This window comes from Kribbella sp. NPDC023855 (assembly GCF_040639475.1).
Lineage (GTDB): Bacteria > Actinomycetota > Actinomycetes > Propionibacteriales > Kribbellaceae > Kribbella.
In genome coordinates this window covers 342,539-456,444 of sequence record NZ_JBFAAA010000005.1, presented here as the reverse complement: position 1 = coordinate 456,444, position 113,906 = coordinate 342,539, and the positions used below count along the sequence as shown (strand labels likewise).

Annotated in this window: 108 protein-coding genes (2 of these 108 running past the window's edge); 40 read left to right on the top strand and 68 right to left on the bottom strand. The window is 68.3% G+C overall.

Annotated features, from left to right (window positions below):
• The 6 genes from AB0F51_RS21145 to AB0F51_RS21120 all read right to left on the bottom strand — a co-directional run.
• Positions 1-72: the start of a muconolactone Delta-isomerase family protein gene (locus tag AB0F51_RS21145; protein WP_360282350.1), read on the bottom strand. It extends 201 nt beyond the left edge of the window; the window shows 72 of its 273 coding nt (coding positions 1-72); its start codon is at positions 70-72; the stop codon falls past the left edge of the window.
• Positions 73-438: 366 nt separating this feature from the next.
• Positions 439-3,126, bottom strand: a complete 2,688-nt coding sequence (gene ppdK / locus AB0F51_RS21140) for a pyruvate, phosphate dikinase (protein WP_360282348.1) — start codon at positions 3,124-3,126, stop codon at positions 439-441.
• Between the two features lie 310 nt (positions 3,127-3,436).
• Entirely contained in the window at positions 3,437-5,401 is a 1,965-nt protein-coding gene (locus tag AB0F51_RS21135) for a VWA domain-containing protein (protein WP_360282346.1), read from the bottom strand.
• A gap of 1 nt (position 5,402) precedes the next feature.
• Positions 5,403-6,800, bottom strand: a complete 1,398-nt coding sequence (locus AB0F51_RS21130) for an ATP-binding protein (protein WP_360282344.1) — start codon at positions 6,798-6,800, stop codon at positions 5,403-5,405.
• Between the two features lie 48 nt (positions 6,801-6,848).
• Positions 6,849-8,123, bottom strand: a complete 1,275-nt coding sequence (locus tag AB0F51_RS21125) for a serine hydrolase domain-containing protein (protein ID WP_360282342.1) — start codon at positions 8,121-8,123, stop codon at positions 6,849-6,851.
• Positions 8,124-8,146: 23 nt separating this feature from the next.
• Positions 8,147-8,878 (bottom strand): Clp protease N-terminal domain-containing protein, encoded by a 732-nt coding sequence (locus tag AB0F51_RS21120; RefSeq protein ID WP_360282340.1) that lies wholly within the window; start codon positions 8,876-8,878, stop codon positions 8,147-8,149.
• Between the two features lie 76 nt (positions 8,879-8,954).
• Here AB0F51_RS21120 and mug point away from each other — a divergent pair, with 76 nt between their 5' ends.
• Positions 8,955-9,461, top strand: a complete 507-nt coding sequence (mug, locus tag AB0F51_RS21115) for a G/U mismatch-specific DNA glycosylase (RefSeq protein ID WP_360282338.1) — start codon at positions 8,955-8,957, stop codon at positions 9,459-9,461.
• Position 9,462: 1 nt separating this feature from the next.
• On the opposite strand, the gene AB0F51_RS21110 is transcribed toward mug, so the two are convergent.
• Complete coding sequence (locus AB0F51_RS21110) at positions 9,463-10,401, bottom strand: alpha/beta hydrolase (RefSeq protein WP_360282337.1); 939 nt, start codon at positions 10,399-10,401, stop codon at positions 9,463-9,465.
• Between the two features lie 112 nt (positions 10,402-10,513).
• On the opposite strand from AB0F51_RS21110, the gene AB0F51_RS21105 reads away from it, so the two are divergent.
• The 3 genes from AB0F51_RS21105 (at position 10,514) to ligD (ending at position 15,513) form a co-directional block, all read left to right on the top strand.
• On the top strand, positions 10,514-11,086 hold the full coding sequence (locus AB0F51_RS21105) for a TetR/AcrR family transcriptional regulator (protein WP_360282335.1): 573 nt from the start codon (positions 10,514-10,516) through the stop codon (positions 11,084-11,086).
• Positions 11,087-11,111: 25 nt separating this feature from the next.
• On the top strand, positions 11,112-14,435 hold the full coding sequence (locus AB0F51_RS21100) for a hypothetical protein (RefSeq protein ID WP_360282333.1): 3,324 nt from the start codon (positions 11,112-11,114) through the stop codon (positions 14,433-14,435).
• Between the two features lie 112 nt (positions 14,436-14,547).
• Positions 14,548-15,513, top strand: a complete 966-nt coding sequence (gene ligD, locus AB0F51_RS21095) for a non-homologous end-joining DNA ligase (RefSeq protein WP_360282331.1) — start codon at positions 14,548-14,550, stop codon at positions 15,511-15,513.
• A 129-nt stretch (positions 15,514-15,642) separates the two neighbouring features.
• Here ligD and dusB read toward each other — a convergent pair whose 3' ends face one another.
• From dusB to AB0F51_RS21065, 6 genes are all read right to left on the bottom strand, one after another.
• Positions 15,643-16,764: a tRNA dihydrouridine synthase DusB gene (gene dusB, locus AB0F51_RS21090; protein ID WP_360282329.1), complete on the bottom strand. Its 1,122-nt coding sequence runs from the start codon at positions 16,762-16,764 to the stop codon at positions 15,643-15,645.
• Positions 16,765-16,769: 5 nt separating this feature from the next.
• Positions 16,770-17,483: a hypothetical protein gene (locus AB0F51_RS21085; RefSeq protein ID WP_360282327.1), complete on the bottom strand. Its 714-nt coding sequence runs from the start codon at positions 17,481-17,483 to the stop codon at positions 16,770-16,772.
• 2 nt (positions 17,484-17,485) lie between these two features.
• Positions 17,486-18,871, bottom strand: a complete 1,386-nt coding sequence (locus AB0F51_RS21080) for a glycine--tRNA ligase (protein ID WP_360282325.1) — start codon at positions 18,869-18,871, stop codon at positions 17,486-17,488.
• A gap of 97 nt (positions 18,872-18,968) precedes the next feature.
• Complete coding sequence (locus AB0F51_RS21075; protein ID WP_360282323.1) at positions 18,969-19,268, bottom strand: antibiotic biosynthesis monooxygenase; 300 nt, start codon at positions 19,266-19,268, stop codon at positions 18,969-18,971.
• Positions 19,269-19,385: 117 nt separating this feature from the next.
• On the bottom strand, positions 19,386-20,027 hold the full coding sequence (locus AB0F51_RS21070; protein WP_360282321.1) for a hypothetical protein: 642 nt from the start codon (positions 20,025-20,027) through the stop codon (positions 19,386-19,388).
• The gene (locus AB0F51_RS21065; RefSeq protein WP_360282319.1) at positions 20,024-20,524 is read right to left on the bottom strand and encodes a hypothetical protein; all 501 of its coding nucleotides are present in this window, start codon (positions 20,522-20,524) and stop codon (positions 20,024-20,026) included. The genes AB0F51_RS21070 and AB0F51_RS21065 overlap by 4 nt, the downstream gene beginning before the upstream one ends.
• A 102-nt stretch (positions 20,525-20,626) precedes the next feature.
• Between AB0F51_RS21065 and AB0F51_RS21060 the strand changes: the two genes are divergently transcribed.
• Entirely contained in the window at positions 20,627-20,938 is a 312-nt protein-coding gene (locus tag AB0F51_RS21060) for a DUF6703 family protein (protein ID WP_360282317.1), read from the top strand.
• Positions 20,939-21,235: 297 nt separating this feature from the next.
• Positions 21,236-21,787 (top strand): response regulator transcription factor, encoded by a 552-nt coding sequence (locus AB0F51_RS21055; RefSeq protein WP_360282315.1) that lies wholly within the window; start codon positions 21,236-21,238, stop codon positions 21,785-21,787.
• Here AB0F51_RS21055 and AB0F51_RS21050 read toward each other — a convergent pair.
• From AB0F51_RS21050 to AB0F51_RS21015, 8 genes are all read right to left on the bottom strand, one after another.
• On the bottom strand, positions 21,766-23,520 hold the full coding sequence (locus AB0F51_RS21050; protein ID WP_360282313.1) for an ABC transporter ATP-binding protein: 1,755 nt from the start codon (positions 23,518-23,520) through the stop codon (positions 21,766-21,768). The genes AB0F51_RS21055 and AB0F51_RS21050 overlap by 22 nt on opposite strands.
• Complete coding sequence (locus AB0F51_RS21045; protein WP_360282311.1) at positions 23,517-25,112, bottom strand: ABC transporter ATP-binding protein; 1,596 nt, start codon at positions 25,110-25,112, stop codon at positions 23,517-23,519. Before AB0F51_RS21045 ends, AB0F51_RS21050 begins: the two co-directional genes overlap by 4 nt.
• Before the next feature lie 53 nt (positions 25,113-25,165).
• Positions 25,166-27,124 (bottom strand): prolyl oligopeptidase family serine peptidase, encoded by a 1,959-nt coding sequence (locus tag AB0F51_RS21040; RefSeq protein ID WP_360282309.1) that lies wholly within the window; start codon positions 27,122-27,124, stop codon positions 25,166-25,168.
• 80 nt (positions 27,125-27,204) lie between these two features.
• Positions 27,205-27,336, bottom strand: a complete 132-nt coding sequence (locus tag AB0F51_RS21035) for a SapB/AmfS family lanthipeptide (protein ID WP_360282307.1) — start codon at positions 27,334-27,336, stop codon at positions 27,205-27,207.
• A gap of 3 nt (positions 27,337-27,339) precedes the next feature.
• Positions 27,340-29,880 (bottom strand): class III lanthionine synthetase LanKC, encoded by a 2,541-nt coding sequence (gene lanKC / locus AB0F51_RS21030; RefSeq protein ID WP_360282305.1) that lies wholly within the window; start codon positions 29,878-29,880, stop codon positions 27,340-27,342.
• Between the two features lie 102 nt (positions 29,881-29,982).
• Positions 29,983-30,534, bottom strand: a complete 552-nt coding sequence (locus AB0F51_RS21025) for a DUF305 domain-containing protein (protein ID WP_360282303.1) — start codon at positions 30,532-30,534, stop codon at positions 29,983-29,985.
• Between the two features lie 11 nt (positions 30,535-30,545).
• Complete coding sequence (locus tag AB0F51_RS21020; protein WP_360282301.1) at positions 30,546-31,799, bottom strand: DUF1996 domain-containing protein; 1,254 nt, start codon at positions 31,797-31,799, stop codon at positions 30,546-30,548.
• Positions 31,796-33,529, bottom strand: coding sequence for a discoidin domain-containing protein (locus AB0F51_RS21015; protein WP_360282299.1), 1,734 nt, complete (start codon positions 33,527-33,529; stop codon positions 31,796-31,798). The genes AB0F51_RS21020 and AB0F51_RS21015 overlap by 4 nt, the downstream gene beginning before the upstream one ends.
• A 207-nt stretch (positions 33,530-33,736) precedes the next feature.
• On the opposite strand from AB0F51_RS21015, the gene AB0F51_RS21010 reads away from it, so the two are divergent.
• Positions 33,737-34,732 (top strand): LacI family DNA-binding transcriptional regulator, encoded by a 996-nt coding sequence (locus tag AB0F51_RS21010; RefSeq protein ID WP_360282297.1) that lies wholly within the window; start codon positions 33,737-33,739, stop codon positions 34,730-34,732.
• A gap of 21 nt (positions 34,733-34,753) precedes the next feature.
• On the opposite strand, the gene eboE is transcribed toward AB0F51_RS21010, so the two are convergent.
• On the bottom strand, positions 34,754-35,893 hold the full coding sequence (eboE, locus tag AB0F51_RS21005) for a metabolite traffic protein EboE (RefSeq protein WP_360282295.1): 1,140 nt from the start codon (positions 35,891-35,893) through the stop codon (positions 34,754-34,756).
• 66 nt (positions 35,894-35,959) lie between these two features.
• The gene (locus AB0F51_RS21000; RefSeq protein WP_360282293.1) at positions 35,960-37,267 is read right to left on the bottom strand and encodes a YibE/F family protein; all 1,308 of its coding nucleotides are present in this window, start codon (positions 37,265-37,267) and stop codon (positions 35,960-35,962) included.
• A 51-nt stretch (positions 37,268-37,318) separates the two neighbouring features.
• Between AB0F51_RS21000 and AB0F51_RS20995 the strand changes: the two genes are divergently transcribed.
• The 4 genes from AB0F51_RS20995 to AB0F51_RS20980 all read left to right on the top strand — a co-directional run bounded on the left by AB0F51_RS20995 (position 37,319) and on the right by AB0F51_RS20980 (position 40,489).
• The gene (locus AB0F51_RS20995; protein WP_360282291.1) at positions 37,319-38,269 is read left to right on the top strand and encodes a metal ABC transporter substrate-binding protein; all 951 of its coding nucleotides are present in this window, start codon (positions 37,319-37,321) and stop codon (positions 38,267-38,269) included.
• On the top strand, positions 38,266-39,024 hold the full coding sequence (locus AB0F51_RS20990; protein WP_360282289.1) for a metal ABC transporter ATP-binding protein: 759 nt from the start codon (positions 38,266-38,268) through the stop codon (positions 39,022-39,024). The genes AB0F51_RS20995 and AB0F51_RS20990 overlap by 4 nt, the downstream gene beginning before the upstream one ends.
• Entirely contained in the window at positions 39,021-40,025 is a 1,005-nt protein-coding gene (locus tag AB0F51_RS20985) for a metal ABC transporter permease (protein ID WP_360282287.1), read from the top strand. Before AB0F51_RS20990 ends, AB0F51_RS20985 begins: the two co-directional genes overlap by 4 nt.
• A 68-nt stretch (positions 40,026-40,093) precedes the next feature.
• Complete coding sequence (locus AB0F51_RS20980) at positions 40,094-40,489, top strand: Fur family transcriptional regulator (protein WP_360282285.1); 396 nt, start codon at positions 40,094-40,096, stop codon at positions 40,487-40,489.
• A gap of 21 nt (positions 40,490-40,510) precedes the next feature.
• On the opposite strand, the gene AB0F51_RS20975 is transcribed toward AB0F51_RS20980, so the two are convergent.
• Positions 40,511-41,116, bottom strand: coding sequence for an MBL fold metallo-hydrolase (locus AB0F51_RS20975; protein WP_360282283.1), 606 nt, complete (start codon positions 41,114-41,116; stop codon positions 40,511-40,513).
• Entirely contained in the window at positions 41,116-42,210 is a 1,095-nt protein-coding gene (locus tag AB0F51_RS20970; RefSeq protein WP_360282281.1) for an S-(hydroxymethyl)mycothiol dehydrogenase, read from the bottom strand. Before AB0F51_RS20970 ends, AB0F51_RS20975 begins: the two co-directional genes overlap by 1 nt.
• 175 nt (positions 42,211-42,385) lie before the next feature.
• Here AB0F51_RS20970 and AB0F51_RS20965 point away from each other — a divergent pair, with 175 nt between their 5' ends.
• The 4 genes from AB0F51_RS20965 (at position 42,386) to AB0F51_RS20950 (ending at position 46,030) form a co-directional block, all read left to right on the top strand.
• On the top strand, positions 42,386-43,279 hold the full coding sequence (locus AB0F51_RS20965) for an ABC transporter ATP-binding protein (protein ID WP_360282279.1): 894 nt from the start codon (positions 42,386-42,388) through the stop codon (positions 43,277-43,279).
• Positions 43,279-44,103 carry an ABC transporter permease gene (locus tag AB0F51_RS20960; RefSeq protein ID WP_360282277.1) on the top strand — a complete coding sequence of 275 codons (825 nt, stop codon included), beginning with the start codon at positions 43,279-43,281 and terminating at the stop codon, positions 44,101-44,103. The genes AB0F51_RS20965 and AB0F51_RS20960 overlap by 1 nt, the downstream gene beginning before the upstream one ends.
• A gap of 68 nt (positions 44,104-44,171) precedes the next feature.
• On the top strand, positions 44,172-45,389 hold the full coding sequence (locus tag AB0F51_RS20955; RefSeq protein ID WP_360282275.1) for a sensor histidine kinase: 1,218 nt from the start codon (positions 44,172-44,174) through the stop codon (positions 45,387-45,389).
• Complete coding sequence (locus tag AB0F51_RS20950) at positions 45,389-46,030, top strand: response regulator transcription factor (RefSeq protein ID WP_360282273.1); 642 nt, start codon at positions 45,389-45,391, stop codon at positions 46,028-46,030. Before AB0F51_RS20955 ends, AB0F51_RS20950 begins: the two co-directional genes overlap by 1 nt.
• A gap of 82 nt (positions 46,031-46,112) precedes the next feature.
• Here the strand turns inward: AB0F51_RS20950 and AB0F51_RS20945 are convergent, their stop codons facing one another.
• From AB0F51_RS20945 to chvE, 10 genes are all read right to left on the bottom strand, one after another.
• A complete protein-coding gene (locus tag AB0F51_RS20945; RefSeq protein WP_360282271.1) occupies positions 46,113-46,949 on the bottom strand; it encodes a hypothetical protein in 837 nt (278 codons plus the stop codon).
• Entirely contained in the window at positions 46,949-47,101 is a 153-nt protein-coding gene (locus AB0F51_RS20940) for a hypothetical protein (protein WP_360282269.1), read from the bottom strand. The genes AB0F51_RS20945 and AB0F51_RS20940 overlap by 1 nt, the downstream gene beginning before the upstream one ends.
• Positions 47,102-47,205: 104 nt before the next feature.
• Positions 47,206-48,030, bottom strand: coding sequence for an isoprenyl transferase (locus AB0F51_RS20935; RefSeq protein ID WP_360282556.1), 825 nt, complete (start codon positions 48,028-48,030; stop codon positions 47,206-47,208).
• 117 nt (positions 48,031-48,147) lie between these two features.
• Positions 48,148-48,330 carry a hypothetical protein gene (locus tag AB0F51_RS20930; protein ID WP_360282267.1) on the bottom strand — a complete coding sequence of 61 codons (183 nt, stop codon included), beginning with the start codon at positions 48,328-48,330 and terminating at the stop codon, positions 48,148-48,150.
• Positions 48,331-48,423: 93 nt separating this feature from the next.
• Positions 48,424-49,179, bottom strand: a complete 756-nt coding sequence (gene recO / locus AB0F51_RS20925; RefSeq protein ID WP_360282265.1) for a DNA repair protein RecO — start codon at positions 49,177-49,179, stop codon at positions 48,424-48,426.
• Between the two features lie 41 nt (positions 49,180-49,220).
• A complete protein-coding gene (locus AB0F51_RS20920; RefSeq protein WP_360282263.1) occupies positions 49,221-50,048 on the bottom strand; it encodes an SDR family oxidoreductase in 828 nt (275 codons plus the stop codon).
• Positions 50,045-51,034, bottom strand: a complete 990-nt coding sequence (locus AB0F51_RS20915) for an aldo/keto reductase (protein ID WP_360282261.1) — start codon at positions 51,032-51,034, stop codon at positions 50,045-50,047. Before AB0F51_RS20915 ends, AB0F51_RS20920 begins: the two co-directional genes overlap by 4 nt.
• A gap of 42 nt (positions 51,035-51,076) precedes the next feature.
• The gene (gene mmsB / locus AB0F51_RS20910) at positions 51,077-52,321 is read right to left on the bottom strand and encodes a multiple monosaccharide ABC transporter permease (RefSeq protein ID WP_360282259.1); all 1,245 of its coding nucleotides are present in this window, start codon (positions 52,319-52,321) and stop codon (positions 51,077-51,079) included.
• Positions 52,318-53,871 carry a multiple monosaccharide ABC transporter ATP-binding protein gene (mmsA, locus tag AB0F51_RS20905; protein WP_360282257.1) on the bottom strand — a complete coding sequence of 518 codons (1,554 nt, stop codon included), beginning with the start codon at positions 53,869-53,871 and terminating at the stop codon, positions 52,318-52,320. The genes mmsB and mmsA overlap by 4 nt, the downstream gene beginning before the upstream one ends.
• Positions 53,871-54,992 (bottom strand): multiple monosaccharide ABC transporter substrate-binding protein, encoded by a 1,122-nt coding sequence (gene chvE, locus AB0F51_RS20900; RefSeq protein ID WP_360282255.1) that lies wholly within the window; start codon positions 54,990-54,992, stop codon positions 53,871-53,873. The genes mmsA and chvE overlap by 1 nt, the downstream gene beginning before the upstream one ends.
• A 268-nt stretch (positions 54,993-55,260) precedes the next feature.
• Between chvE and AB0F51_RS20895 the strand changes: the two genes are divergently transcribed.
• Genes AB0F51_RS20895 through AB0F51_RS20885 form a run of 3 tightly spaced genes read left to right on the top strand, consistent with a single transcriptional unit; the run spans position 55,261 to position 59,881 of the window.
• Positions 55,261-58,374, top strand: coding sequence for an FtsX-like permease family protein (locus AB0F51_RS20895; protein WP_360282253.1), 3,114 nt, complete (start codon positions 55,261-55,263; stop codon positions 58,372-58,374).
• Positions 58,371-59,207: an ATP-binding cassette domain-containing protein gene (locus AB0F51_RS20890; protein ID WP_360282251.1), complete on the top strand. Its 837-nt coding sequence runs from the start codon at positions 58,371-58,373 to the stop codon at positions 59,205-59,207. Before AB0F51_RS20895 ends, AB0F51_RS20890 begins: the two co-directional genes overlap by 4 nt.
• Positions 59,204-59,881 carry an ATP-binding cassette domain-containing protein gene (locus AB0F51_RS20885; protein ID WP_360282249.1) on the top strand — a complete coding sequence of 226 codons (678 nt, stop codon included), beginning with the start codon at positions 59,204-59,206 and terminating at the stop codon, positions 59,879-59,881. Before AB0F51_RS20890 ends, AB0F51_RS20885 begins: the two co-directional genes overlap by 4 nt.
• A 9-nt stretch (positions 59,882-59,890) precedes the next feature.
• On the opposite strand, the gene AB0F51_RS20880 is transcribed toward AB0F51_RS20885, so the two are convergent.
• Positions 59,891-61,354 (bottom strand): GNAT family N-acetyltransferase, encoded by a 1,464-nt coding sequence (locus AB0F51_RS20880; protein ID WP_360282247.1) that lies wholly within the window; start codon positions 61,352-61,354, stop codon positions 59,891-59,893.
• On the opposite strand from AB0F51_RS20880, the gene AB0F51_RS20875 reads away from it, so the two are divergent.
• Entirely contained in the window at positions 61,347-61,655 is a 309-nt protein-coding gene (locus AB0F51_RS20875) for an antitoxin VbhA family protein (RefSeq protein ID WP_360282245.1), read from the top strand. The genes AB0F51_RS20880 and AB0F51_RS20875 overlap by 8 nt on opposite strands.
• A 6-nt stretch (positions 61,656-61,661) precedes the next feature.
• Entirely contained in the window at positions 61,662-62,426 is a 765-nt protein-coding gene (locus AB0F51_RS20870) for a Fic family protein (RefSeq protein ID WP_360282243.1), read from the top strand.
• On the opposite strand, the gene leuA is transcribed toward AB0F51_RS20870, so the two are convergent.
• Positions 62,427-64,145: a 2-isopropylmalate synthase gene (leuA, locus tag AB0F51_RS20865; protein WP_360282241.1), complete on the bottom strand. Its 1,719-nt coding sequence runs from the start codon at positions 64,143-64,145 to the stop codon at positions 62,427-62,429.
• A 209-nt stretch (positions 64,146-64,354) separates the two neighbouring features.
• On the bottom strand, positions 64,355-64,954 hold the full coding sequence (locus AB0F51_RS20860) for a DUF2867 domain-containing protein (protein WP_360282239.1): 600 nt from the start codon (positions 64,952-64,954) through the stop codon (positions 64,355-64,357).
• 101 nt (positions 64,955-65,055) lie between these two features.
• Here AB0F51_RS20860 and AB0F51_RS20855 point away from each other — a divergent pair, with 101 nt between their 5' ends.
• The gene (locus AB0F51_RS20855; protein WP_360282237.1) at positions 65,056-65,622 is read left to right on the top strand and encodes a TetR/AcrR family transcriptional regulator; all 567 of its coding nucleotides are present in this window, start codon (positions 65,056-65,058) and stop codon (positions 65,620-65,622) included.
• Between the two features lie 10 nt (positions 65,623-65,632).
• Positions 65,633-66,052: a PPOX class F420-dependent oxidoreductase gene (locus AB0F51_RS20850; RefSeq protein WP_360282235.1), complete on the top strand. Its 420-nt coding sequence runs from the start codon at positions 65,633-65,635 to the stop codon at positions 66,050-66,052.
• 4 nt (positions 66,053-66,056) lie between these two features.
• Here the strand turns inward: AB0F51_RS20850 and AB0F51_RS20845 are convergent, their stop codons facing one another.
• Positions 66,057-66,542 carry a hypothetical protein gene (locus tag AB0F51_RS20845; RefSeq protein ID WP_360282233.1) on the bottom strand — a complete coding sequence of 162 codons (486 nt, stop codon included), beginning with the start codon at positions 66,540-66,542 and terminating at the stop codon, positions 66,057-66,059.
• Positions 66,539-68,869 (bottom strand): nitrate reductase, encoded by a 2,331-nt coding sequence (locus AB0F51_RS20840; RefSeq protein WP_360282231.1) that lies wholly within the window; start codon positions 68,867-68,869, stop codon positions 66,539-66,541. Before AB0F51_RS20840 ends, AB0F51_RS20845 begins: the two co-directional genes overlap by 4 nt.
• 108 nt (positions 68,870-68,977) lie before the next feature.
• Between AB0F51_RS20840 and AB0F51_RS20835 the strand changes: the two genes are divergently transcribed.
• Positions 68,978-69,967 (top strand): GNAT family N-acetyltransferase, encoded by a 990-nt coding sequence (locus AB0F51_RS20835; RefSeq protein WP_360282229.1) that lies wholly within the window; start codon positions 68,978-68,980, stop codon positions 69,965-69,967.
• A gap of 28 nt (positions 69,968-69,995) precedes the next feature.
• Here the strand turns inward: AB0F51_RS20835 and AB0F51_RS20830 are convergent, their stop codons facing one another.
• The 7 genes from AB0F51_RS20830 to AB0F51_RS20800 form a co-directional block, all read right to left on the bottom strand.
• Entirely contained in the window at positions 69,996-70,730 is a 735-nt protein-coding gene (locus AB0F51_RS20830; RefSeq protein WP_360282227.1) for a GNAT family N-acetyltransferase, read from the bottom strand.
• A complete protein-coding gene (era, locus tag AB0F51_RS20825) occupies positions 70,730-71,662 on the bottom strand; it encodes a GTPase Era (RefSeq protein WP_360282225.1) in 933 nt (310 codons plus the stop codon). Before era ends, AB0F51_RS20830 begins: the two co-directional genes overlap by 1 nt.
• Positions 71,646-71,987: a cytidine deaminase gene (locus AB0F51_RS20820; protein WP_360282223.1), complete on the bottom strand. Its 342-nt coding sequence runs from the start codon at positions 71,985-71,987 to the stop codon at positions 71,646-71,648. Before AB0F51_RS20820 ends, era begins: the two co-directional genes overlap by 17 nt.
• Before the next feature lie 57 nt (positions 71,988-72,044).
• Positions 72,045-73,355: a hemolysin family protein gene (locus AB0F51_RS20815; protein WP_360282221.1), complete on the bottom strand. Its 1,311-nt coding sequence runs from the start codon at positions 73,353-73,355 to the stop codon at positions 72,045-72,047.
• Between the two features lie 53 nt (positions 73,356-73,408).
• Positions 73,409-73,888, bottom strand: a complete 480-nt coding sequence (gene ybeY / locus AB0F51_RS20810; protein WP_360282219.1) for an rRNA maturation RNase YbeY — start codon at positions 73,886-73,888, stop codon at positions 73,409-73,411.
• The gene (locus AB0F51_RS20805; RefSeq protein WP_360282554.1) at positions 73,885-74,811 is read right to left on the bottom strand and encodes a PhoH family protein; all 927 of its coding nucleotides are present in this window, start codon (positions 74,809-74,811) and stop codon (positions 73,885-73,887) included. Before AB0F51_RS20805 ends, ybeY begins: the two co-directional genes overlap by 4 nt.
• Before the next feature lie 374 nt (positions 74,812-75,185).
• A complete protein-coding gene (locus AB0F51_RS20800) occupies positions 75,186-76,163 on the bottom strand; it encodes a hypothetical protein (RefSeq protein WP_360282217.1) in 978 nt (325 codons plus the stop codon).
• 121 nt (positions 76,164-76,284) lie between these two features.
• On the opposite strand from AB0F51_RS20800, the gene AB0F51_RS20795 reads away from it, so the two are divergent.
• The gene (locus AB0F51_RS20795) at positions 76,285-76,794 is read left to right on the top strand and encodes a SigE family RNA polymerase sigma factor (protein WP_360282215.1); all 510 of its coding nucleotides are present in this window, start codon (positions 76,285-76,287) and stop codon (positions 76,792-76,794) included.
• On the top strand, positions 76,791-77,918 hold the full coding sequence (locus tag AB0F51_RS20790; protein WP_360282213.1) for a Gmad2 immunoglobulin-like domain-containing protein: 1,128 nt from the start codon (positions 76,791-76,793) through the stop codon (positions 77,916-77,918). The genes AB0F51_RS20795 and AB0F51_RS20790 overlap by 4 nt, the downstream gene beginning before the upstream one ends.
• Before the next feature lie 14 nt (positions 77,919-77,932).
• Here the strand turns inward: AB0F51_RS20790 and AB0F51_RS20785 are convergent, their stop codons facing one another.
• From AB0F51_RS20785 to AB0F51_RS20760, 6 genes are all read right to left on the bottom strand, one after another.
• A complete protein-coding gene (locus tag AB0F51_RS20785) occupies positions 77,933-78,556 on the bottom strand; it encodes an SAM-dependent methyltransferase (RefSeq protein ID WP_360282552.1) in 624 nt (207 codons plus the stop codon).
• Between the two features lie 13 nt (positions 78,557-78,569).
• Positions 78,570-79,286: a 16S rRNA (uracil(1498)-N(3))-methyltransferase gene (locus AB0F51_RS20780; RefSeq protein ID WP_360282211.1), complete on the bottom strand. Its 717-nt coding sequence runs from the start codon at positions 79,284-79,286 to the stop codon at positions 78,570-78,572.
• Between the two features lie 22 nt (positions 79,287-79,308).
• Complete coding sequence (dnaJ, locus tag AB0F51_RS20775; protein WP_360282209.1) at positions 79,309-80,448, bottom strand: molecular chaperone DnaJ; 1,140 nt, start codon at positions 80,446-80,448, stop codon at positions 79,309-79,311.
• 46 nt (positions 80,449-80,494) lie between these two features.
• The gene (gene hrcA / locus AB0F51_RS20770) at positions 80,495-81,514 is read right to left on the bottom strand and encodes a heat-inducible transcriptional repressor HrcA (protein ID WP_360282550.1); all 1,020 of its coding nucleotides are present in this window, start codon (positions 81,512-81,514) and stop codon (positions 80,495-80,497) included.
• Positions 81,515-81,658: 144 nt separating this feature from the next.
• Positions 81,659-82,774, bottom strand: coding sequence for a Gfo/Idh/MocA family oxidoreductase (locus tag AB0F51_RS20765; RefSeq protein WP_360282207.1), 1,116 nt, complete (start codon positions 82,772-82,774; stop codon positions 81,659-81,661).
• Positions 82,759-83,400 carry a ThuA domain-containing protein gene (locus AB0F51_RS20760; RefSeq protein WP_360282205.1) on the bottom strand — a complete coding sequence of 214 codons (642 nt, stop codon included), beginning with the start codon at positions 83,398-83,400 and terminating at the stop codon, positions 82,759-82,761. Before AB0F51_RS20760 ends, AB0F51_RS20765 begins: the two co-directional genes overlap by 16 nt.
• 116 nt (positions 83,401-83,516) lie before the next feature.
• On the opposite strand from AB0F51_RS20760, the gene AB0F51_RS20755 reads away from it, so the two are divergent.
• From AB0F51_RS20755 to AB0F51_RS20735, 5 genes are all read left to right on the top strand, one after another.
• Positions 83,517-83,915 carry an EF-Tu/IF-2/RF-3 family GTPase gene (locus AB0F51_RS20755; protein WP_360282203.1) on the top strand — a complete coding sequence of 133 codons (399 nt, stop codon included), beginning with the start codon at positions 83,517-83,519 and terminating at the stop codon, positions 83,913-83,915.
• A 35-nt stretch (positions 83,916-83,950) separates the two neighbouring features.
• Positions 83,951-84,739, top strand: a complete 789-nt coding sequence (locus tag AB0F51_RS20750) for an MBL fold metallo-hydrolase (protein WP_360282201.1) — start codon at positions 83,951-83,953, stop codon at positions 84,737-84,739.
• A gap of 319 nt (positions 84,740-85,058) precedes the next feature.
• Positions 85,059-86,609: an NCS1 family nucleobase:cation symporter-1 gene (locus tag AB0F51_RS20745; RefSeq protein ID WP_360282199.1), complete on the top strand. Its 1,551-nt coding sequence runs from the start codon at positions 85,059-85,061 to the stop codon at positions 86,607-86,609.
• Between the two features lie 78 nt (positions 86,610-86,687).
• The gene (locus tag AB0F51_RS20740; RefSeq protein WP_360282197.1) at positions 86,688-86,942 is read left to right on the top strand and encodes a type II toxin-antitoxin system prevent-host-death family antitoxin; all 255 of its coding nucleotides are present in this window, start codon (positions 86,688-86,690) and stop codon (positions 86,940-86,942) included.
• Positions 86,939-87,334 (top strand): type II toxin-antitoxin system VapC family toxin, encoded by a 396-nt coding sequence (locus AB0F51_RS20735; protein ID WP_360282195.1) that lies wholly within the window; start codon positions 86,939-86,941, stop codon positions 87,332-87,334. The genes AB0F51_RS20740 and AB0F51_RS20735 overlap by 4 nt, the downstream gene beginning before the upstream one ends.
• Here AB0F51_RS20735 and AB0F51_RS20730 read toward each other — a convergent pair.
• A complete protein-coding gene (locus AB0F51_RS20730; protein ID WP_360282193.1) occupies positions 87,324-88,148 on the bottom strand; it encodes an alpha/beta hydrolase in 825 nt (274 codons plus the stop codon). The two genes, AB0F51_RS20735 and AB0F51_RS20730, sit on opposite strands and share 11 nt — an antisense overlap.
• Positions 88,149-88,249: 101 nt before the next feature.
• On the opposite strand from AB0F51_RS20730, the gene AB0F51_RS20725 reads away from it, so the two are divergent.
• The 3 genes from AB0F51_RS20725 (at position 88,250) to AB0F51_RS20715 (ending at position 90,698) form a co-directional block, all read left to right on the top strand.
• The gene (locus AB0F51_RS20725) at positions 88,250-89,074 is read left to right on the top strand and encodes a DUF3097 domain-containing protein (protein ID WP_360282191.1); all 825 of its coding nucleotides are present in this window, start codon (positions 88,250-88,252) and stop codon (positions 89,072-89,074) included.
• A gap of 144 nt (positions 89,075-89,218) precedes the next feature.
• Positions 89,219-89,872: a hypothetical protein gene (locus AB0F51_RS20720; RefSeq protein ID WP_360282189.1), complete on the top strand. Its 654-nt coding sequence runs from the start codon at positions 89,219-89,221 to the stop codon at positions 89,870-89,872.
• Positions 89,865-90,698 carry a hypothetical protein gene (locus AB0F51_RS20715; RefSeq protein ID WP_360282187.1) on the top strand — a complete coding sequence of 278 codons (834 nt, stop codon included), beginning with the start codon at positions 89,865-89,867 and terminating at the stop codon, positions 90,696-90,698. Before AB0F51_RS20720 ends, AB0F51_RS20715 begins: the two co-directional genes overlap by 8 nt.
• 21 nt (positions 90,699-90,719) lie before the next feature.
• Here AB0F51_RS20715 and AB0F51_RS20710 read toward each other — a convergent pair whose 3' ends face one another.
• From AB0F51_RS20710 to AB0F51_RS20685, 6 genes are all read right to left on the bottom strand, one after another.
• Positions 90,720-91,733 (bottom strand): LacI family DNA-binding transcriptional regulator, encoded by a 1,014-nt coding sequence (locus tag AB0F51_RS20710; RefSeq protein ID WP_360282185.1) that lies wholly within the window; start codon positions 91,731-91,733, stop codon positions 90,720-90,722.
• A gap of 136 nt (positions 91,734-91,869) precedes the next feature.
• Positions 91,870-93,195 carry an ABC transporter substrate-binding protein gene (locus AB0F51_RS20705; RefSeq protein WP_360282183.1) on the bottom strand — a complete coding sequence of 442 codons (1,326 nt, stop codon included), beginning with the start codon at positions 93,193-93,195 and terminating at the stop codon, positions 91,870-91,872.
• Positions 93,196-93,437: 242 nt separating this feature from the next.
• On the bottom strand, positions 93,438-95,819 hold the full coding sequence (locus AB0F51_RS20700; protein WP_360282181.1) for a polysaccharide lyase 8 family protein: 2,382 nt from the start codon (positions 95,817-95,819) through the stop codon (positions 93,438-93,440).
• Positions 95,820-95,939: 120 nt separating this feature from the next.
• Positions 95,940-97,151 carry a radical SAM family heme chaperone HemW gene (hemW, locus tag AB0F51_RS20695; protein ID WP_360282179.1) on the bottom strand — a complete coding sequence of 404 codons (1,212 nt, stop codon included), beginning with the start codon at positions 97,149-97,151 and terminating at the stop codon, positions 95,940-95,942.
• A gap of 289 nt (positions 97,152-97,440) precedes the next feature.
• Complete coding sequence (locus AB0F51_RS20690; RefSeq protein ID WP_360282177.1) at positions 97,441-98,436, bottom strand: ATP-dependent DNA ligase; 996 nt, start codon at positions 98,434-98,436, stop codon at positions 97,441-97,443.
• A gap of 95 nt (positions 98,437-98,531) precedes the next feature.
• Positions 98,532-98,963, bottom strand: a complete 432-nt coding sequence (locus AB0F51_RS20685) for an ester cyclase (protein WP_360282175.1) — start codon at positions 98,961-98,963, stop codon at positions 98,532-98,534.
• A gap of 59 nt (positions 98,964-99,022) precedes the next feature.
• Between AB0F51_RS20685 and AB0F51_RS20680 the strand changes: the two genes are divergently transcribed.
• Entirely contained in the window at positions 99,023-101,212 is a 2,190-nt protein-coding gene (locus tag AB0F51_RS20680; protein WP_360282173.1) for a helix-turn-helix domain-containing protein, read from the top strand.
• Between the two features lie 17 nt (positions 101,213-101,229).
• On the opposite strand, the gene AB0F51_RS20675 is transcribed toward AB0F51_RS20680, so the two are convergent.
• Both AB0F51_RS20675 and AB0F51_RS20670 read right to left on the bottom strand, forming a co-directional pair.
• Positions 101,230-102,213, bottom strand: a complete 984-nt coding sequence (locus AB0F51_RS20675) for an aminoglycoside phosphotransferase family protein (RefSeq protein WP_360282171.1) — start codon at positions 102,211-102,213, stop codon at positions 101,230-101,232.
• Positions 102,214-102,270: 57 nt separating this feature from the next.
• Positions 102,271-102,540: a hypothetical protein gene (locus AB0F51_RS20670; protein ID WP_360282169.1), complete on the bottom strand. Its 270-nt coding sequence runs from the start codon at positions 102,538-102,540 to the stop codon at positions 102,271-102,273.
• A 789-nt stretch (positions 102,541-103,329) separates the two neighbouring features.
• Between AB0F51_RS20670 and AB0F51_RS20665 the strand changes: the two genes are divergently transcribed.
• On the top strand, positions 103,330-105,270 hold the full coding sequence (locus tag AB0F51_RS20665; RefSeq protein ID WP_360282167.1) for a hypothetical protein: 1,941 nt from the start codon (positions 103,330-103,332) through the stop codon (positions 105,268-105,270).
• Between the two features lie 18 nt (positions 105,271-105,288).
• Here the strand turns inward: AB0F51_RS20665 and AB0F51_RS20660 are convergent, their stop codons facing one another.
• Complete coding sequence (locus tag AB0F51_RS20660; protein WP_360282165.1) at positions 105,289-106,173, bottom strand: aminoglycoside phosphotransferase family protein; 885 nt, start codon at positions 106,171-106,173, stop codon at positions 105,289-105,291.
• 237 nt (positions 106,174-106,410) lie between these two features.
• On the opposite strand from AB0F51_RS20660, the gene AB0F51_RS20655 reads away from it, so the two are divergent.
• On the top strand, positions 106,411-107,067 hold the full coding sequence (locus AB0F51_RS20655) for a PHP domain-containing protein (protein ID WP_360282163.1): 657 nt from the start codon (positions 106,411-106,413) through the stop codon (positions 107,065-107,067).
• Between the two features lie 6 nt (positions 107,068-107,073).
• Here AB0F51_RS20655 and AB0F51_RS20650 read toward each other — a convergent pair whose 3' ends face one another.
• Complete coding sequence (locus AB0F51_RS20650) at positions 107,074-107,550, bottom strand: MarR family winged helix-turn-helix transcriptional regulator (RefSeq protein WP_360282161.1); 477 nt, start codon at positions 107,548-107,550, stop codon at positions 107,074-107,076.
• 53 nt (positions 107,551-107,603) lie between these two features.
• Here AB0F51_RS20650 and AB0F51_RS20645 point away from each other — a divergent pair, with 53 nt between their 5' ends.
• From AB0F51_RS20645 to AB0F51_RS20635, 3 genes are read left to right on the top strand one after another with little or no spacing between them, the layout of a single operon-like run.
• A complete protein-coding gene (locus AB0F51_RS20645; protein WP_360282159.1) occupies positions 107,604-108,569 on the top strand; it encodes a glutamate-cysteine ligase family protein in 966 nt (321 codons plus the stop codon).
• Positions 108,566-109,546: a hypothetical protein gene (locus AB0F51_RS20640; RefSeq protein ID WP_360282157.1), complete on the top strand. Its 981-nt coding sequence runs from the start codon at positions 108,566-108,568 to the stop codon at positions 109,544-109,546. Before AB0F51_RS20645 ends, AB0F51_RS20640 begins: the two co-directional genes overlap by 4 nt.
• On the top strand, positions 109,543-109,941 hold the full coding sequence (locus tag AB0F51_RS20635; RefSeq protein WP_360282155.1) for an MAPEG family protein: 399 nt from the start codon (positions 109,543-109,545) through the stop codon (positions 109,939-109,941). The genes AB0F51_RS20640 and AB0F51_RS20635 overlap by 4 nt, the downstream gene beginning before the upstream one ends.
• Here AB0F51_RS20635 and AB0F51_RS20630 read toward each other — a convergent pair.
• The 4 genes from AB0F51_RS20630 to AB0F51_RS20615 form a co-directional block, all read right to left on the bottom strand.
• Positions 109,934-110,920 (bottom strand): Gfo/Idh/MocA family oxidoreductase, encoded by a 987-nt coding sequence (locus AB0F51_RS20630; RefSeq protein WP_360282153.1) that lies wholly within the window; start codon positions 110,918-110,920, stop codon positions 109,934-109,936. The two genes, AB0F51_RS20635 and AB0F51_RS20630, sit on opposite strands and share 8 nt — an antisense overlap.
• Positions 110,917-111,915, bottom strand: coding sequence for a Gfo/Idh/MocA family oxidoreductase (locus AB0F51_RS20625; protein ID WP_360282151.1), 999 nt, complete (start codon positions 111,913-111,915; stop codon positions 110,917-110,919). The genes AB0F51_RS20630 and AB0F51_RS20625 overlap by 4 nt, the downstream gene beginning before the upstream one ends.
• Before the next feature lie 96 nt (positions 111,916-112,011).
• Positions 112,012-112,536 carry a YceI family protein gene (locus AB0F51_RS20620; RefSeq protein WP_360282149.1) on the bottom strand — a complete coding sequence of 175 codons (525 nt, stop codon included), beginning with the start codon at positions 112,534-112,536 and terminating at the stop codon, positions 112,012-112,014.
• On the bottom strand, positions 112,533-113,009 hold the full coding sequence (locus tag AB0F51_RS20615) for a nuclear transport factor 2 family protein (RefSeq protein ID WP_360282147.1): 477 nt from the start codon (positions 113,007-113,009) through the stop codon (positions 112,533-112,535). Before AB0F51_RS20615 ends, AB0F51_RS20620 begins: the two co-directional genes overlap by 4 nt.
• 124 nt (positions 113,010-113,133) lie before the next feature.
• Here AB0F51_RS20615 and sigJ point away from each other — a divergent pair, with 124 nt between their 5' ends.
• On the top strand, positions 113,134-113,906 hold the 5' portion of the coding sequence (sigJ, locus tag AB0F51_RS20610) for an RNA polymerase sigma factor SigJ (RefSeq protein WP_360282145.1). 127 nt of this gene lie beyond the right edge of the window; only the first 773 of its 900 coding nucleotides appear in the window; it begins with the start codon at positions 113,134-113,136; the stop codon falls past the right edge of the window.

Genomic DNA, 113,906 nt, shown 5'->3' with positions numbered 1-113,906 from the left:
ACGGTGAGCCGGGCGGACTTCCATCCGGCGCTCGGGATCGGTGAACTTCAGCTGGAGCACGAAAAGGGCCATGACCTCAACCCTATCGAGGGAGGTCACGGCCGTCTTCCTGCGGACGTTTGGTGCGGGAAGGGAGTCACGAGCCGCCACGGCGGCTGGTTCAGGTCGGACCCGAAAGTCGACGAGTGATCGCCCTTCCCGCTCGGTTATTTTGACCACCCCAGCCCCCGGATGCAAGACCTTGGTTAAGGAGATTTGCAGCAGACAGTTCTGCTACCTCACGCTGCGTGATTGCGCTTTCCGCCACTCCGGTGAGAGCGCGGACACGGCCGCACAGTCGGTCACGCCGCTCCGATGTCAAGGCCTCTGCACCTTGCTGCAAATCTCATCCCCGAACCAGAAACAGGGTGCCCGCGACGGCCGCGGGCACCCCGCAGGTCAGGTCAGGGTGGCGCGGCCTGCTTCTAGGCGGGCTACTGGGATTCGGAAGGGGGAGCAGGAGACGTAGTCGAGGCCTACCTCGTGGAAGAAGTGGATGCTGTCGGGGTCGCCGCCGTGTTCGCCGCAGATGCCGAGCTTGAGGTCCGGCTTGGCGGCCCGGCCCTTCTCCACGCCGGTCCGGACCAGCGAGCCGACGCCGTCGCGGTCGATCGACTCGAACGGGGAGACCGCGAAGATGCCCTTCTCCAGGTACCGGGAGAAGAACGCGCTCTCGACGTCGTCGCGGCTGAAGCCCCAGGTCGTCTGGGTCAGGTCGTTCGTGCCGAACGAGAAGAAGTCCGCCGCTTCGGCGATCTGGTCCGCGATCACCGCGGCGCGGGGCAACTCGATCATCGTTCCGATCGGCGTCTTCCACTCCACTCCATCGGCACCCCCGGCGCCGTCGGTGGTCCGGTCGACCTCGGCCAGCACCTTGTCGACCTCGTCCCGGACCAACTGCAGCTCCTGCACCGCGCCGACCAGCGGGATCATGATCTCCGGACGCGGATCCTTGCCCTGAGCCCGCAGCTCGGCGGCAGCCGAGGCGATAGCGCGCACCTGCATGGCGAACAGACCCGGCACTACGAGGCCAAGGCGGACGCCGCGCAGCCCCAGCATCGGGTTCTGCTCGTGCAGCCGCTGGACCGCCGCGAGCAGCAGCTTGTCGCGACCCGGCTCCTCACCGCGCTCCTCGGCCAGGGCGACCTTGACGGCCAGGTCCTCCATCGACGGCAGGAACTCGTGCAGCGGCGGGTCGATCAGCCGGATCGTCACCGGCAGGCCGTCCATGGCCGACAACAGTTCCAGGAAGTCCCCACGCTGCAACGGCTCCAGCTCGGCCAGCGCCGCTTCGCGCTCACCGTCGTCGTCGGCCAGGATCAACCGCTCGACGGCCTCCCGCCGCTCCCCCAGGAACATGTGCTCGGTCCGGCACAGACCGATGCCCTCGGCACCGAACCGGCGGGCCCGGGCAGCGTCGTCCGCGGTGTCCGCGTTCGTCCGTACGCCGAGCCGCCGGATCTCGTCCGCATGCCGGATCAGCCGGTCCACCGACGCGACCAGTTCGTCGCCGGCGTCGGCCGCCAGCGACCCTTCGAAGTACTGGACGACCGGTGACGGGACGACCGGGACCTCACCGAGGAAGACCTCGCCGGTGGTGCCGTCGATCGAGATGACGTCGCCCTCGGAGATCGTTTTGCCGTTCACCTTGATCTTGCCGGCGGCAACATCGACGTCGAGCTCCTCGGCGCCGCAGACACACGTCTTTCCCATGCCCCGGGCAACGACCGCCGCGTGCGAGGTCTTGCCGCCGCGGCTGGTCAGGATGCCCTGGGCGGCGATCATGCCATGCAGGTCGTCGGGGTTGGTCTCCCGGCGGACCAGGATGACCTTCTCCCCCTTGTCGGCCGCCTCGACGGCTGCCTTGGAGGTGAACACGACCTTGCCAGAGGCGGCACCCGGCGAGGCCCCGATCGCCTTGCTGACAAGGTCTTTCGCGGCGTCGCTGTCGAACCGCGGGAACATCAGCTGGGCCAGTTGCGCGCCCTTGACCCGGCGCAACGCCTCGTCGGTGTCGATCACGCCTTCGTCGATCAGGCTGGTCGCGATCCGGAACGCCGCCCCCGCCGTCCGCTTGCCGACCCGGGTCTGCAGCATCCACAGCTTGCCGCGCTCGACGGTGAACTCGATGTCGCACAGATCGCGGTAGTGGCTCTCCAGCTTGGCCATGATCGCCATCAGTTCGTCGTACGACGTCTTGTCGATCTGCTCGAGATCGGCCAGCGGGACCGTGTTGCGGATGCCCGCGACGACGTCCTCGCCCTGGGCGTTCTGCAGGTAGTCGCCGTACACGCCGGGCTGGCCGCTGGACGGGTCGCGGGTGAACGCGACTCCGGTCCCGGAGTCCATCCCGAGGTTGCCGAACACCATCGAGCAGATGTTCACCGCGGTGCCGAGATCGGTGGCGATCCGCTCCTGGCGGCGGTACAGGATCGCCCGCTCGGAGTTCCAGGAGCCGAAGACGGCCTCGATCGCCAGATCCATCTGCTCGCGCGGGTCCTGCGGGAACTCCCGGCCGGTGTGCTGCTTGACCGCGGCCTTGAACTTCCGCACCAGCTCCTGCAGGTCGTCGGCGTCCAGGTCCAGGTCGTTCTTGGTGTTCTTGGCCTTCTTCGCCGCCTCGATCGCGTCCTCGAAGACGTCGCCTTCCATCCCCAGCACGGTCTTGCCGAACATCTGGATCAGCCGGCGGTAGGCGTCCCAGGCGAACCGCGCGTTGCCGGACTGGTGCGCAAGGCCGTTCACCGAGTCGTCGTTGAGGCCGACGTTGAGAACGGTCTCCATCATGCCGGGCATCGAGACCGCGGCGCCGGAGCGGACCGAGACCAGCAGCGGGTCGTCGGCCTGGCCGAGCTTCTTGCCCATCTTCTGCTGCAGGGCGTCGACGTGGTGGTCGATCTCGTCTGCCAGCTCGGGCGGTACCGAACCGGTCGCCAGGAAGACCTTGCACGCTTCGGCGGTGATGGTGAAGCCGGGCGGTACCGGCAGGCCGAGGTTCGTCATCTCGGCGAGGTTGGCCCCCTTGCCACCGAGAAGTTCCTTCATGCTCTTGTTGCCTTCGGCGAAGTCGTAGACGAGTTTCGGCACAGTGACTCCCTGAGGTTTGGGCGGCTCGACTGGTCGCGGCGTGATGACCGCTGGCCCGACGACACCAGTGGCGGGGGCGTCTTTTCAGGGTAAGGCAGAAAAACAGTCCAGTTGAACACTGGTCTCACGTTCGGATCGTGACGCTGCCCACACAAAACAGGCGGAAAGCCCTTGCCTCATTGACAACGCAGGACAAACGCAGGTTTTCCCGTGGAAACACGAAAGCAGGCGCATACCCACCTTCGAGTCGGGGTACACGCCTGCTTTCAGGTTCGCCAAGAGCTGCTGACAGCTCAAGGCCAACCGCTGCTCAGAGCCGTCGACGGGTCCTGAGGTAGTCGCCGACGACGGCTGCGCCGAGGCCGTCCGCATCGGGGGCCAGTACGCGCCCACCGCTGCGCCGGGCGAGCAGGTCGACGAAGGCGTTCAGCCGCGGATCGTCGCCGAGCCGGAAGATCGACAGCGAGGCGCCGAGCTTGGTCAGCCGGTCCACCTCCGCGACCGTCTTGCGCAGGGTCGCTGGGCGAGGTGGGTAGTCGAACTCGGCCGTGCCGTCCGGTTCCAGGTGAGCCGTCGGCTCCCCGTCGGTGACCATCAGGACCACAGGCTGCGCGTCCGGATGACGGCGCAAATGCCGGCCGGCCAGCAGCAGGGCGTGGTGCGCGTTGGTGCCCTGCTCCCAGGTGCCCTCCATGCCGATGAGCTGCGGCAGCTCGATCACTCCGGCGTACCGGCCGAAGGTGATCAGTTGGAGCGCGTCGTTGCGGTAGCGGGTCGAGATGAGCTGGTGCAACGCGAGCGCCGTCCGCTTCATCGGCAGCCAGCGGCCTTCCTGCACCATCGACCACGACGTGTCGACCAGCAACGCGACAGCGGCCCGGGCCCGATGCTCAGTCTCGGCAATCTCCACGTCCGCCACGTCGAGCCGCACCGAACCATCGCGCCTAGCCCCGGCAGTTCGCAGTACTGCGTTGCGAACCGTCCGTGGCACATCCCACGGCTGGGTGTCGCCGAACTGCCAGACCCGGGTGGACCCACTCAGCTCGCCTGCCGCGCCCGCCGACGCCGCATCACGCTCACCCGACTGACCACGAGCAGTTCGCAGTACGTCGGACAGCGCCGTCTGACCGAGTTGCCGCAACGCCTTCGGAGACAACTGCAACGTCCCGTCCGGCGCCCGCTCTAGTAGGCCCTGGTTGCGCAATTCGCGCTCGAGCTCGGACAGGCGCCGCGCGTCGACGGTCGCCTCGTCACCGAGTTGCCGGGTCAGCGCGTCGAGATCGATGTCCTCCAGGCGCGCACCCGGATACGACTGGGCCAACTGCTCGGCCAGCGCGTCCAGCTCCGCGAGATCGGACATCGCCCGGGCACCCTCGGCCAGCCCGAGCGGATCGTCACCGCTCATCCGCTCGGATCCGGACCAGTCCTCACCCGGCCGCAGCGCCTGCAGCTGGGCATCGAGATTCGCCAGCTGCTGGGACAGCTGAGGATTGCCGAACGCCTGCTGCGAGAGCTGAGCCAGCTCGGCCCGCTGCTCCGGCGTCATCGAGTTGAGCATCCGTTGCGCCGCGGCCGCCCGAGCAGCCAGGACGTCGATCAACTCGTCGACCGTGCGCGGGTTCTCCGGGAAGAACTCGCCGTGCTTGGCCATGAACTCAGCGAAGAGCTGATCGATCTGCGGATGCCCCTGCGCATGAGCCGCGAGCAGCGCATTGAGATCGGACAGCATCTCGTTGATCCGCTCGACGTCCTCGGGCGTGGTGTTCTGCAGCGCCTCCTTCATGCCCTCAAACCGCGACCCGAGCAGCTCCCGGCCGAGCAGTTCCCGGATCTCCTCGTACTTCTGCCGGGCCTCACTCGACTGCCAGTCGTAGTTGGCCAGCTCCCGTACTGCGGCCGCCGTACCGGACGGCAGCGCGTCGAGCTGCATCTCGCGGAACCGGGCATCGTCGGAGGGGTTCGGGAACAGGTCACGCCGCTCGGCCTCGAGCGCTTCGTCCAGCAACCGTTGCACGTCGCGCAAGGTGCCGTCGAGGTTGTGACGGCGCTGGATCTCCCGGCGCCGCTCCCACAACCTCCGGGTCAGGTCGTCGAGCCCCTGGGTGTTGCGAGTCCCGCGCCGCAGCAACTCCTCCAGCGCGGACCTCGGTGACGAACCGGCCATCACATCCCGGCCGAGTTCGTCCAGCGCGTCCCGCAGGTCCACCGGCGGGGCGAGCGGGTCCGGACCCTCGTGCCAGGGTCCGTACGACCAGCCTTCGGGTAGGACGGACATATCAGGCCCCGTAGACCGTGGTGTCGTTGTCGGCGTCCTTGGCCAGTCGTTTGGACAGGTAAAGGGCTTCGAGAGCGAGCTCGACCGCCGCCGCGATCCGGCCGGGCGAATCGTTGGGCTCGACACCCGCGCGCGCCGCCACGTCGTGCAGCACCGGCAGCTCGGGAAGAGCCGACAGTACGTCGCGGCCGGGGATCCGCTCGCCCGTTGTCACCAGGTGGCCTTGGGCAACGGCATCGGCCAGCGGGGTGAGGTCGAGCCCGGCGAACCGCTCGCGAGCGGTGTCCGCGACGGACCGGCGCAGCAGGTATTCGAGCAGCTCCGTCTCGCGCCCTTCCTCACCTGGCTCGAACTCCAGCTTGCCCCGCAGTACGGCGGGAACAGCCTCGAGGTCGACCGGGCGAGCGACGGCCGGCTCCTCGCCGGTGATGGCCGACCGGCGCAGCGCGGCGGCCGCGACCGTCTCGGCGGCGGCGACCGCGAACCGGGCCGAGACGCCAGATCGCTGGTCGATCGCCGTCGACTCGCGCAGATGCCGGACGAAGCGCGCGAGCACCTCCAGCAACGGCTCCCCCACCTCGGCGGTGAGGTGACTCTCCTGCCGTACGACGTCCACCTCGGCGTCGATGTCGAGCGGGTAGTGGGTCCGGACCTCGGCGCCGAAGCGGTCCTTCAGCGGGGTGATGATCCGGCCGCGGTTGGTGTAGTCCTCGGGGTTGGCCGTTGCCACCAGCAACACGTCGAGCGGCAGCCGCAGCGTGTACCCGCGGACCTGGATGTCGCGCTCCTCCATCACGTTGAGCAACGCGACCTGGATCCGCTCGGCCAGGTCGGGCAGCTCGTTGATCGCGACGATGCCGCGATGCGCGCGCGGCACCAGGCCGAAGTGGATCGTCTCGGGATCACCGAGGCTGCGCCCCTCGGCGACCTTGACCGGATCGACGTCACCGATCAGGTCGCCCACCGAGGTGTCCGGCGTCGCGAGCTTCTCGGCGTACCGGAGGCTGCGGTGCAGCCAGGCGACCGGCAGGTCGTCGCCGAGCTCGGCCGCGCGCCGCTTGGACGCGGGCGTGATCGGGTCGAGCGGGTGCTCCGGCAGCTCGGCGCCCTCGATCACCGGAGTCCACTCGTCGAGCAGACCGATCAGGGTGCGCAACAGCCGGGTCTTGCCTTGTCCTCGCTCACCGAGGAGTACTACGTCGTGCCCGGCGAGCAGGGCTCGCTCGAGCTGGGGAATCACTGTGCGGGAGAAGCCGACGATGCCCGGCCAGGGATCGCGACCGGCGCGCAGCTCGGTCAGCAGGTTCTCGCGGATCTCGGCCTTGATCGTGCGGGGGACGTATCCGGCAGCGCGAAGCTCACCGGCCTTACGGGGAAGATCAGTGGGTGCACTAGTCACCCTGACGACGTTAGCTCGCAACTCCAGCGGACGCCCGCGATATCTGAATCACTCCTTTCGCGGAGTCACCCGGCCGGAGGTGAACAGGTACGTCGGGGTGAACGTCATCGGCACCCAAGGCTGGTCGGGTGCGCTGCGCGTGACGAAGTGGTTGCCATCGGCCGGGGCGGTGGGATGAAGCTCGTACTCGACCACGGGCTCCTCGGCGACGGCCAGTCGGTCGCCCGTGGCCCGGTAGGTCATCACCAGACGGTTGTCCCGGCGCTCGACCTCCAGCCGAACTCCTGCCCGCTCGTAGACGCCGACGTGCTGGTCGCCACTTTCGGCACCTGCGATCGGCTCGGGCCGCGGCGGCGCGCCCACCCCGACGTAGTCGGTGAACACCTCGGAGACGAGTTGGTCGAACAGAGCCGGGGCGTTCACCGAATTGGTCAGCAGACAGACGGCCAGCCGCGCTTCCGGGTCGATCCGGAGGAAGGCGAGCTGCCCGATCGTGGTGCCGTCGTGGCCGAACAGTTTGCGGCCCGACCAGTCGTAGAGGCGCCACGCCGTACCGATCGCCTCGACACCCTCGGCTCCGCCGGGAAACGGGACCTGTGGCGCACGCATTTCGGCGTACTGGTCGAGGTGGAGTTGGGCGAACTTCAGCAGGTCGCCGGCGCTCTGGGTGACCAGGCCGGCGGGGCCGATGCTGCGCGGGAGATTCCAGGTCTTCACCGGTACGCCGTCCGCCATGTGACCGAGGGCGGACCGGTGCAGGATCGCATCCTCCGGCAGCGTCATCGTGTGTTCGAGACCGAGCGGCTCGACCAACCGGGCTTGCAGCGACGCGTCCCAGGTGCGCTGGTCGAGGACCTCGATGAGCCGGCCGAGCACGACGAAGCCGGCGTTGCAGTAGGAGTACGCCGTACCGGGGTCGAACAACTGGTCTACCTCGCCCAGCAGGCCGACGTACCGCTCCACGCAGTCGTCACCGCGACCGGTGTCGATGAAGACGTCTCCATCGAGTCCGCTCTGGTGCGTCAGCAGGTGCCGGACGGTGATCCGCGCATCGATCGGCGCCCCGGGCAACAACCTGACGACGGTGTCGTCCAGATTTAGCTTGCCCTCGGCAACCAGTTGGGTGATCAGCGTCGCGGTCCAGATCTTGGAGATCGACCCGACCTGGAAGACCGAGTCGGCTGTCACCTCGAGGCCGGTGGTGCGATTCAGTACGCCGTACGGCGCGACCAGTTGCTCACCGTCGGCCCAGATCCCGAGGACCGCGCCGGGCACTCCGGTCGCGGTGGCCAGCTCTGCCAGGCGAGAGGTCCAGTCGGGCATACGGCCAACCTACTTCCTTCCACTCACCTCTTCTTGGTGATCTCGTCGATCGCGCCGCGAACCGCGTCGGCTGCGGCCGGTTCGTCCAGGCCGAGCTCGCGCAGGACCTCCGTCGCGATGCTGGCCGAATCGCGGTAGAAGGCGAGCAGCAGGTGTTCGGTGCCGATGTAGTTGTGGCCGAGCACCATCGCCTCGGCGACCGCGCCCTGCAGGACATGCGCGGAAAGCCGGGTGTACGGCGGGTTCTCGGCGGCCAGCGCTGCCTCGACATCTTTCGGCGTACCGGCCGCCTTGGCCGGGCTCCTCGTCGCGACGGCCTCGTGGACCGCCTGCTCGGTGATGCCGTTCGCGGTGAGCACGCGGGTGGCGATCGAGTCGGGCTGGGTGAAGAGGGCGAGCAGCAGGTGTTCCGTCCCGATGAACGGGTGGTTCAGGTTGCGCGCCACCTCCTTCGCGCTGTCGAGGACGGCCCTGGTGCGCGGGGTGTAGCGCTCGATGGCGGGCTGCATGGTCCAGGAGTCGGCGAAGCGCTTGTGCGCGGCCTGCTTGCTGACGCCGAGCACTGTGCTGATCTCGACCCACGACCGGCCGGCGCCGCGAGCCCGGTCGACGAAGTAGCCGAGTGCCGCATCGCTGGTGCTGGTCAGTTCGTTGATGGTGGCCGCGGCGGTGCCGAGCTGGTCGAGGACGTCGTCACTGCCGGCGTCCGCGCGGATGGTGTCGATGAGTTGCTGCAGATCGGGTCCGGGAGTCATATCGTCAACCCTAGGTTGACGATTGCCGATCGTCAACCCCGAGTTGACGATGACTCGAGGCGGTTAGGGTTCAGGGATGCAAGAAGTGGCTGATGTGATCGCGCCGGGCCTGCGGGTCTTGTTCTGCGGTATCAATCCGGGCCTGGTGTCGGCGGCGACCGGACACCACTTCGCCCGGCCGGGGAACAGGTTCTGGCCGGCGTTGCACCTTGCGGGCTTCACGCCGCGGCAGTTCCGTCCGGACGAGCAGAAAGAGTTGCTGGAGCTCGGATTGGGGATCACGAACGTCGTCCCGCGCCCATCGGCCCGGGCTGACGAGTTGACCAAGGCCGAACTGATCGCCGGTGGCGAACAGCTGGTCGAGAAAGTGCTCGAGTACCAGCCCCAGTGGCTCGCCGTCGTCGGCGTCACGGCGTACCGGGACGCCTTCGGCGAACGCAAGGCCGCAATGGGCGAGCAGACCAGACGGATCGGCGAGACGAGGGTCTGGATCCTGCCCAACCCGAGCGGCCTCAACGCGCACTACACCCTCCCCAAACTCGCCGCCACCTACGCCGAACTGCAGAGGGTCAGCGGCGGCTAGTTCAGGCGAGCGCCTTGCGGAGGGTGTCGATGGCGAGGTTGATGGCGGCTTCTGCGGCGTGGGTTTCGCGGAGGGCGTCGACCATCACGAAGTCGTGGATGATGCCGCCGAACCGGACCGCGGTGACCGCGACGCCGGCCTCGCGGAGCTTGTCGGCATACGCCTCGCCCTCGTCGCGCAGTACGTCGGCCTCGCCGGTGATGACGAGCGCGGTCGGCAGTCCGCGGAGCTGCTCCAGGCCGGCTCGCAGCGGTGACGCGGTGATCTGGTTCCGCTCGGCCTCATCGGTCGTGTACTGGTCCCAGAACCACTTCATCCCTTCGCGCTGCAGGAAGTAGCCCTCGGCAAACTCGTGGTACGACGCGGTGTCGAACGACGCGTCGGTGACCGGGTAGAACAGCACCTGCTGGTTGAAGACGACATCCCCGCGCTCCTTGGCCAGCAAGGTGACCGCGGCCGCCATGTTGCCACCGACGGAGTCGCCGGCGATCGCCAGCCGGCTCGCGTCCAGCTCGTGGTCCTTGCCGGAAGCAACGATCCAGCGGGCGGCCGCGTAGTTCTGCTCGAGCGCGACCGGGTACCGCGCCTCCGGCGACCGGTCATACTCCGGGAAGACCACCGCCGCGCCGGCCCCGACGGCCAACTCGCGGACCAGCCGGTCGTGGGTGTGCGCGTTGCCGAAGACCCAGCCTGCGCCGTGGATGTAGAGCACCACCGGCAGCGGGCCGGTGCTTCCGGCCGGGCGGACGATCCGGACCTTCACGGTGCCGTCACCGTTCGGGACGGTCACCCACTCCTCGTCGACCGCGAGCTTCGGGTAGTCGGTGGTCTGCACCTCGTCGACCGCCTTGCGGCCGTCCTCCGGGGCGAGCTGGAACAGGAACGGCGGGACGCTGGTGGCGTCGGCAAAACCTTGGGCGGCGGGCTCGAGGACGGTCATCGAAGTACTCCCTCTGAGAGATCCAGGACGGAGAACGAGCGTTCTCCGTCGATGTCCAGTACTGTAGGAGAACGATGGTTCTCAGCGCAAGTCGAGTCCGGAGGCAGGAGCTATGACGATCGACACAGCGACCGCGCAGCAGCAGGTGCTGGACGCCGCGGACGCGCTGTTCTACGAGCGCGGCGTGCAGGCGGTCGGGATGGACGCCATCCGGTCCGCGTCCGGCGTCTCGCTGAAGCGGCTCTACCAGCTCTTCCCGTCCAAGGACCACCTGATCGAGGCGTACCTGGACAAGCGCGACCAGCAGTGGAAGACGATGCTGGCCGAGCACGTCGACGCCGCCACCGACCCGCGCGAGCGCATCCTGGCCGTCTTCGACTTCCTGCACTCCTGGTTCCTGGAGAAGAGCTTCCGCGGCTGCGCCTTCATCAACTCCTTCGGCGAGCTCGGGACGGTCTCACCCCGCGTTGCCGAGCTGGCCAGGAAGCACAAGGCAGGCTTCCGCGATGCCCTCACCGAGCTGGCCGCGGCGGCTGGTGCCAGCGATCCACAACGACTGGCGGATTACCTGATCCTGCTCAGCGAGGGCGCGATTACCACGTCGGCGTTCTCCGAGTCACCCGAACCGGCCACCCGCGCCCGCGAAGCCGCACAACTCCTGATGGACGCGAATCTGCCCTCCTGACTCCCTGGTTGGGCAGGATGTGGGGATGCGAGCGACCGCACTGCTGAAAGCCCTCGACCGGCTCCCGTACGGCGAACGCGTCCGCCTGGTCGCGCAGGAGGCCACCCGCCTGCGCGGCACCCCAGAACTGACGGCACTGATCTCCGAACTGGACCAGGGCGACCTGTTCGCGCGGACCATCGGCCTCCAGCTCGCGCAGATCGCCGGGGACGTCGACCACGTCACCAAGCTCCTCAGTGACCCGCTGCTCCAAGGCCGCGCGCTCGCCGCCGCCGGACGCGGCGTACCGGTCTCTGACGACGCACTGCATTCCCTGTACGCCGATGCGCCCGCCGCCTTGCGGACCCGCATCCTGAGCGTTATCCGGCGCACTCGGCGCGAGAGTCTCGCTGCCCGACTGATCGAGGATCAGCGCCGGCAATGGGGTGATCACGCCGCCGCCGGTCTGCTCAGCAGCGCGGACCGGGCCACCGTCGTACGGCTGCTGCCGGAGCTGGCCTACACCTTGTCCTCGGGCGAGTGGGGACGCCTGGCCGCTCGCCATCCTGAGGCGGTGCTCGACTACGCCTTCGCGACCTTGCCCAGCGACGCCGACCGGCAGGAATGGTGGAACAGCGTCGGCCACGGCGCCATGAAGGTGATCGCTGAGCACCCCGCGCGGGTGCTCGAGTTGCTCCGTGCCGCCCTCCCCCAGCACGAACTTCCCTGGGCCGTCGTCGAGGTGATCGGCCAGCTCACTGAGCTCGATCCGGCCGGCCTGCTCGCGATCCTGCTCGCTCCCGATCGCGCCTCGACCGTGCATCGCGCCCTCACTCCTGCCCTGCGGCGGAGGCTGCATCGGTTCGCTGACGAGGACCTGATCGCGCTCGGACGCACTCTCTGGCCGAACGTCGAGGGCCTGCTCGGCGACCTCGCGCCCTCGCGACGGTCGGCGATCTTCGCGGCCGTCACGTCCAGTGTCGAACTCGGCCAGACGGTCCTGTCCGGAGAACTGCTCGCCGTCCTCCCCCTTGCCGTTCGCGAGGAGCACGCCCGGCGGATGCTCGAGCTTCCGAAGGTGCGTGAGGACCTGCACACCCGCTGGCAGCTCACCGCCTACCTCCCGTACGCCGAGGCCTTCGCAGTACTCGAGCCGGAGGCCGGTCGCGCCGAGGCCGACGACCGCGCGGCCGTCTACCGTGCAGTCATTGGAAGCGCGGGCCACTCTCGCCAAGCGGATTCGATCGAGCATGCGCTGTCGTGGGCGACCAGGGTTCGCAACGACCAGGACCCGGTCCGGGCGGCGGTGCTCGGCGCGGCCGCCGACTTGCCGCCGTCCCTGCTGACCGATGCCCACGTCGGCGCGCTGCAGATCCTGCTGACCGACACCCTCGAAGCCCGGGACGCGTCCTGGCAGTCGCGCGGATCGCTGAACCAGCTGGCCGAGAAAGCCGTCCGGCAAGGGGCCCTGGGCAACCATTTGGCCTTGCTCGAGTGGGGTCTCCAGGCCCACGCGCGGCTGACCGAGAACACCGGCACGGTCAGCCTGTACGGGTTGATCAACGGCCTGCCCCGCGGTCGCGAGGTCGCCGTCTACGAAGCCCTGCGCCCGTACGTCGAGGCCGGCGCCAAGCGACGTGAGTTCTCGCTCGCCTTCGCCATTGCTCAAGCGTTCGGCCGCCGTGGCTGGACCAACGAGCACCTGCACGGCGTACTGGAGAAGGCGGTCTGGTCGAACCAGGAGTACACGGTCGACCAAGCTGCTCGGCTGTGGCTGCAACCGCCCGCGACCCGTGCCGAACGAACCGGCCAGATCATCCAGCGCGAGGTCGGAATGGCCCGCTGGGACTCGGTCTGGCTGGCGGTCACCGAGGTCCGCACCGACCTCCTCGACCGGGTGCTTGCCAAGCCGAAGCGCATCCGCCGCTTCTCCCGCAACTACGCCGCCTGGCAGGTCTCCAGCCTCGCCCTCCGAAGCTGGCTCCCCCGCCAGCACAGCCAGTACGCCGTACTGGTTGCTGCGGCCGCCAACGATGCCGAGATGCCCGAGTGGGCTCGGGCAGCGGCGGTCTCGACACTGGGCCGCATCCCTGGCGTCGGCCGGGCTGCTGTCGAGCCGTTCCTCACCAGCGACCGGGTGCTCTTGCAGGAGGCGGCTCTTGGCGCACTGGCATGGACCGACCAGCCGGAGCTCGCACTGCCGGTCCTGCTGAGCCACGCGGGCGATGACCGGGCGCGGGTCGCTCTCTACGGGGCCAGTCGGGCTGCGCGGTTCGTCAGGCCGAGCCTGCTTGCCGAGACGTTCCGGCCGGTACTCGTGGGCGAGCGGATGAAGGTGACGTCCCGCAAGGAGGCTGCGCGGCTGCTCGGCGTACTGCGTGCGCCGGGAGCGAGCGAAGTACTGGCAGAGGCTTGGGCGGATGCGCATCGGGATGTGCGAGCTGCTATCGCCAGTACGGCGTCACAGCATCTGCTGCATGAGCCGGCGAGCTGGGCGCTGCTGCAGGAGGCTGTGCACGATTCGGCCACTACTGCGACAGTGCTGGTGCAGCGGGCGCCGGCGACGATGGCTGCGGAGTACAGGTCTCGCTATGCCGACCTGCTGATCGCCGTGACCAACAGGCCGGAGCCGGAGGTCGTGCGGCTCGCACTGCTTTCGCTGTCGAGGTGGGCGCGCTACAACCCGGCCGCTACGCCGGTGTGTGCGGGGTTCATCACTGATCTCTCGATCCGCAATACGACGTGGAGTGATGCCACCACTGCGCTTGTTGCCATTGCCGCTACCGGTGAAGGCCTTGACGAGCTGGTGTCGGTCGTCAGGCTGTTGGTTCGGCTGGAGAGCAACCCTGAGGTCCCCAATGCGACAGCGGACCGGGACCATCCGGCGCGGCAGCGGTTGGCTGCTGTGGTGACACGGCTGACGGCTGCTCTCAGCGCGCGGGAGGCGCAGGCTCGCCGGGCGCTTCCGCTTGTTGCTGGTGAGTTGACTGCACCGGAGTACCTGGGTCTGCGCGTTCGTCTGCTGATCTATGCGCTGCAGTGGAAGGCGCCTCACGAGGAACTGACCGCAGTAGCCGACCTGCTCGCCGATCGGCCGCTGGCGGTGTCGGCTGCCGTGGGGCAACTCAGCACGCGGTTGTCGAACGCCCAAGCGCAGTGGACCTCAGCCGATGTCCTCGCGCCCGCCAGCCAGCTCGCCGTCACCGCCCGCGCTGTTGACGGCCTGTTCGCATTGACCCTGACAGCAGCGGCGACAACCCGCACCGGCTGGTCGCCTGCCTGGCGAGAACTCCTGGCAGACCTCCGCAACCACCCGTCGCCCGACGTCGTCCACGCAGCACTTGACCTGGTAACAGCCCCGGAGGGCTAGCCGTGGTCCGCGCCGGCTGGCGAGCTTGGGGTGGTGTGTTTACAAGCGGAAGGCACGCCGAGCCGGGCGTTATCCACAGGTGGTTGCCTCTGTCAGCGCCTAGTCTCCTGTTATGGCGAGCAAGCCGGATGAGGTGCGTGACGGAGTACCGCTGACCAATCTCGATCAGCCGTTGTTCGACGGCGCCGAGGCGACGAAGCGGGATCTGGTCGATTATCTGGACGCGGTACGTGAGGTGATGCTGCCTGGGTTGGCAGAGCGGCCGTTGTCGGTGATCAGGGTGCGGCCTGGGCAAGAGCCGTTCATGCAGAAGAACGTTCCGAAGTACACGCCGGAGTGGATCCGGACGGTGCCGGTGTGGGCTGAGGCCTCCAAGCGGGAGATCTCGTACGCCGTGTGCGACGACCGGAAGACCCTGCTCTGGTTCGGCAACCAGCGTGCGGTGGAGTACCACCCGACGCTGATGCGGCTGGATCGGCAGGATCGGGTCACCCATCTCGTGCTCGACCTCGACCCGCCCGAGGGCGAGACCTTCGAACTTGCGGTGAAGGCCGCGCTGCTGGTGCGTCAGGCGTTGACCGACTCCGGCCTGGACGGTGCGGTGAAGACGAGTGGCGCCAAGGGTGTGCACGTCTACGTGCCGATCGACGACATAGCGACGATCGAGGAGGCCGCCGCCGCGACCCGGGCGATCGCCGCGCGGGCCGAGCGGATCGATCCGGCGCTGGCGACGACCGCGTACGTGAAGGAAGAACGGCACGGCAAGGTGTTCGTCGACTCCACCCGGGCCGGTGGCGCGACGGTCGTCGCGGCGTACAGTCCGCGGATCCGCCCGGGCACGACGGTTTCCTTCCCGGTCGGCTGGGACGACCTGGAGCAGGTCAGCCCGCGCGACTTCACCGTCCGTACGACGCCCGGCCTGCTGAGCACGTCCTGGGCAGACCAGCTCCCGGCTCCGCAGACCCTCCCCGCAGACCTCATCGAGGAAGGCCACACCATCCCGGTCGCCCGAGTGGTCGCGATGCACGAAGGCAAACGCCGCAAGGCTGCCGCCCGCAAAGCCGCCGCCGACGAGTAGGCGCCCGCGACGGGTCGCCGAGGTTCGGCCGGCCGACACGGGTCGGCTCCACGCCGACCTGCACCCCGCACAGGTTTGGGCGGGCACAACGCTCCAGCCCTGCACACGACTACGGGTGGGGCGAACTGGTCAGCCGCCGGAAATTCCTATTTCGGCTTCTGCCATGTCGGTGTGGAGGCCATCGGTGTCGTCCAGCCAGCCGTGTGGGAGGACTACGTGGTCGCGGGGGCTGCCTTGGCGGCCTCGGGGGGAGCCGAGTTCTTGGACCGGGAAGGGGGCGGTGGGGTCTAGTTGGGAGAGGAGGTCGTCCAGGCGCTCCAGGGAGTCGACCATGCCGAGGGCTGCCCGGAGTTCGCCGCCGGCGGGGAAGCCCTTCAGGTACCACGGGACGTGTTTGCGGAAGTCGCGCAGGCCGCGTTGCTCGCCCATCAGGCCGGCCAGCAGCTCGCCGTGGCGGCGCATCACAGTGGCGACCTCGCCGAGGGTCGGCAGGTTGAGTGCCTCGCCACCCGCGAAGGCAACCGCGAGATCGCGGAACAGCCACGGCCGGCCGAGGCAACCACGTCCGACGATCACACCGGCGCACCCCGTTTCGGCGACCATCCGGAGTGCGTCGGACGCCTCCCAGATGTCGCCGTTGCCGAGCACCGGGATGTTCACGTGCTCGACCAGCTCGGCGATCTTGGTCCAGTCGGCCTGGCCGGAGTACGCCTGCGCCGCGGTCCGGCCGTGCAGCCCGATCGCGGCCGCGCCCGACTCCTCGGCGATCTTGCCCGCGTCGAGGTACGTCTGGTGTGCGCTGTCGATCCCGATCCGGGTCTTCATCGTGACCGGGATCCCGTACGGCGTCGCCGCCCGCACCGCCGCGGTCAGGATCGCGCCGAGCAGATTGCGCTTCCACGGCAGCGCCGCGCCACCGCCCTTGCGGGTCACCTTCGGCACCGGGCAGCCGAAGTTGAGGTCGACGTGCGCCACGCCGTACTCCGCGCAGAGCAGCTCCACCGCGCGGCCTACGTACACGGGATCGACGCCGTACAACTGCACCGAGCGGACCGTCTCGCGCTCGTCGAACGTCAGCATGTCCAGGCTCTTCTGGTCACCCTCGACAATGCCGCGCGACGTGATCATCTCGCACACGTACAGTCCCGCGCCCTGCTCCGCACACAACCGCCGGTACGCCGCGTTGGTGATCCCCGCCATCGGCGCGAGCACCACTGGCGTGTCGATCGTGAGGTCGCCCAGCTTCAACACGGGAATCAAGCCTTCGAAACGAGGATCTGGCCGTTGCCGGAAACCTGCGCACGGTAGGGCTCGACGGCGTTCGCGGTCGTCGTCACGTCGCACGAGATCGGCTGGCCGGCGGGAGCGACGATGGCGACGTCCTCCATCGTGCAGGTCACCTTTGCCGCGCCGGGCACGGTCCGCAGTACGGCGTCGACCACCTTCGGCCGCACGATCGCGACCTTCTCCGAGGTGAACTTGTACGACGCGGTGTACTGCTTGGCGTCGACCGTCAAGGTGCCCTCGTACGGCTGGCCGGCGTACTTCACCGTGCACTTCAGGGTGTGCTTGCCAGGCGTCTCGGCCTTGTCGAGGCCCGGGCAGCTCACCGTCGTGGTCGCCGCGCGGCCCGCGGTCACCTGCGCCTGCTTGGCGATCGCGAAGCGGATCCGCTGGGCCAGCGGCGCGTCGGACGCCGGCTCACCCTTCACCGAGGGCGTCGGCCACGGCTTCGAGGGCTTCGGCAGCGGAGTCAGCGACGGCGTCGAAGCGGTCGGGATCGGGGCGGAAGAAGACGGTGCCGAGGGGCCCGTCGAGCCTGCCGTCGTCGGGTTGCTCGCCGGCGGGTTGTTGCCGGCTTCCGGCGGGCTGTCGGAGCAGCCCGCGACCAGGAACACCACCAGAGCGCTCACTCCGAAGACCGTCAGGCCGAACTTGGTGCGGCCCGGCGTCAGCAAACCCCGCAGCATCGTCAGCAACCCACCAGACGCTGGGCAAGGTAGCCGGTCACCTCGGTCAGAGCGACTCGCTCCTGCTTCATCGAGTCGCGCTCGCGGATCGTCACGGCCTGGTCGTCGAGGGTGTCGAAGTCGACGGTGATGCAGTACGGCGTACCGATCTCGTCCTGGCGGCGGTAGCGCCGGCCGATCGCCCCGGCGTCGTCGAAGTCGACGTTCCAGTTCTTCCGCAGCTCGCCGGCCAGGTCCTTCGCCTTCGGGGACAGGTCGGCGTTGCGGGACAGCGGCAGCACGGCCGCCTTGACCGGCGCGAGTCGCGGGTCGAAGCGCAGTACGGTCCGCTTGTCGACGCCGCCCTTGGCGTTCGGTGCCTCGTCCTCGGTGTAGGCGTCGAGCAGGAAGGCGAGCACGTTGCGGGTCAGCCCGGCGGCCGGCTCGATCACGTACGGCGTCCAGCGCTCGCCCTTCTCCTGGTCGAAGTAGGACAGGTCCACCCCGGAGTGCTTGGAGTGCGTGGACAGGTCGAAGTCGGTGCGGTTCGCGATCCCCTCGAGCTCGTCGAACTCCTTGCCGCCGAAGTGGAACTTGTACTCGATGTCGACGGTGCGCTTCGAGTAGTGGCTCAGCTTCTCCTTCGGGTGCTCGTAGAAGCGCATGTTGTCCGGGTTCAGCCCGAGGTCGAGGTACCAGTCCCAGCGCGCCTTCAGCCAGTACTCGTGCCACTCCTCGTCGCTGCCCGGCGCGACGAAGAACTCCATCTCCATCTGCTCGAACTCGCGGGTCCGGAAGATGAAGTTGCCGGGGGTGATCTCGTTGCGGAAACTCTTGCCTACCTGGGCGATGCCGAACGGAGGCTTCTTCCGGGCGGTACCCATCACGTTCGCGAAGTTGATGAAGATGCCCTGCGCGGTCTCCGGGCGCAGGTAGTGCAGGCCTTCCTCGGACTCGACCGGGCCGAGGTAGGTCTTCAGCAGGCCGTTGAACATCCGCGGCTCGGTGAAGGTGCCCTTGTTCCCGCAGTTCGGGCAGGCGATCTCGTCGAGCTTGACCTCGTCGGCGTCCTTGTTCTTGCGCCGGGCGAAGTCCTCCCGCAGGTGGTCGTCGCGGTACCGCTTGTGGCAGGACTGGCACTCGGTCAGCGGGTCGACGAACTCCTGCAGGTGGCCGGACGCCTCCCAGACCTTGGTCGGCAGGATCACCGAGGAGTCCAGCCCGACGATGTCGTCCCGGCCTGTCACCATCGAGCGCCACCACTGGGTCCGCACGTTGTTCTTCAGCTCGACACCGAGCGGTCCGTAGTCCCAGGCCGACTTGGTCCCACCGTAGATCTCGCCGCACGGGTACACGAAGCCTCTCCGCTTACTGAGGCTGACGACGGCATCGACGGTATCCACGGGCACGTTTCGACTCCAGAGTGGTGGTACGGGAAGGGTCCAGGCTATCGGTTCAGCGGTGCGGTGAGAATTCACTCAGTGTCCTGGGTCGGCAGCCCGTGCTTCAGCTCCGGCTGCCGACCCAGGACACTAAGTCGTCGTAGGCGCTCGGTTCGTCGATCGCCTCCGACAGCAGCGGGACGGCCGCCAGCTTCACCTCGTACGGCGAGAGCGCGCGGCGGTAGCTGCCGATGTTCACCCACTCCATGCTGAGCGCCAGCAGCTCAGGATCATCCGCGTTCCGCCCGGTCCGGGCCGCCACGAAACCCTTCTGCCGGGACAGCACCTCGACAGCAGCCTCCAGCCGCTCGACGAACGCCGGCTGCCCAGCCTGCCCCACCCGGAACCTGATCACCACGAACACCCACCACACCCTACGGCGTCACCCCCGGCAACCACCTGCTGACCCATTGGTCATCCCCAACCAGGCCAGTGGTCATCCCGGCCCGCGCCAGTGGTCATCCCCAACCGGGGCCGGTGGTCATCCCCGCTCGGGCCAGCCCGTCGGTGCCGGACTACTCCGTCTCCGCTCGAACGGCATCCCCCCAGCCACCGAGTCCGCCCGCGACGGGACCGCCGCCTTCCGTAGTACCCGGGAAGACCGCAAGGGCTGCTGCCCGGCCCACGCCTGCGCAATCGCCCGCTTGGCATCCAACTCCGCCTGGCGATCCGCCGCACTCCGCCGCTCCCCCGGCACCCGATCACCGAAGCGATTCAGCCCCGGCTGCCGGTCATCCGGATGCCGATTCAACCGAGCACACGTGTGCTCGTAGATGTTCCCGCTCCCCTGCCGCGGCTTGACCGCCAGCAACTCCCGCCGCGGCAACCCACCCGGCGACCCCGGCCCCAGCTCCCGAAACACCAACCGATGATCAGCCGCCCGCTGCGGATCGGACCGCAGGTAACAGGTCACACAGTCCCGCAGATCCCCCTTCCCAACCTGATACCCCAGAGCGTGATGCCCGTCGGATGCACCTTCTGTCAGGGCTTTGATCTCGGCCAGTACCTGCTTCCGCAGGTACGCGGTCCGCTGGGTCCGGTCGCGACGCGCGGCGGCAGCCAGACGCTGCAAGTCCTCGACGAACTTCCTGCCCAGCACGATTTCGTACTCGGGGTGGTTCACGCATCAGGCCGGTCGTTGCGGCGGAGGTCCTCCAAGTCCTGTACTGCCTCGGGGCCCATCAACTCGGCGATCTCGTCCAGGTCGAAGGGTCTGCTGTCTGGGAGGGGTTCGGTGGTGTAGGTGCGGTGGGTGGGGTCGTCGGTTACGCCTGGTGGTGGCTCGTCGTCGCCTCGGAGGTGGCGGTATTGGGCGGTGGAGAGGACGACGGCTTCTGGTTCGCCTTGTTCGCCCCAGACCTGGGGAGCCGGTACTGCGCCGGCTCGGAGGACGGCGACCAGTCTGGGCAGCTCGGCCGCCAGTTGGGTGGGCTCCAGGACCGTGTCGCCGAGGTCGAACTTCGTTTCGCCGCCGAGATCCTCGAACTCGTCGTACGTCAGCACCACCGCCTCCGGGCGGCCGTCGCCGAAGCTGAACGCGAAGGTCTTCCCCGCGCGGAAACGCTTGAGCACGGCGGGAAGGTCGGCCCGCAACTGGTCGACGGTGGGTAGCGCTGTCATAACCCGATCGTAGTCAGCTCGCCCGTCGCGTGCGGCCCGTTGTCCACAGGCTTGGTGGCTGCCGTTCGTGGGGGCTGGTGAGAGGCCTGGAAGAATGGGGGGATGAGTAGCGCATCGAGCAGTCAGCCGGTCAGTCCGCTTCGGGCGCGGATCACCAAGGCCAGCTACCCGGTCGTGGCCCGGCTGCACGGGATGCCGAAGCTGACGTTGCCGGGGATCACGCTCGTGCTCGCGCTGGTCGGGGTGTTCGCCCCGCTCGCTGTCGGCGTACCCGCGCTGATCCTGCTGGCGCTGCTGCTCGGCTGGCTCGGGTTCCTGTCCTGGCCGGTGGTCAGCACCGGGGCTCGCGGTATGCGGGTCTTCTCGGTCCTGGTGATCCTTTTGTTCGCGGTCTCCCGCATCGCCAACGGCTAGCGCCCGCACAACCGCTCAGCGCCCACTCCGCCCGTCCAGGCGTCACCGCTGGCGTACGCCTGCGATACATCTGCGCTGCACGCCGCGAAGTTTTACCCTCAAATACCGCGAGTTTTTGCTGACCTGGTGACAGGTCAGGTATCCGCATGGAAACTGTCGGTTACCGATTCCGGATTTCCCGGCGCACTCCGTGACCGGCAGTATCCGGAATCGCGAACACGATTCGCCAGGGGGGCGGAGCCGGTGATCCGAGTTGTCATCGGGCACCGCGGGAGGCTCGTGCGAGGTGCGCTGGCCGTGGTGCTCAGCAGGGAATCTGATCTGAACGTGGTTGCGGAGTTCGAGAACGCGGAGGAGGTCTTGCAGGGGTCCAACGGCGGACCGGAAGTGCTGTTGCTGGATCCTCTCCTTCCGGGAGAGATGGGAATCGCCGAGTTGTGCGACCAGCTCGGTGGACACGCGGTACTGATGCTGATCGAACGCGACGACGGCGGCTCGATCTCGCTGGCCCTCTCAGTGGTCAAACAGTCGTCCAAGGTCGGGGTGATCGGTACCGACGCCTCGCCCGACGATCTGGTCGAGGCGGTCCGGGAGGTGGCCGAGGGCCGGCCGGTCTTCGATCCCAGCCTGGCGCTGGCGGCGTTGCGGGCGCCGGACAACCCGTTGACCGACCGCGAGTGCGAAGTACTCCGCCTGATCAACACGGGCGCGACCGCCCAGGAGGTGGCCCGCGCCCTCAACCTCAGCGCCGGAACGATCCGGAACTACCTGTCCCGGATCCTCAGCAAGACCGGCGCAAGGAGCAGGATCGAGGCGATCCGCAAGGCTCAGGACGCGGGCTGGATCTGATCTCGCCTGAGCTGATCTCGCCTGAGCGGATCGCGGCTGACCTGATCAGGGCCGGTCTCGACCGGAGCCGGGAGCGCCCAGTGGCCGACCAGTTCGGCGTACAGGGCGCTCTCGGTGAGGAGCGTCTGGTGGCTGCCGAGGATGGCGTGGCTTCCGTCGAGCACGAGGATTCGCCTGGCCCGTAAGGCGGAACTGACCCGGTGCGCGATGACGATCAGGCTGCCGGGGCGTGCTGCGAACGCTTCTTCGGCGACGCGTTCCACCTCCGGGTCGAGGTAGCAGGTGGCCTCGTCGAGCACGGCCAGCGGCGCGGGCGACAAGTACGCCCGTGTCAGCGCGAGCAACTGCCGCTCGCCCGCCGACAGCTGCGAGGGCCTGATCATCGCGGCCGGACCACCAACTCGGCGTACCAGTCGGGAAGCGCCGACCGCTTCGATCGCCTGGTCGAGCTCGGCGGCCGTCGCGTCCTGGTTCAGATAGCTCAAGTTCTCCCGGACCGTGCCGGTGAAGACGTAGGCCTCTTGAGGGATAACTACCCGAGAGTCCGCCAACTCACTGGCCGGCAAGACGGCCGGCTGCACTCCTCCAAGCGATACCTCGCCTTCGGTGGGTTGCAGGAGTCCGCAGATGAGTCCGGCCAGCGTCGACTTGCCGATACCGCTGGGGCCGACCACCGCGAGGTGATCCCCTTCCGGAACAACGAGATCCAGGTTCCGCAGTACGGGTTCGGCGTGGGGGCCGTAGGCGAAGGAGACCTGCCGCAGCCGCACGTCGTGTCCGCTCGGCAGCCGGCCGCCCTGCCCATACTCCGGTACGTCGCTGGTGTCCAGGATCCGGCCCAGCGTCACGACGTACCGCAGACCGCTGTCGCCCAGCGCGGACATCACCGTGTTGAGCGCCGGCTGCAATCCCAGCAGCACGTAGGTCATGCCGCCGAGCAGCGTTCCGGTGCTGACGCCTCGGCCGATCAGCCAGGGCGCCGCGGCGAGCAGGATCACCAGCGGGAGCCAGCCTCCGATGGCGAAACAGAGTTTCCGCAAGGCGGCCACCTTGGCGAGCGATCGCTCGGCTGCCGCCTGCGCCTCGATCGGTTTCCCGACCAGTCCCGCGGCGAACTCCTCGCCCCCACTCGCGGTCAGATCCCGTACTCCGGCAAAGGCCATCCCCGCCGAGGTCGCCAATTCCTCATCGGCTTGCAGCGACGCCCGAACCCGAGCAGCCGCCAGTCCCAGCACACCCAGCGAAGCGAGAAACCCCAGCAGGAAGGGCGGTACGACGAGCGCGGCGACCAGCGGCGACAGCGACAGCAGCCCAGTCACCACACCGATCACCGTCACGACGAAGCTCCGCACCACCAGGACCAACCCGGCGAAGGTGTCACGGACGATCTCCACCTGGCGGTTCAGGCGAGCCAGGGCGCCGTCGGCCTGCGCGTTCCGCAGAGCACCGGCCACCACCTTGCGGACCAGCTCATCGCGCAGCGGCTCGACGAGTTCGCCGAGCAGGCGATAGACCCAGCGGGCGCCCAGCGCACCGAACAACGCGGCTGCCACCAGACCGCTGAGCCACGCCAGCCCCCGCTCGGTCCGCCCTGCGAGGAACGCATCCGTGGCATGAGCGACTGCCAACCCGTAACAAGCTGTCGGCAGGATCTCAGGCACCGACCAAGCAGCCAGTAGCAAAGCCGGCCGGCGCCGTACGGCGGCCACCCCCACCCGCAACTCCCGCTTCACCCAAACACCTCCCGGTACTCCGACCGGCACCACAGGTCGTGGTGTGCGCCGACCGCCCGGACTCGCCCCTTCTCGAGCCACACCACCAAGTCGGCGCGAGCTGCCGTCGCCACGCGATGAGTGACGATCAGCCTGGTACGCCGCCGCCGGTCGCCCATCAGCGTCTCGCTGATCTGCATCTCGGTCGCGGTGTCGAGGCTGCTGGTCGCATCGTCGAGGATCAGCAGGCGCTTCGCAGTCCACGCCCTGGCCAGCCCGAGCCGCTGGGCCTCGCCACCAGACATCGGCGCCTTCGCGAGCGGCGTCCCGTAGCCATCGGGCATGCGACTGACGAAGTCGTGCGCATGGGTCGCACGGGCCGACGCGAGCAGCCGGACCGGCTGCAGCGGGCCGACGGATATGGCATCGCCCACCGTCGACCCGACCAGCGCTGGTCGCTCGAACGCACACTTGACCGCAGTACGCAGCGCGGTCTTGCTCAGCGCGTGCAGCGGTACTCCGTCCAGCAGGACCTGCCCCTTGTCGGGATCCCACAACCGGCCGGCCACAGCAGCGAGCACAGACTTCCCTGCACCACTTGGGCCGACGACAGCGACTGCTGCACCTCCGGGCAGGTCCAGTCGGACGTCGTCCAGCAAGACCTTCTTGCCAGCCAGCACGGTGACTCCGTCCAAGGCCAAGCGGCCTGGGCCTTCCGGTAGCGGCAGAGTGCCGTAGCCAACCGGTTGGAGAGCAGTCACCTCTGCTGCACGGGCGATGCCGCCGCGTGCCCTGGCCAGTTCACCCAGGACTCCAGTGAGACTGCCGAGGCCTGCCCCGATCACGGCGTACTGGACAGCGGCGAAGTACTCGCCTGCCGTGATCCGGCCGTTGACCAACTGCACGCCACCGACGGCGAGGACGGAGATCAGGACCAGTGGGCCGATCACTGCAGCCTGTGCGCCGGAGCGGGCCAGCATCTGCCAGGTCAGCAGGCCGTGCTGGTGCAACTGTGGCAGTAGTCGGAGGATGCGGCGCTCCTCCCGCTCGGCGGTTCCCGCGGCGACGATGGTCCGGATGCCGGCCAGGGCCTCGGTGAGCGCGGCCGCGATGCGGCCCTGGGTCTGCTGGTAGGCAAGGCTGATCTCGGCGGTCCGGCGCGTGAAGGCCCACAGCACAACCACAACGGCGGCTGTTCCGGCGAGGAAGGCCGCAGCCAGCCAGGGGTCTATGAGGAACAACAAGACCAGGCTGCCGATCGGGGGGATAGCTGCAGCAACTGCCGTCACTGCGGCTGGCCCGGCCTGAGCCGCATCGGTGGCATTGCCCGACACCCGGCTGACTAGGTCACCAGTGTCGAACCCGCGGGTGCCGGACGGTCCCGACGTCAGCACCTGCCGGACCAGCCGGTGCCGCAGCCAGGCGGTGGTCCCAGCGACACAAGCCGTGCCGGCGAGCACTTCGACGAGGTCACAGGCGACACCGAGAGCGATCAATCCGCAGGCAACCAGAACCCACCGACCCGTGGAGTCCTGGGCCACCACAGCATCCACAGCCTTACCAAGCACGGTCGGCAAAGCCAGCACGATCAAACTGCCAACCAGAGCAGCCACCCCGATCAACGGAAGCCACCCCCGCCCCTGCCGAAGCACCTCCCGAAAGGTCGTCACGGCACACCCCCGAGGCCGGTGTGGGTTGCCAGGAAGGCGAGCATGTCCGCAGCCAGGGATATGCCTCGGCTGGTGCCGGACGGGAGGTGGCCTGCTCCGCTTTCGGATCTGAGCAGGATGGGGCGGGTGCTGGTGGTGGCGTGTTGCAGGGCGGCGCACATCTTGCGGGCGTGGAGTGGATCGACGCGGGTGTCGCCGTCGAAGGTCGTGAAGAGGACCGCCGGATAGTCCGTCTCGACCACTCGGTGGTACGGCGAGTACGCGAGCAGCGCGGCCAGTTGGGCCGGATCGTCCGCCGACCCGTACTCCGGCACCCACGAAGGCCCGAGCCCGGCGAGCTGGTAGCGGACCATGTCGAGCACCGGCGCCGAGCAGACCGCGGCCGCGAACAACTCCGGCCGTTGCGTGAGGGCCGCGCCGACGAGCAGACCGCCGTTGGACTCACCACAGATCGCCAGCTGGTCGGCCGTCGTCCAGCCGTCCGCGATCAACGTCTCGGCCGCGGCGAGGAAGTCGTCGATCACGTTCTGCTTCGCGCCCAGTACTCCGGCCCGATGCCACTCCTCGCCCTGCTCTCCCCCACCCCGCAGGTTCGCCGTCACGAACACGCCGCCCGCCTCCACCCAAGCCAGCGCGAAGGACGAGTAGCTGGGCGTGAGGGACAAGCCAAATCCGCCGTAGCCGTAGAGAATCACGGGCCGCGGCTCGTCGGCCCCTGATCGGGCGAGCACCACCAGGCGGATCGGAGTACCGTCTCGCGATCGGTAGACCACCTGATGGGATTCAACGTCTCGGACTGCGGGAACCGAGCTCCAAGCGGTGACGTGACCAGTGCGAGCGTCGTACCGGTGGACCGTCGGTGGGGTGACGCTGTCGGTGTAGCTGAACCAAGCCTCGTGGCCGCCCTCCGGTCGGGTGCAGAGATCGCCGATCGCACCCGGACCCGGCAGCGGCACCTCGTGCAGAAGCTCGCCGGTCTCCAGATCGTGGGCGGTGAGCGAACTCAACGCGTGCCTGGTCCGCCCGACGAGGAGCATCCCGTCGAGCACCGCGAGTTGGCTGAGTGGCGCGCCCGGCTCCTCGGCGACGAGCTCTCTCCAGTGCTCATGACCAGGCTGGCGCGGATCGCCGACGCAGACCCGGCCCGACGGTGCACCGAGAGTTGTTGCCACATACATCCGGCCGTCCGGCCCGACCGCCAAGGCCGTCCGCGCGTCAACTCCTCGCTGCGCCACCACCGGCTCGAACCCGGAACTCAGGTCGACCAACCAGACATCATTGCCATGCGCAACCACAGCCGAGATCGTCAACCAGTTGCCATCAGCACTGATCTCCAACCCGTACGACGCTTCGCCGGGCAGCATCTGCTCGTCCTCAAACGCCCCGATCCGATGCAGGTAAAGCCTTCGCTCCCGGACGAAGTAGAAGGCCTTGCAGTCCGGGAGCCACGCCACCGGCGAGTAACGGCACCGATCGATCGGACCGTCGATCACCTCGCCGCTGTCGACGTCGAGAACGGAGAGGAAGGAGTGCTCGTCACCACCACGCGAGACCTGATAGGCCAGCAAGCGCCCGTCCGGCGAGGGCTGCCACCGGTCGAGCGTGGTCAGGCCGGACGGATCGAGCGCCATCGGATCGACGAGCACGCGGTCCCCGACGTACAGGACCGGATGGTCCTGGCCGGGACTCCTGCGCGTGAAGAACTGCCGGTTGCCGCGCCAGGCCGGCGTACTGGTTGTCTCTACCTCGCTGAGTGCAGCGACCCTGGCACGGAAATATGCGCGCCCGGACAACGAGCGAGCCTGTAGAAACCAGAGCTCGTCCTGGGCCGCCTGCCACGCGCGCGTTCGCGGATCGGTGGCGTCCTCCAGCCAGCGGTAAGGATCAGCCACCCGGTGGCCGTGCAGGTACTCCGCGCCGGGCAGCCGCTCGGCGGCGGGATAGCTCAGCCGCACGCGAGACCTCCTCTCCGCAAAAGGCTGGGCAGGGGCAATCCCGGACGGGAGGCGATGTCCCGTCCGGGATGCCTATGCGCCTAGTGACACAACACCAGGCTGACGTTGCTCGGGGACTGGGAGCCGCAGCCGAGAACCGTCAGCGTGCTGCCGCCACCCCCTCCGCCGCCGCCACTCGGGGCGTCGAGACCTTGCAGGTCGAGAAGTGCCATTGTCTACACCTCCTTCCAGGAATCGTTGGGAACGGACCGCCGGGCGGGTCCGAAAAATGGGAGGGCTGTCGGCTGCTCCTGCGAAGCAGCGCCGAGCGCCAGCAGGACACCCGCCGAGCCAGTGGCGAGGTCCATCGAGAGGCGAAGCAACTGGTTGCCCGGGAAGGCGAGGCCGCCGCCGTACGGGAGGGCGTGCCAACCGAATCGGGTGATCAGCTGATCGCGGACGCCCGGGTCGAGCTGGGTCGCGGCCAGCAGCAGGCCGGCGCGTCCCATGAAGAGGCCGGGCTGGACGAAGTACCCGCAGTGGGTGACCTTCCGCAGCGCGTCCAGGGCGGGTGCGAGCTCGTCGTCCGGGCGATGCGACAGGTAGCGGTCCAGCACCAGGGCGATCCCGGCCGAGCCTTCTTCGAGGTACGGCAAGGTGCGCCAGCCCTGGTTGATCTGCAGCATGCCGTGGTCGTCCGTCGTACAGCGGCGCAGGTCTTGCTGGAGGGCGATCCGGGCCAGGTCGAGCAGACCCGCATCCCCCCACTGCTCGTAGGCGTGCAGGAACAGCAGGGCCGGGCCCGAAGATCCATGCATCAGCCCCGCTCGCGGGCGTCCTTCGCCGCTGAGCTCGGGCACGTCGTCGGGTCCACCGAGGCGGTCTGCCACCTGATCGACGATGCGGGTCGCGGCCGCGCGGTCGCCGAAGCCGAGCAGGTTGAGCCCGATGCCGGCGAGACCGGAGTACAGGCCGAGTTCCAGGCCGTCGATTGGTTGCTGCTGGCAACGCTCGATCAGGTCGAGCGCATCCTCGCGGTAGCCGAGCTCGTCCAGCACGAAGGCGACACCATGGAGTCCGTCGTAGAATCCGGGCTTGATGTCCGGCTCCTGGACCCGCTTGAGCAACCAGCCCTCGTACTCCGGGAAGCGGCCCGCGCCGCACCGATCGAGCGCCCACAGCACGCCGGCCGCTCCATGGGCGAGATTGACCCCGCCACCCGGCTCGAACTGCGCGATGTCCCCCGGGAACAACCGATCGTTCCGCTCCGGCGTAGCACTGGCCACAACAGCCTTGGTGATCGCGTCACGAGCAACCGGCCACGGCACCTTGCCCGGCAAGGGCGGATCAGCCTGAGTCCTCGACCGCCCACCAAGGATGGTGTCGACCGCAGTACGCAGCCTTTCCCGCGGTACTCCGAACGTCTCGCTGACCTGGTCGGCCAGCTGACTCGCCTTCTCCGGGTGGATCCGCAGCAGCATCGTGGACTGCGGGGCGAACAGGCCGATCGCGAGACAAGCGAGCGCGTACCGATCCACGTCGGCGCCTTGCCGGTCCGGTGGTGCGGCATAACCGGGATGAGCCAGCGCCGACCGAGCCTGCTCGGTGACGAGTGTGGCCACCTCGAAGTCGATCAGGACCAGCCGATCGTCGGCGCCGATCAGGATGTTGCCCGGGTGCAGGTCGTTGAACACCACGCCCCGCTTGTGCAGAGCGGCGACGGCCTGCTCGACCTTGGCCAGCATCTCGAACGCCCACTCGGCGTACTGCGCCAGCTCCGTTGCCGAAGGATCCGGCTTGGTCAGCGGATAGCGCCGGACGATCTTGCGCTGCAAGGGATCGGAGTCGACGAACTCCTGGACCAGGAAGTGGTGATCGCCGAGCACAAGGTAGTCGTGCACCGCCGGTACGACGTCCAGGCCGGCCAGCCGGTGCAGGATGTCGCGTTCCTGGCCGATGCGAGTGACCGCGTCCCGGCCGAGGACGTCCAGCCCGGCCAGCGGGCGGCCCTCCTTGAGCACCACTTTCTCGCCGGTGTCGCGGTGATGGCCGAGGTACACGCCACCGCCGTTGGAGAACTGGATGACGCTCTCGATGCGGTAGGCCAGCTCGTTCGTGGTGACCGCGTTGCGGGCCGCGAGGTGCGGCTCCAGGAACGAGGGCAGCGTCACCCAGGGCGGGATCGAGAACGTGGGTCCCCGCACGTCCGGGACCAGGCGGCCCTCCGCGTCGGCGAGGGCGTAGACCCGTTCGCCGGTCTCCGAGAGGCAGTACCTGGTGACGAAGGCGCCGTACCGGACGAACAGCGGGCCGGCCCCGTAGCGCAGATCGCTGAGGATGTACGGACCCCGGATACCTTCGAGGATGCCGTCGAGCTCCTTGAGCACCAGCTCGAGCTGGGTCTCGTCGGCAGGGTAGATCGTCACGAGCTTGCCGCTCGAGCCGCGGAAGGCCGCCTTGGCGTTGAACATCACCAGTACCGGCTTGCTGCGCAGGAACTTGAACGGCAGGCCGCGCGGCACGCAGTACTCCCAGACAGCCTCGATCGCCTTCTCGGCGTCCTCGAGACCGGCCGAGACGTGGATCTTCCAACCCTGCTGGGGAAGCTCGGCGCCACGCGGCGCGTAGTTCATCCAGACGTCGCCGGGGAGGTGCTCCCAGCCGTCCGGCAACGGCCGGCTACAGGCTGGGAAGTCTGGCTCTTCCCCGTCTCCGCGGTTGGCCGGAGTGTCGTAGAACAGTCCGTCAGCCAAGCAGTAAAGCTCGTACTGCTCCACTCCGGCCTCCCCCTGTGGTTGATCCTTCTGTCACATGGTGTGGCCGTCCGCTCTCGTTGCGTAGTGTCTGCCGTCACGACGAGGACGTGAAAAACGTTGACGCTACTTCTGCGTACGTACCGCCGCCCGACCCAGCGCGGCGACCTGGTCCGCACGGCTCGCCGCGATCGACCCGGCCAGCTTCTTCACGGCCGGCTCCTGCCCTGCCGTGCCGATGCCCTGGGCAAGGACAATGCTCTGCTTCAGGTGTTCCTTCAGGCTCCTGACGAACAGGTTGTCGAAGGCAACGCCGGATGCCTTGCCCAGAGCAACGACCTCGGCCTCGGTCATCATCCCCGGCATGTCGTGGCCCTCATGCTGGTTGGTGGTGGGCGCGCCGGCCCTTGTCCGCAAAGCGATCAGCTGAGCCAGCTCGGCGCGATGACCGGCGCGGAGTTGGGTGGCCAGCGTGCGCAGCGCGGTCGTACTGGCCTGTTTCCGCGCCAACTCCAGCACCCGCAGGAGTTGCTCGTCCATCGGGATCATCAGCTGGATCCACGCCAGATCGGTGGCGTTGAACGAGGCCGGCGCCGTAGTACCGGCTGTTGGTGGTGGCGGGGAGGCGGCGACAGTGGAACCGCAGGCCGCCACCACCAGCAGCAGGGTGGAGGTCACGAGAGCTTTCACTAGGGGCGGCCGTCCGCCCCGCACTTGATGATCGGGCGGATGCAGTCGTTGACACGGCGTTCCATCTCGGCCGGCGGCCAGGCGTTGAAGAAGTCGCCGTGCATGGTGAAGCCACCACCCGAAGCCAGCCGGAATCCTGACGTCGGCCCGTTCACCGGATACCGCAGGACCTGGCGGAGCTTCGGCACCGGCACCGGATGAGTGGCCGGGCAGTCGCCGTTGACCGGGTAGGACATGTGGCTCTTGTGGTCGGGCGAGTCCAGGTCGCGCCCGTTCCAGCACTGCGGGAAGTCCAGGTAGGACTCCAGCATCGTGCCGGCCGGGCAGGTGATGAAGTCATGCCCCGAACCGGCGTCACCGGCGTGCAGGCAGGACCAGCGGGAGATGGTGTTGTCGTTCGGCCCGGTGGCCTTCGCGTTGCCCGCCACGATCCGCAGTCCGAACGGCAGCGGCTGCATCCGCGCGATGACGTCGTCCCGGACCCCTTCGCCCAGGTAGTAGAACGTCGTCCCGGTCGGCTCGACCGGCTGGTTGTTCACCAGCAGCGTCGGCACCCAGTACGACGACCTGTCCACGGCCGGGTTGCACGAGGTCGGCGAGTTGACCAGATCGTCGACGGTGGTGTGCGCGTTCGTCACCGTCGCACCGAAGAAGCTGTGCAGGTGCGAGGCGCCCGGCAGGTTGGGGAAGACGATCGGATCGTCGGGCAGCCGATGCGTGTACGGGCAGTCCGCGAGGAACTCGGCCACCCGGACGACCGGCCCGCCACCCGGCGTACCGGCGTACACCTGGAACTCGAACAGCGAGGCGCCCCACTGGGTGGCTCGTTGGGTGATCAGCACCCGCACGTAGCGGCCGTTGCCGTTGACAACGAGACTCTGCTCGCCGCCGGTGCCGTTCGTGGTGGTCTGGATCGTCGTCCAGGTGTTGCCGTCGGAGGAGGTCTGGAGCTGGAAACCGCGCGCGTACGCCGCTTCCCAGCGCAGTACGACGCGGTTGAAGCTCTGGGACGAGCCCAGGTCGACCTGGAGCCACTGGTTGTCGGCGAAGCTGCTGGCCCACCGGGTGCCGTTGTTGCCGTCGACTGCCGCCGCGGCCGGGAACGCGGCACTCTCAACCGAGGATGCGAGAGCCGGCTTCCCCTGCGACAGCAGGGTTTCCGCGGCCTGCGCAGGGCGGCTGACCACGACCAGGTACGCACCGAGCACGGCCAGCAACGCCACGGTCAGAGTGGCGTACCTTGCCGACCTCATCGGTACACCCGTACGTAGTCGACCAGCATGCGGGCGGGGAACGGCGTACTGGCGTTGGGCGGGCCGGGCCAGTCGCCGCCGACGGCGAGGTTGAGGATGATGTAGAACGGGTGGTCGAAGATCCACGGCCCGCGAGTCGCCTCGACCTGGGCCTTGTCGAGGGTGAAGACCGTCCGGCCGTCGAGTGTGTAGACGATGCCCTTGCTGTCCCAGGCGGCTGCCCAGGTGTGGAAGTCGTCGGAGAAGTCGGCGCCGTTCGGGAGGGTGTACGAGCCGCCGATCCCGCCGCCGCCGTTGTACGCCGGTGCGTGCACGGTCGAGTAGGCCGTCTTCACGTCCTTGCCGAGCACCTCGAGGATGTCGATCTCCCCGTTGTACGGCCAGGGGCGGCCGGTCAGGAAGTCCGCGCCCATCATCCAGAAGGCCGGCCACAGTCCGGCGCCCTTCGGGATCTTCACCCGGGCCTCGATCTTGCCGTACGTCGTGGTGAACTTGCCGCCGGTGTTCATCCGGTGCGAGGTGTACTGGCAGGTGCCGCTGCCGGTCAGCGGGTCGGTCGGGCAGGACGAGCCTGGCGTGGCCTCCTTGCGGGCCTCCATCACCAGATTGCCGTTGCCGTCCATCGACGCGTTGTTGTTGTTCGTGTAGTACTCGAGCTCGTTGTTCGGCCCGGTGCCGGGGTCGATCGTCCACTTCGCCGCGTCCGGCTTGCTGCCGGCCGCGCCGTTGAACTCGTCGGACCAGATCAGCTGCGGCGGGTTCGCCGGGTCACTCGGCGGCGTGGGCGGGGTGCTCGGCGCACCACCGGTGCCGTAGACCTGGAACTCCCACAACGAGTACCCGTACGGCGTATTGCGTTGCGTGCCGTACATCCGGACGTACCGGCCGGTGCCGCTGACGGTGAGCGTCTCCTTGAAACCGAGTCCGTTCGTGGTGCTGTAGATCGGCGTCCAGTTCACGTTGTCGCTGGAAACCTGGAGCTGGTACGACTTCGCCGAGGCCGGGTCCCATTGCAGGACGACCTTGTCGATCTGGGCGGTCGCGCCGAGGTCGACCGAGATCCAGCCCGGGTCGACCCAGCCGCTGTCCGTCGTGGTGGCCCAGCGACTGGCCGGGTCGAGGTCGAAGGCGCGAGCCGGGGTGCACTCCCAGCAGTTGCTGTCGTGCTGCTGCGACGAGGCTGCGCCCGTCTTGCCGTACGAGAGCAGCTTGCTGCCGGGGCCAGGGCCGCTGGACGTCGTACCGAAGACCTTGAACTCCCACAGCGAGTAGCCCCACTGGGTGGAGCGCTGGGTGCCGAGCATGCGGACGTACCGGCCGGAGCCGGAGACCGGCAGCGTCTGGTCGCCGCCGGTGCTGGTGGTGGTCGTGTAGATGGAAGTCCAGTTCGTGCCATCGGCGGAGACCTGCAACTGGAAGGCCTTCGCGTACGCCGCCTCCCAGCTCAGCACGACCTGACTGACGGTGGCGGTCTGACCGAGGTCGACCTGGATCCATTGCGGATCACTGAAGCCGCTCGACCACCGCGTTCCGGGGTTGCCGTCGACCGCGGCGGACGCCGGGAAGGCGACGTTCTCGGCGGAGGACGCGGTGACGGGCCTGCCTTGGGACAACAGCGTGTCGGCGGCATCGGCGGGTGGACTGACCAGCAGAGCGAGCACGAAGCTCGCAGCGACGGCCAGTGCGGCGGCGATCTTGAGGCGGGGCAGCACGGGAGAAAGGGATGGCATGGCATCTCCTGGGGCGGGCGGGCGGCGAACTGAGGGAACGTTCCCTGAGTCTGAGAAAAGCGTGCTCAGGGAACGGTGTCAAGGTCTCGTGCCGATCCGGGCACAGCGCGGCCGCAGCCGGGGACATGCCTTGACAAGGTCCGGCGGCCGCCGGGATGCTCAGTCCTGGGGAACGCTCCCCTAGCGAGGCCGACCGAGGGGGTGCGCGTGCGACGACCGACGCTGCACGCAGTCGCGGCCCGGGCCGGGGTGTCGAAGTCGAGCGTCTCCCGGGTGATCAACGGCGAGCCGACCGTCGCGCCCGAGATCCGCCAGATCGTGATGGCCGCGGTCACCGAGCTCGGCTACGTGCCGAACGGCGCGGCCCGCAACCTGGTCACCCAGAAGACGAACACGATCGCGATCATCGTCTCCGACCCCCCGGCCGGCCTGGTCTCCGACGACCCGATGTTCGCGATGGTCGTCCGCGCTGCCTCGCGTGAACTCGAAGCGGCGGGCAAGCAGGTGTCGCTCGTGCTGGCCGGATCCGACGAGAGTCGTCTGCGCGCCGAGCAGTACCTCGCGGCCGGTCATGTGGACGGCGCGATGCTCGTCTCGATGGACGGCTCGGACCCGCTGCCCGCAGTACTGGCCAGGACCGGACTGCCGATCGTGTCGCACGGAAGACTCGCGACTCCCGGCCTGATGCCGTCCGTCGACAACGACAACCTCGGTGGTGCCACGAAGGCCGTCCAGCACCTGCTGGATCAGGGCCGGCAGCGGATCGCCACTATCTCCGGGCCGCTCGACATGCAGGCGGCGCAGCAGCGGCTCACGGCGTACCGGCAGACCCTGAAGAACACCGGCCGCCGGTCGATCGTTGCCCTCGGCGACTTCACCCGGATCTCCGGCGCCGAGGCGATGAGTCAGCTGCTGGAAGACGATCCGCAGCTCGACGCGGTGTTCGCGGCCAACGACCTGATGGCGATCGGCGCGCTGCGGACATTGCGCGAGGCGGGTCGGCGGGTCCCCGACGACGTCGCGGTGGTCGGCTTCGACGACATCGAGGCCGCGCTCTACACCGCTCCCCCGCTCACGACGGTCCGCAGCCCGATGGGCGAGCAGGCGGCCCGCACCGTCCGGCTGCTGCTCGACCTGCTCGCCAACGGCAGCGCTGACTCTGTCACCCTGCCGACCGAGCTCGTCATCCGCGAGTCCGCCTGAAGCTGTTGCCGGCAGCAACGGTCAGGTGATCTCCTCCAGTCCGAGGCCGACCAGTCGGTCGCGGAGCCAGCCGAGTTCTCGGGCGAGGGCCTCCGCGAGTTCCTGCTGCGTCTTGGGCGCCTTGGGGAGGACGGACCAGGCGTAGGTCTCGGACTCCAGGTGATGGGTCAGCGGATGAGCGCCCCCGACGAGGTACTGCAGGGTCTCGTCGATCACGTCCGTAGTACCAGTCAACGGCGGTCGAGGCGCGGCGTGGACGGGGACGTGGAAGTGGACTCGCCAGGAGGCATGACCGGACAACTGGTCGAGGTCGTCGATTCCAGGTCCGCCGTACTCGCGGGTCTGGTGCAGGTACTTCGGCTCGGCGAGTTCCCGGAGCAGTTCGCGGGCGGCCGGGTCATCGGGATGGGAGACGTGAAGAGCTGCCGACAGCTGGGCCTTCACGACCTCCACGCCGGCTCGCGACAAGGTGAGGAACGCCTCGGCGGGTCGCTCGAACTGCACCGCGAGATGGCAGGTGTCGAGACACAGGCCGAGCAGGGACTGAGCGGAGTACGGGATGAGCCAGTGGGCCGCCTGCGGGATCATCTCGAGGACGCAGCCGGGTTCGGTTTCGACCGCGACCCTGATGCGGCGGCCGGTGGCTTCCTCGGCGCGGGTGAGGCGGAGTTCGAGGCGGTTGAAGGCGTCGCGGGTCTGCGACTCCCGCGCGCGGTCCCACGGCGCACGCCAGGCCAGCGGCAACGTCGAGATCGACCCGTACGCCGCGTCGGCGGGCAGGAGCTTGGCCAGTACTTCGACGAGGTCGAGGGTGTAGCGGAGGCGCGCGGGCTCGGTCCAGTCGGGCAGGTAGAACTTCTTGCCGACCACGCGATCGCGGAAGCCGGCGTACGGGAAGCCGTTCAGCGTCACGACCTCGAGGCCGTTGCGATCGAGAGCGCGGCGGAGCCGATCAAGGGCAACGGCGGAGCTCGCGAGACGGTCGGCGAGCGGGGCGGCGAGCCACAGGCCGATGCCCAGGACGGGAACGCCCAGCTCTTTGCGAACCAGCGCGGAACAACCGTCGAGCTGGGCGACGACTCCGTCGAGATCCTCGGCCGGGTGGACGGTCGTGCAGTAGGCGAGATGGACGGTCGAACCGTCGGCATGACGAAACCTCATGGCGGCTCCTCACAAATCCACCACGAAAAGTAGTCACAAGCGGACTTTCCGTGACTACTATCGACTCTAGGTCGGCTCCCCCGCCGCGGCAACGGCTGGCGGCTCGGCGACGAGATTGCGGGATCGGTCGGCGACGGCCATCGCGGCCAGCGCCGTGGTGAGCGGGACGGCGGCGATGATTCCGAGGCTTCCGACCAGACCCCGGACGACCTCGACGGCGACGATCTCGGTACTGAGCAAATAGCCGGTCGAGACCCCGCCGATCGCGAACACCATCAGGATCGGCAGCGCGGCGCCGGCATAGGCGAGCACCAGCGTGTTCACCACCGAGGCAACGTGCGCGCGCCCGATCCTCAGACCGGCTCCGATCAGCGACGCCCGGCTGGCGGCCGGGTTGGCGGCGGACAACTCCCAGACCGCACTCGCCTGCGTCACCGTCACGTCATCCAGTACCCCGAGCGATCCGATCACGATGCCGGCCACCAGCAACCCGGCGAGATCGAGATCCGGCACATAGGCCTTGACCGCCGATGCACCCTCACCGAGCCCGGAGAAGGCGCTGACTTTGACGAACAGCCAGCCCAGGAACGCGGTCAGCCCGAGCGAGGCGATCGTGCCCGCCAGCGCCACCGACGACTGCGCGTTGACGCCGTGCGTGAGGTAGAGGGCGATCACCATGATCACGGACCCGCCGACCACCGCCACCAGCAGCGGATTCGACCCGTGCAGGATGGCCGGCAGGATGAACTTCGTCACCGTCAGCGCGGTGACTCCCAAGGCGGCCAGCGCCGCGATCCCGCGCCAACGCGACAAGGCCACCACCGCGACGGCGAAGATGATCGCCAGTGCGACCAGCGGGAACGTCCGGTCGTGGTCGACGTACTGATAGCGCTCGGTCAGCGGTGCACCGTCCTGCACCCCGAGGATGAGCCGGTCCCCGACCTTGATCGGAACCGCCGAATTCTTGCCCTTCGGAACCTCCACCGGGACGTCGAGCCCCTTGTCCGCGCCGGGCGCGGAGCGGAGCTTGACGGTCGCCTGGTCGCAGTCGTCCGGCGTCTTCGGACAGGCCTTCAGCGCTGTCACCGTGCCGCTCGCGCCGGTCTGCTGAGCCGCCGCGATCTTCATGTCGCCACTCGGCCAGAGCACGATCATGGCGATCACGGCCGCCACAATCAGCGGGGCCAGCACCGCCGCGACCACGACCCGGACCCGCCGGGCGACCACCGCGTCGGCGTCGACGACCGAGGTGTCGACCACCGAGTCACCGTGCCCATGGCCGTGGCCGTGACCGTGCCCGCCCGGAATTTCGAGCCGGCGCCCGCGGTTCGGCTTGGTGTCGGCGCGCCGCCGTCCTACGGTCCGCTTGGCCATCGTCAACTCCCTGTTTTGACAACCATCCCCACTTAAATGAAAATGATTGTCATGAGATCTAGTTCGCGTGCTGTCGTTGCCGGGCTCGCCGCCCTCGCAGTCATCACTCTGGCAGGTTGCGGTGACGACGCTGCCGGGGGATCCACCGGCTCCGGTGACAAGCTCGAGGTGGTCGCCTCGTTCTACCCGCTCGAGTTCATCGCCCGGTCGGTGGGGGGCGATGCCGTGAACGTCACCACCCTGACCGCGCCCGGCGTCGAGCCGCACGACCTGGAGCTCACCCCGAAGCAGGTGGGGACCATCGCGGCGGCCAAGCTGGTCGTGTTCGAGAAAGGCCTGCAGCCGGCCGTCGACGAGGCGATCGACCAGAACGCCAAGTCCGCCGGCTTCGACGTCGCGCCCGCCGCCAAGCTCGAGGCCACCGGTGCCGACTTCGAGGAGCACGAGGAAGGTGCGGAAGCCGCGGGCCACTCCGAGAGCGAGCTCGACCCGCACTTCTGGCTCGACCCGGTCCGGTACGCCGCCGTCGTCCAGGCCGTCACGGACAAGCTGGTCGCGGTCGACAGCGGCAACGCGGCCGGCTACCAGGAGCGCGCCGCCAAGCTGGTCGGCGAGGTGAACAAGCTCGACACCGACTTCAAGACCGGGCTGGCCAACTGCAAGCTGAAGACCTTCGTGACGAGTCACGAGGCGTTCGCCTACCTCGCGAAGCGGTACGGTCTGACGATGGTCGGTATCGCCGGGTTCACCCCGGACGCCGAGCCGACCCCGGCGCGGATCAAGGAGGTCCAGGACATCGTGCGGAAGCAGAAGGTGACCACGATCTTCTACGAAGAGCTCGTCAGCCCCAAGGTGGCCGAGTCGATCGCCCGCGACGTCAAGGTCAAGACCGCGGTCCTCAGCCCGATCGAGGGGCTGTCGGACGCGAACTCCCAGGAGACCTATCTCACGCTGATGCGCGAGAATCTGCAGGAGCTCCGGAAGGCGAACAGCTGCGCGTGACACCACCCAGAACTGCTGAGCCAGCCGTCCAGGTCACCGATCTCTCGGTCGACCTGGGCGGTCGTCTCGTCCTGCGCGGAGCGGATCTGCAGATCCGCCCGGGCGAGGTCGTCGCGGTGCTCGGTACCAACGGCTCAGGCAAGTCCACTCTGGTCCGCACGATGGTCGGCCTGCTGCCGGCCGCCCGCGGCGAGGTCAAGGTCTTCGGTACTCCGATCCGCCGGTTCCGGCAGTGGAACCGGATCGGTTACGTACCGCAACGGATCACCGCGGCGGGCGGCGTACCGGCGACTGTCGCCGAGGTCGTCGCGTCCGGTCTGCTCTCCAAGCGGCGACTGTTCCGGCCGCTGACGGCGGCCGACCGGGCCGCGATCAACGACGCGCTGGAGATCGTCGACATGACCGCCCAGCGCAAGGACGGCGTCGCCGAACTGTCCGGCGGTCAGCAGCAGCGGGTGCTGATCGCCCGCGCGCTGGTCTCCGACCCCGAGCTGCTGATCCTGGACGAGCCGACCGCCGGCGTCGACCTGGCCAGCCAGGCCGTCTTCGCCGACGCGATCCGGCAGCGGGTCGCCCGCGGCACGACCGTGGTGATGGTCAGCCACGACCTGGGCCCGATGGACGCGCTGATCGACCGCTCGATCATCCTGCGCCGCGGCCGGATCGTGTACGACGGACCGCCGCACGCCTCGCAGACCCATGCCCACGTCCACCCGCACGGGTCGGTCCACGACGAGCCGGGGTGGCTGTCATGACGATGTTCGAGCTCGAGTTCATGCAGCGCGCGCTGATCGCCGGACTGCTCACCGGCCTGTCCGCGCCCGCGATCGGCACGTACCTCGTCCAGCGCCGGCTGTCCCTGATGGGCGACGGCATCGGCCACATCGCCATCACCGGTGTCGCCCTGGGCCTGCTGACCGGTACTGCGCCGGTCCTGACCGCGATCCTGGTCGCGATCCTCGGTGCTACCGCGATCGAGCTGGTCCGGGCACGCGGCAAGGCCAGTGGCGACGTAGCTCTCGCCCTGCTCTTCTACGGCGGCATTGCGGGCGGCGTACTGCTCATCGGCTTGGCCGGGCAAGGTGCCGCAACACTGAACACCTACCTGTTCGGCTCGCTCACCACCGTCTCCCCGTCCGACCTGTACGTCGTCGTCGGGCTCGCGGTCGCCGTACTAGTCGTGGCGATCGGCCTGGGCCCGCAACTCTTCGCGGTGTGCCAGGACGAGGAGTTTGCGCGGGTCACGGGCCTGCGGGTGCAGCTGCTCAACCTGTTGATCGCAGTGATGGCCGCTGTCACGGTGACCGTCGCGATGCGGACTGTCGGCCTGCTGCTGGTCAGCGCACTGATGGTGGTGCCGGTGGCTACCGCGCAGCAGTTCACGCGGTCGTTCCGTAGTACCTTCGCCACTGCTTGTGCCATCGGGGTCGCGGCCTGCCTGGCCGGGATCATCACGTCCTACAACGCGAACGTCGCCCCCGGCGCCACCATCGTGGTCCTCGCACTGGGCGGCTTCGTGGTCGCCGCCATCGCAGGCGCCCTGGTACGGCGTCGCCGCGGCGTCCGCGCGCCATTGCCGGACGAGGAGCCCGAGGTCGGCCTGCCGGCTCCGGCACCGCATGTGGTGAGCACTGCCCACCAGCACGCCCACGACCCCGAGTGCGGCCACCCCAAGGTTGAGCATGGCGACCATGTCGACTACGTTCACGACGGCCACTTGCACGCGGCGCACGGAGACCACTGGGATGAGCACTGACTTGCCGTCTCTGCGAGAATTGGCCGGGTTGCCGCGGGAATCACGGTGACGAGATGACAGGAGGAACGGTGGCCATCGGAACACGCTCGACCCGTCAGCGCGCGGCGGTCGCTTCCGTGCTCGACAATCTCGACGACTTCCGGACGGCCCAGGAGATCCACCAGGAGCTCCGGGGTGCGGGTGAGGCCGTCGGCCTGACCACGGTCTACCGGACCTTGCAGGCACTGGCCGACTCGCACGAGGTCGACGTCCTGCGCACCGCGGACGGCGAAACGGCGTACCGGCGCTGCTCGAAGGGGCACCACCACCATCTGGTCTGCCGCAACTGCGGCCGCACCGTCGAGGTGGAGGGCCCCGCCGTCGAGCGCTGGGCCGACAAGGTCGCGGCCGAGCACGGCTACGCTGACATCAGCCACACCCTGGAGATCTTCGGCACCTGCGGAGAATGCCAGAAGCTCGCCTGACCTGCTCGATGCCCGCCGGACCTACAGGATGGTGAGGGACTCGGCGGCGATGGTGGTGGTGTCGCCGTGGCCGGTGTGGACGACTGTGCCAGGTGGGAGGGTGAGCAGGCGTTCGCGAATCGAACGCAGGATCGTCGGGTGGTCGGAGTACGAGCGGCCGGTCGCGCCCGGGCCGCCCTGGAAGAGGGTGTCGCCGGTGAAGACCGCTTCGAGGTCCTCGGAGTACAGGGAAGTGCTGCCGGGGCTGTGACCTGGCGTGTGGATCGCGCGGAGCACACTGTCGGCCACCTCGAAGGTGGTGCCGTCGGTCAGGTCGTGGTCGGGAGCCTCGTCGTACAGGACTTCCCAGAGCATGCTGTCGGCCGAGCTGATCCACACCGGGCACTTGAGCGCGTCACGGACGGCGCCGACCGCGTTGATGTGGTCGTTGTGCCCGTGCGTGCAGACCAGCGCGACCACCTCGCGATCCCCCACCGCCTCGATGATCCGCTCCGCGCTGTGCGCCGCGTCGATGATGAGCACCTGGTCGTCGTCACCGACCAGCCAGACGTTGTTGTCGACGTCCCAGGTCCCGCCGTCGAGGCTGAACGTGCCGGACGTGATGAGCCGTTCGATCCGGGCCGGCATCAGAACTGCACCACCGAACGCAGCACGTCACCGTGGTGCATCTTGGCGAAGGCCGCCTCGACCTCGTCCAGCGCGATCGTCTCGGACACGAACCGGTCCAGCGGCAACCGCCCCTGCAGGTGCAGGTCGATCAGCATCGGGAAGTCGCGGCTCGGGAGGCAGTCGCCGTACCAGCTCGACTTGAGCGAACCGCCGCGGCCGAAGAAGTCGAGCAGCGGCATCTCGAGCGTCATGTCCGGCGTCGGTACGCCGACCAGCACCACCGTGCCGGCCAGGTCACGCGCATAGAAGGCCTGCTTCCAGGTCTCCGGGCGGCCGACCGCGTCGATCACCACGTCCGCGCCGAACCCACCGGTGAGTTCCTGGACCGCCGCGACGACGGCGTCGTGGTCGAGTCCCTTCGAGTTGATCGTGTGCGTCGCGCCGAGCTCCTGCGCGACGTCGAGCTTGCGCTGGTCGATGTCGATCGCGATCACCCGGGCGGCTCCGGCCACCCGGGCGCCGACGACGGCCGCAGTACCGACTCCACCGCAGCCGATCACGGCCACCGTGTCACCGCGTCCGACGTTGCCGGTGTTGACTGCCGCGCCGAGGCCGGCCATCACGCCGCAGCCGAGCAGGCCGGCCACCTCGGGCTTGGCCGCCGGGTCGACCTTTGTGCACTGACCGGCCGCGACCAGCGTCTTCTCGGCGAAGGCTCCGATACCGAGCGCGGGCGACAGCTCGGTGCCATCGGCAAGGGTCATCTTCTGCTTGGCGTTGTGCGTGTTGAAGCAGTACCACGGACGCCCGCGCAGGCAGGCGCGACAGTTGCCGCAGACGGCCCGCCAGTTCAGTACGACGAAGTCGCCGGGAGCGACATCGGTTACACCTTCACCGACCGCCTCGACGACACCCGCCGCCTCATGGCCCAGCAGGAAAGGAAATTCGTCGTTGATGCCGCCCTCGCGGTAGTGCAGGTCGGTGTGGCAGACGCCGCACGCCTGCACCTTCACGACGGCCTCGCCCGGACCCGGGTCGGGGATGGTGATCTGTTCGATGGTCACTGGCGCGCCCTTGCCCAGGGCGACGACTCCACGCACGGTCTGACTCATCCCCCGACGCTATCCGCCACTCCTGTCCCGCGTCAGCCCCACAAGGCGCGTCGCCGCGCCGAATTTCCGCCCTGGTGCCCACTCTGGTGTCCCCTCCGGTGTCCACCGATCGGGGGACAGCCGGTCCGTCGTCCGGCGCTCCCTGGGTGGGGTGGTTCGGCGGGAAGGTTGAGGCATGACACAGACAGCCGACGCGGTGCGGGTCCGGGGACTCGTCAAGCGCTACCCCGACAAGATCGCCGTGAGCGGCCTCGATCTCGACATCCACCGGGGTGAGGTGTTCGCCCTGCTCGGCCCGAACGGCGCCGGCAAGACCACCACCACGGAGGTGCTGGAGGGGTACCGCCGTGCGGACGAGGGTGAGATCAGCGTGCTCGGCTCGGACCCGGCCCAGGGTGACCGGCTGTGGCGCAGCCGCCTCGGCATCGTGCTGCAGACCTCGCGGGACGAAGCCGAGTCGACCGTCGCAGAACTGGTCAGCCACTACGCCTCCTACTACCCCGACCCGCGCGACCCGGACGAGGTGATCGCCGCCGTCGGGCTGGAGGACAAGCGCAAGACCCGGCCGCGCAAGCTGTCCGGTGGTCAGCGCCGCCGCCTCGACGTCGCCCTCGGCGTGATCGGTAACCCGGAGCTGCTGTTCCTGGACGAGCCGACCACCGGCTTCGACCCGGAGGCGCGCCGGCAGTTCTGGACCTTGATCGAGGGCCTGCGCACCGGCGGTACGACGATCCTGCTCACCACCCACTACCTGGACGAGGCGGAGCACCTCGCCGACCGGGTCGGCGTGATCGCCGACGGCGCGATGGTCGAGGTCGGTACGCCGGAAACCCTCGGTGGCCGGGGTGCCCGGACCGCACGGGTCACCTGGACCGACGCGGACGGCCCGCACGAACTGCGCACCGACCGGCCCGCGACCGAGGTGGCCGCGCTGATGGCCCGCTTCGGCGGTGAAGTACCGGATCTCGAAGTCCGGCGGCCGAGCCTGGAAGACATCTACCTGGAACTGATCGGCAAGGCGGCGACCGCGCCGGCCGAGCCCGTCGCGATCGAAGCTGGAGCACTCTGATGGCCTTCGTCAGCAGCACGAAACCGTTGCCCTCGACCCTGGCGGTCGGCCTGGCCCGGACCAAGCTGGAGGTCCGCGAGTTCTTCCGCGAGAAGGAAGCGCTGATCTTCACCTTCTTCTTCCCGATCATCTTCCTCGGCATCTTCTCGGCGGTCTTCAGCGGTACCGAGTTCGACGGCGGCGTCAACGCCGCGACCTACTTCACTCCCGGAATGATTGCCTCCGGCATCTTTCTGAGCAGCTTCCAGTCGCTCGCGATCAGCATCGCGCTGGAGCGCGACGAAGGCCTGCTGAAGCGACTGCGCGGTACGCCGATGCCGCCGCAGGCCTACTTCATCGGCAAGATCGGCCAGGTGCTGATCACCTCGGTCGCGCAGATCGCCCTGCTGCTGGCGGTCTCCGGGCTGCTGCTCGGCGTCGACCTGCCGACCGACCCGGCCAAGTGGGTCAACTTCGTCTGGATCTTCGTGCTCGGTACCGCCTCAGGCTCGGCGCTGGGGATCGCGTTCAGCGTCGTACCGAAGTCAGGCAAGGCCGCCTCGGCGGTGATCACGCCGGTGGTCCTGCTGCTGCAGTTCATGTCGGGTGTGTACTTCGTCTACAGCAGCCTGCCGTCCTGGATGCAGAACGTCGCCTCGGTCTTCCCGCTGAAGTGGCTGGCCCAGGGCATGCGGTCGGTGTTCCTGCCCGATGGGTTCGTCGTGAACGAGCCGGGTGGCTCGTGGCAGCTCGGCCTCGGCGCGATCGTGCTCACCGTCTGGCTGGTGGTCGGCCTGATCGTCGCCCAGCGGGTGTTCCGCTGGACCCGCCGGGACGCCGGTTGAGCGTCGGTCCCGTGGCGATCAGCGACACGGTGCCCGGCCGGCAGTCGATCTGGAGGAGGATGGATACCATGGATCTCCCCAGCGCCCGGATCGACCAGCCGGTCTGGACCCGCACGCTGATCGCCTGGCACCTCGTCTTCTACGCGCTGCTCGGCATCACCGCGGTCGCCGCCTTGGTGACCGACGAGCTCACCAGCGGCCGGCGGGTCGCCTATCTGGCACTGGCCGGCACGCTGGCGCTGATCTACCGCCTGCTCGCGATGCCGGCCATGGTGAACCGCATCCGCTGGCAGGCTCATCTCTACCGGGCCCTGATGATCGCGTGTGTCAGCGGAGCCGTCGCGCTCTACCCGCAGTCGATCTTCCTGCTCTTCATCGTCTCCCCGCAGATCTGGCTGCTCAGCGAGCGGATCTTGGACGCGGTGTCGCTGAGCATCGTGCTGCTGGTCGCCGTCGGCACGGCTCAGCTCTGGGCGGCCGGCTGGTCGATGGACGCTTTCTGGGACATCCTGCCGTGGATGGTGATCAGCCTGGCGGTCAGCATGCTGTTCGGCATCTGGATCGAGAAGGTGATCTCCCAGAGCCAGCAGCGAGCCGCGCTGATCGAGGAACTCGAGGCCGCCCGGGACGAGCTCGCCGAGGCGCACCACACGGCCGGGGTGATGGCCGAGCGGGAGCGGATGGCCCGCGAGATCCACGACACGCTGGCGCAGGGCATGACCAGCATCGTGATGCTCTCGCAGACGGCCGCTGTCGAGCTCTCCCGCGGCGCGGTCGATCCCGCGGCGGCCCGGCTGGCCGCGATCGAGGACACGGCCCGGGAGAATCTGGCCGAGGCCCGGGCACTGGTGGCCGCGTTCACGCCGGTGGCGTTGAGCGGGGCGACACTGGCCGAGGTACTGCGGCGGCAAGGGGAACGGTTCGCGGCGGAGACCGGGGTCGACGTACAGGTGTCCTTGGACATGGCGGATGACGAAGTGGCCGCGTTGCCGCAGGGTCAGCAGGTGGTGTTGTTGCGGGCGGCGCAGGAGTCGCTGGCGAACGTCCGCAAACATGCCGGGGCGACTCGGGTCCAGATCAGACTGGGTCTGTCGGCCGATGGCGTGGCGATCGAGATCAGTGACGACGGGTCGGGCTTCACGCCGTCGGCGCGGCCGTCGGGATACGGGCTGGCCGCGATGCGGGGGCGGGTCGAGGAGTCCGGCGGAACGGTGTCGGTCGACAGCGCGCCAGGGCGCGGTACAAGGGTGCAGGTACTCATCCCGGCGACGGGTCAGGAGGATTGATGGTTCGCGTGCTGGTGGTGGACGACCACCCGGTGGTCCGGTCCGGGCTGATCGGGATGCTCGCGGTGACCGACGACATCGAGGTGGTCGGCGAGGCGGGTGACGGCGAGGAGGCCCTCGCGCTGGTCGACGCCACCCGGCCGGACGTCGTACTGATGGATCTCCGGATGCCGCGGCGCGACGGGGTCTCGGCCACGGGAGCGATCGTTTCGGTGTATCCCGAGACGAAGGTGCTGGTGCTGACGACGTACGACACGGACACCGACATCCTGCACGCCGTCGAGGCGGGAGCTGCCGGCTATCTGTTGAAGGACACTCCGCATGCCGAGCTGCTCGACGGGATCAGGGCGGCAGCACGCGGCGAGACAGTGCTGGCACCACCGGTCGCAGCCCGCCTGATGTCCCGCCTCCGTACTCCGGCCGCACCCGCCGCGGCCCAGCCGTCACCTCGCGAACTGGAGGTCCTGGCAGCGGTCGCCCGGGGACTCAGCAACGCGGAGATCGGGCGTGAACTGTTCATCGGCGAAGCGACCGTCAAAACCCACCTCCAGCGTCTCTTCGCCAAACTCGACGTCGACGACCGCACCCGCGCCGTCACAGTCGCCATAGAACGCGGCCTCCTACCGTCCCCCCGCCGCTGACCGCCGCTCGGGTGCCGTGGGTTTGGGTGCCCGCTGAGCGTCGCTGGGTTGCGGCTGGTTGCCGCTGAGTGCTGGTGTGTTGCTAGCGGTCCAGGCCGCGGAGGGCGGACTGGGCGCCTTCGCGGTGGCGCAGGTCTTGTTCCGCCTTGCCGGCAGTGGCCCGTTGGGCTGACGGCTGGGTGGGGTTCAGCCCGGCTCGTGCCGCGTTCGCCAGCTCGACGCTTTGCGCGGCCGCCTTGTGGGCGTTGGGCTGGTCGTTGTCGACCTGCCTGGTGAGACCCTCGAGCCCAGCGCGAGCCGCCTTCACCTCGGTCTTCAGGTCGGAGCTTGTCGCTTCGATCGCCCCGGAGACCCGGCCGCTGTCGTCGATCGCCATCGGCCGTACCTCGAACTCGGTGGCCGTCCGGCGAGCCGTCTGCAGGCGCCCCATCGCCTGGTCGAGGTTGGTGGCAGCCGCATCGACACCGCGCCGGAAGTTCTCCAGCCTGCTCCGCAGGTTCTCGGTCTCGGGCGTCTTCCGGCCCGGCAGGCTCTCCAGTTCGTCCAGCGCCTTGGTACCGCCCGCGAGCATCTTCGAACTCCGCTCGATGTCCTCGCGGAGTTCGCCGAGCTCTCGCTGCGCGTCACCGAGCCGCCCCGCCAGTTGGCCCGCCGTCTCCTGCGCACTCCGGAACCCACCGCGAACCACGCGATCGGCCTGGTCGCGCTCGTCGCCGTTGCGAGCCACCCTCCCCTCGCCTTCGGCTCTCCGCACCCGGCTGGCGGTGTCCGGCAGCGTCCGGACATCCTCCAGCCGGCGACCCATCACCCGGTCGAACTCATGCGTGCTGTCGGCCACGGCCTTCATCGTCACTTGGGCCTTGGTCAGCGAGTTCGCGATCTGATCCGTCAGCCACGCGACCTGCTCTTCGTCGGCCATCAGTGCTGTTCCCGCGCGAGTGCCGCCAGCCGCTCGTCCTCAGCCAGTGCCGCGCGGAGGATCGACTCCACGTCACGCACCTGCGCCTGTGCTGCCTGCAGCTCTCGCTCCATGGACTGCACGGCGGTCTCGTCGGCCGGCTGTTCTGACACGGTTGGCACTCCTCTTCGACGACATTCTTCCGATCAAGGTAGACGGCCCAGGGGCTACCGCCGTTCCCTGCTTTCCGGCGCCCGCCACGCGGACGTAGTACGGGCTATTGGGTGGGCTCGACCTGGTTGGGGACGGCGCCGCCGTACCGGCGGTCGCGTTGGGCGTAGAGCTCGATCGCGCGCCACAGGTCGCGGCGGTCGAAGTCGGGCCAGAGGGTGTCGAGGAAGACCATCTCGGCGTACGCGAGCTGCCAGACCAGGAAGTTCGAGGTGCGCTGCTCCCCCGACGACCGGACGAACAGGTCGACCTCGGGGATGTCCGGTGCGTAGAGGTGCTTGGCGATCGTCTTCTCGGTGATCCGGTCCGGGTTGAGCCGGCCGGCCACCACCTCCGCGGCGATCGACTTCATCGCGTCCGCGATCTCCGCCTGGCCGCCGTAGTTCACGCAGAACTGCAGCGTGATGGTGCTGTTGTCCTTGGTCCGCTCCTGGGCGTCCTCGAGCTCGGAGATGACCGACTTCCACAACCGCGGCCGCCGCCCCGACCAGACCACCCGGACCCCCATCGCGTCCAGCTCGTCGCGCCGCCGGTGGATCACGTCCCGGTTGAACCCCATCAGGAACCGGACCTCCTCCGGCGACCGGGCCCAGTTCTCGGTCGAGAACGCGTACGCCGAGATGTACTGCACCCCGATCTCGATCCCGCCCTTGATCACGTCCAGCAACGACGCCTCACCGGCCTTGTGCCCCTCGGTCCGCGGCAGGTTCCGCGCCTTGGCCCACCGCCCGTTCCCGTCCATCACGATCGCCACGTGCCGAGGCACCAGCTCAGCCGGAATCACCGGCGACCGAGCCCCCGAAGGATGCGGATCCGGAGCCACCGCCTCCGCCCGCCGCAACCTCTCCACCCGACCACGACGACGACCCATAGGCGACATACCCCGAATCCTCCCAAACAGACTCTCCGGACGGCCCACCGGACAGCCCGCAACCACCAGCCCTCTGTGGATAACTCACCCCCTCCAACACCCTCCGTATGCGGGTTGTTAGCGGCGGCGTTCTTTTTCTCGTTGGCGGGTGGGGTTTTGCGGTGTGGCGCGGCGGCCGGTTGCGCGGTTGGTGGCGCGTCGGCGTGGAGCAGTTGCTTCGGCGACGCCGTCCTGGGCTACTCGTAGGACGTTTCGCAGGTCGTCGCTCACCGCCTCGCCCGAGTTCTCGGCCTCACTCATCCGAGCAGCGCATCCAGGAGGCGATCAGGTTGTTCAGCTGGTGTCGCTGGCGGGTGTCCAGGCGGTCGACTGCGCGCTGAGGAGGCATCTGGTTCATCCCAGGTTCAGTTGGGGGGACTCGGCGGTCAGGTCCAGGTGGCGGAGGGAGCGGAGGCGGTCGAGGTGGTAGGTGGTGAAGGCGGAGACGAGGGTGGACGCCTCGCGGCGGGTTCGGGGGTCGGTGCGTTCGGCGGTCGGCCAGTCGCCGGTCAGGAGGGCCGCGAGAAGGTTGACCGTGACGGGAGCCGGCATCGCGCAGGCGGGTGGGCGGCAAGTGCTGCAGACCATGCCGCCGGCAGCGGGGTTGAAGGCTCGGTGCGGGCCCGGTTCGCCGCATTTCGCGCAGTCTTCGAAGGACGGCGCGTAGCCGGAGATCGCCAGGGAGCGGAGCAGGAACGAGTCGAGCACCAAGCCCGGAGTGCGCTCACCGGCGGACAGGACGCGGAGGGCGCCGGCCAGCAAGAGGTGCTGCTGGGTCGCGGGCTCTTTCTCCTCGACCACCAGCCGGTCGGCGGTTTCGAGCAGGACCGTGCCGGTGGTGTACCGCGCGTAGTCGCTGACAATGCCTTCGCCGTACGCCGAGATCGACACCGCCTGAGTGACCACGTCGAGCGTCCGGCCGGTCGCCAGTTGCAGGTCGACGTGACTGAACGGCTCGAGCCGGGCCCCGAAGCGCGACGAGGTCCGCCGGACCCCCTTCGCGACCGCCCGGATCTTGCCGTGGCTCCGAGTCAGGAGCGTGGCGATCCGATCGGCTTCGCCCAGTTTCTGGGTCCGGAGCACGATCGCCTCGTCACGATAGAGCGGCACCCACCCATTGTCTCAGGTCAAGGTCCAGGCACCCCGCAGGCTCAGGTCTGGGCGAGGTACTCGGCGAGGCTGAGTGGTGGGTGGCCGGTGATGGTTTCGACTGCGGGGCTTACGGCGCTTAGTTCGCCGCTGGCGATTGCGGCGTACGAGGTGACCCAGCCGGCTACCTCCCAGGGCGGGGCGCCGTAGCCTTCGCGCGAGCGGTATGCCTCGTCAAGGGTCTCCGGCTCATAGCGGACGGGCCGGCCCCAGGCCTCGCTAACCAGGGCCGCGCCCTCGGCCAGAGTGAAGGCGGACGGGCCGGTGAGGTCGTAGGTCATCCCGGAGTTGCCCTCCGACACCAGTACGGCGGCGGCCACGTCGGCGACGTCGTCTCGGGAGACCGCCGCCACCCGCCCGTCACCCGCCGGGCCGCGGATCACGCCGTCCTCCCCCACGAAGTCCGGTACGAAGTCCAGGTAGAGGTTGTCGCGCAGGAAGGTGAAGTCCACGCCCGTCCCGCGCACGTGCTCCTCGGTGTGCCAGTGGTCGCGCGCGAAGGTGAAGGTCGCCGACGGTGAGGCGCCCACGAACGAGGTGTACACGATCCGCCGTACGCCGGCCGCGACCGCCGCGTCGACCGTTGCCTTGTGCAAGGAAACCCGATCCGCCGACTCCGTTGCGCTGAGCAACAGCAAGGTGTCCACCCCGTCGAGCGCGTTCAGCAGCGCGGCATGTTCCCCGTACGCCGCCTGCGCCACCTCGGCTCCCGGCAACTCGGGCGCCCGCGCCGGATCGCGCACAACCAGCCGCTGCGGTACGCCGCCAGCCGCCAACCTCCGCGCAATCCGCCCGCCGAGCTGCCCGGTCGCGCCGGTGACCCCGATCACTGGTCCACCATCTTCATCCCACCCGGCGCGTACCGATCCCCGGCCACCGCATCCGGCGGGAACGCGGCATCCAACGCAGCCAGCTCCTCCACCGACAATGACACGTCGACCGCACCGAGGTTCTCGGCCAGGTACGACCGCCGCTTCGTCCCCGGGATCGGTGCGATGTCATTGCCCTGAGCAAGCAGCCAGGCGAGCGCGAGCTGACTCGGCAGCACACCCTTCTCCGCTGCCAGCGCCTTGACCTTCGCCACCAGATCCAGGTTGCGCTGGAAGTTCTCGCCGGTGAATCGCGGCAGCCCGCGCCGCATGTCGTCGGCAGGGAAGTCCTCCGGCGAAGTGATCTGCCCGGTCAGGAACCCACGCCCCAACGGGCTGAACGGAACGAACCCGATTCCCAGCTCCCGCAGCGTCGGCAGTACGCCGGTCTCCGGGTCCCGCGTCCACAACGACCACTCACTCTGTACTGCGCTGATCGGGTGCACCGCGTGCGCCGCCCGGACCGTCTCGCCCGACACCTCCGACAGGCCGAGGTACCGAACCTTGCCTGCCGCAACCGCCTGGGCCATCGCCCCGACCGTCTCCTCGATCGGCACCTGCGGATCCCGCCGGTGCAGGTACCAGAGGTCGACATGGTCCACGCCGAGCCGCCGCAGCGAGGCGTCCAGAGCAGCCGCGGCGTACTCCGGGGTGCCGTTCACCACGTTCGGCATGGCCCCGCTGGTCGCCGGGCGCTGGAAACCGAACTTGGTCGCCAGCACCACCTCGTCGCGACGGCCGGCCAGGGCGCGCCCGACGAGTTCCTCGTTCGCGCCGTCGCCGTACACGTCCGCGGTGTCGATGAAGGTGCAGCCGGCGTCGATCGCCGCGTGCACGGTGGCGATCGACTCCGCGTCGTCACTCTGGACGCCGTACGACTGGGACATCCCCATGCAGCCGAGGCCGAGGCAGGAAACGGTCAGTTCGCCGAGTTGGGATTCACGCATACCCCGAACCTACCGCTGCCGTGCCCCGCCCGGCCAAGACCCTCAGATGCGTGAGACTCCCGCGCGGCGCTTGGTCCAGATGTCGTAGGCGACGGCTGCCAGCAGCACCAGGCCCTTGACCAGCATCACCCGGTCACTGGCCGCACCCATCAGCGACATTCCGTTGTTGATGACAGCCATGATCAGGCCGCCGGTGATCGCGCCGACCACCTTGCCGATCCCGCCCTGGACCGCCGCGCCGCCGATGAAGGCCGCGGCGATCGCGTCCAGCTCGAAGTTCTGGCCGGCTGTCGGTCCGGCCTGGTTGAGCCGGCCCGCGAAGATGATCCCGGCGATCGCGGCCAGCACGCCCATGTTCACGAAGATCCAGAACGTCACGGCGTTCACCTTCACACCGGACAGCGCGGCCGCCTGCCGGTTGCCGCCGATCGCGTAGATATGCCGGCCGAAGATCGTGTTGCTGGTGACGAGTGAGTAGCCGACGACCAGCACGGTCAGCAGGATCAGCACCCACGGCAGGTTCTTGAACCGGGCCAGCTGGACCACGACGAACATCAGGACCAGCGCGGCGACCACCAGCTTCGCGGCGAAGATCTCGATCGGCTCGACGGTCTGTCCGTACCGGATCCGCCCGGCCCGGGCCCGCCACTGCATCAGGAACAGCGCCGCCACCAGGCCGAGACCGACCAGCAGCGTCACGATGTCCGCGCCACCCAGTGGACCGAGGCCCACGTTGCCGAGCCAGCCCGGAGTGAAGCCGTTGGACAGCGTCCGGATCGCGTCGGGGAACGGGCCGATCCCCTGGTTGCCCAGGGTGGTCATGGTGATGGCGCGGAAGATCAGCATGCCCGCGAGCGTGACGATGAATGCCGGGATCCCGAAGTACGCGACCCAGTAGCCCTGCCAGGCACCGATCAGTGCGCCCGCGACCATCGTGGCGATCGCCGCGAGCGGCCACGGAACGCCCAGATCGACGGTGAGCAAGGCACACAACGCCCCGGTCACGGCCACCACCGACCCCGCCGACAGGTCGATGTGGCCCAGGATGATGATCAGGATCATCCCGATCGCCAGGATCAGGATGTAGGAGTTCTGGACGATGATGTTGGAGATGTTCTGCGGCTCCAGCAGCGCACCGTCGGTCAGGATCCAGAACAGCACCACGATCAGCGCGAAGGCGATGTAGATCCCGCTCTCGCGCGGATTGAACGACAGCCGCACCCGCGGCCGGCGGGTTCCGTCCGGCCCGGGGGTGACCTTCTCCTCGGCCGAGGTGGCGGTGCTCATCGGTTCTCCTCGCGGCCGGCACTGACACCGGCGGTCATGTACTGCATCAGACGTTCCTCGTTCGCTTCCTCGCGGCTCACCTCACCGGTGATCCGGCCGGCGGACATCGCATAGATCCGGTCGCACAACCCGAGCAGCTCGGGCAGCTCCGAGGAGATCACCAGGATCGCCTTGCCCTGCGCCGCGAGCTGGTTGACGATCGTGTAGATCTCGTACTTCGCGCCGACGTCGATGCCCCGGGTCGGTTCGTCGAGGATCAGCACGTCGGGTTCGGTCAGGATCCACTTGGACAGGACGACCTTCTGCTGGTTGCCACCGGACAGGTTGCCGGTGGTGGTCAGCACGCTGGGCGCCTTGATGTTCATGCTGCGCCGGAACTCCTCGGCCGCGCTGAACTCCTTGCCGTCGTCGATCCAGCCGAAGCCCTGGGTGAACCGGCTCAGCCCCGCCGCGGACACGTTCCGCTTGATGTCCTCGATCAGGTTGAGCCCGTACCGCTTGCGGTCCTCGGTGGCGTAGGCGATGCCCTGGGCGATCGCCTCCCGGACCGTGCGGAGCCGGATCAGCTGGTCGTTCTTGAAGATCCGGCCGGAGATGTCCTTGCCGTACGAACGGCCGAACACACTCATCGCGAACTCGGTCCGGCCGGCACCCATCAGCCCGGCCAGCCCGACGATCTCGCCGCGCCGCAACCGGATGGAGGCCTTGTCCACCACCACCCGCCCGTGCTGGGTCGGGCTGTGCACGGTCCAGTCCTCGATCCGCAGTACCTCGTCGCCGATCACCGCGTCGCGGACCGGGAACCGGTCGGACAGCTCGCGCCCGACCATGCCCGAGATGATCCGGTCCTCGGTCACGTCGCCGTCGCGCAGGTCCAGCACCTCGACGGTCCGGCCGTCGCGCAGTACCGTCACCGTCTCGGCGATGGAGACGATCTCGTTCAGCTTGTGCGAGATGATCACCGAGGTGATGCCGTCCTCGCGCAGGCCCCGCAGCAACTGCAGCAGGTGGGCGGAGTCCTCGTCGTTGAGCGCCGCCGTGGGCTCGTCGAGGATGAGCAGTTTCACCTTCTTCGACAGGGCTTTGGCGATCTCGACCAACTGCTGCTTGCCGACACCGAGGTCGAGGATCTGGGTGGTCGGGTTCTCGTTCAGGCCGACCCGGCGCATCAGTTCGGCCGCCTCGGTGTTCGTCCGGTTCCAGTCGATCCAGCCACGCTCGGCCCGCTCGTTGCCGAGGAAGAGGTTCTCCGCGATCGACAGCTGCGGGCACAACGCGAGCTCCTGGTGGATGATCACGATGCCCCGGTCCTCGCTGTCGCGAATCCCGGAGAACCGGCACAACTCACCCTCGAAGTCGATCCCGCCCTCGAAGGAGCCGTCCGGGTAGACCCCGGACAGCACCTTCATCAGCGTCGACTTGCCGGCGCCGTTCTCACCGCAGATCGCGTGGATCTCACCGCGCCGGACCGACAGGTTCACGTCGTCCAGCGCGACCACACCGGGGAACCGTTTGGTGATCCCCCGCATCCGCAGGATGTCCTCGGTCATTACTTCAGCTGCCCGGCCTGGTAGTAGCCCGACTCGACCAGCAGCTTCTCGTAGTTGCCCTTGACCACGATCACCGGCTGCAGCAGGTACGCCGGGACGACCTTGACGCCGTTGTCGTAGTCCTTGTCGTTGTTGGTCTCCGGCTTGTTGCCCTTGAGCACCTCGTCGGCCATCTTCGCGGTCACCTTCGCCAGTTCGCGGGTGTCCTTGAAGATCGTCGAGTACTGCTCACCGGCGTTGATCGACTTCACCGACGCCACCTCGGCGTCCTGGCCGGTGACCACCGGATAGGGCTGGCCGGCGGTGCCGTAGCCCGCGCTCTTGAGCGCCGACAGGATGCCGATCGACAGACCGTCGTACGGCGATAGCACGCCGTTCACCTTCGCGCCACCGTAGAACTTGGTGATCAGGTCTTCCATCCGGCGCTGCGCGGTCTCGGCCTTCCAGCGCAGGATCGCCACCGTCTTGAAGTCGGTCTGCTTGCTCCGGACCACCAGGGTGCCCTTGTCGATGTACGGCTTGAGCACCGACATCGCGCCGTCGAAGAAGAACGGGGCGTTGTTGTCGTCCGGCGAGCCGGCGAACAGCTCGATGTTGAACGGGCCCTTCGCGCTGCCCTCCGAGCCGTCCTCGTTCTTGATCTTCAGGCCGGTCAGCAGCGAGGTGCCCTGCTGGACGCCGACCTTGAAGTTGTCGAAGGAGGTGTAGTAGTCCACGTTCGGGCTGTTACGGATCAGCCGGTCGTAGGAGATCACCGGGATGTTGCTGTCCTTGGCCAGCTGCAACTGGCTGGTCAGCGCGGTGCCGTTGATGGCCGCGATGATCAGCAGCTTGGCGCCCTTGGTGATCTGGTTCTCGATCTGGTTGGCCTGCGTCGGGATGTCGTCCTCGGCGTACTGCAGGTCGACCTTGTAGCCCGCGTCCTCGAGAGCTTTCTTGACGTTGTTGCCGTCGCTGATCCAGCGTTCCGACGACTTCGTCGGCATCGTGACGCCCACCAGAGCGCCCGCTGTGTCACCGCCGCTGCTGCTCTCCGTCGTCTTCGCCGACGAACCACAGGCGACCAGCGCCGCGGCCATCGCGAAAGCCCCACCCGCGGCCACTATTCGTGCGAACCTCATGCCTTACCTCCTGTTGCGAACCCCGACCTCATCGGCGCGGACGGCCGCGCTGCCCGGGATGTTATCGCTAACAATCATTCCCGCCAACCCCCCACCGGCCACCGAGACCGGACCGACGCCCAGGCAACGACTGTGTGTCTTTCTCGGTAAATGGCTGACGACGACCCCGGCTCTCCGTAAGTTCAGCCGGGCTAACGTTTTCCGGCAGACCGGGCCTCGGCACCTCGGGCCGCTGCCTGCCGGGGTTGAGGCTAGGGGTGGCCAACTGATGTTTTTGCGACAGGCGCTGCGGTACCGGTGGTCCCAGATGCTCGTCCTGGCGGGGGTGAGCGTGCTGATCGGCACGTGTGCGGCGTTCGCGCCCTGGTTCTCCCGCGCGGTCGAGCAGACCGTCACCACCGAGACGTTGACCGGCGAGTGGCTGCGGGCCAGTTGGCAGCTGGACGCGGCTCCGGTCAGCCAGGGCAGCGGACCGATCAAGGCTCCGGCACCCGAGGACCTGACCGCGATCATGCCCGCCGACGTACGACCGCTGTTCAGCGCGCATTCGTACGGCATGTCGGCCCCGGTGACCTGGAACCTGGAAACCAAGCGGCCGAGGATCGACGGCCGGGTGGTCTGGCGGGACGGGTACTGCGCGCAACTCGCGCTGACCGCCGGCCGCTGCCCGGCCGCCCCGAATGAGGTGGTCACCTCGACCACCGACGCCGAGACCTTCGGCGCGACGGTCGGCACCACCCTCAAGGCGCTGGGCACCAAGTACGCCGCCACCGGGAAACTGCGCGTTGTCGGTATCTACCAGGCACGGAGTGAGGACAAGTACTGGTTCGGCCACGGGCCGACCGGCCACTCGCGGCCGGGCAACGACTCCCAGGGTCCGACCTCGGACTTCCTGCTCACCAATCGCGAAACCCTGGAAGACGGCTGGCGCGCCAACTCGACGGCGGACTCCCTGCTGCTGCCGGGCAAGGCCCGCGTCGACGATCTGGGCCGGCTCCGCCAGGTCACCGCCGAGTCCGAGGCCCGCGCCCCCGACCTCGGGTTGCAGGCCCGGAACCAGTCCGGACTGGTCGATCTCATCGACGGCATCAACGCCGAACGCCGCCAAGCGGTCACGATCATCCCACTCGTGATGGTGCAGGTCGGTCTGTTCGGTGTCGTCGTCCTGGCCCTCGCACTGGCCGCTGTAGTCGACCAGCGTCGGCCGGAGCTGGCGATCTCCCGGCTGCGCGGCGCCGGCGTACGGCGTACCGGGCGAGCGCTGGCGATCGAGCTGAGTGTGCCCGTGCTTGTCGGGACGTTGCTGGGAACCCTGGTCGGCTTCGGCATCCTGTTGGTGGTTCGCAGCACCTGGCTGAACGGCGGTGCTCCCGTGGAGGTGCCGTGGACCGTGCCGGCCGCGGTCGCGTTCGCGGCGCTGGCCGGGATCGCCGTGGTGGTGTGGTCGGTTCGCTCCGTCGTCCGGCAGCCGATCTCCACCCTGCTCCGGCGGATCGTGCCGCGGCACCGCGGCCGGACGGTCGGTCTGGTCGACATCATCGTGATCGTGGTCGCCTCGGCCGGTCTGGTCGGCGCGCTGACCGGTGGCGGCCGCGGGCCACTCCCTGTCCTGACGCCCAGCCTGCTCGCTCTCGCGGTCGGGCTGGTCTTCGCCCATCTGCTGCTGCCCGCGGCCGGACTGATCAGCCGGCAGGCGTTGCGCCGCGGCCGGCTCGGCCTGGCCCTCGGCGCCCTCCAAGTGGCTCGCCGCCCGGCGGTGACCCGGATCGTCGCCGTGGTCGCGGTGGCCGCCGCCCTGGTGTCGTTCGCCGGCCAGGCCGCGACCGTTGCCGAGCGCAACCGTGAGGTCCGGGCCGGGTACGAGGTCGGCGCGGCCGGAGTGCTGGCGATGGAGATCAACTCCCTCGGGCAGCTCCAGGCCGCCGTCGACAAGGTCGACAAGGACCGGAACTGGCTGACGCCGGTGGTGCTCTCCTATCCCGCGAACACCAGCGGGCTGCGCTCGCTGATGATCGAGCCGGACAGCTTCCAGCGGATCGCCTTCCGCGGCGACCGGCTCACCGACGCGGAAGGGCTCAAGGCGATCACCGCTCCGAACGACCCGCCACCGGTCACGATCGACGGTGACCGGCTGACCATCACCGCGACTCCTGGCGCGATCAAGCCGTACGCGCCGCCCATCGCCGACGGCAGTGAGCCCCCGCCCGCCGGTCCCCCGCCGAAATCCGTTGTCCTGCGGGCAACGGTCTTCAGCCAGAGCGTCGGCATCCGGTACGAGGTCATGTTCCCTCCGCTGAAGCTGGTACCGGGCAAACCGGTGGAGCTCAGCGCCGAGCTGGGCTGCGCGAAGCCGTGCCAGCTGATCCGGCTGGGCGTCGCGCGCGAGCTCGGCGACCTGGCCGGGCTCCGTGGCGACATCACGATCAACAAGCTGGCCACCAACACCCAGCCGACCGTCGCGCTCGGACCGGCGGCGAACTGGCAGGCCCCGCGGCAGAGCGGCGGTGACGAGGCTCTCGACAGCATCAGCGCGGCGGACGGACCGCCGAACGGCCTGGTGCTGAACGTGACGAGCATCGGCGGCGAACTGACGCTGCAGACCGCGCGGATCCCGGCCGAGGTGCCGGTTCTGGTGACGCCGGACGTCGTGGTCAACGACGTCCAGACGATCCCCGGCATCGACGGGCGCGGAGTACGGATCGAGAAGGTCGACCGGCTGCGCAGTACCGTCCCCCGGCACACCGAGCACACCGCGGTGGTCGACCTGGAAACCATTCGCCGGTTGGGCGGCAAGGTGGCCGACCTCAGCACGGACACCGAGATCTGGCTGAACGACGAGGGGCTGGCCCGCGCAGACCAGATCATCGCCGGCCTCGCCTCCGCCGGCATCGCCGCGACCGTCGTCGATCGGCAGGCCGAGCGATCCGCCACTTACGGCCGCTCGGCGAGTGCGCTGGCGCTGCAGCTCACCCCGGTGATCGGCATCGCCGGATGGGCCTTGGCGATCATCGTGCTGCTGCTGATGATCGTGACGTCGTGGCGTTCCCGGGCCCAGGACTACGCGAGCCTGCGCATCACCGGCGTACCGGCGGCGACGACCGGACGCGCGGCGCGGTGGGAGCAGACCGGCCCGGTCACGCTTGCGGCGTTGCTCGGATCGGCGTGCGGCATTCTCGGCGCGTCCATCGCGTTGCCGATGATCCCGCTCTTCGCGCCGGCCGCCCTCCCGTCACCGATTCCGCTCGAGCTGGACATCAACTGGCCGATAGCCCTCGCTCTCATGCTGATCACTACGGCGCTGCTGGCCACCGCCACGCTGCTGCTCGCCTCCGGCGTCAACCGAAGAGCCGGCTACAGCCGGATCCGGGAGGAACTATCATGAGCGGCCTCGCGATCAACACCACTGGCCTGGTGCACATCTACCGCAGCCAGGGCCACGACGTCGCGGCGCTGTCCGGGATCGGGATCAGCGTGCGGCCGGGTGAACTGGTCGGCCTGCTCGGCCCGTCCGGTGCCGGGAAGTCAACCCTGCTTCAGCTTTGCGGCGGGTTGCTGACGCCGAGCGCCGGACGGCTGCAGATCGGCGAGCACCACATCGCCACGATGACCGAGGTCGAGCTCGACAGGATGCGGGCCGGTGACGTCGGCATCGTGCTGCAGGGTGCCGGGCGCAACCTCATCCCCTATCTCAATCCTGAGGACAACGTCCGGTACGCGCAGCGGGCCGCTGTCCGCGGCCGCACCCTGCCGTCTCCGCATGAGGTGCTCGAACTCGTTGGCCTGAGCAACCAAGCGCGGGTACCGCTCGAACGGCTGACACCCGGCCAGATCCAGCTCTGCGCCGTCGCCGTCGGGATCGCCACCTACCCCGGGCTGCTGCTGGCCGACGAGCCAACCAGCCAGCTCGACCACCGCGCCCGCGACGAAGTACTGGCAGCGATCTCGACAGTCAACAAGGCGACCGGGATGACCGTGCTGCTGATCACCCACGATCCCGAGGTGGCCGCGATGCTGCCCCGGACGATCACCATCAAGGACGGGCGGATCGCGTCGGAGGGCCGGTCGGGTGAGGAGTTCGCGGTGGTCGCGACCGACGGGTCGTTGCCGCTGCCCCCGCATGTCGCGGAACTGCTGCCGCCCGGCACGTTGTTGCGAGTCACCACCGAGGACGGCGAGGTCCGGCTGACCTTGGTCGAGCAGGAGGACGAGACATGATCACGGTCACCAACCTCACGGTCGCGTACGACGATCTCGTCGCGGTGGACGATGTGACGTTGCAGGTGCCCGCTGGGTACGTGCTCGCGGTCAGTGGGCCGTCCGGCGCCGGCAAGAGTTCGTTGCTCTGGGCAATCGCTGGGGCGGTGCCGGCGAAGTCGGGTCGAGTGGAGATCGACGGGCTGGAGATCGTCGACAGGCCGGGCGCGGCGGGGCATGGCGTCGTACTGATTCCGCAGGGCAACGGGTTGGCCCGGGTGCTGACCGCGCGGGAGAACTTGTCGATGCCGTTGTTGGCCGAGCGCCGGTTGCCGGCCGGCGACCAGGACCGGGCCGAGGCGCTGGAGTCGATCGACGAGATCATCCAGAAAGCGCTGGTCGATGTCGGGCTCGAGGAGAGCGGCGATCACCTGGTCGAGGAGCTGTCCGGCGGTGAGCAGCAACGCATCGCGGTCGCCCGCGGGCTGGCTCAACGCGGCAAGGTGATCCTCGCCGACGAGTCGACCAGTGAGCTCGACAGCACCAACCGGGAGCGCGTCCTCGACCTCCTCCGGGCCGAGGCGGACCGCGGCGCGGCGGTGATCATCGCGACCCACGACCCCAGCGTCGCCGCCGGCGCCGACGGCCACGCCCTGATGGACGAAGGCCGCCTCAGCTGGGACCGCCGGTTGTAATTCTTGGGATCAGACGCCGAGGAAAAGCGGTGCCGGTGGTGGGCCGTGCTGGATGAGGTGTGCCAGTTGGTGGTGGAGGGTGCGGGGTGACAGGTAGGCGGGGCCCTTGTGGGACTGGAGTTCTGCGAGGGTCCACCAGCGGTGGCCGTACACGCTCTCGGCTTCGAGTTCGGCCTGCGACAGCGCGCCCGCGGGCGTGAAGGAGTCGACCCGGATGAGGAAGTAGTCGTTGACGACTCCGTCGTAACCGCGCGCATAGTCCGGACCGACCGCGACCTGGTGCCAGATGTGGGGCGCGTCAGCCGGCGGAGTCAGACCGATCTCCTCGGCCAGCTCACGAACCAGGCCGTCCCGCAACGACTCCCCCGCCTCGATCCCACCACCCGGCGCGGCCCAGACAACCTTGTCGGCGAACTCGAACCGCAGCAGCAGAATCCGGTCCTGAGCATCCAGTACGACGGCCCGCACCGCCTGGCGCAACCGCGGCGCCGGGAGCGTCACCTCGTACTCCGCGTTCTTCTCCCGAGCCACGAAACCGAAGCGGGCGTTGACTTTCTGCATCGCCGTGTTGGTCTCGGCCGTCCAGGTGTGCAACAACGTCTGGGTGGTCCGGTGCTTGGCGAGTTGCTCCAGATTGGCCAGCTTCAGGTGAGCACCCAGGTTGTGGCCGCGGTGTTCTCGTAGTACGAGGGTGTCGAGTTGCTGGGCCGTCTCCGGGTCGGTCTTCGGCAGGAACATCACGGTGTAGCCCGCTGGGCGGCCGTCGGGGGTTAAGGCCAGGACCACGAGCGAGAGGTAGTTCTTGGCGTTCCGCTCCTCCAGTTGGCGAAGCTCGTCCACCTGCCAGTGCCTCGTCTCCCTGGTCATCCCGCCGGTCGGCACGTCGGCGCTCATCGCGGTCCGCAGCTCGGCGTACACCGGCAAAAACTCTTCCGGGCAAGGGCCTGCCCACGAGATCAGCTCATAACCGTCCAGCGGCTCGAGCTCCACCTGGTGCTGATACGGCAGCGGTACTACGAGATGGTCCTCGATGTGCTCCAGCGCGAACCCGAGCTTCGCGGCGAACAGGCACGCCGGCCAGGTGTCGGTGGTGAACCCATCCGGGATCGCGATCTCGGTCTGGTAGACCGTCCGGCCGAGCGATGCGGCGCGCGCCCGCGCCCAGCCCCACAACGCCGTACCGATCCCCTGCCGACGATCGGCCGGCGCAACGTTGATCTCCACGAGGATGGAGTCGAGGTTGTCCTTCAGCCCGTACTCGACAATCATCGCGCCGACAACCCGCTCCCCGTCGTACGCCGCCACCCCAACAACAGCCTTAGTCGGAACCGGTACCCGCAACGAGGTAGCCAACGCATCATGACTAGCCAGCAACGGCACTTCCCGATCCGCAGTCGCCCCAGCCCGCAGCACGTCGTACCACAAATCAAAGCCACTCTCGTCAGCCGGATCAATCTCGCGCACGGTGGTCACCCGCAAGAGCAAAGCAGCTTCAGCCCGCCCGCACCACCGGATTACCGAACCCGCGATCGATAGAATGGCGGGAACGGAAGGCGGTGCGATGCCCGAGGACAACGCTGAGAAGAAGCAGCTGACCGACGCCGAAATCGAGGCCGCGGTCGACGGCGTAACAGCCGGCCACCGAATGGCCGAACACGAACCGGACGACGAGACTCTGGAACTGGCACGCCGCCAGCTCCGCGGCGAAATCACCGCCGAGGAAGCAGTCCGCCTCGAAATCGAACGAACCCTGAACGAGTTCGGCCACGACTGAGCCACCGTGCCGAACAAATACACGTATCCCGATTCCGAGGTTCTCCGCAACGCCTTCGACCTGCGCGATCCGGTCGCCGCACACACGATGGAGACGCGACTCGCGTTCGCCCGGGTGACCGAACTGATCCAGAATCCGGTGCAGGGGAACTTCGATCTGGACCACCTGCTGGAGATCAACCGGCGCACGCTTCAGGACATGTACCCGTGGGCAGGTCAGCTGCGCGACATCGACACCGGCACGATGACGACCGGACTCGTGCACTGCCGCCCGCAGTTCCTCCAGGCTGAGGCGGACCGGGTCTTCGGTGCGATCCGGGCCGACGACTACCTGCGCGGGATGTCCGACGAGCAGTTCACCGATCGGCTGGCCGAGCACTGGGGTGAGCTGACGGCGCTGCACCCGTCCCTGGACGGCAACACGCGCAGTCAGCGGGTCTTCGTCGACCAGCTGACCCGCAACGCCGGCCGGTCCATCGACTGGACCGCGGTCAACCAGAACATCGAGCACTTCAAGCTCGCCCGACTGCACGCCCACGCCGGGCAGACGGGCCCACTACGTAACGCCCTCTCGTCCGTACTGCGGCCTGGCACCGACCGCTTGGACGGGCCGGCCGTCGCCGGACCGGCCGTGGATCCCGCCGTACAGCGGGCCGCGATGGCCGGAATCGCCGGACCGGCCGCTCTTCGCGCCCCTCAGCAGCCGAGCAGGGGTCGTCGGCAAGGACCGACGACCCCCGGGGTCAGCAAAGCGGAGTCACCGGAGCGGTGATCAGCGGTTGGCGCGGTTGATGGCTGAGACGACCGCTTTCAGGGAGGCGGTGAGGATGTTGGCGTCTCGGCCTACGCCCCAGTAGACCTCGTCGCCGACCTCGCACTCGACGTATGCGGCGGCCAGGGCGTCGCCGCCGGCTGAGAGGGCGTGCTCGTGGTAGTCCAGCACGCGGACGTCGTACTTCAGCGGCTTGATCGCGTCCACGAAGGCGGAGACCGGACCGTTGCCCTCGCCAACCAGTTCGTGCGGGACGCCGCCGGAGTACACCTGGACCCGGAGGGCGTCGTTCTGGCCCTCGCCCGACGTCGAGTTGACCGTCAACAGCGACAGCTTGCCCGGTGCCAGGTACTCCGTCTCGAAGATGTTCCACATCTGCTGGGGCCCGACCTCGCCGCCCTCGGCGTCGGTGTGCTGCTGGATCACCCGGCTGAACTCGATCTGCAGCCGGCGCGGCAGGTCGAGGCGGTGCTCCGACTTCATGATGTACGCGACGCCGCCCTTGCCGGACTGCGAGTTGACCCGGATGACCGCCTCGTACGACCGGCCGACGTCCTTCGGGTCGATCGGCAGGTACGGCGCCTCCCAGGCGATCTCACCGACCGGCTTACCCTCGGCCGCAGCCTGCTTGTCCAGCGCCTCCAGGCCCTTCTTGATCGCGTCCTGGTGCGAGCCGGAGAAGGCGGTGTAGACCAGGTCACCGGCGTACGGCTGGCGCTCGGGCACCCGCATCTGGGTGCAGTACTCGACCGTACGGCGGATCTCGTCGATGTCGGAGAAGTCGATCTGCGGGTCGATCCCCTGGCTGAACAGGTTCATCCCCAGCGTCACCAGGTCGACGTTGCCGGTCCGCTCGCCATGCCCGAACAGGCAGCCCTCGACGCGGTCGGCGCCGGCCATCAGGGCCAGCTCGGTCGCGGCGACCGCAGTACCGCGGTCGTTGTGCGGGTGCAGGCTGATCGTGCTGTGCTCGCGCCGGGTCAGGTTGCGGCCGAACCACTCGATCTGGTCGGCGTACACGTTCGGCGTCGACATCTCGACCGTGGCGGGCAGGTTCAGGATGATCTCCCGGCCGTCCTCGGGCTGCCAGACATCGCTGACCGCCTCACAGACCTCGAGCGCGAACTCCAGCTCGGTGCCGGTGAAGATCTCCGGGCTGTACTGGTAGCCGAACTCGCAGTCGGCCAGCATCTCGTCGGCGTACTTCATCACCGTCTCGGTGCCCCGTACTGCGATGTTGCGGCACTCGGCCTTGTCGACGTTGAACACAACCCGGCGGAACAGCGGGGCGGTCGCGTTGTAGAGGTGGATCGTTGCCTTCGGCGACCCCTGCAGCGACTGAACGGTCCGCTCGATCAGCTCTTCCCGCGCCTGGGTCAGCACCGAGATCGTCACGTCGTCCGGGATCGCGTCACCCTCGATCAGCGACCGGACGAAGTCGAAGTCGTACTGGCTGGCGCTGGGGAAACCGACCTCGATCTCCTTGTAGCCCATCCGGACCAGCAGGTCGAACATCCGCCGCTTGCGGGCCGGTGACATCGGCTCGACCAGCGCCTGGTTGCCGTCGCGCAGATCGGTGGACAGCCAGCGCGGGGTCTTGTCGACCGACCTGGCCGGCCAGGTGCGGTCGGGCAGCTGGATCGGCGGGAAGGCGGTGTACCGGCCGATCGGCATCCCGGAACTCTGCTGGACGGGCTTGGGCTGGTTCTTCGGTGCCATGATGCGGGTTCTCCTCGCGGGAATGTACTGCGGTGGTCGACATCGACCGGCGAACGACAAACTCCGCGGCGAGGGAACCGGCCTACGTCAGGCCTCGCCGCGGCAGCGAAGGAGGAGAAGCTGGTGCCGCATGATGCCAGCGAGTCTATGCACAATCCGATCCGGAGGTCGAACCAGGAGTCTCGCGGACCGAGACGGAGAGTGACCGATCAGGGAGTCGGCCGGGCGCCGGCCGTGGAGGCTTGCCACCCGCGGCCGATGATGCCGAGCAGGGCGGGATAGACGAAGAGGTAGCGGAAAGGCTTGATCAAGGCCATGTACGCGGCTCCGCGGCGGCCGTTCGGTTTCACCAGGACGGCCATCTGGCCGCGATACCCACCGGATTCGTCGGGCACCCAGCTCAGGTGCAGGACGCCGTGGACGGTCCGGTTCGCCATCTCGGCGGCCCACTCGTCGTCGAGCTGGTAGAGCGAGCTGAAGGGCAGGTCGCCGAGGTCGGGGCCGCGGGGTGCCGCGCGGAGGTCGTCCGGGAGGCGATCGAGCAGCATCGGTACCCGCGTGCCGAGGCCGCCGTTCTCGTCGTCCCAGCCGAAGAGGCGGCCGAGTTTCCAGCGGGCCTCCCACAGCACGCGGACGATCAGCGGCGCCCCTTCCGGGAAGTTGCCGCTGCCGAAGTTCTCGAGCAGGCGCGGGAAGTCGTCCGGTCCGCCGGGCGTGGGCAGCGCCCAGACATCCTCGACGGTGAAGTCCGGGGTGAGCTCGTGGATCCGCCACGGCTTGTCCGTGTGGCTTGAACGAGGGAGCTTCATGAGGGCCTCTCCGATTATCTATACGCTTCCGTATAAATGAGACGCTAGCAAGGTCTGTACGGTGGCGTACAGACCTGGTCCAGGTGAGAGGAGACACGTCCGTGGCGATCGCTCGCACCCCGCGCGCGAAGTGGATCGAGGAAGGCCTGCGCCAACTGGCGGCCGGTGGTCCGGACGCGGTCCGGGTCGAGGCGATCGCCTCGGCGCTCGGCGTCACCAAGGGCGGTTTCTACGGGTACTTCGCGAACCGCGACGCGCTGCTGACCGAGATGCTCGACACCTGGGAGCTGAGCACGACCCAGGAGTTGATCGACCGGGTCGAGAGCGAGGGCGGTGACGCGGTGGCAAAACTCCACCGGCTCATCACGATCGTCGCCTCCGCCGACCAGCTCACCACCACGGTGACCATCGACCTGGCCATCCGCGACTGGGCCCGACGCGACCCGGCCGTCGCCGAACGCCTCCGCCGCGTCGACAACCGGCGGATGGACTACCTGCGAGAACTCTTCGCCGCGTTCTGCCCCGACCCCGACGACGTGGAGACCCGCAGCCTGCTGGTCTACTCGGTCTACGTCGGCAACCACTTCCTGGCCGCCGACCACGGCACCCGCACCCGCGCCGAAGTACTGGCTCACACCCGGGCTTGGCTGCTCACACCGCCAAACTAGGCTCTGGAGCATGACGTCTGAGCTTCTCGGTGAACTCGGCAAGACCGGCCTCGGCGTGCTCGTCACGCTCAAACGCGACGGCCGCCCGCAACTGTCCAACATCACCTACGTGTACGACGGCGAGCGGATCCGCATCTCGATCACCGACGGCCGCGCGAAGACCAAGAACCTCCGCCGCGACCCGCGCGCCAGCCTCTACGTGAACGGGCCCAACGGCCGCTCGTACGTCGTTGCCGAAGGCACCGCCGAACTCACCCCGGTCGCCACCTCACCCGACGACGACACCGTGGAAGCCCTCATCGCCTACTACCGAGCCGCCGCCGGCGAACACCCCAACTGGCCCGAGTACCGCCAAGCCATGGTCGAACAGCGCCGCCTCCTCCTCACCATGAAGATCGACCACGCCTACGGCACGTCCTCAGCCGGCTAGCACCTCAGCCGGTTGCCAAGACCTGGGGGCTGGTTTCCTTGATGCGGGTGCGGAGCCACTTGGCGCACATCTCGGTCTCTGGGTGGGTCTTGGTGATGACCTGAAGCAGCTCCTGGTCGCGGGCGGCCTTGGCTGCCTGCTGGAGGATGGTCCAGGAGATCTCGGCCTGCTGGGCGCACAGGTAGAGGTCGCGGAGATCGTCGAGGAGGAGCAGGCCCGCCGATTCGGTTCGGCCGAGCAGCTCGGCGCCTTTGTGCCTGGCCTTCTCCAGCAGCCCGGGCGAGTCCGCGGACGCGTCCACCGGTTCGGCGCCGTACTTGCGGGCCAGTGGCGCGAGCAGGTCGAGGTGCTCCGCGCACTGCCGCGCCAGCGTGTGGCCCAGGTGGTACAGGTCGTGCTCCACCGCATGCCGTTCGCCGATGATCCGCAGCCGCCGACCGAGTTCCGCCTCTGCTTCCTGGACTTCGGTGATCGCGTGATCGAGTTTCATGTCGCCTCCTCGACGGCGCCCAGCTTGGAGACGCGGACCGCGGCGATCTTGAGCAGCGGCTGTTTGGAGACCGGGTCCCACTCGGTGATGGTGAGTTCGTTCGCGGCCGTCGGGTGGCTGTCCTCGCCGGGATGGTCCCAGTAGCCGTAGTGGAACGGCGCGAACACCACGCCTTCGCGGATTCCGTTGACCCGGGCACTCGCCTCCAGCCGCCCACGCCGCGACTCCACTCCGACCAGGTCACCGTCGGCGATCCCGAACCGCTCGGCATCGGCCGGACTGATCTCCACCCATGGCGCGGGCGCTGCTGCCTGGAGCTGAGGCGCTCGTCCGGTCTTGGTCCGGGTGTGGAAGTGGTACGCCGTACGGCCGCTGGTGAAGAGCAGCGGATAGTCGTCGTCCGGCGGTTCGTGGGACGGCAGGTAGCGGGCGGCTTTGAGGACGGCTCGGCCGTTCGCCTGCAGGGCCGCGAAATCCTTCTTCTCGTTGGCCGCGCCGGTCAGCAGGTCGTGACCGTAGTCCTCGCAGTAGTCGGTGAACGTGTTGAACACCTGATCGGTGTAGAGGCGCTCGGTACCGTCCGGCTGCTCCTCGGTGCACGGCCACTGGATGCCGCTGCCGCCGCGCAACTTCTCGTAGGACAGGCCCGAGTAGTCGCACGGCCGACCACGGGTCACTTCACCGAACGCTTTGAAGCACTGCTCCGGCGTACGCCACCTGACCAGCGGCCGGCCGTCCTTGTCCCGCAACGCGAGCCGGTCGGCGTAGTCGAGCAAGATCTCGAAGTCTGTTCGCGCCTCGCCGGGCGGCTGCACCGCCTTCTCCGACAGGTGGACGGTGCGGTCGTGATTGGTGAACGTGCCGGTCTTCTCACCCCACACGGCAGTCGGCAGTACGACGTCCGCGAACTGGGCCGTCTCGGTCAGGAACGGGTCGCTCACGACGACGAACAGCTGATCCTGCGCGAGGATCGAGCGGATCCGGTGCAGCTCCGGCAGCGACACAGCGGGGTTGGTGCCGATGATCCAGAGGAACCGCAGCGAGCCCTCTTCGGCGTACCGGAACAGTTGCATCGCATGGGTGGGCGGCGCCCAGCTGGGGATCCGTTCCGGCTCGACGTTCCAGGCCTGCGCGAGCTCCTCGATGTGGGCCGGGTTCTGCCAGTTCCGCATGCCGGTGAGGTCGCCGTCGGCGCCGGTCTCCCGGGTGTTCTGGGCGGTCGGCTGGCCGTTCAGCTGGAAGACGGTCGCTCCCGGCTTGCCGATCATCCCGCGCAGCAGGTTGATGTTGTTCACCTGGCAGGCCGAGGCAGTTGCCTGGTGCGACTGGTAGACGCCTTGCAAACAAGTGGATACGAGACGTTCCGCAGTACCGATGATGCGTGCCGCGGCGCGGATGTCGCCGGCCTCGACGCCGCAGATCTCGGCCACCCGCTCGGGCGAACAGTCGGCGGCCGTCTCGGCCAGCTGGTCGAAACCGACGGTGTGCGCCTGCACGAAGGTGTCGTCGACCCAGCCGTTGGCGATCAGCTCATGGAGAAGACCGTTGAGCAAGGCAAGGTTCGTACCGTTGCGGATGGCAAGGTGGACGTCGGCCTGCTCGGCCATCCTGGTCCCGCGCGGGTCGACGACCACCAGCCGGGGCCGGTCGGGTCCCTGCAGACGGTCCAGCACCCGCGACCACAGCACGGTATGGGTCTCGGCCATGTTGTGGCCGACGGCAAACAATGTGTCACAGAGGTCGAAGTCGGTCAGCGACCCCGGCGCACCGTCGGTGCCGAACGTCTCCTTGAAGGCGAAGTCGGCCGTTGCCGTGCACAACCGGGTGTTGCCGTCCAGGTGTGGCGTGCCGATCCCGCCCCGGACGATCAGCGCCAACGTGTAGTAGTCCTCGAGGAAGAGCTGACCGCTGTTGTAGAAGCCCATTCCCAGTGGACCCTGCTCGGCCAGCACCTGGCGGGAACGGTCGGCGACCAGTTCCATCGCCTCGTCCCAGCCGGCCGGAACCAGCTTGCCGTCCCGGCGTACCAGCGGCGTGGTGAGCCGGTCGGCGGAGTTGTTCGCCTGCCAGCCGTACAGGCCTTTGGGACCCAGCCGTCCGTGATTCACCCGGTCCTCGGCGCGTCCGCGGACACCGACGATGTGGTCGTCGTGCACGGCGATGTCCACGCCGCAGCCGTTCGAACACAGGACGCAGGCCGACTGCACCCACTTGATCTCGGCCTCGGGAACGCCTGCGTCGACGTACTGATCGACCCGCTCCGGCCAGTCGCTACCCGCCGCGTACGGCGTTCGGTCACCCCAGATGTCCGCGATTCGATCCACCATGACTCGCCCTCCATCTGCTGCCCTCCCCAACCGCAGTACCCGCCGCCGAAACCGGCTGCCGGATTAAATGACTCGCGGTGATGGCGTCCGTACCCCCACTCTGGGGTGGTGGACATCACCAGGCTTTCTCCCGATGACGCGGCCGGTTGTGCCGAGGCGGTGGCGTTGCTGATCGCGACGCATGCCGTCGACTGTCCGGGCGCACTGCTGTCGACTCCGACCGGCTACTCGGCGGATCTGCGGTACGGCTGGGATCTCGACCCCGGCCGCACCTACCTGGCGCGGGAAGCCGACGGCTCCCTGGTGGGTCTGCTCCACGTCAACACGCCGACCTACGACAACACGAACCTGGTCTGGATCGAGGTCGAGGTACATCCCGAGCGTCGCGGCCGCGGCATCGGCAGCGAACTGGTCCGGTACGCCGAACAGCTGGCCGGCGAGCTCGGCCGCACCTCGATGGGCCTCACCACCTGGGACCTGCCGAAGGCCGCCGCGTTCGCGAACCGGCACGGGTTCGAGCAGAAAACCGTCGGGGTGAACCGGCGCCAGGACATCACCACTCTGGACTGGTCGACCGTGCAGAAGCTGTACGACGAGGCGGTGCTCGCGGCGGCGGAGTACGAAGTGATCCGGATCGTCGGGGATCTGCCGGAAGAGATGCTCGAAGGCATGATCGCCGTCACCGCCTCGATCAACGACGCGCCGAAGGACGACCTCGACCTGGAGGACGACGTCTTCACCGCGGAACGGCTGCGCGCCTACGAGGCGGCCCGGCACGGACACAACCAGACGATGTACCGGGTGATCGCGCGCCACCGCACGACTGGCGAGCTAGCCGGGCACTCGGTCGTCACCGTGGAACGCGAGCGACCGCACATCGCCGAGCAGAACGACACCGCCGTCTCCCGCGACCACCGCGGCCACCGGCTAGGCGCCCTCCTGAAGACCGCCATGCTGCTCTGGCTCCGCGAAACCGAACCGGCCCTGACCCAGCTCGACACCTGGAACGCCGAGTCGAACAACCACATGATCAGCATCAACGAACAACTCGGCTACTCCGTCGTAGCCCGCTCCCTGGAGTTCCAGAAGTCCCTCTGAACCCACCGCAAGCCGCTCGGGCAGGTGCTTATTGTCCGAGCGGCTCGACGATTGTGACCTGCATGCGGTTGCTGATCGTGAAGCCGAGGCACTCGTATAGGCGGATCGCGGTGGTGTTGGTGGAGCCGGTGTGCAGGAACGGCCGGTCGCCGCGGTGTTCGATGCCTGCGGCAACTGCTCGGATGAGCCGGCTCGCCAGCCCCTGACCCCGGTACGACGGGTGGGTGCAGACCGCGCTGATCTCGACATGGCCGGGTGCCCGGAACCGTTCGCCGCCCATCGCGATCAGCTCGCCGTTCCGCCGTACGCCGAGGTAGCGGCCGGTCTCGAGGGTCCGGGACCGGAACGGGCCGGGCTCGGTGAGTTCGGTCAGCGCGAGCATCTCGGGGACGTCGTCCGGGCCGAGCTCGACCGCTTCGGGTTCTTCCACCCCGAAGTACGCGGGCGCGACGAACTGGACCAGACCGAACACCTGGTCGACCTTGAACGACGCCGGGACCGGCAGCTCCGGCCGGATCAGCGCTCCGCTGTGGCCGACGCCCAGCAGCTCGGCCGCGTCGGCCCAGTCCTGCTCGGTCGGGTCGTCCGGCAGGCCGAAGAAGGGCGCGACCTCGGCCGGATAGCGGCGGACCCGGCCCTTCGCCTCGGCCAGCTCCCCGTGCGCGCCGGTCAGCGCGTGGTGCACGGGATTGAGCAGCGCGCCGGAGCCGAGGGCCGCGTCGCCCGGAACGGAGACGCCGGCGGCAGCCGGGTCCACGGCCATCAGAACCCGAGTTTCCGCAGGTGCTTGGCGTCGGTCTGCCAGTTCTTCGCGATCTTGACGTGCAGGTCGAGGTAGACCGGCGTACCGAGCAGGGCCTCGATCTGGCGGCGGGCGTTCGCGCCGACCTCGCGCAGCCGGGCGCCCTTGTGGCCGATCACGATGCCCTTCTGGCTGTCCCGCTCGAGGAAGATGTTCGCGTAGATGTCCAGCAGCGGCTTGTCGTCCGGCCGGCCCTCGCGCAGCCCCATCTCGTCGATGGTGACCGCGATCGAGTGCGGCAGCTCGTCCCGGACGCCTTCCAGCGCGGCCTCCCGGATCAGCTCGCCGACCAGGATCTCCTCCGGCTCGTCGGTCACGTCACCGTCGGGGTAGAGCGGCTGGCCGACCGGCAGGAACTTCACCAGCTCGTCCGCGACCACGTCGACCTGGTACCCCGAGGTCGCCGACACCGGCACGACGGAAGCCCACTCGATCCCGACCGACTCGCCCAGCTTCTGGATCTCGGACAGGTGCTCGATCATCCGCTCGGGCGCCACCAGGTCGGCCTTGGTGGCCAGCGCGACCTTCGGCGTCTTGGCCACCTTGGCGGCCTCGGTGACCAGGAACCGGTCGCCGGGGCCGATCTTGTCGCTGGCGGGCAGGCAGATGCCGATCACGTCGACCTCGGCCCAGGTGGTCTTCACCACGTCGTTCAGCCGCTCGCCGAGCAGCGTCCGCGGCTTGTGCAGCCCGGGGGTGTCGACCAGGATCAGCTGCGCGTCGGTCCGGTGCACGATGCCCCGGACCGCGTGCCGGGTGGTCTGCGGCTTGGACGACGTGATCACGATCTTCTGCCCCACCAGGGCATTCGTGAGCGTCGACTTGCCGGCGTTGGGCCGGCCGACGAAACAGGCGAAGCCGGACTTGAAGACCGACTCAGGTGTGGACGACATCACGAACCTCTCCGTTGCCATTGGCAACGACTACCGGAAGAGCGGCACCGCCGAAGTAGCGGACCACCTCGACATCGACCTGCGCGGTCTCGTGGTCGGTGACCACCACGGCCGCCTCGATGCCCTTGACCCCTGACGATACGGCCATCGCGACCGCGAGCTGAAGCGCGCTCAGCCCCACGGTGTCCAGCTGGACCGTGCAGGCGGCGTACGTGCGTCCGTCGGTGTCCCGGACGGCGGCCCCTTCGGCGGCGCGGGTCCGGGCCCGGGCGGCGCGCGCCAGGGTGACGAGTTTGGCGTCCTCGGCCGTGAGGTCGGCAGGCAAAGCTGGCTCCAGGTGGTCGAAGGGTGGTCGAAAGTGGTCGAAGGGTGGTCGGAAGGATCAGGCGGTCAGGTGGCTGCTGTCCTGCGGCTGGTCGGCGGAAACACCGCGCCGGACCAGCACAGTACCGATCTGGTTGCGCCGGCCGGACGGCCGCTCCGCGGTGAGGGACAGTCCGAGTCCCTCGATCTCGACCTCGGCGCCCGGAATCGGCACCTTGCCGAGCAGTTTGGCCATCAGCCCACCGACCGTGTCCACGTCGTCGTCGTCCAGCGGTACGCCGAACAGGTCGCCGAGCTCGTCGATCGGGAAGCGGCTGGAGACCCGGTAGGCCCCGTCGGACAGCGCTTGCACCGCCTCCGGCGCCTCGTCGTACTCGTCGGTGATCTCGCCGACGATCTCCTCCAGGATGTCCTCGATGGTGACCAGGCCGGCCGTACCGCCGTACTCGTCGACGACGATCGCGACGTGCATCCGCGCCGCCTGCATCTCGCGCAGCAGCTGGTCGACCGGCTTGGAGTCCGGGATGTACATGCACGGCCGCATCACCGACTCGACCCGCTCGGTCGACTCGGCCGAGGCGTTGTCGTAGACGCGGCGCATGACGTCCTTGAGGTAGACGACCCCGAGGATGTCGTCCAGCGACTCGCCGATCACCGGGATCCGCGAGTAGCCGCTGCGCAGCGCCAGCGAGGTGAGCTGGCGCAGCTTCTTGTGCTTCTCGATGTAGACCATGTCGGTCCGCGGCACCATCACCTCGCGGACGATGGTGTCGCCGAGCTCGAAGACCGAGTGGATCATCTGCCGCTCGCCGGACTCGATCACCGACGACTTCTCGGCCAGGTCGACCAGCGCGCGCAGCTCGGCCTCGGTCGCGAACGGGCCCTCGGCGAACCCCTTGCCGGGGGTGAGCGCGTTACCGATCAGGATCAGCAGCTTCGGCAGCGGGCCGAGCACCCGGGTGAGCGCCATGATCGGGCCGGCCGAGACGATCGCGAACCGGTCGGAGTGCTGCCGGCCCAGCGTGCGCGGGGCGACGCCGATCACCACGTAGGAGATCAGCACCATCAGTACGGCGGTGATCAGGACGTGCGTCCAGGTCACCGTGAACACGTTCGACAGGGCCTGGGTGACCAGCACGATCGCGGTGATCTCGCAGCTCAGCCGGATCAGCAGCAGCGAGTTCAGGTAGCGGGGCGCGTCGCTGAGCAGGTCGCGGAGCTTGACCGCGCGCAGGTTGCCCTGCTCGACCTGCTCGTTGGCCCGCACCTTCGAGTACGACGAGAAGGCGGCCTCGGCGCCGGCGAACAGCCCGGCGAGCAGCACCAGCACCGCAGCCACAACCAGCAGTACGCCGTCGTGGGAACTCACTGGAACGTCACTCCTGTCCTAGCGGTGCCTGCTGGTACCGCGGCCGGGCCTCATCAGACATCGCCCAGCCTGTTTCCGGGTGCCCGCCATGCTTCCAGCAACCGGCCCTGAACATCCCACATCTCCGCCTTCTCGGCGGGTTCGGCATGGTCGTAGCCGAGCAGGTGCAGGATGCCGTGCACGGTCAGCAGCTCCAGCTCGGCCCAGGTGCCGTGGCCGGCCTTCGCGCCCTGGGCGGCCGCCACCGTCGGGCAGAGCGCGATGTCACCGAGGTGACCGAGCGGCAGGTCGGCGTCGTCGCCGCCGTCACCGCCCGGCCGCAGCTCGTCCATCGGCCACGACATCACGTCGGTCGGACCAGGCAGGTCCAGGAACTCGACGTGGTACCGGGCCATCGTGTCCTCGTCGACCAGTTTGATCGACAGCTCGCACTCCGGGTGCAGCCGCAGCGACGACATCACGAAACGGCTCAGCCGCATCAGTCCGTGCGCGTCGATCTCGACCCCGGACTCGTTGTTGACCTCGACGTTCATCTTCTGGGCTCAGCGCTGCCTTCGTAGTTCTCGTAGGCCGACACGATCCGGCCGACCAGCTTGTGGCGGACCACGTCGTGCGACGTGAGCCGGCAGAACGCCAGGTCCTGGACGCCTTCCAGGATGTCCTGCACGACCCGCAGGCCGGAGTTCGTCCCGGTCGGCAGGTCGACCTGGGTGACGTCGCCGGTGACCACCATCTTGGAGCCGAAACCGAGCCGGGTGAGGAACATCTTCATCTGCTCCGGCGAGGTGTTCTGCGCCTCGTCCAGGATGATGTAGGCGTCGTTCAGGGTCCGGCCGCGCATGTAGGCCAGCGGGGCGATCTCGATCGTGCCGGCCGTCATCAGCCGCGGGATCGAGTCGGGGTCGAGCATGTCGTGCAGCGCGTCGTACAGGGGGCGCAGGTACGGGTCGATCTTCTCCGACAGGGTGCCGGGCAGGAAGCCCAGTCGCTCACCGGCCTCGACGGCCGGCCGGGTCAGGATGATCCGGTTGACCTCCTTGGCCTGCAGCGCCTGGACGGCCTTGGCGACGGCCAGGTAGGTCTTGCCGGTGCCGGCCGGGCCGATGCCGAAGACGATCGTGTTCTTGTCGATGGCGTCGACGTAGCGCTTCTGGTTCAGCGTCTTGGGCCGGATCGTCCGGCCGCGGCTGGACAGGATGTTCTGCGTCAGCACGTCGGCAGGGCTCTCGACCGTCTCGGCCTTGATCATCGCGATACTGCGCTCGACGGAGTCCGCGGTCAGGCCGTGGCCGGTCCGCACGACCGCGATCAGCTCGTCGACCAGCCGCTCGGTCAGCGCCAGCTCGGCCGGTTCGCCGGTCATGGTGATCTCGTTGCCGCGGACCAGGATGTCGGCGGCGAACTCCTTCTCGATGATGCGGAGGAACTCGTCCCGGGCTCCCAGCAGCGCGACCATGTCGATGCTGTTCGGCACGATGATCTTGTGCGACGCCTTGGGCCCATCGCTGCGGCCGGCAACTGCTGCGCTGCTGTCAGCGCGCGTCGCATCCGGGTGCGACGGCTCGATACTGCGTGGCCTGGACAGCCTCTTCCTCCTGATGCAGATGGTGTGACCCGACCAATGCTAGCCGCCCACCACGACACCCTCACCCGATAAAACACCCCACACTCCCCCAACACCCTCCTGACCAGCACTTTTACCCCCGTACTACGCCACGCCGCCGCGGTGGCGGCGGGCCGCTGGTGCCGCGCCGCCAGGAGCGCGGTGGCCCGCGTGCTCGGCGCTGCACCGGTGGGTTGGGCGGTTAGCGCTCCCGCAGTGGGCCGGGGTCAGCGCTGCAGTGGGGGTGTTGTGCGTCCGGTGGCTTGGGTGGGGCGAGCGGCGGTCTGGGTGGGGCGGGCTGCGGTTGTTGCTGGGCGGCTGGTGGGGACGGCTGGGCGGAGGGGGATGGTGGGGGCGTTGATTGATTTGAGGTGGGCGAGCTCGGCGGGGGCTAGTGCCGGCTTGGGAGTGCCTGACTCCAGGGCTACCCGGCGGTCTCGTTCTGCCGCCCATTCGCGGGTGGGGGCGACGCTTACCTGCACTCCTGCCTTGGAGGGGCTCAGCATCGGGCCCATCGTCTGGCGGAGGGCTTGGCGGAAGTCTTCTGGGCTCTTGTCCCGGTTGAGGTGGTAGGCGCGGAGCATGCGGTAGTTGGCCTCGACCGCGGCTCGAACCGTTCCGGAGCCGGCGAGTGGCTTGTCGAACTCGTCGGCGTGCGTGTTCCGGTGCTGGTTCACCCCGATCGCGTGCCCGGGGTCGAACACGTGCAGCGTCGTGATCGGCGCCTCCACGTCGCCCTGGTAGACCGAGTCCTCCCGCCAGGTGTGCGCCCCGCTGAAGCTGTCCTGCAACGCATGGGACGCCGCGCCCAGGTGCTTGATCTCGTCGGCGGCCGAGCCGTGCGCCGCCTGCAACTGCTCCTCGATGTAGTCCTGGATCAGTTCCAGGTTCCGCGGCCCGTCCAGCCTCGGGTCGGCCATGCTGTGCGCGCGCTGGACCTCTCCGTTGACCCACGCGGAGTGCACGGTCGCGCCCGGACCGGCGTACGGGACGGTCAGGCCGGTGTTGGCGAAGTTCCGGATCAGCCCGGCGCCGTACGGCCGGTCCAGTACCGCCTGCGCCTTGTCCAGTGCCTTCGTGTACTCCGCGCGGCTCAGCCCCATGATCCGGCCGTCCGGCCCGGACAGGTGCCCGTACAACCTGCGCACGGCCGCGCTGGTGATCTCGCTGTGACCGTGCCAGTGGCCGTTACCGTGCTGTTTCATCCGTCCTCCCAGTCTCCGGCGGACAGGGTCGCATCGATCGGGGTCCACCTGTTGTCAACCTGGTATCTGGTCTAAGCGTCTTGGTTGTGTGGCACAACCGGCCGTGGTGTACGAAGAGTGCGTGGCACATGAGTCCTCGTGGGATGCAGACGAGGCGCTGACGGCTGTCTACACGGCGCACTACACGTCGTTGGTCCGGCTCGGCGCCCTGCTGCTGCGTGACACCGGTTCGGCGGAGGAGATCGTGCAGGACGCCTTCGTGGCGATGCACGGACGCTGGCACCGGCTGCGCGACCCGCACAAGGCCCTGGCGTACCTGCGGACCGCGGTGGTCAACCGCTGCCGGTCCCGGCAGCGGCATCTGGTGGTGGTCGACAAGCACCTGCCGAAGTCCCTGCCGGACGAACCGAGCGCGGAGCAGGCCGTACTGCGCACCGCCGAGACCGACCGGGTGATCGAGGCGATGCGCACGCTGCCCGAGAAGCAACGCACCGTGATGGTGCTGCGGTACTACGGCGACCTGTCCGAGGCGGAGATCGCCGACACGATGGGGATCAGCCGGGGATCCGTGAAGAGCCACGCCGCGCGAGCGACCAAGTCGCTGCGCCAGGTCCTGGAGCAGACCATATGAACGACCGCAGAGACGACGACCAGTTCGACGAGCTGATGCGGCGGGCCTTGTCCGAAGAGGCCGGCCGGATCGAGCCTGCCGACGGGCTGCACGAGATCCAGGCCCGGGTCCGCGACCAGCGCCGGCCGGTCAGCCGGCGGCCGTGGGTCATCACCGCGGGCGCGGCCGTGGTCGGCGCCGCGGCGGCCGTCGCCGCGTTCGCAGTACTGAACGGCACCTCGAACACTGCCGACGATGAGCCGACCATCGCCGGCAGCGCCGAGACGTCCACCACTCCGTCCCCTGGGCCGGCCAGCACTCCCGCGGTGACTCCGAAGGTCACCCCGCAGCCGGCGCCGACCGAGGCTTCCACCGCACGGCCGAGCACGGTGCCGACGGACGGTCGCGGGGTCGAGGAGCCCGTGGTCAAGGACCAGAAGGCCGTCCCGGTCTACTGGCTCGGGGAGAAGGTCGGTGCGCGGACCGAGGCGTTCAGGCTCTACCGCACGTTCGCGCGGGTCAGCGGCCGGCCGGCTCTGGAGGCGGTCCGGTTGATGACGACGCCGAAGGCGGCCAACGACCCCGACTACACGACTCCGTGGGCGGGGGCCACGGTCAGTTCGGTGCGGTACACCGACGACCAGATCACCGTGGACTTCGAGCAACTACCGGGCACCAAGCTCGAGCCGGAGGTCGCCGACGTGGCGGCCCAGCAGCTCGTGTACACGGTCCAGGGCGTTCTGAAGAAGCCCTCGGTTCCGGTCCAGATCACCGAGCGCGGCCGCACGGCGTCGGGCTTGTTCGGCGCGATCGACACCAGCCGGGCGCTGCGCCGCGCGCCGACCCTCAATGTCCAAGCACTGATCTGGATCGAGTCGCCGGAGAACGGCCAGACAGTCAAGCCGTCCTTCACCGTCACCGGCACCGCCGCGGTCTTCGAGGCCCAGGTCGACTGGAAGGCGACCAACCTGAAGACGAAGGAAGTCGTGAAGAACTACACGATGACCAGCGAAGGCCAGAAGTTCTCCCCGTACTCCTTCACCCCGAAGCTGACCGAGGGCGAGTGGCTGATCGAGGTCTACACGGCATCCCCTGAAGACGGCCGGGTGACCGATGTCGACTCCAAGACCGTCTATGTCAAATAGCCGCAACTCACCGGCTAGCTGAAGGTGAACAAGCGGTCGACGGTCGCGGGCGCCGGCCCGGGACCGGCGTACCGGTTGCTGCCGACGGACCACTCGACGCCGTCCGGTGCGTCGAAGGTGAGCTCCTCGAAGCCTGCCTCGGCGAACCAGCCGCGGATGTCCTGCCGGATGTCGGGGTCGTGCCGGCCGCGGGTCCAGATCACCGTCGCTCCCGGGGTGCAGAACGACGGCAGAGCGCGGACTGTCGTCTCGACGTCGGCGACGCTGACGTTGCCGAAGACCCCGCAGAACAGAACCAGATCAGCCGGTACTGCGCCCGCGTAGCTGCCCACGAGGCCGGCATCCCCTTCGACGACCTCGACTCCGGTCAGCCCGTTCGCTGCCACTGCCGCGCGAGCGGTGTCGGCCAGTCGCGGATCCAGCTCGACCAGCCGGGCGGTCACCCGGTCTCGTGCCGGATGAGTCGCGAGCACCTCGATCAGGTCGCGTCCCTGCCCGGCGCAGGCGCTGATCGCACGGATCGGACCCTCGGGATGCGCGTCCAGGAGTCGCCTGACCTCCCGCTGGACCGATCGCAGCCGGCCGCTCAGCTCTGACGACTCGTCGTCGTAGTCCTGGTGCCACTCCACCCAGTCCATCTCGGTCAAGCGATCAACTCCAGCGAGAGCGTGCGAGCAGGGCGGCCGCGGCGGCCACCCCGGCGGTCGACGTACGGAGGACTGTGTCGCCGAGCCGGACCGGGGTCGCGGCGAACGCCTCTAGCTCGGCGGGCGCGATGCCGCCCTCGGGACCCACCACGATCACCACGTCCCCCGCGGCAGGCAGCTCGAGCGAAGCCAGTGGGGTGGTCGCCTCTTCGTGCAGTACCACGGCCAGCGCCGCGTCCGTCAGCAGCTTGGCGACCTCGGCCGTCGACGCGATCGGCGCGACCTCGCAGAACCACGAGCGGCGCGACTGCTTGCTCGCCTCGAACGCCCAGGCCTGCCACTTGGCGTGCGTCTTCGCGACCCGCTCGGGGTTCGCGCGGAACTGGCTGCGCTCCGCGTTCCACGGCACGACCAGGTCGGCCCCGACCTCGGTGAGCATCTCGACCGCGAGCTCGGCCCGCTCCCCCTTCGGCAGCGCCTGGACGACGACCAGCCGCGGACTCACCGCAGGCACGTCGCCCCGGTGGTCCACGGCAACCGTCAGCCCTGACTTGGAGGCAGCCGTGACAGCACCCTCCACGAACGAGCCCCGGCCATCGGTCAGCCGGATCCGCTCGCCGGGGCCGATCCGGCGTACGACGGCCGCGTGGCGACCCTCGGCGCCGGACAGCTCCAGCTCGGACCCGTCCAGGTCAGGCAGGTAGAAGACCGCGAGTCCCATCGCCCGGCAGCCTAAGTCGTTTTCAATGCGCACCGAAGGCGTCGCGCAGGCGCCCGAAGACACCCTTGTGCGCCGCCTGGACCTGACCCTGCGGCCGCTCCTCGCCCCGCGCGCCGGCGAGCTGCCGCAGCAACTCGACCTGCGCCTCGTCCAGCTTGGTCGGCGTCTCCACGATGACCTGCACGATCAGGTCGCCACGGCCCGCGTGCCGCAACCGCGGTACGCCGCGCGCGTTCAGCGTCATCGTCGATCCGGACTGCGTGCCCGGCAGGATCTCGAGCGGCGTGGTCTCGCCCTCGAGGGTCGGCAGGTCGATCGTCGTACCGAGCGCCGCGGCCGTCATCGGCAGGGTCACCGTGCAGTGCAGGTCGTCACCGCTGCGGGTGAAGATCTCGTGCGGCTCGACCTCGATCTCGACGTACAGGTCGCCGGCCGGACCGCCGCCCGGGCCGACCTCTCCCTGGCCGGACAGCTGCACGCGGGTGCCGCTGTCGACGCCACCCGGGATCTTGACCGTGACGGTACGCCGGGAGCGGACCCGGCCGTCGCCGGCGCACTCGACACACGGGTTCGGGATGGTGGTGCCGAAGCCGCGGCAGTTCGGGCACGGCCGCATCGTCCGGACCTCGCCGAGGAACGAGCGCTGGGTGTGGGTGACCTCGCCCCGGCCGTGGCAGATCTCGCAGGTGACCGGCTCGGAGCCGGCCTGCGCGCCCGAGCCCGAACAGGTCGGGCAGAGCACCGCGGTGTCGACCTTCAGCTCGCGGGTCGTCCCGAAGGCCGCCTCCGCCAGGTCGATCCGGAGCGGGATCAGCGCGTCCTGGCCGCGCCGGGTCCGCGGCCGCGGGCCGCGGGTCGCCCCGCCGGTCTGGCCGAAGAAGGCGTCCATGATGTCGGTGAAGGTGAACGCCTGGCCGAAGCCGGCGCCGGCACCCCCGGGCCCGCTCGCGAACGGGTCACCGCCGAGATCGTGGACCTGCTTCTTCTGCGGGTCGCTCAGCACCTGGAAGGCGCGGCCGATCTCCTGGAACTTGTGGTGCGCGTCCTCGGAGTCGTTCACGTCCGGGTGGTACTGGCGGGCCAGCTTGCGGTAGGCCTTCTTGATCTCGTCCGGTGTCGCGTCGCGGCTGACGCCGAGGACGGCGTAGTAATCGGTGCTCATACTCCAGACCACTTGGTAGGCAGCGTTCGGTGCGTTCTTTGGTGGTTCACGAGTCGGCCAGGATCTGGCTGACGTAACGCGCGACGGCGCGAACAGCGCCCATCGTGCTCGGATAGTCCATGTAGGTCGGGCCGACGATGCCGAGAGTGGCCAGCGCCTCCGACTTCGACCCGTACCCGGTCGCGACCACCGAGGTGGTGGCCAGTTCCTCGTACGGGTTCTCGTGCCCGATCCGGACCGTCAGGGTCTGCGGATGGGTTGCCTCGCCGAGCAGCTTGAGCAGGATCACGTGCTCCTCGAGCGCCTCCAGCACCGGCTTCACGTTGCGCTCGAAGTCGTCGCCGTAGCGGGTCAGGTTGGCCGCGCCGCCGACCGCGATGCGCTGCTCACCCTCGTCGGTGAAGGCCTCCAGCAGCGTCGACACGATGGTGGCCACCAGTGGCCGGTCGGCCGGTGCGAAGTTCTCGGAGACGCTGGCCAGCGCGGTGGCCGCGTCGGTCAGGCGCTTGCCGGTCAGTGCCGTGTTCAGCCGGGACCGCAGGTCGGCGATGAGTTGCTCTTCGACGTCCTCCTGGCTCTCCACGATCCGCTGCTCGACCCGGCCGGCGCTGGTGATCAGCACCAGCAGCAGCCGCCGCGGCGTCATCGTGACCACCTCGACGTGCCGCACGCTCGACCTGGTCAGCGTCGGGTACTGCACGATCGCGACCTGCCGGGTGATCTGCGCGAGCAGCCGAACGGTACGCCGTACGACGTCGTCCAGGTCGACCGCACCGGCCAGGAACGACGAGATCGCCCGCTTCTCGGCCTGCGACAGCGTCTTGACCGTGCTCAGCTTGTCGACGAACAGCCGGTAGCCCGCGTCGGTCGGGATCCGGCCGGCGCTGGTGTGCGGCTGGGTGATGTACCCCTCCTCCTCCAGCGCGGCCATGTCGTTGCGGACCGTCGCCGGGGAGACGCCAAGGTTGTGCCGGTCGACCAGAGTCTTCGAACCGACCGGCTCATGCGTGGCGACGTAGTCCTCGACGATGGCCCGGAGCACGTCCAGTTTGCGTTCGTCCAGCACGCGCACCACCCTCTCCACATCGGCCGTCGCCGGTTGGCACTCCTGAGTTTCGAGTGCCAGTCTACCGAGCCGTAGCGACAGCCGGACCAACCGAGCGGCGTGGGACAGATCTCAGCACCGACCAGATCGACCCCACAGCCCCCGTCAGGCGGTGTCGGGCGACGCTCCCCACGGTACGGCGGCCGGCCGCTCGACCGTACTCGCGACGTCCACGGACTGGTCCTGAGCCGCCGACTCGAGCACCGACTCCAGTACGTCGAGCACGTGGTACGCCAGTGCTCCACTGGCCCGGTGCGGCTCGTTGGTGCGCAGTGCGCGAGCCATGTCGGCCACCCCGAGCCCACGCCCGGTTCCGGCGTACCCGCCGGCTACCGGCAGTTCCGTCCAGTCACGGTTGGTGGCAGTGGCGATCTCCACCGTGCCGTCGAAGTTGTTCGGGTCCGGGACGGACAGGCTGCCTTCGGTGCCGTGAATCTCGATCCGCGGCTGCCGCGAGGCCCACACGTCGAAGCTCATCAGCACAGTGGTGAGCGCACCGGACTCGTGCTCCAGTACGCCGGTCACATGCGTCGGCACCTCGACTGCGAAGGTCTGCCCCGCCCGTGGGCCGGTGTGGACCTTGCGCTGCTCCTGCGAGCGACCTGCTCGCGCAGTGACTCGCCGGACCGGGCCGAGCAGCGTGACGAGACTCGTGACGTAGTACGGGCCCATGTCGAGCAGCGGGCCGCCACCGGGTTGGTAGTAGAACTCCGGAGCCGGGTGCCACAGCTCATGCCCGGGCGCGACGAACGAGGCGGTCGCAGCAGTCGGTACGCCGATGTCGCCGCGGTCGAGCGCAGCCCGGGCAGTCTGGGTGCCGGTGCCGAGCACTGTGTCGGGGGCGCAGCCGATGCGGAGGTTGTTGGCCGCAGCGAGCTTCAGGAGCGGCTCCGCCTCCGCACGGTCGACAGCGAGCGGCTTCTCGCCGTACACGTGCTTGCCGGCCTGCAGGGCTGCCTGGTGGACCGGCGCGTGCGCGGCGGGGATGGTCAGGTTGAGGACGATGTCGACCTCGGGATCGGAGTACAGGCTCTCCGGGGTCGAGGCGCGGATGCCTGGGTTCTGGTCGGCGATCGCCTGTGCTCTGGAGAGGTCGAGGTCCGCGACGGCAACGACGTTGACGCCGGGGAGCTTGGCGAGGTGTTCGAGGTAGGCGCCGCTGATGACACCGGTGCCGACGATGCCGACGCCGGTGACCGGGCCGGTCACTTGCTCGCCCACAGGAGGCCGCGCTCGACGATGGTGCGGACCTCGGGCGTGTTGAGGTCGGCCAGGCTGTGGCCCGGCGTACAGACGAAGACCTTGCCCTCACCCCAGGTGCGGGTCCAGACCGCCGGCATCGTCGCGCCCTCGATCCACGGGAAGTCCGGGTCGGTCTTGAAGGTGGTGGTGGCGAGGACGTTGTTGGACGGGTCGGCGTGCACGTAGTACTGCTCGGTGTGCAGGTCGAAGCTGGTGATGCCCTCGACGATCGGGTGGTCGGCGACGATCTCGATCCGGTGGTCGATGAACCCGCCCGGGTGCGAGATGAACTGGCCGCCGGTCATGAAGCTGTAGTCGACGTTGCCGCGGAACGAGTCGACGATGCCGCCGTGCCAGCCGGCCAGGCCGGTGCCCGCGCGGACCGCGGCCTCCAGGCCCTTGACCGCTTCAGCGCTGATCTCGCCCATGCTGACGCACTGCAGGACCAGGTCGGTGCCGGCCAGGTCGAGGTAGCTCTCGGTGCTCTCCGAGACCGTCACCTCGAAGCCGTTCTCACGCAGGAAGGGGATGAACAACTCGGTCGCCTCGGCCGGGAGATGACCCTCCCAGCCGCCTCGGACCACCAGTGCCCGTTTTGTCCTCACGCCGTCCGCCCTTCGGAGATGACACTGCGTCGATTAATCGGTTCAGCTCTGCGACCCTAAGCGGCCCGGCATGGGCCTTCAAGCCCCGTCCCGGCTGCTGGAATAGAGTCGCGAGCATGGGATGGAAGTTCTGGAAGCGCGCGCCGAATCCGATGGATCCGCAGCAGTTGCTGAACCAGGCACATGCCGCACCGAACAGTTTTCCGACGCCGCAGGACGGCGCCGGGGTGCAGGACAGCGTGCCGGCGGGGGCTTTCGTGCTGCCGGTCCAGGACGTGTTCTCGATCAAGGGGCGCGGCACGGTCGTTACCGGCGAGATCGTCGCGGGCACGGTCCAGGTCGGCGACCAGGTGCTGATCACCCGCGCCGGGGAGCAGGTTGCGATGACCCGGGTAACCGGCATCGAGGCGTTCCGCAAGAAGCTCACCGCGGCCGGTCCCGGCGAGAACGTCGGCCTGATGCTGGAAGGCATCGAGAAGAGCCAGGTGCTCGCGGGCGACGTCATCTCCCGCTGACGGTTGCTCGGGTGGCGGCGGTTAGGGTCGCGGGTATGAGTGCGTGGGTGGAACTGGCCGACCGGACGTGGGTCTGGCGCTACGAGAAGTACGACGTGAACATCGGGCTGGTCGCCGGCAGCGACGGTGTGCTGGTGATCGACACCCGCGGCGATCTGGCCGAGGGTGAGGAGCTGCTGGGTCACATCCGCGAGCTCACCGACGCGCCGATCCGGTGGGTGGTCAACACGCACGCGCACTTCGACCACGTGTTCGGCAATCCGGTCTTTGTCGATGCGACCAGCTATGCGCAGGAGAACACCGCCGCGGCCGTCGCCGAGACGGTGGCCATCGACGTCACGTTCTCGGTGGCCAAGGTGATCGACCTGGGTGACCGGCGGGTCGAACTGCTGCACCTCGGCAACGGACACACCGACGGCGACGTGGTGGTCGTCGTACCGGATGTCGACGTGTTCTTCGCCGGTGACCTGATCGAGGAGTCGGCGCCACCGTCGTACGGGGAGGACTCGTATCCGCTGGAGTGGCCGGACACGGTCGACCGGCTGATCGGACTGCTGTCCGCGACGGCCAAGGTCGTGCCGGGGCATGGCGCGGTCGTCGACGCCGAGTTCGTCCGCAACCAGAACGACGACTTCGGGACCGTGGCGAACACCATCTCCGGCCTCCACCACAACGGCACCTCCCTCGAGGGCGCGCTAGCCCACACCGACGACTGGCCCTGGCCACAGGCACACCTAGAACAGGCCGTACGCCGCGCCTACGCCGCCTTGGGCGCACCCGCCCGGCCGACCTTGCCGCTGCTGGGCCTGGCCAAAGACAAGTAGCTATCCCCACGCACGCTCCGCAGTCGCTCCTCCGTCGCGCCAGCTACGCCCGCTCCCACCCACCCAACCTTCTGCGGGCGCCTTGCGCTCCTGCGTCGCGCGCCTAACCGCTCGACCCGCCTCTGCAGAGCAACTGGCTGTGCGCCAACCCAGCGCATCGGGCCTAGGAGCAGACGGCAACGAGGTGGTCGTCACCAACCCAATCGTCACGGCTGGTGACAGAGTGGGGCGGGTGGTCACGCTCTGAAGTTGTGCGTTGACATGGCGTCTGCGATCCCTCACTTTGGTCCGAAACACGACTGCGGACGAGGTGGCGACGATGGCGCACGCGGCACCAGCATCTCCTGACCAGATCACCCACCCGGACGGACGCGTCGAGCTGTCCGATCCGGCCGCCGTCGCCGACAGCCCGTACGGCAACGCGGAGCTGGCACCGACCCGGTTGCCCGAGCGCCGCTGGACGACGTACAACTACGCGGCGCTGTGGATGGGGATGGCGCACAACATCCCCAGCTATCTGCTCGCGGCCGGGCTGGTCTCGATCGGGATGAACTGGCTGCAGGCGTTCCTGACCATCACGCTGGGAAACCTGATCGTGCTGATCCCGCTGCTGCTGAACAGCCACGCGGGGACGAAGTACGGGATCCCGTTCCCGGTCTTCGCGCGGGCCTTCTACGGGGTGCGCGGGGCGAACTTCCCGGCGCTGCTGCGAGCGTTCATCGCGTGTGGCTGGTTCGGCATCCAGACCTGGATCGGCGGCCAGGCGATCTACGTGATCGTCGGCGAACTGGCCGGGTCGGGCTGGACCGAGGCGTCCGCGGTCGGCGGGCATCCATGGACGATGTGGCTGAGCTTCGCGTTCTTCTGGGCGCTGCAGATGGTGCTGATCTGGCGTGGCATCGAGGGTCTGCGCCGGTTCGAGAACTGGGCCGCGCCGCTGGTCACGGTCGCGTTCCTCGCGCTGATGATCGCGATCCTGGTGAAGGCGGGCGGCTTCGGGCCGATCCTGTCGCAGCCGTCGAAGCTCGGCTGGGACGCTGACTTCTGGAAGATCTTCGCGCCCTCGCTGATGGGGATGATCGCGTTCTGGGCGACGCTCTCGCTGAACATGCCCGACTTCACCCGGTTCGGCCAGGGCCAGCGCCAGCAGGTGATAGGCCAGATCATCGGGCTGCCGACGACGATGTCGTTCATCGCGCTGGTCTCGATCATCACCACGTCCGGCACGGTGGTCGTCTACGGCTCGGCGATCTGGGACCCGGTCGAACTGACGCGAAGGTTCGAGAACCCGGTGGTGGTGACGATCGGCCTGGTGATGGCGATCCTGGCGACGATGTCGTGCAACGTCGCGGCCAACGTGGTCAGTCCGTCGTACGACTTCGCCAACGCCCTGCCCCGCTGGCTGAACTTCCGCACCGCCGGCCTGCTCACCGGCGTGATCGGCATCGTGATCCAGCCCTGGCGGCTGATCTCCGACCCGTCGATCTACATCTTCGTCTGGCTGTCCTTCTACGGCGGCCTGCTCGCCTCGGTGGCCGGCGTCCTGATCGCGGGCTACTGGTTCGTCGACCGCACCAACCTCTTCCTCGCCGACCTCTATCTCCCGAACGGCCGCTACTGGTACGCCGCCGGCTGGAACTGGCGAGCCGTAGTAGCCACCCTGATCGGCTCGCTCCTGGCAGTAGGCGGCGCCTACTCCAACCCCGGCGCCGGCCCCTTCCCAGCAGATGGCCTGATCCCCCTCCTACAACCCTTCTACGACTACTCCTGGGTCGTAGGCCTGATCGCCGGCTTCATCATCTACCTAGCCCTGACCATCATCTCCCCCATCCGCCACCCCGCCCCCACCCACGCCATCGAAACCTACTGACCACTCGCGACCTCATTGCCGAGAACCCGGCGGTCGAGCTACGGTTAGCTAACCGGACTAACGGCGATGGGATCGAGCATGACGAACGCTCCGGCGCAGTACAACATGCATGAGGCGAAGACTCAGCTGTCGCGCATCATCGACCGGGTCGAGCACGGCGAAGAGGTGATCATCAGTCGCGCCGGCCGCCCGGTGGCGAAGGTGGTTCCGCTGCCGCACGTCGTCTGCCGGCGGGGCCGCGGAATCCTGGCCGGCCACATCGTCATGGCCGACGACTGGGACTCGTCCGAGACCAACGAACAGATCGCCGACGACTTCGGTCTTCCGTCGTGACCCCGCTAGGTGTCCCTGGCCGCCTGCTGCTGGACACTCACGTACTGCTGTGGTGGCTGACGGATTGCGGCGAACTGTCCGACGACCTCAAACACCAGATCGAAACCGAGCTCGAGGTCTACGTCAGTGCCGCGACCGTGTGGGAGATCTCCATCAAGTCGTCAGCCGGCAAACTGAGCGTCCCGCCGTCGTTTCTGGAGGTACTGCGGGACAGCGGCATCGGCGAACTCCCGATCCGGAACGAGCACGCCGAGCTGGCAGGCCAGCTCCCACCTCTCCACCGCGATCCCTTCGACCGCATGCTGATCGCTCAAGCCATCCGAGAACGACTCACCCTGGTCACCCGCGACACCGCGATCCACCAGTACGACGTCACCGTTCTCAAGGCTTGACGACGCCAGACAGAAAGTCGTCGATCAGCTGAGCCCACTGGTCGGGTTTTTCGAAGTGGCATAGGTGGGCGGCGTCGTCGATGATCGCTAGCTGGCTTCCGGGGACCTCTTGGTGCAGGCGGTGGGCGAGTTGGACCGGGAAGCCCATGTCCTTCGCGCCGTGCAGGATGAGGATCGGGCCGTCCCACCCGCGCAGAATGGTGACCGCATCGCGAGTACACCAGGGCGGCATTGTCCCGGCCAGGACGCGCTCGTAGCTCCAGTCACCCTCGTCGAGGTCACGGATCAGGTCGAGGTACGCCGGTGCCAGGTCAAGATCCCAAACGAAGACAGTCGAGTTGCGCAGAGCCCCGCCGGCTTCGCGCTCCAGGCGCTGCCTGTACTCGTACTCCGCCCACCCCTCCAGGAACGGCCGCGCGACCGCCGAGTCGTAGGCCGACGTAGACGCCAGGACAAGACGGCGAACGGCGGTCGGGTACTGCGAGACGAACTCCGTTGCCGCCCGCCCGCCGGTCGAGAACCCCAACAGATCGACTTGCCCAAGTCCGAGCTCGCCGACCAGCCGATACGCATCACGGATCACGAAGGCCGGCTCCAGCTGGGAGTCAGGTAGACCTCGGGTACTCCGGCCACACCCGCGGAAGTCGAAGACCACGACGTGCCGCTCCCGCGCGACTGCCTCCAGCCCGGGAAGCAGATAGCTGTGTCCGACATCAGGTCCACCGTGCAGCACCAGCAGCGAGGGCTCACCGGACGGCCGCCCGAGCTGCCGCACGAACAGTCTCACGTCGCCCAAGTCCACAAACTGTTCCACCGCTCCATCCTCACGGTCTCCGGGCTCAGCTCTCCGCCGGGCCTGCACTGGTGCAGGCGAGTCGGGCGGGATCCGGGTTGGGGACCACATACGGTTGGGTGGTGGCTGATCGGTATGGGAAAGATGTGTTGGCTGGGGATTGGCGGAAGCCTAAGAATGGGCGGACTGTTGATCTGGTGATCGAGAAGGGGCTTGTGGTCGAGGAGCCCAGTTCGGGGTACGTCGGGGCCGTGGTTCGGTGGGAGCACGGGGTGGTGGATCTCGAGGATCGGTTCGGGAAGATCAAGACCTATCCGCTCGGGCCTGGGTTCTGGGTGGATGGCAAGCCGGTCAACCTGGTGGCGCCTAAGAAGGCTGGGCCGGCCAAGAAGACTCATACGGCCTCGGGGTCTGTTGCGGTTTCCAATGTGCGGGCCAAGGTTGCGCGGGCCAGTCGGATCTACGTCGAGGGCCGGCACGACGCCGAGCTTGTCGAGCGGGTTTGGGGTGATGACCTGCGGATCGAGGGGGTTGTCGTCGAGTACCTCGAGGGCATCGACGATCTGCCCGCGATCGTGAACCGGTTCCAGCCCGCGCCCGGCCGGCGGCTCGGCGTACTGGTCGATCACCTGGTCGAGGGGTCGAAGGAGTCGAAGATCGCCGCTCAGGTCAGCAACCGGCATGTGCTGGTGGTCGGCCACCCGTTCATCGACATCTGGGAAGCCGTCAAGCCGTCGTCGCTGGGGATCGCTGCCTGGCCGAAGATCCCGCACGGCCAGGACTGGAAGAAGGGTGTGCTCCAGACCTTCGGCTGGCCGGCCACCGACCAGGCGGACGTCGCGGCGGCCTGGAAGCACATCGTGTCCAAGGTTCGCAGTTACGCCGACCTGGAGCCGGAGCTGCTCGGCCGGGTCGAGGAGCTCATCGACTTCGTCACCCAGGACTGAACCCCCGTACGCCGCACCCCCGGGCCTTTCCCGTACGCCGTACCGCCCCCGGCCCCGCTTGAAGACGACCGGTTGATTACAGAAGGCGACGAAGTGTTGTCCTAGGCAACCCGGAAGGCCATCCTGACGGTGGGGGTGGTTGCCATGACCCTGTGGCGTCCTATCGCAGTGGCTGGTCTGTTGATGCTGCCGCTCGGCTGCGGCTCGGACGGGAACTCGGCCGGGGACGATCCGGGCACCATCGTGCCGCCGGACTCCACCCAGACCGCGCCGGTCGAACCCACCGAGACGACCGACACGACCGATCCTCCGGTCGAGCCGACCGATCCGGAGACGACCCAGCCGACCCAGAAGAAGCCGTCGTTCAAGTCCGCCTCGGCGCCGATCGGTGGCAACCACGGGCCCACGGACGACGGCTACCAGTGCGCCGAGGTGAACTGGCTGGGCCGCAACCCGATCCCGGACGGTACGACGATCAAGATCGGCTCGCCGCAACTGTCCCCCACGGGCATCTTCGAGTTCGCCCAGGCCGGTTGCGGCGACCAGTCTCCGCAGTGCACCGCCTCGATCGTGTGGCAGCCCGGCAACTTCAAACCCTGCTACGTCGGCGTCAAGCAGCTCAAGGGTGGAGGCCCGGTGGAGCTGCAGATCCCGGCCGAGGCCGAGTGCGCGACCGAGGAGGACTGCAAGTCCCTGGAGGGCGACAACCCCGGGAGCCAGATCACCTTCACCCCGAGTCAGCCGGACACGGAGAGCCCGGAGAGCCCAGAGAGTCCGGAGAGTCCGCCGAGTGGCTGACGAACGGTCCCCGGCCGAACGCTGGGTGAGTTTCGCGGCCGGCATCGTCGCGCCCGTGACGCTGATCAGCGGCCTGCTGTTCTACTTCGGCTACGTGTCGGCCCGTTCGCAGTACGAGTACTTCGGGATCGACGTCGACACGATCGGCCTGAGCACCCAGGACTACGTGATGCGCAGCCCGCAACCACTCCTGGTCCCGCTGCTCGGCATCACCCTGCTCGCGGTTGCCGGACTCCTTCTGCACAACGCGATCCAGCCCACCGCGACGGGCATCCGCCGAGCCAAGATCATCGCCATCGCGGTGCTGCTGCTCGGAGTACTCGGTCTACTCGGCTATCCCTTTCTCGGCGGTCTCCCGTACTACGCCCTGGTCGTCCCGGTCGTGATCGGCCTGGCCGCCGCGACTCTCGGCTATCTCTCGTACGTCGATCGCCAAGCGGCCGGACTCAAACCGCAGTACGTGCTGCTCGGTTTGCTCGCGGTCGTCACGACCACTTGCGCGTTCTGGGCCACCGCGACGACAGCGCAGTACTCCGGACGCGGGCTGGCCAAGTCGGATGCCGAGAACCTGAAGCAGTTCCCCGTCGTCATCCTCGACACCAAGGAACGGCTGCAGCTGCGGTCACCCGGTATCGAGGAGACCGCGCTGCGGACGGGCACCGGACAGACCTTCAACTACCGGTACCGCGGGTTGCGGCTGCTCGTGGTCGGGCAGAACCGGTTGTTCCTCGTACCGCAGCAGTGGAACGCGTCGAACACGACCCTGGTGGTCCCGCTGGACGGCTCGATCCGGGTGCAGTTCCAGTTCCAGAACGACCCGCCGTAAGGGCTGGTGCGCCGGGTCGGGCTAGGCCGAGCCGCGGATGATGAGTTCGGTGTCGTAGATCTCGGGGCTGGTCAGGTCCGCGCCGGCGAGTTTGGCGAGCAGGATCTCGGCCAGCCGCGCACCGAGCTTCTCGACCGGCTGCCGCACCGTGGTCAGCTTGGGCGTGGTCGTCGTCGCCACCACGGAGTCGTCGAAACCCACCACGGCCACGTCTTCCGGTACTCGCTTGCCGAGCTGCGACAGGACGCGCAGCGTCGCCGTGGCCATCAGGTCGTTGGCGACGAAGATGCCGTCGAGATCCGGGTACTCGTCGAGCAGCCGCAGCGTTGCCTGCTCGCCACCGTCGGCCGTGAAGTCGCCGTAGGCAACAGCTTCGGGGATGCCGGCTTCCGCCACGACTTCCTTGTACCCGGTCAGCCGGTCGAGACCGGCGGTCATGTCGAGCGGCCCGGCGACAGTACCCAGCTTGCGCCGCCCGATCGACAGGAGGTACTCGATCGCGGTCCTGGCCCCGGCCACGTTGTCGACGTCGACACTCGCCACCGGTACTTCGACGCCGAGCGGCCGCGCGCTGAACACGATCGGCAGCGGCAACTGCGCCAGCTCTTGCAGGACGTTGTCGCGGCCGTGGTGACTGACGATGATCGCGCCGTCCACGTGGCCGCCGCGCAGGTAGCGCAACAACCGCTGGTCGTCACCCTCGGCCGGCTCGATCAGCAGCACGAGCTGCGAGGACGTCGGCGCCAGCGTCCGGCTGATCCCGCGCAGGATGTCGCCGAAGAACGGGTCCGAGAACACCCGGCTGTCCGGCTCCGGTACGACGAGCGCGATCGAGTCGGTCCGGCGCGTCACCAGCGCGCGGGCAGCCCGGTTCGGCACGTAGCCGAGCTCGCCGATCGCACGCTCGACCGCGGCGACCGTGTCCGGCAGGACCTTCGGCGACCCGTTCACCACGCGCGAAACGGTCGCCCGCGAAACCCCGGCCAGCGCGGCCACCTGTTCCAGTGTCGGGGACCCACTGTCCTGACCCTGCATCGACAACGGACCTCCCCGACTGAGTGTGACGATGACACCGTAGTACCAATCGCCCCTCCCCCGCCGGAGATATCGCCGCGCCGCCCAGGGGCGGCGTCGGCCCCGGACCGCCCCCACTCACCGCACGGGTCTGGTGCTAGCCGCCCTTGCGGAGGTTGGCTGCCTTTTCGGCTGCGCGTTGCGCCTGGCGCCAGGCGTCCTCCGGGCTGTGCTTGCCGTTGTCGACGCGGGCGAGCGCCTCGGTGAAGACCTGGTTGATCTCGCCGTCGCGCGGACCCTTGTGCTGTTTGAGGATGACGTTTTGAGCCCGGTTGATGAAGATCTTGCCCACCGGCGCGTTGTTGAAGTAGGCGTTCACCTGGCTCTTCACCTGCGGCGAGTCGTACGCGTCAACCGTCGAGGGGAACGATCCGACCTTCTGGAAGACCTTGATCTGCTGCTCCGGCGCGGTCAGCCACGCGGCCAGCTTTGCGGCCTCGGCGGGATGCGGCGACTGCACGGGGATGGTCAGGTACGAGCCGCCCCAGTTGCCGCCGCCGCCGGGGAACACGTCGGCGACGTCCCATTTGCCCTTGCCGAAGCTGCCCGCGTTGTCCTGGATCACGCCGAGCAGCCAGCCCGGGCAAGCCATCGTGGCGAACGCGTCTGTCCGGAAGGCCTTGTTCCACGCATCGCTCCAGGCCGGCAGCTTCGCGGACAGCCCGTCCGCGGTGCCCTGGGCGATCTGGTCCCAGGTCGACTTCAGCAGCTGGTTCTCGGAACCGAGGTAGCGGTCGTTGTTCGAGTAGTAGGCCTGGATGAGCTGGTTGCGCATTGCCTCCCAGGTGAGCACGGCCGAGTCGTACCAGGCCGAGCCCGGCACCTTCTGCTTGAACCTGCGGCCGGTGTCGAAGTACGACTCCCAGTCCGGGAACAGCTTCGCCACCTGGGCCCGGTCGGTCGGCAGGCCGGCCTTGGCGAACAGGTCCTTGCGGTAGCAGATCGCCTCGGGGCCGATGTCGGTGCCGTAGCCGATGATCTTGCCGCTGCTGGTGGTGGCGCCGGCCACCTTCCAGTCCAGCCAGCGTTCCTTCAGGTCGTTGGCGCCGTGGTCGCGCAGGTCGACGAACTTGTCGGCCTTGGCCAGGTACTTGTAGATCCAGCTGACCTCCATCGCCTCGATGTCGGCCAGCCCGGAACCGGCGGCCAGGTTCGTCTCGAGGTTCTTGATGTGGTCGTCGACCGTCTTGGCCTTACGCGGAGTGATCTTGATGTTCGGGTGCAGCGCCTCGTACTCGGCGTACAGGTCGTCGTAGCCGAACTCGTTGAAGGTCGCGATGGTGAGTTCGATCCTCGGGCCGTCGTCGTCGGATCCGGACTCCGCGGCGGACGGCTGGTCGCTGCCACCGCAGGCGGTCACGAGCAGGGTGAGGCTGCAGGCGAGCGCGACGAGGGCACTGCGTTGGCGGGCACTGGGCCGCATGGAAATGCTCCCTGAACAGAGGACGGAGTTGAGAGCGCTCTCGATTTGCAAAAGTTGCTTGAGTTTCGAGCGTTTCAACCGGATGTGTCAAGGACCACACGGTCACCCTGAGACACCAACCCGACTTGGTCAGTACATGCAGGCGCAAACTGTCACTAACCGGGGCGACCTGGTGACATTGCGCTTTGTTTTCCGGGAGTTTGCCGCGATTCCGGACTTCTCGCGGACACTCCCGCCCCAAGTCACCGGAGGGCGAAGGAAGCCGCGTGGGTGGTGCCCCGACTGCCACCCACAGCGATGTCAAGTACCAGGCTCCTCCCGATGGCGACGACGGTGACGGAGTCGTCGAGGGCGAGCGGACGACGTACCCGTTCGTCGAGCGTCACGCGGATCGTCTGCGCGGTTCGGCTGGGCTCGGAGACCGCGACATGCAAGGTCGGACCGGACCAGCCGGCGGCCACGGAGGCCGGACCCGATGAAGCGAAGCCCTGGACCGCGCCCGCGGCCCAGAAGTTGGCCAGCAGCAGCCGGTCCCGGACGGAACGGATCGCCTGGACGGTGGCCGTGTTCGCCAGCACCCGGATCCCGGAATCGACCGCCAGCAGGGCGGTTCTCTCCTTGCTTGCCCCTGGCAACAGGATGTACGCGTACTCCGCCGCCTGTGGATCCACGCCATGGTCGAGCACCAGTGACAGGTAGCGGCGAGTGATCGGCGTCGGCGAGCCGCCGGTGTCGTTGCCGACGTTGATCTCCCGCCAGGATCCGGTCCGCTCGCTGCGTCCGGCCGTCAACCGCCCGCCCGCCGGAAAGAGATATCCGCCGACGCCTTCGAGATGGGTCCAGGACGGGTCGCTGTAGGCCTGCTCGGCCGCGCCCTGCCGTTGCCCGTCGACGATCAGCGCTTCGGTCCCCGCGGCATGCAGGTTGCGGTTCTCGACGACGGTCTCCACCCGATGGCCGTCGGTGCCGCTGATGCCGGCACCGAGCGCAACGATCGCCTCCTCCAGGCAGAACCACGATTTGCGCGCTTGCACGGTCTTGTCGTGGTTGATCAGGTGCATCCCCACCGCACCGGCCTTGCCCCGGTACGACGCACCGCCCACCCACTCGGCGTACGCGGCGATCGTTCCCGTACCGCTGGTGCCGGCGTGCGGTTGGCGTGGCCGCGTGCTGATCGTTGTACCGGGCATCCGCATCGCGTCGACGGTCGGCCAGAACGCGTCGGTGAACTGCGCCTGGTCCGAGGTGTAGAGATAGCTCATCCCGTCGCCGACGTGCCAGCCGCGCAGGTTCTCGCCGTTGCCCCACTCGTAACGGGCCATCCGCTTCGAGGACATCGCGATCGCGAAGGTCCAGCCCGGGCGGCGGTGCACAACCCGGTCCTGGTGGAAGAACTGGAAATGCGCCGGGCCCTGGGTCGCGGGCAGGACGGTTTCATCGTCGAGGACGGCCTTGGCGCGGGCGATCCGCGGAATCGAGGCGCTGGCGAGATAGTCGTTCAGCCGGTCGCGCGTCAGCCAACCCTTGGCGAGAGCCCGGAACCGAGCCGCGTACGGCGCTTCCACGCCACCGGCCAGCAACAGCACACTCGAGGTGGTGTCGTGGCCGTGCTGGTGGTCGCTCTCTTGTTCGCGCGAGATGGCCCGGCCGGACACGCAGTCCATCATCAGGCCGTCGACCATGAAGGGCGCGAAACTCGCCTCGACCGCATCGAGCAGGATCGACCGGTTCGGATCACTGACCTGCCAGGACGATCCGCCCAGCAGCGAGACCAGGTTGGCGACACCGGACAGGGCCACGTTGCCGTAGGTGCCGACGTACGCGAGATTGCCGTGCTGGACGAACGAACCGTCCCGGTAGAAACCGTCACCGCTGGTGACGTAGGTGAAGACGCTGTTCTTGCCGTTCTCGGCGACGTCGCTCAGCGCGTCGCGGCCGGCCTCCACCTTCGCGGCGGATCGACCGAGGATGCCGCGCAGCGCGACGATGAGCGCCTTGTCCACGCGGTTGGCGCCGGTCTCGCGGAGCGTCGCCGAGTTCGTCCGGCGGTTCGGGTCGGGGACGAAGCGGTCGATCGCCGTGAGATAGGCGGCCAGACGGTCCGGGCTCACCACGTCGTGGGCGAAGACGCAGCAGTCGAGCAGAGCCTTCGGCGTACCGATCTCCCAGAACCACCAGTTGCCGGTCTCGGGCAGAGTTTCGTTGTAGGCCTTGGCGTGGAGGAAGTCCAGCGCGGCGACCAACCGGTCGGCGGGGTCGCTGGTCAGGGTCGTGCCTTCGGTCGCACGGGCCAGTGCGATCGTCCGCAGCCGGGTGTAGCTGATCGAGAAGTTGCCCGAGGAAGGACTGAGCGGAAGGTCAGACCAGAGCGCGGTGCGTCCGGGGCTGGTGTCGAGGGTGTCGAGAAACCCCTGAGCGTCGGCCGTCAAGCGGGCCAGCGCCGGCGCGAAGGCGGCATCCGCCGGATCGATCGGGCCACCGGTGTTGAGCGTGAGCCAACGGGTTCGCAGTACGTCGAACTCGTCGGCCGCTGCGGCCTGTTCGAGACGCTGCAGCCCGAGGGTGGCGACGGCACTGGTGGCAATTCCGGCCTGCAGCAGCAGGCGTCGGCTGAGGGGCGGCATCCGCGATCTCCTTGGCGAGGTAAACGGTTACCATAGAATCAGCGTTGCGCGCAGAGGTCGTCAAGTAGCTAGGTACGATCAGTTTCGATCATTTTTGCTGGCTGAAGCTGCAGTTTCGCGTCAGGGCAGCAGGTCGCGGACGACCGCGTCGGCCAGCAGCCGGCCGCGGCGGGTGAGGACGAGCATCGCCTGCTGCTCGACCAGAAGGCCACCAGCCACGGCGCGCTTCGCGGCGGCGCGGCCGGGCTCGTCCAGGACGTCCACCGGAAGGCCTTCGGACAACCGGATCTCGAGCAGCACCCGCTCCACCCGGCGCGTCTCGTCGTCGAGAGTCTCCCGCGCGTACGCCGGACTGTCGCCCGCCGCCAGCCTTTCGGCGTACGCGGTGGGGTGCTTCACATTCCACCAGCGAACTCCACCGACATGGCTGTGCGCGCCCGGGCCGATCCCCCACCAGGTGTCGCCGCGCCAGTACAACTCGTTGTGGCGGCAGCGGGCTTCCGTAGTACGGGCCCAGTTGGAGACTTCGTACCAGCCGAGGCCCGCGGTGGTCAGCAGGTCGTCGGCGAGCACGTACTTGTCGGCGAGGTCGTCGTCATCCGGCATCGGCAACTCGCCGCGGCGTACCCGGCGGGCGAGCTGGGTGCCGTCCTCGACGATCAACGCGTAGGCGCTGACATGGTCGGGCTCGGCCGACAACGCCGACTCCAGCGACACACGCCAGTCCTCGAGCGACTCGCCCGGCGTGCCGTAGATGAGATCCAGATTGACGTGCTCGAACCCGGCAGCCGTCGCCTCCTTGACCGCCTCGAGCGCGCGTCCGGGCGTGTGCTTGCGGTCGAGGATCTGCAGCACGTGCGGCGTCGCACTCTGCATCCCGAACGAAACCCGATTGAAGCCCGCCGCCCGGATCGCCTCCAGGTACGCCGGATCCACCGACTCGGGATTGGCCTCGGTCGTCACTTCAGCGTCCGGCGCGAGACCGAACTCATCCCGTACTGCGGCCAGCATCCGGCCCAGATCCTCAGCCGGCAGCAGAGTCGGCGTACCCCCACCGAAGAACACCGTGTCGACCGGCCGATCCAGCCCACCCAACACCTGCCGAGCCAGCCGGACCTCCGCCACCGCGCTTTCGGCGTACAACGCCTGCGAACCGCCCCCGCCGAGCTCCTTGGCGGTGTAGGTGTTGAAGTCGCAGTACCCGCACCGCGCCGCACAGAACGGCACATGCAGATAAAACCCAAACGGCCTTGATGCCGCCTCGAGAACAGCCGCGCCCGGCAACACCCCATCCCGAGGCGCAACCTCCCCCTCAGGCAATATCGACGGCACCCACCCATCCTACGTACTCCCCCACGCCCGCCCGACGTACTCCCCGCGCCCCCTCCGCCGGTCGCTCCTCCGTCGCGCCCACGTTCGGCAGCTCCCACCCACCCCGTGCGCCGACTCCTGCGTCGCCCCACCTGACGGCCCCCGATCTTCGCCGTCGCGGTGCGCCCCCAACGCTCTGACCTCTCGGAGGCACCGCTCTCGCGTCGCCTACCTCAACTCGTGACGATCGCCGCCACCCGCACCGACGGCGAACAGCAGCTCCCCGCCCCGGCCCCGGGCTGCGACCTGATCAGCTAGTGGGCAACATCTCTACGTCGGACGGTTCCAGATCGGGGCGGTAGCGGATCAGGCGCAGGGGGTGGCGGTAGTGGCCGGCTTGGAGGGCGGCGTCTGCGGCGACCTCGACGACGATGGCCGGCTGGACCTTCACGATCGGGGTTTTGCTGCCGCGGCCCCAGTGCGTGCTGAGCTGGTCCGGCCACGGATGCCGTGCGGCGGCCGGCTTCAGCAGCTTGCCGATTGCCGCCGATTGGTCCTCGGTCAGCTTCACCGTCCGGCCGACCACCTCGAGTTCCTCGCCGCGATACCGGCCGACGACCAGGATCTCGGGGTGCCGCAGCGTCCCGGTCACCGCACCGATGATCGCTTCAACGGTGTCGCGGCTCTTCCACTTCACCCACTCACGACGGCCGGGCTGGTAGCGGGTGGAAGCGCCCTTGACCACGAGGCCCTCGACGCCGGAGGCCTTGAACGCCTCCAACCACTCGCGTGCCTCGGCGACGTCGCTGGTCACCGGGGACAGCTGCAGCGGTGGCCGCCACGCTTCTGCGAGAGCTTCCAGGCGTTTGCGGCGAGCCGTCCATCGCATCGGCCGTACGTCGATGTCGCCGACGGCGAGCAGGTCGAACACAACCAGCGAGGCCGGCTGTTCCGGAGCCAGCCGACGCCGCACCGTCGCGGCGGTGTTCACCATCCGCGCCTGCAGTGCGTCGAAGTCCATCCGTTCGCCCGTCCACACCACGAGCTCGCCGTCGAGGACACAGTCGGTGTGGACCTGCCCGGCGAGCGCTGCCTGAATGTCGGGGAACTTGGTGGTGAAGTCCTTGCCGTTCCGCGACCACAACCGCACCTCACCGGCCCTGCAGGCAGCGCCCACCCGGAACCCGTCCCACTTCAACTCGAACCGCGATCCACCGGGCATGCCGTGCTCACCTGGCAGCTGCTCGACCGCGCGAGCCAGTGCGAGCCCGACCGGCCCGGCGAGATCCGCCGCCCAAGTGGCCATGCCGCCAGTGTCCACCGGCCATTGCCACCACGGTAGTTGCCCACAGCCACGATTCCCGCTCGGTCACGTTGCAGCCACACAGCGTGGCAGCCTGGTCAGGCAGAGGTGTTGTCGAAGGTGGGGAGTACGCCGAGTTGCTGGAGCAGCGCGAGCTGGTCGATGACGTGCCAGTGCTCGGCGAGGTGGGCGTTCTCCACGCGGTAGATGTCGATACCGGGAATCTGGAACGAGCGTCCGGTCGGTGGGATGCCGGCGAAGGCACCCACGTGGGTGCCGGTGTTGGTCCAGCGGACGACGACACGGTCACCCTCAGCGAGCAGGTCGTGGATCTCGAAGCGCGGGGCGAAGGCGGAGATCAGCATCCGGACACGCTCGGCGAGGCCGCTTCGGCCGTCGCCTTGCCCGGGGAGCGGGTCGTGTTCGACATAGTCAGGTGTCGCGAGCTCAGCCACGGTGTCGGGCTGCTGCAGGTTGAGGACCTCGTCGTACAGACGGCGGACGAGTAGTTTGTTGTTCTCGGTGGACATCGGGTGCCTCCTTGGTCGATCGGACCTTGTCAGCGTGGTCCGTCCGAGACTCCGCGACCATGACGACTGACCCACCGACTTGTCCCACCGAGTCGGCGAGCGAGTTCGACCCCCGGGAGGTGGTCGGTGTGAGCGGTGCGGAACTGGCCGCCGAGCTGCGCCGTCTGCGGTCGCGCGCCGGGCTCACCCAGGAGGAGCTGGCCGAGCGGGCCGGCATCAGCGTCCGCGCGGTCAGCGACATCGAGCGCGGCGTACGACGGCGCGTCTATCCCGTAACGGCCCGGCAACTGGCGGTGGCGCTGGAGCTGTCGGCCGCGGAACGCAGTACCTTCGAGCGGACCGCGCGCGGGCTGCCCGCCGCGGCGAGCCCGGCCAGCCTCCTGCCTGCGCCCAGGACGGTCTTCTTCGGCCGTCAACATGAGATCGGTGAGTTGAGCGAGCAGCTGGCAGCGGATCCGCCGATCCTGGTCACGGTCACCGGCCCGGGTGGCGTGGGGAAGACCCGGCTGGCGCTCGAAACCGTACGTGCCTGCGGATCGAATTTCACGGCTGTGCACTGGGTGCAGCTCGGCGATGTCGGCGATCCGTCGTTGGTGATGGCAACGATCGCCCGCTCCGTCGGTACCAGGCCGACGGAGTTGCCCAAGGCGCTCCGGGCCCGGCGCACTCTCCTCGTCCTGGACACGTTCGAGCATCTGCTCCCGGCGGCAACGGAGCTGGCCGCGCTCCTGGATTGCTGCGCAGGGCTCACGGTGCTGGTCACCAGCCGGGCCCGGTTGCGGATCAGTGGTGAGCACGAGTTCGTCCTCGGCCCCCTGTCCGTGGCGGCCGCCGGACTGTTCATCGATCGCGCGCTCGCGGCCAACCGCCGGCTGACCATCGACAAGGACTTGATCGCCCGGCTGTGCGAACGCCTGGACGGCCTGCCGCTGGCCATCGAGCTGGCCGCCGCCCGGACCCGCCACCTCTCGCTAGCAGATCTGAGCCGACAGCTTGACGATGGCAACGAAGTACTGGAACGTGGCCCGGCTGATCTCCCGCGCCGTCAGCAGTCCATCCAGGCGACCGTTGCCTGGAGCTACCACCTCCTGGATCCGGCGGCACAGTCGCTGATGCGCCGCCTCTCCGTCTTCTCCGGCTGGACCCTCGAACAGGCCGAGCCGCTCGACGCACTGGCCACGCTGCTCGATCACAGCCTGGTGACCGCCTCGACTGACACCACCTGCGGGACGAGGTACGAGATGCTGGACCTGGTCCGTGAGTACGCCGTTCGCGAAGCGGCGGCACACGGCGAAACGGCCACCTTCCGGGCCCAGCATGCCAACGACTTTCTTCGCCTCGTCCGCGAGCTCGAACCGTTGCTCAGGACAACCGAACAGGGCGCGGCCCAGCTGCGACTCGATGCCGAGCTGCCGAATCTGCGCGCCGCACAGCGCTGGCTGCTCACCAACGCGCCGTCGCAGGCGCTGTCCTTGGCTGCCTCGCTCTGGATGTTCTGGCTGTGGCGGGGCGGGCTTACGGAGGGCCGTCAATGGCTGGCTGACGCGCTGGCTGCCGGCGACGGGACCGCCGCGGACCGCGCCAAGGCGCTCTGGGGCGCGGGATGGCTCGCATTCCACCAGAGAGACGTCGAGCGGACAGGTGCGTACGGCGAGGAACTCCTGCAGCTCGCCGACGACACCAAGGACGCAGTACATCGTCGCAACGCGCTCACCCTGCACGGCCTGACCGACCTGGCCGCGGGCGACTTCGAGGCGGCACGGGCCGCGTTCATCCAGGCGCAGCAGGCTCTGAGCGGAGCGCGCGAGCCCTGGTTGATCGCGACCTCGGCCCTCAACACCGGCATCGCCGAACTGTGCGCTGGAGATGTCTCCGCGGCCGAGGGGCGTTTCGTCGACGCGGCCCATCAGTACGCCGAGCTCGGCGACCAGACCTACCTGTATCGCGCAAACCGGCACCTAGGCGCCGCGGCGCTCGTCAACGGTCAGTTGGAACGCGCCGAGCAGCTGTTTGCGGCCGAGCTGCTCGACGAACACGGAAGCACCGAGTGGGGTATGGCCGAAAGCCTGGACGGCCTCAGCTGGGTAGCAGCCGTGCGCGGTGACCACGAGCGAGCCAGAGACCTCACCCACGACGCCGCCGACCTACGCCAGCACCTCGGCGTCCTCCCTCACCCTCTCGACGTCCTCCTGAGCCACCGGTTCCGCGGCACGCCGACCCACCCGGCAGTGCACCGCGCCAGCAGTTGAGTCCCTGGCGGCGGCTGCTACCAGGCGAGGCCGTCTAGGTGGTTATGGCCGGAGAGCAGGCGAGCGATGCGGTGCTGCGCCGCTTTGCGGATTTCGGGCTGGGGATGGTGGGCGTAGAGCGCGAGCTCGCCGTACATGTCGTAGAAGTTCAACCGCTCGCGCAGCTGCTCGCGCTCGAACAGCTCCGGATACGCGCTGTGCAGCCATCCGGGGACCTCTGCGAGTGTGGTCTCGGCGAGGCCTTGTTCGTCGGGTGTGGGTGGGTATTCTCGCGCCCTCGCGCACCAGCGCAGGATGGTATCGAGCTCGACATCCGCCGGCTGAGCCAACGCCTCCGCGAAGTCGATGATCCCGGTGACGCGTCCTTGGTCGACGATCACGTTGGATCCATGGAGATCACCATGGACAAGGACCGGTACGTCGGTGGCAAACAACGCCAGCCGCTCCTGGACCCAATCGGCGACATCCGCGAGCAGGCGCGAGTCATTGCTGGGCAGTCGCCGGGCAGCCTCGACCTGCTGGAGCGTCGCGCTCACCACGGGTGGGTGGAACGCAGGCCACGGCTTACCGGCGAGGGCGTCGGCAAGCCAGGGCGGCAGCAGGCCGGCCGGGACAGGAACGCGATGAAGTGCGCGCAACGCAGCGCCGAGGCTTTCGATCATCGCTTGGCGCGTATGCGAGTCCGCCCCCGGCCACGCGTCGTACAGGGTCCGGCCGGGCAGTCGTTCGGAGATGTACCACGGCCCATCCGGCCCGTCGCCGTGCGCGAGCCGCCGGGCATGCGGCACCTCGCTGCCGGCAAGCAGCCCAACGACCGCAGCCTCATGGCGATACGCGTCCCGGAAGCGTTCGTTGCTGTTCAGCCGTACGACGTACTCGTCGCCGACCCACACGCGACTAACCCAGCCGCCCTTCGAAACAAAGCGCCCGACCACCGGCAACCCAGCAGCCACCAACGTCCTCCGCAACACCGGATCGGTAGCCCAGCCACTGTCGGTCATGAGCGCGACCCTATTCGCCAGAGGCCTGCCGCGACAGGTTTCCAACCAACCTGCAGTTCACCTGTGCAGTACTCGTCGGGCACTCACCGAGACCCAGGCTGCGAGGGCGGTTGACGCCAGGACGCCGACGAGCAGGAGGACCGCGTAGACGACGGCGAACAACTCCAGGTTCGGTGACGGCCGGAGATAGTCGATGATGATCGTGACGGGGACCGTGAAGGCAGTAGGCGGCAACAGGGCAAAAGCCGCGAAGACTCGCAGACCCTCCGAGCGATGCTTTTTGGTGGTCATCGAGTAGAGCCAGCCGAACAACCGGTCCTTGGACACGCAGCGAATGCTGCCACACCGCCAGCCGACGTCAAGCACGAAATGCTCCCGCAGCTGTTCTTCTGCCCAGACAAGTTCCAGGCTGGCGGGACCAACCAGCTCAGGCGCCAGCCTGCCCAAGCAACCAATGTTGCCCAAGGCAAGGGATTGGCGCCGGCCAGCACCTGCGCAGTGCGACCAAGGTCAGTTCACCCGCCCGACAACGGCGCCAACCACCGCGGTTCCAGCGTGCCCGGCACTCCACCCCGCGAAGGCGCCCTCATCAGCCTTCACCAAGCGGCGACGCAGGAGCCTGCGCGACACCACGAATGAGCTTGTCGTCGAGCCCACTGCCTGTCAGCGTTCCAACACCTCCGCAGTGGGACCAAGGTCAGCCCACCCTCCCGGCGCCAACCACATCAGCTCCAGCGTGGGTAACCCCCGGCACTGCACCCCCCGAGTGTTGCCCGCCACCACGCCTTCACCAAGCGGGCGACGGAGGAGCACGCGCCCCAGGGTGGGCGGGAGCAAGCGAACGAAGGTCGCGACGCAGGAGCGACCGCAGGAGCCAGCGTGGGGAAACCCAACCACCCCGGGACCCAACGAAGGCGCCTCACCACCACGCCTTCACCAAGCGGGCGACGGAGGAGCCCGCGCCACAGGGCGGGCGGGAGCAAGCGAACGAAGGGCGCGACGCAGGAGCGACCGCAGGAGCCGGCGTGGGGTATTCCTCCGCTCTGGTCCTTGTGCCCTGAGAGCGTCATGATGGTCACCGACGGTGTTCGGATTCTTGGCCTTGGGGGGCGCGTCATGCCGGATCCAGAGGTGGAAGTTCCGCCGGATCCTCGGGTGGTTGCTGAAGTCAGGGAGCACAAGGGCCGCTTCGGTGAGCCCGCTGTGCGGTGGCTTTCACTCGGGCAGCTGGTGCGGACCGCGCAGGAAGTAGCGACCGCGACGGTTTTCGCGCGCTTCGCCGACAAACGCGACGTGATGGGGACCGCGCCAGCCGGCATCTACGCCTTGACGCCGCAGCAGCACAAAGAGCCGGTACGAGTCGACTTCACCGCGGACACCGGTGACGGGTTCAGCGCGACCTTCGCCATCGCCCGGCTCCTGACCAGCGGCCAGTCGACGGATCCCTCCGAGGCGGATCTCGGCCCGGCCGACCTCCTCGTCCTAGGCGGTGACGAGGTCTACCCAGTCGCCAGCGCCGAGGCGTACCAGCGTCGTTTCACCTCCGTGTTCCGAGCCGCCCGCCTCTGCTACCCGCAGTTCGTCAATCCCAAAACGCCCCTCCACGGTCCCCCTGTGCTGGCCCTCCCCGGGAACCACGACTGGTACGACGGCCTTTCCTCGTTCCGCCGCACCTTCTGTGAATCCTGGACCCGGATGACCGACACGGTCGATCCGGCCGGCCTGACTCCGGTCGGTTGCTACGAGCCCGACGAGGCAACCAAGGAACGCGAGACCGCCGGCGGTTGGACCACGATCCAGTCCCGCAGCTACTTCGCGATCCGGGTGCACCCGAAGTGGTGGATCTGGGGTGTCGACTCGCAACTCAACGCCCCGATCGATCCTGGTCAGCTGGCGTACTTCGATGCGGCCAAGGACAAGGTGGAGCCCGACCACGGCGTCGTACTGTGCACGTCCACTCCGAGCTGGCTGGAAGCCGAAGGGGAGAGCCCACCGGACTTCGAGCGCGAGTCGCCGCTCAGCACGATGGTGAACTTCCGCCGCCGCTACCTCGGGCAGCCGGAGGACCGCCGGCTCCGGATGATCGTGACCGGGGACAAGCATCACTACGCCCGGTACGCCGCACTCGAGCAGCAACCGACCGAGACCAAGTCGGCCGCAGGCGACAACCTGAGCTGGATCCCGGGTCCCGAGTTGGTCACCTGCGGCGGTGGTGGGGCGTTCACGTCACCCACTCACCATCTGAAGTCGCGCCTGTCGGTGCCCTGGGGCCGGCAGAAGCAGGACGCCGCCCGGCCGGTGACGCGGTACGAGCAGTGCACCGTCTACCCGAGCGAGCACGAGTCGAAGCGAATGCGCCGCGACATCTGGAAGATGGGGTTGCACAACGGCCCCGGGCTGCCGGCCGTCATCGGTGCTCTCGTCACGTGCGTGTTCTGGACGGTGGCGGGTCGTCCGCTCAACGACGTCGTGCGCTGGCCTTCGATCATTGCCTGTCTCGTCCTCGCCGGCCTCACCTACTCGTACGCGCTGACCGGAATCCGCGGTCGTCAAAGAGGCCGGTCGTGGGCGTTCCGCCTGATCAAGGTGGGGATCGCGGCCCTCGCGCATACCGCGGTCCATCTGCTCGGGATAGCGGTGGTCGCGTGGGTCGTGTGGGAGTTCCACGGCAGTGGCCGGCCGGCCTGGCTGCTGCTGGCTTACCTGCCGTTCGTGGTCTTCGGGACCCTGGTGTTCACGCTCTACCTGATCGTCAGCGACTGGTTCGGCTATCACGAGACCGAGGCCTTCGCCTCGACGCGTTCGACGAAGTACAAGAGCCTGCTCCGCCTCACGTTCTCCGACGACCGGGTCTCCGTGGACGTCATCGGCCTCGACCAGGTGCCGTCCGCGAGTCACCCGAAGACCCGCGTCACCGAAACGAAGCTGGAGCCACGGCTGATCGATCACTTCGAGGTCGGCCGTACCGACGACGAGCCCGGCCCAGCAACGTCAGGAGCCGAACCGCTATCCGTCGATGTGGTGGGCGACACGGAGGGCATCGGCGAGAACGCCTAAGACCGATCGGTCCTTGGGTCAACGGCCAGCGTGGTCGAGGACGCGAGCGAGGGCTGCGCGGCCCGCCGGCCCCCAGGCCTTCTTGCCACCCGGCAGTCCTTCCTCTCCGTTCCGGCCCATCGCGAGCAGGAACAGCGACTTCAGCACAGCCCACCCGAGCGACCGCTGCATCGTCGCCTCGTCCACTTCGCCGTACGCCGAGAAGAATCGCTCGGCCGCACCCTCGGGGAGCAACACCCAGGCCGCGGACAGATCAACCGCCGGATCGCCCGCGCAGATCTCCCCGAAGTCGATCACGCCGGACAGCGCGCCGTCGGTGACGACCACGTTCGCGGGATGAAGATCGCCGTGCAACCACAGCGCGGGGCCCGTCCACGCAGGAGCAGCCACCGCCGCCTCCCAGATCCGGCGTACTTCGGGAGCATCGCCAGCGCCGGCCAATGGGAACCAGTGCTCGATGCCGAGTTCGCTCAACGGGACGCTGCGCGTGGGACTGATGGGTGCGTCAGCAGGAGCATCGGTGTGCATTGCCCGGAGGAAATGGGCCAAAGTCTCGGCGGACTCGGCGCGATCGATCGGCGTACGGTCGGCCGGCTCGCCGGGGACCCAGCTGACGACGTGCCACGTCCACGGAAACCGCTCGGACGGCTCACCGGCACGCACCGGCACAGGGACCGGCAACGGCAGCCGCCGAGCCAGCAAAGGCAGCCACTGCCACTCAGTGCGCAACAACTCGGGAGCACCTTCCATCCGCGGAATCCGTACGGCGAACTCGTCCCCCAGCCGCCACATCTGGTTGCCCCAACCACCATCCACCTCCCGGATCTCCAGCCCAGCAAGATCCGGATGCTGCTCCTCGAGCAACCCGCGCACCAACTCCTCATCAACCGCAACCAAATCCATAACCAGGCAACCTACCCACAGCCGACAACCACGCCCCGGAGCGGGCAGAATGCTTGGGCATGGAGCTCCCCGGCGACGGTCATGTCCACAGCGAATGATCCTGGGACGCCGACCACGGCTCGATGGACGCCACCTGCGCACGAGCCGTCGCCCTCGGCCTTCCCTCCATTTTCACCGAGCACGTCGACTTCACCCCGTTCCGGGGCCGGTTTCCTGGTCGAGCAGTTCGGCGGCCTGGTGACGGACGGAACGCTCGTCGCCGCCGAACTCGATGCCGCCGGCTATCTGGAGTCGGTGGAACGCTGCCGCTCGAAGTATCCGGAGTTGAGAATCCTCACCGGCATGGAGATCGGCCAGCCGCACCTCCACGGCCCAGAACTCACCAAACTGCTTGCTAAGGGCAACTTTGATCGACTGATCGGCTCATTGCACTGCCTGCTCGACGGCACCGAGTACGCCGAACCGTGGGAGCTGTATCCGCATCACCCGGCCGACGAGATCCTGCGCGAGTACCTCACGGAGATCCCGAGAATGGTGGCTGGGTCCGACCAGTTCGAGGTGTTCGGCCACATCGACTACCCGATCCGGTCCTGGCCCGCCGAGGCCGAGCCGTTCGAACCGGCCGACTTCGAAGACGGACTACGCATGGCGCTCAGGGCCTTGGCCGATGGCGACCGGGCGCTCGAGATCAACACCCGGCTGCCGCTGCATCCGACGATCCTCGGCTGGTGGCGCGAGGAAGGCGGCCGCCGCGTCACCTTCGGCAGCGACGCCCACACACCTGGCACCTTAGCCACAGGCCTCGCCGACGCAGCCGCCTCGGCCTCAGCTCACGGCTTCCGCCCAGACCGCAAACCCGGAGACCCCTGGCTGCTCGCACCCCGGACCGGCTAGCGTCGGCTAGCGGGCGCCTGCCTCTTCGGTGGTCCATTGGTCGAGGAGAGGGGCGATTTGGCCGAGGATCTCGCGGGCCGCGGCGTACTCCGTGGCGCCGAACTCCTCCGCAAAGCGTTGCTCCAACTCACTCAGGTGCAGGTAGCCGTCGCGGGCTACCCGGCGGCCGTGGTCGGTGTAGGTGACCAGCTTGGCGCGCCGGTCCTCTGGGTCCGGACGCATTTCGAGGATGCCCAGGTCGACCATCTCGCGGATGATCTCGCCCATCGACTGCCGGGTGATCCCGGCGCGGGCCGCCATGTCGCTCGCGCGGGAGCCCTCCTCGGCCAGCGTGCCGAAGACGGAGTTGTGGGCCGGCTTCACCACCGGGTGGCCGCGCAGATGCGCGGTCCGCACCATGTCGGCCTGCAGTGCCCGGTTCGCCCGGTCGACCAGCGCGATCAGGGGCTTCTCGCCGAGCCGGGGCAGTTCAACCCTTGACATCCGTAAGGATTCCTTTCAATATTTCGACAGGAATCCTTACAGTATCAGGGGGAATGATGAAGACCCAGGAGCTACGCCCACTTGTGGCCAGCCTGTTCGCGAAAGGCCGCCACCGGACCACCCGGGTCGCCGTCGAGCAGGAGTTCCTGGTCGCCGACATCGCGACAGGCGCCGTCGTACCGATCGACCGAGTACGCCGAGCAGCCGGTACGGCGTACGCGCTCCCCTACCTCGCCTTCGAACCGGGCGGCCAGCTCGAGCTGAGCCTGCCGTGCGCCCCCGACTCGGCCACGTTGACGAGCACCCTCTGCGCCCTCACCGACGACCTCGCGCAGCACCTCGCCAAGGAAGGGATCCGCCTCGACGCACTCCCCTGTGACCCGCGACTCGAACACGAGGTTCCCCTGCAGCTCACAACTCCGCGGTACGTCGCAATGCATCGCCACTTCGACGCCATCGGCCCAGCCGGCCGGCGGATGATGCGCCGCACCGCCTCAACCCAGGTGTGCCTGGACTGGTGGCCGGGCCAAGCTGGCGCGGAGCAGTGGCAAGTCATCAACCTGGCCGGCCCGTTCCTGGCCGCGAGGTTCGCGCGGAGCGAAGGCCGAGAGGGACGGCTCTCCGCCTGGCTCGACCTCGACCCAGCCCGGACCGGCTTCGACGACCGGCTGCTGCGGGGCGACCCGATCTCGGCGTACACCGAATTCGCCGCCGGCGCCGCGGTTCTCACCACTCAAGGCCCGGCCGACCACCTGACCATGCTCTTCCCGCCTGTCCGCCCCCGCACGACGTACCTCGAAGTCCGTTTCCTCGACGCCCAAGAACCCGCCGCTGTCGGCAACGTCGTCACAGCCCTGTCAGCCCTGATGTACGACGACGACCGACGCCGGCGGACCCTCCAGGAACTCGGCCCCGAGCTTCCGCGCCTGGCCGAGCACTGGCGCGCGGCCGCGATGGGTGACCAAGCCACCGCTGATCGCGGTCGCGAACTGCTACCCGACTTGGAGCTGGTCGCATGAACGTCCTGTTCGTCACCGACCCACTCACCGGCCTGCGGGCCGACATCGACGCCACCATCGGCCTGATGGTCGCGACCCAGGACCTCGGATTCGACGTCTGGTACTGCGACCCCGCCGAGCTCGCCGTTGCCGACGGCAAGCTTCAGGTCCGCGCTCATCGGCTCCAACTCCGGCCGCGGCGGCGCCCGGCCGGTGGCGACCACCGCTGGATCATCGATCCGACCTGGTTCGACGAACTCGGCACCGAGGTCATCGGCATCGGCGCGTTCGACCTGGTGCACCTGCGCATCGACCCGCCGGTCGACGAGCGCTACCTCCACACGACGTACCTGCTCGACCTCGCCGAGGAAGCCGGCACTCGCGTGATCAACCGCCCCGAAGGAATCCGGGCCTTGCACGAGAAGCTCATCGCCCTGCGCTTCCCCGAGCTCTGCCCACCGACGTACGTCGGCGCCGACCTCGCCGCCCTGCGCGACTTCGTCGCAACCGTCGGTACGGCGGTCGTCAAACCCGTCGACGGCTTCGCCGGCCTCGACGTCTGGCTGGTCGGCAACAACCACACCGCGATCTCGTTGCTCGAATCGGCCACCCACGGCGGCCGTCGGCAGGTGATCGCTCAGCAGTACCTCCCAGCCGTTGAACACGGCAACAAACGGCTTTTCCTGCTCGACGCCGAAGTCGTCGGCGCGGTACTCCGCCGGCCGTGCGCGGACGACTTCCGGATCGGCCCGCCGATCGCGCCCGCGGACATCGACGACGCCGACCGGGCGATCGTCGCCGCGCTCCGCCCGCACCTGCTCCGGCACGGCATCGCACTGGCCGGCTTGGACGTCATCGGCGGCCGGCTGATCGAGGTCAACGTGACGTGTCCGGGTGGTATGCACAAGACCGACGCGCTGCTGGGCACCGAGCTCAGCCAGGCGATGGTCCACCGTCTCGCCGCATCAACCCATCAGTACGAAGGAGTTCTCCGATGAGTACCGTCACGATCGTCTGCATCGCCCTGATGGGCGTGCTGCTGTTCCTGCTCGGCGCCAACGTCACCCGCCATCGCGTGATCCGCGGCAAGAACGGCGGCGACCAGGCCTCGACCGACCCCACCGATCGGCTGCTGATCGCCATCCGCGCGCACGGCAACGCAGCGGAGTACGTCCCAACGCTGATCGTGCTGCTGCTGGTCTGCTCGGCGTTGTCCAGCAGTTGGTGGGTCGAGGCGCTGGCCGTCGCGGCTCTCGCCGTACGGACCACGCACGCCGTCGGCATGCTCCGGTCCCAGACGCTCGCCGCGCACGGCCCGCTCCGCGATATCGGTGCCCTCGGCACCTATCTCGTCGGTATCACGCTGGGCGTCACGGCCATTGCGGTCATCTGATCGGGGCGATGGTCTTCGTCCGGGCACCTTCGTAGGCGGCCAGCAGAATTCCCAGTACGGCGATGCCCTCCTCCTCCGTGTGGAGGGGGCGGGTCTTGCCGAGCAGGGAGTCGGCGAAATGGCCGATCTCGGCGGCAAAGGTGTCGACGGGATCCAGCTCGTACGTCTCGGTCTCGCCGGACCGGAGCAACGTGGTCAGACTATTGCCATCGCTCCGGAGCGACCCCAACTCGCCGACCACCGAGAAGCGCTCGGTACCCGGCGCCGGCTCGTAAGCCCAACTGGTCACCAGCTGCCCGATGACGCCGTTGTCGAACCTGATCAGCACCTGGGCGGAATCCTCGCCCTCCATGAACTTCAGCCGGTGCGTGGACAACATCGCGGTCGCCTCGACCGGCAGGGCACCGGCCAGATGCAGCATCAGGTACGTCGGGTGGTACCCGGTGTCGATCAGCTCGCCACCGCCACTCGTCTTGCTGCTCGCCCGCCAGCCCATGTTCGCCGGATCGAAGTCGTTGTAGAAGCTGTCGGTGGTCCGCACCTCGTACACGGTGCCGAGGAGTCCCGCCTCCAGCAGCTCCTTCGCCTTGGCCACTGCCGGCATGAACAGCTGGTTGTGCGCGCACATCAACGTCACGCCGTTGGCACTGACCGCCGCTCGCACCTGCGTCGCTTCGTCCACCGACAGGCACAACGGCTTCTCGCAGAGGATGTGCTTGCCCGCCTCCGCCGCCGCGACGATCGCGTCCTTGTGCAGGTGGTGCGGCAGGCAGATGTCGACGGCATCGAGCTCCTCACTCTCGAGCATCAAGCCATAGTCCGTGTACGCCGTCGCGCCCAGCTCGTGGCCGCGGTCAACAGCCGTCTGCTCCACCGCGTCGGCCACGGCGGTGATGCCGATCTTCGCGGCGTGCTCCTGATAGCCGCGAATGTGGGCGCCGGCGATGCCACCGCCGCCGATGAGTCCGACCTTGATCATCTGTCGATCTCCTGCCCTTCGTAGGCAACGGTTTTGCCGTGGGAGGCCGCCTCGTTGGCTGCGACGACCAAGCGGGTCAGTTCGACAGCGCGGGCCAGGTTGTCGTCGGCTCGGGTTCCCTCGGTGATGTGGTCGACCCACTGGGCAAAGGGGTCCTTGCCATGGTCGGGCACTGGCAACTGCTTGCCTCCAACCCGTATTACGTTGCCGTCGTCCGTGTAGGTCAGCGTGTTGTCGGTGCCGAAAAGCTCGATGGTGAAGGGATTCGGACTGGCGAACCCGGCCTCGATCACGCCGATCTTCTGGTCCGCGTAGCCGACGGTGACGACGGCGTTGTCTTCGAGCCCACGACCTGCCACGGACCGATAGGTCGCGCTGACCGTCTCCGGATCGGCGCCGAGGAACAGTTGCAGCAGGTAGACCGGGTGGCAGCCGAGGTCGGTCAGTGCGCCGCCGATGGCGGCCTTCGGATCGAAGAACCGCTGCGGCAGCCAGCCTTCGGCGCCATCTCGCGGAATGGCGCCGTCGTGCGACAGCCGCACCCGGCCGTAGGTGAGCTGTCCGAGCTCACCGCTAGCGATCACCTCCCAAATCGCCTGCGTGTAGCCATGAGCGAGCCGGGGCAACGAGACCACCAGCTCGACGCCCGCATCATCGGCGGCGGCAACGATCTCGTTGGCCTCGGCAACAGTTGGCGCGAGCAACTTCTCGGTGAAGATGTGCTTCCCCGCCGCGGCCGCCTGGACCATGATGTCGCGGTGCACGTCCGTAGCGGTCGTGACGATGACGCCGTCGAGGTCGGTGCGGTCCAGCAGCGCGCCGAGGTCGTTCGTGTACGGGACGCCGAACTGGTCCGCACCCGCCTGTCCGAGCTCCGCGTCGTCGTCCCAGACCGCGACGAGTTCCGTGCCGGGATGTTCCTGAGCTTGCCGTGCGTAGTCCTTCGCGTGAACGTGCCAGAACCCCAGAACCGCGAGTTTGAGCGGTTTCGCCACCGGTCATCCTCCAGCGCAATCGATTTCTCGGTCGCGCTCCACCGTACTGCGGACGGTGCCGGAGGACAGCCGGACCGGAGTGTCAGCGTCGCGGTGTCACTGCTTGACCGCGGCGATGTCCAGCTCCAGCGTGACCTGGTCACCGACGAAGAAGCCGCCGACCTCACCGATCGCGATCCACCGGACACCCCAGTCCTTGCGGTTGATCGTCAGCCGGCCGGTGAACCGGAGCCGGTCGTCGGTCCGGGTCAGCTCGAAAGGCACGGTGACCGGTTTGGTGACGCCGTGGATCGTGAGCGCGCCGGTGACGTCGTACCGCATCCTGCTCACCCGCTCGACCTTGGTGGAGGCAAACGTCATTGTGGGGTGCTCGGCCGTCTCCAGGAAACTTCGGCGCAGGTGATCGTCACGTTGCTTGTTGAACGTCTGGACACTGGCCGCCTGGACGGTGACCCGGACGGACGACTTCGACGGATCGGCGCCGTCGAGCTGAGCCGTGCCCTCGAATTCGTCGAACTGTCCACGGACCTTCGCCACGACCATGGTCGGTACGACGAAGGCGAGCTTGCTGTCGGTGCTGTCCAGGACGTAGGTGCCGGTGAGTTCGCTGAGCTGAGTCATGCCTGCAGACCCGCTGGGAGGTCGAAGACGGTTGAGGCGTTGGCCGGTGAGCCGGTGAGTGGGGTCATGTCGACGTACAGGACCTCGTATTTGCGTTCGGTGAAGCGCCAGCCGTCGGGCGTGCGCTGGTAAAGGTCGTGGTAGCGGGCGTAGTTGCGGTGGGATGAGCCGTCGTTGAAGTTGCCGAACTCCTCGACATAGCTGCGACCGGTCGCGGTGTCGCCGTCGAGCTGGATCGTGCCCAGGTGGACGGTCTGAATGAAGAACTGCCAGTTCCCCTGCAGCCGCTCGATGGCGGGGCGAATCTCGTCCCGGCCGGTGAACACCATGCCCGCATGAGGCATCCGCCACGTGCCGTCCTGGGTGAACAAACCCGCGAAGCGGTCCCAGTCGCGCATCATCGCCGAGTCCGCGAACTCGATCGGCAGCGCCTGGATCGCGAGCCTGTCGGCGGTAGCCTGAAGGTCGCTCATCTGGTCTTCTCCCTTGTTCGTTGTCGTCATGCGCTCCCCGACGAGACAGCGACCCAGGATGTGATGACCTCACAGTCCGGCCGGCCGTTTCGTCGGACCTCTCGAGCAGCCTGAGGAGGCGACGATGACCAGTGGTGACCCGAACCTGAGCGTGATCATGAGCGAGCGGCGGCAGCTGATCAACCTCGCGTACCGGCTGCTCGGCTCGCTGGCGGACGCGGAGGACGTCGTACAGGAGACGTACGCGCGGTGGTACGCGATGAGTCGCGAGCAGCAGGAGGCGATCAAGTCACCCGGCGCGTGGCTGACCACGGTCGCGAGCCGCATCTGCCTCGATCTTCTGGGGTCGGCGCGGGCGCGTCGGGAGAAGTACGTCGGCGAATGGATCCCGGAACCCGTGCCCGACCAGGCCGAACTCACCAAGCCCACCGACCCGGCCGACCGCGTCACCCTCGACGAGTCGATCAATATGGCGTTCCTCGTCGTACTGGAGTCGATGACCCCGGCCGAACGCGTCACCTTCATCCTGCACGACGTCTTCCGCTATCCGTTCCCCGAAGTGGCGACCATCGTCGGCCGTACTCCGGCAGCCTGCCGTCAGTTGGCGACGTCAGCACGCCGCCGCCTGCGCAACGCGGAGGCGACGGCGGCTCCCGCGGCTCCCCCGGCGGACCGGGCGGCGATCGTGCGGAACTTCAAGCAGGCTTGGGAAGCGAAGGACATCAAGGCGCTGATCAGTGTGCTCGATCCCAGCGCCACTGCCATCGGCGACGGTGGCGGGCTGGCGACTGCAGCACTCCACCCGGTCGAAGGCGGCGAGATGGTCGCCCGCTACTTCGTCGACCTGGCCGAACGCGCCGCCGGCCTGACACTGGTGGAACGCACCGTCAACGGGCA

Bases quoted from the DNA above. Each gene is read 5' to 3' on its own strand.
- AB0F51_RS20960 (WP_360282277.1), top strand. From the start codon at position 43,279: ATGGCCTTCGTCAGCAGCACGAAACCGTTGCCCTCGACCCTGGCGGTC.
- AB0F51_RS20840 (WP_360282231.1), bottom strand. From the start codon at position 68,869: ATGGTGGATCGAATCGCGGACATCTGGGGTGACCGAACGCCGTACGCG.
- AB0F51_RS21105 (WP_360282335.1), top strand. From the start codon at position 10,514: ATGACGATCGACACAGCGACCGCGCAGCAGCAGGTGCTGGACGCCGCG.
- dnaJ (WP_360282209.1), bottom strand. From the start codon at position 80,448: ATGAGCACCGATTACTACGCCGTCCTCGGCGTCAGCCGCGACGCGACA.
- AB0F51_RS20710 (WP_360282185.1), bottom strand. From the start codon at position 91,733: ATGCAGGGTCAGGACAGTGGGTCCCCGACACTGGAACAGGTGGCCGCG.
- AB0F51_RS20915 (WP_360282261.1), bottom strand. From the start codon at position 51,034: ATGCGTGAATCCCAACTCGGCGAACTGACCGTTTCCTGCCTCGGCCTC.
- ybeY (WP_360282219.1), bottom strand. From the start codon at position 73,888: ATGAACGTCGAGGTCAACAACGAGTCCGGGGTCGAGATCGACGCGCAC.
- AB0F51_RS21120 (WP_360282340.1), bottom strand. From the start codon at position 8,878: ATGACTCCCGGACCCGATCTGCAGCAACTCATCGACACCATCCGCGCG.
- AB0F51_RS20955 (WP_360282275.1), top strand. From the start codon at position 44,172: ATGGATCTCCCCAGCGCCCGGATCGACCAGCCGGTCTGGACCCGCACG.
- chvE (WP_360282255.1), bottom strand. From the start codon at position 54,992: ATGAGGTTCGCACGAATAGTGGCCGCGGGTGGGGCTTTCGCGATGGCC.
- AB0F51_RS20930 (WP_360282267.1), bottom strand. From the start codon at position 48,330: ATGAGTGAGGCCGAGAACTCGGGCGAGGCGGTGAGCGACGACCTGCGA.
- leuA (WP_360282241.1), bottom strand. From the start codon at position 64,145: ATGGCACCGAAGAACCAGCCCAAGCCCGTCCAGCAGAGTTCCGGGATG.
- AB0F51_RS20740 (WP_360282197.1), top strand. From the start codon at position 86,688: ATGACGAACGCTCCGGCGCAGTACAACATGCATGAGGCGAAGACTCAG.
- AB0F51_RS21000 (WP_360282293.1), bottom strand. From the start codon at position 37,267: ATGGCCAAGCGGACCGTAGGACGGCGGCGCGCCGACACCAAGCCGAAC.
- AB0F51_RS20640 (WP_360282157.1), top strand. From the start codon at position 108,566: ATGAACGTCCTGTTCGTCACCGACCCACTCACCGGCCTGCGGGCCGAC.
- mug (WP_360282338.1), top strand. From the start codon at position 8,955: ATGCAAGAAGTGGCTGATGTGATCGCGCCGGGCCTGCGGGTCTTGTTC.
- AB0F51_RS21085 (WP_360282327.1), bottom strand. From the start codon at position 17,483: ATGCTGCGGGGTTTGCTGACGCCGGGCCGCACCAAGTTCGGCCTGACG.
- AB0F51_RS20755 (WP_360282203.1), top strand. From the start codon at position 83,517: ATGGGATGGAAGTTCTGGAAGCGCGCGCCGAATCCGATGGATCCGCAG.
- AB0F51_RS20700 (WP_360282181.1), bottom strand. From the start codon at position 95,819: ATGCCGCCCCTCAGCCGACGCCTGCTGCTGCAGGCCGGAATTGCCACC.
- AB0F51_RS20675 (WP_360282171.1), bottom strand. From the start codon at position 102,213: ATGACCGACAGTGGCTGGGCTACCGATCCGGTGTTGCGGAGGACGTTG.
- AB0F51_RS20975 (WP_360282283.1), bottom strand. From the start codon at position 41,116: ATGCCGGCCCGGATCGAACGGCTCATCACGTCCGGCACGTTCAGCCTC.
- mmsA (WP_360282257.1), bottom strand. From the start codon at position 53,871: ATGACCGAGGACATCCTGCGGATGCGGGGGATCACCAAACGGTTCCCC.
- era (WP_360282225.1), bottom strand. From the start codon at position 71,662: ATGTCGTCCACACCTGAGTCGGTCTTCAAGTCCGGCTTCGCCTGTTTC.
- AB0F51_RS20630 (WP_360282153.1), bottom strand. From the start codon at position 110,920: ATGATCAAGGTCGGACTCATCGGCGGCGGTGGCATCGCCGGCGCCCAC.
- AB0F51_RS20690 (WP_360282177.1), bottom strand. From the start codon at position 98,436: ATGGCCACTTGGGCGGCGGATCTCGCCGGGCCGGTCGGGCTCGCACTG.
- AB0F51_RS20985 (WP_360282287.1), top strand. From the start codon at position 39,021: ATGACGATGTTCGAGCTCGAGTTCATGCAGCGCGCGCTGATCGCCGGA.
- AB0F51_RS20860 (WP_360282239.1), bottom strand. From the start codon at position 64,954: ATGAAGCTCCCTCGTTCAAGCCACACGGACAAGCCGTGGCGGATCCAC.
- AB0F51_RS20785 (WP_360282552.1), bottom strand. From the start codon at position 78,556: ATGGACTGGGTGGAGTGGCACCAGGACTACGACGACGAGTCGTCAGAG.
- AB0F51_RS21060 (WP_360282317.1), top strand. From the start codon at position 20,627: ATGAGTAGCGCATCGAGCAGTCAGCCGGTCAGTCCGCTTCGGGCGCGG.
- AB0F51_RS21015 (WP_360282299.1), bottom strand. From the start codon at position 33,529: ATGCCATCCCTTTCTCCCGTGCTGCCCCGCCTCAAGATCGCCGCCGCA.
- eboE (WP_360282295.1), bottom strand. From the start codon at position 35,893: ATGAGGTTTCGTCATGCCGACGGTTCGACCGTCCATCTCGCCTACTGC.
- AB0F51_RS20665 (WP_360282167.1), top strand. From the start codon at position 103,330: ATGCCGGATCCAGAGGTGGAAGTTCCGCCGGATCCTCGGGTGGTTGCT.
- AB0F51_RS20945 (WP_360282271.1), bottom strand. From the start codon at position 46,949: ATGGCCGACGAAGAGCAGGTCGCGTGGCTGACGGATCAGATCGCGAAC.
- AB0F51_RS20995 (WP_360282291.1), top strand. From the start codon at position 37,319: ATGAGATCTAGTTCGCGTGCTGTCGTTGCCGGGCTCGCCGCCCTCGCA.
- AB0F51_RS20685 (WP_360282175.1), bottom strand. From the start codon at position 98,963: ATGTCCACCGAGAACAACAAACTACTCGTCCGCCGTCTGTACGACGAG.
- AB0F51_RS20720 (WP_360282189.1), top strand. From the start codon at position 89,219: ATGACCCTGTGGCGTCCTATCGCAGTGGCTGGTCTGTTGATGCTGCCG.
- AB0F51_RS21135 (WP_360282346.1), bottom strand. From the start codon at position 5,401: ATGTCCGTCCTACCCGAAGGCTGGTCGTACGGACCCTGGCACGAGGGT.
- AB0F51_RS20620 (WP_360282149.1), bottom strand. From the start codon at position 112,536: ATGACTCAGCTCAGCGAACTCACCGGCACCTACGTCCTGGACAGCACC.
- AB0F51_RS20660 (WP_360282165.1), bottom strand. From the start codon at position 106,173: ATGGATTTGGTTGCGGTTGATGAGGAGTTGGTGCGCGGGTTGCTCGAG.
- AB0F51_RS20935 (WP_360282556.1), bottom strand. From the start codon at position 48,030: ATGGGTCGTCGTCGTGGTCGGGTGGAGAGGTTGCGGCGGGCGGAGGCG.
- AB0F51_RS21065 (WP_360282319.1), bottom strand. From the start codon at position 20,524: ATGACAGCGCTACCCACCGTCGACCAGTTGCGGGCCGACCTTCCCGCC.
- AB0F51_RS20970 (WP_360282281.1), bottom strand. From the start codon at position 42,210: ATGAGTCAGACCGTGCGTGGAGTCGTCGCCCTGGGCAAGGGCGCGCCA.
- AB0F51_RS20705 (WP_360282183.1), bottom strand. From the start codon at position 93,195: ATGCGGCCCAGTGCCCGCCAACGCAGTGCCCTCGTCGCGCTCGCCTGC.
- AB0F51_RS20645 (WP_360282159.1), top strand. From the start codon at position 107,604: ATGATGAAGACCCAGGAGCTACGCCCACTTGTGGCCAGCCTGTTCGCG.
- AB0F51_RS20680 (WP_360282173.1), top strand. From the start codon at position 99,023: ATGACGACTGACCCACCGACTTGTCCCACCGAGTCGGCGAGCGAGTTC.
- AB0F51_RS21020 (WP_360282301.1), bottom strand. From the start codon at position 31,799: ATGAGGTCGGCAAGGTACGCCACTCTGACCGTGGCGTTGCTGGCCGTG.
- AB0F51_RS20635 (WP_360282155.1), top strand. From the start codon at position 109,543: ATGAGTACCGTCACGATCGTCTGCATCGCCCTGATGGGCGTGCTGCTG.
- AB0F51_RS20800 (WP_360282217.1), bottom strand. From the start codon at position 76,163: ATGAAACAGCACGGTAACGGCCACTGGCACGGTCACAGCGAGATCACC.
- AB0F51_RS21125 (WP_360282342.1), bottom strand. From the start codon at position 8,123: ATGCCCGACTGGACCTCTCGCCTGGCAGAGCTGGCCACCGCGACCGGA.
- AB0F51_RS21035 (WP_360282307.1), bottom strand. From the start codon at position 27,336: ATGGCACTTCTCGACCTGCAAGGTCTCGACGCCCCGAGTGGCGGCGGC.
- AB0F51_RS20780 (WP_360282211.1), bottom strand. From the start codon at position 79,286: ATGGGACTCGCGGTCTTCTACCTGCCTGACCTGGACGGGTCCGAGCTG.
- AB0F51_RS20650 (WP_360282161.1), bottom strand. From the start codon at position 107,550: ATGTCAAGGGTTGAACTGCCCCGGCTCGGCGAGAAGCCCCTGATCGCG.
- AB0F51_RS20950 (WP_360282273.1), top strand. From the start codon at position 45,389: ATGGTTCGCGTGCTGGTGGTGGACGACCACCCGGTGGTCCGGTCCGGG.
- AB0F51_RS20965 (WP_360282279.1), top strand. From the start codon at position 42,386: ATGACACAGACAGCCGACGCGGTGCGGGTCCGGGGACTCGTCAAGCGC.
- AB0F51_RS20745 (WP_360282199.1), top strand. From the start codon at position 85,059: ATGGCGCACGCGGCACCAGCATCTCCTGACCAGATCACCCACCCGGAC.
- mmsB (WP_360282259.1), bottom strand. From the start codon at position 52,321: ATGAGCACCGCCACCTCGGCCGAGGAGAAGGTCACCCCCGGGCCGGAC.
- AB0F51_RS20885 (WP_360282249.1), top strand. From the start codon at position 59,204: ATGATCACGGTCACCAACCTCACGGTCGCGTACGACGATCTCGTCGCG.
- AB0F51_RS20845 (WP_360282233.1), bottom strand. From the start codon at position 66,542: ATGAAACTCGATCACGCGATCACCGAAGTCCAGGAAGCAGAGGCGGAA.
- AB0F51_RS20615 (WP_360282147.1), bottom strand. From the start codon at position 113,009: ATGAGCGACCTTCAGGCTACCGCCGACAGGCTCGCGATCCAGGCGCTG.
- AB0F51_RS20850 (WP_360282235.1), top strand. From the start codon at position 65,633: ATGACGTCTGAGCTTCTCGGTGAACTCGGCAAGACCGGCCTCGGCGTG.
- AB0F51_RS21100 (WP_360282333.1), top strand. From the start codon at position 11,112: ATGCGAGCGACCGCACTGCTGAAAGCCCTCGACCGGCTCCCGTACGGC.
- AB0F51_RS20805 (WP_360282554.1), bottom strand. From the start codon at position 74,811: ATGGTCGCGCTGCTGGGAGCCCGGGACGAGTTCCTCCGCATCATCGAG.
- AB0F51_RS20895 (WP_360282253.1), top strand. From the start codon at position 55,261: ATGTTTTTGCGACAGGCGCTGCGGTACCGGTGGTCCCAGATGCTCGTC.
- AB0F51_RS20750 (WP_360282201.1), top strand. From the start codon at position 83,951: ATGAGTGCGTGGGTGGAACTGGCCGACCGGACGTGGGTCTGGCGCTAC.
- AB0F51_RS20830 (WP_360282227.1), bottom strand. From the start codon at position 70,730: ATGGCCGTGGACCCGGCTGCCGCCGGCGTCTCCGTTCCGGGCGACGCG.
- AB0F51_RS21110 (WP_360282337.1), bottom strand. From the start codon at position 10,401: ATGACCGTCCTCGAGCCCGCCGCCCAAGGTTTTGCCGACGCCACCAGC.
- ligD (WP_360282331.1), top strand. From the start codon at position 14,548: ATGGCGAGCAAGCCGGATGAGGTGCGTGACGGAGTACCGCTGACCAAT.
- AB0F51_RS20790 (WP_360282213.1), top strand. From the start codon at position 76,791: ATGAACGACCGCAGAGACGACGACCAGTTCGACGAGCTGATGCGGCGG.
- AB0F51_RS20890 (WP_360282251.1), top strand. From the start codon at position 58,371: ATGAGCGGCCTCGCGATCAACACCACTGGCCTGGTGCACATCTACCGC.